The sequence below is a fragment of the Buttiauxella sp. B2 genome, from assembly GCF_006376615.1.
GTDB lineage: Bacteria > Pseudomonadota > Gammaproteobacteria > Enterobacterales > Enterobacteriaceae > Buttiauxella.
This window is the reverse complement of record NZ_VEXQ01000002.1, coordinates 285,921-382,190: the sequence shown is the minus strand read 5'-3', so window position 1 is coordinate 382,190 and position 96,270 is coordinate 285,921. Positions and strand designations below refer to the sequence as shown.

Annotated in this window: 84 protein-coding genes and 2 other RNA genes (1 of these 86 cut by a window edge); 28 read left to right on the top strand and 58 right to left on the bottom strand. The window is 50.1% G+C overall.

The annotated features are described in order from the left end of the window. Nucleotides 1-83, top strand: a non-coding RNA gene (locus tag FH968_RS05005) — RtT sRNA; the annotation flags it as partial. A 143-nt stretch (nucleotides 84-226) separates the two neighbouring features. Here the strand turns inward: FH968_RS05005 and narI are convergent. The 8 genes from narI to narU all read right to left on the bottom strand — a co-directional run bounded on the left by narI (nucleotide 227) and on the right by narU (nucleotide 11,853). After that, on the bottom strand, nucleotides 227-904 hold the full coding sequence (gene narI / locus FH968_RS05000; RefSeq protein ID WP_139878022.1) for a respiratory nitrate reductase subunit gamma: 678 nt from the start codon (nucleotides 902-904) through the stop codon (nucleotides 227-229). 2 nt (nucleotides 905-906) lie between these two features. After that, nucleotides 907-1,608, bottom strand: a complete 702-nt coding sequence (narJ, locus tag FH968_RS04995; protein ID WP_139878021.1) for a nitrate reductase molybdenum cofactor assembly chaperone — start codon at nucleotides 1,606-1,608, stop codon at nucleotides 907-909. After that, nucleotides 1,605-3,140 carry a nitrate reductase subunit beta gene (narH, locus tag FH968_RS04990; protein ID WP_139878020.1) on the bottom strand — a complete coding sequence of 512 codons (1,536 nt, stop codon included), beginning with the start codon at nucleotides 3,138-3,140 and terminating at the stop codon, nucleotides 1,605-1,607. The genes narJ and narH overlap by 4 nt, the downstream gene beginning before the upstream one ends. Beyond that, entirely contained in the window at nucleotides 3,137-6,883 is a 3,747-nt protein-coding gene (locus tag FH968_RS04985) for a nitrate reductase subunit alpha (RefSeq protein WP_139878019.1), read from the bottom strand. The genes narH and FH968_RS04985 overlap by 4 nt, the downstream gene beginning before the upstream one ends. A 328-nt stretch (nucleotides 6,884-7,211) precedes the next feature. Beyond that, the gene (locus tag FH968_RS04980) at nucleotides 7,212-8,477 is read right to left on the bottom strand and encodes an MFS transporter (protein WP_139878018.1); all 1,266 of its coding nucleotides are present in this window, start codon (nucleotides 8,475-8,477) and stop codon (nucleotides 7,212-7,214) included. A gap of 94 nt (nucleotides 8,478-8,571) precedes the next feature. Further along, nucleotides 8,572-9,546 carry a sugar phosphate isomerase/epimerase gene (locus FH968_RS04975; protein ID WP_139878017.1) on the bottom strand — a complete coding sequence of 325 codons (975 nt, stop codon included), beginning with the start codon at nucleotides 9,544-9,546 and terminating at the stop codon, nucleotides 8,572-8,574. A gap of 8 nt (nucleotides 9,547-9,554) precedes the next feature. Next, nucleotides 9,555-10,262, bottom strand: a complete 708-nt coding sequence (locus FH968_RS04970) for a GntR family transcriptional regulator (RefSeq protein WP_139878015.1) — start codon at nucleotides 10,260-10,262, stop codon at nucleotides 9,555-9,557. Nucleotides 10,263-10,461: 199 nt separating this feature from the next. Then, complete coding sequence (gene narU / locus FH968_RS04965) at nucleotides 10,462-11,853, bottom strand: nitrate/nitrite transporter NarU (protein ID WP_139878011.1); 1,392 nt, start codon at nucleotides 11,851-11,853, stop codon at nucleotides 10,462-10,464. A gap of 309 nt (nucleotides 11,854-12,162) precedes the next feature. Between narU and narX the strand changes: the two genes are divergently transcribed. Both narX and narL read left to right on the top strand, forming a co-directional pair. Then, entirely contained in the window at nucleotides 12,163-13,947 is a 1,785-nt protein-coding gene (narX, locus tag FH968_RS04960; protein ID WP_139878009.1) for a nitrate/nitrite two-component system sensor histidine kinase NarX, read from the top strand. Next, nucleotides 13,940-14,590: a two-component system response regulator NarL gene (narL, locus tag FH968_RS04955; protein WP_139878006.1), complete on the top strand. Its 651-nt coding sequence runs from the start codon at nucleotides 13,940-13,942 to the stop codon at nucleotides 14,588-14,590. Before narX ends, narL begins: the two co-directional genes overlap by 8 nt. Before the next feature lie 93 nt (nucleotides 14,591-14,683). Here the strand turns inward: narL and FH968_RS04950 are convergent, their stop codons facing one another. From FH968_RS04950 to FH968_RS04920, 7 genes are all read right to left on the bottom strand, one after another. After that, nucleotides 14,684-16,084, bottom strand: a complete 1,401-nt coding sequence (locus tag FH968_RS04950) for a YchO/YchP family invasin (RefSeq protein WP_139878004.1) — start codon at nucleotides 16,082-16,084, stop codon at nucleotides 14,684-14,686. Nucleotides 16,085-16,162: 78 nt separating this feature from the next. Further along, complete coding sequence (locus tag FH968_RS04945) at nucleotides 16,163-18,760, bottom strand: nitrate reductase (protein ID WP_139878001.1); 2,598 nt, start codon at nucleotides 18,758-18,760, stop codon at nucleotides 16,163-16,165. Then, a complete protein-coding gene (gene nirB / locus FH968_RS04940; protein WP_139877998.1) occupies nucleotides 18,757-22,827 on the bottom strand; it encodes a nitrite reductase large subunit NirB in 4,071 nt (1,356 codons plus the stop codon). The genes FH968_RS04945 and nirB overlap by 4 nt, the downstream gene beginning before the upstream one ends. Before the next feature lie 10 nt (nucleotides 22,828-22,837). Further along, nucleotides 22,838-23,626, bottom strand: coding sequence for an ABC transporter ATP-binding protein (locus tag FH968_RS04935; RefSeq protein ID WP_139877996.1), 789 nt, complete (start codon nucleotides 23,624-23,626; stop codon nucleotides 22,838-22,840). A gap of 10 nt (nucleotides 23,627-23,636) precedes the next feature. Then, nucleotides 23,637-24,518, bottom strand: a complete 882-nt coding sequence (ntrB, locus tag FH968_RS04930) for a nitrate ABC transporter permease (protein WP_139877993.1) — start codon at nucleotides 24,516-24,518, stop codon at nucleotides 23,637-23,639. 10 nt (nucleotides 24,519-24,528) lie between these two features. After that, nucleotides 24,529-25,779: a CmpA/NrtA family ABC transporter substrate-binding protein gene (locus tag FH968_RS04925; RefSeq protein WP_139877991.1), complete on the bottom strand. Its 1,251-nt coding sequence runs from the start codon at nucleotides 25,777-25,779 to the stop codon at nucleotides 24,529-24,531. A gap of 239 nt (nucleotides 25,780-26,018) precedes the next feature. Next, nucleotides 26,019-27,233: a nitrate- and nitrite sensing domain-containing protein gene (locus FH968_RS04920; protein ID WP_139877989.1), complete on the bottom strand. Its 1,215-nt coding sequence runs from the start codon at nucleotides 27,231-27,233 to the stop codon at nucleotides 26,019-26,021. 81 nt (nucleotides 27,234-27,314) lie between these two features. Between FH968_RS04920 and FH968_RS04915 the strand changes: the two genes are divergently transcribed. Both FH968_RS04915 and FH968_RS04910 read left to right on the top strand, forming a co-directional pair. Further along, nucleotides 27,315-27,668 carry a DsrE/DsrF/TusD sulfur relay family protein gene (locus FH968_RS04915; protein WP_139877985.1) on the top strand — a complete coding sequence of 118 codons (354 nt, stop codon included), beginning with the start codon at nucleotides 27,315-27,317 and terminating at the stop codon, nucleotides 27,666-27,668. 252 nt (nucleotides 27,669-27,920) lie between these two features. Continuing rightward, nucleotides 27,921-28,166 (top strand): DUF1883 domain-containing protein, encoded by a 246-nt coding sequence (locus FH968_RS04910; RefSeq protein WP_139877982.1) that lies wholly within the window; start codon nucleotides 27,921-27,923, stop codon nucleotides 28,164-28,166. A 45-nt stretch (nucleotides 28,167-28,211) separates the two neighbouring features. Here FH968_RS04910 and FH968_RS04905 read toward each other — a convergent pair whose 3' ends face one another. Together FH968_RS04905 and chaB are read right to left on the bottom strand one after the other, a co-directional pair. Further along, nucleotides 28,212-28,907: a gamma-glutamylcyclotransferase gene (locus FH968_RS04905; protein WP_139878049.1), complete on the bottom strand. Its 696-nt coding sequence runs from the start codon at nucleotides 28,905-28,907 to the stop codon at nucleotides 28,212-28,214. Nucleotides 28,908-29,184: 277 nt separating this feature from the next. Further along, nucleotides 29,185-29,415, bottom strand: coding sequence for a putative cation transport regulator ChaB (gene chaB, locus FH968_RS04900; RefSeq protein ID WP_139878048.1), 231 nt, complete (start codon nucleotides 29,413-29,415; stop codon nucleotides 29,185-29,187). Nucleotides 29,416-29,695: 280 nt separating this feature from the next. On the opposite strand from chaB, the gene chaA reads away from it, so the two are divergent. Beyond that, nucleotides 29,696-30,799: a sodium-potassium/proton antiporter ChaA gene (gene chaA / locus FH968_RS04895; protein ID WP_139877980.1), complete on the top strand. Its 1,104-nt coding sequence runs from the start codon at nucleotides 29,696-29,698 to the stop codon at nucleotides 30,797-30,799. A 67-nt stretch (nucleotides 30,800-30,866) separates the two neighbouring features. Here the strand turns inward: chaA and kdsA are convergent, their stop codons facing one another. From kdsA to hemA, 6 genes are all read right to left on the bottom strand, one after another. Beyond that, nucleotides 30,867-31,721, bottom strand: coding sequence for a 3-deoxy-8-phosphooctulonate synthase (gene kdsA, locus FH968_RS04890; RefSeq protein ID WP_139877978.1), 855 nt, complete (start codon nucleotides 31,719-31,721; stop codon nucleotides 30,867-30,869). A gap of 174 nt (nucleotides 31,722-31,895) precedes the next feature. Beyond that, complete coding sequence (sirB1, locus tag FH968_RS04885) at nucleotides 31,896-32,705, bottom strand: invasion regulator SirB1 (RefSeq protein ID WP_139877976.1); 810 nt, start codon at nucleotides 32,703-32,705, stop codon at nucleotides 31,896-31,898. A 3-nt stretch (nucleotides 32,706-32,708) separates the two neighbouring features. After that, complete coding sequence (gene sirB2, locus FH968_RS04880) at nucleotides 32,709-33,098, bottom strand: invasion regulator SirB2 (protein WP_139877974.1); 390 nt, start codon at nucleotides 33,096-33,098, stop codon at nucleotides 32,709-32,711. Between the two features lie 19 nt (nucleotides 33,099-33,117). Next, a complete protein-coding gene (gene prmC / locus FH968_RS04875) occupies nucleotides 33,118-33,948 on the bottom strand; it encodes a peptide chain release factor N(5)-glutamine methyltransferase (protein WP_139877972.1) in 831 nt (276 codons plus the stop codon). Next, nucleotides 33,948-35,030, bottom strand: coding sequence for a peptide chain release factor 1 (prfA, locus tag FH968_RS04870; RefSeq protein WP_139877970.1), 1,083 nt, complete (start codon nucleotides 35,028-35,030; stop codon nucleotides 33,948-33,950). Before prfA ends, prmC begins: the two co-directional genes overlap by 1 nt. Nucleotides 35,031-35,065: 35 nt before the next feature. Beyond that, nucleotides 35,066-36,322, bottom strand: coding sequence for a glutamyl-tRNA reductase (gene hemA / locus FH968_RS04865; RefSeq protein ID WP_139877968.1), 1,257 nt, complete (start codon nucleotides 36,320-36,322; stop codon nucleotides 35,066-35,068). A gap of 204 nt (nucleotides 36,323-36,526) precedes the next feature. Between hemA and lolB the strand changes: the two genes are divergently transcribed. From lolB to dauA, 4 genes are all read left to right on the top strand, one after another. After that, on the top strand, nucleotides 36,527-37,150 hold the full coding sequence (gene lolB, locus FH968_RS04860) for a lipoprotein insertase outer membrane protein LolB (protein ID WP_139877966.1): 624 nt from the start codon (nucleotides 36,527-36,529) through the stop codon (nucleotides 37,148-37,150). Continuing rightward, a complete protein-coding gene (ispE, locus tag FH968_RS04855) occupies nucleotides 37,150-38,019 on the top strand; it encodes a 4-(cytidine 5'-diphospho)-2-C-methyl-D-erythritol kinase (RefSeq protein WP_139877963.1) in 870 nt (289 codons plus the stop codon). The genes lolB and ispE overlap by 1 nt, the downstream gene beginning before the upstream one ends. Before the next feature lie 122 nt (nucleotides 38,020-38,141). Beyond that, on the top strand, nucleotides 38,142-39,089 hold the full coding sequence (prs, locus tag FH968_RS04850) for a ribose-phosphate diphosphokinase (RefSeq protein WP_008454180.1): 948 nt from the start codon (nucleotides 38,142-38,144) through the stop codon (nucleotides 39,087-39,089). A 94-nt stretch (nucleotides 39,090-39,183) separates the two neighbouring features. Continuing rightward, nucleotides 39,184-40,857: a C4-dicarboxylic acid transporter DauA gene (dauA, locus tag FH968_RS04845; protein WP_139877961.1), complete on the top strand. Its 1,674-nt coding sequence runs from the start codon at nucleotides 39,184-39,186 to the stop codon at nucleotides 40,855-40,857. Between the two features lie 56 nt (nucleotides 40,858-40,913). Here dauA and ychH read toward each other — a convergent pair whose 3' ends face one another. Further along, nucleotides 40,914-41,192, bottom strand: a complete 279-nt coding sequence (gene ychH / locus FH968_RS04840) for a stress-induced protein YchH (protein ID WP_139877959.1) — start codon at nucleotides 41,190-41,192, stop codon at nucleotides 40,914-40,916. A gap of 275 nt (nucleotides 41,193-41,467) precedes the next feature. On the opposite strand from ychH, the gene pth reads away from it, so the two are divergent. The 5 genes from pth (at nucleotide 41,468) to FH968_RS04815 (ending at nucleotide 47,823) form a co-directional block, all read left to right on the top strand. After that, the gene (gene pth / locus FH968_RS04835; protein ID WP_139877957.1) at nucleotides 41,468-42,052 is read left to right on the top strand and encodes an aminoacyl-tRNA hydrolase; all 585 of its coding nucleotides are present in this window, start codon (nucleotides 41,468-41,470) and stop codon (nucleotides 42,050-42,052) included. A 137-nt stretch (nucleotides 42,053-42,189) separates the two neighbouring features. Next, nucleotides 42,190-43,281: a redox-regulated ATPase YchF gene (ychF, locus tag FH968_RS04830; RefSeq protein ID WP_064518423.1), complete on the top strand. Its 1,092-nt coding sequence runs from the start codon at nucleotides 42,190-42,192 to the stop codon at nucleotides 43,279-43,281. Nucleotides 43,282-43,797: 516 nt separating this feature from the next. Beyond that, entirely contained in the window at nucleotides 43,798-46,017 is a 2,220-nt protein-coding gene (locus FH968_RS04825; protein WP_139877955.1) for a bifunctional diguanylate cyclase/phosphodiesterase, read from the top strand. Beyond that, the gene (locus FH968_RS04820; RefSeq protein ID WP_139877953.1) at nucleotides 46,008-46,925 is read left to right on the top strand and encodes an amino acid ABC transporter substrate-binding protein; all 918 of its coding nucleotides are present in this window, start codon (nucleotides 46,008-46,010) and stop codon (nucleotides 46,923-46,925) included. Before FH968_RS04825 ends, FH968_RS04820 begins: the two co-directional genes overlap by 10 nt. 16 nt (nucleotides 46,926-46,941) lie before the next feature. Continuing rightward, nucleotides 46,942-47,823 (top strand): transporter substrate-binding domain-containing protein, encoded by an 882-nt coding sequence (locus tag FH968_RS04815; protein ID WP_139877951.1) that lies wholly within the window; start codon nucleotides 46,942-46,944, stop codon nucleotides 47,821-47,823. A gap of 64 nt (nucleotides 47,824-47,887) precedes the next feature. Here FH968_RS04815 and FH968_RS04810 read toward each other — a convergent pair whose 3' ends face one another. Next, entirely contained in the window at nucleotides 47,888-48,202 is a 315-nt protein-coding gene (locus tag FH968_RS04810; RefSeq protein ID WP_139877949.1) for a hypothetical protein, read from the bottom strand. Nucleotides 48,203-48,426: 224 nt separating this feature from the next. Further along, entirely contained in the window at nucleotides 48,427-48,579 is a 153-nt protein-coding gene (locus FH968_RS23640) for a hypothetical protein (protein WP_189388992.1), read from the bottom strand. Between the two features lie 482 nt (nucleotides 48,580-49,061). On the opposite strand from FH968_RS23640, the gene pykF reads away from it, so the two are divergent. Both pykF and FH968_RS04800 read left to right on the top strand, forming a co-directional pair. After that, nucleotides 49,062-50,474, top strand: a complete 1,413-nt coding sequence (pykF, locus tag FH968_RS04805) for a pyruvate kinase PykF (RefSeq protein ID WP_139877947.1) — start codon at nucleotides 49,062-49,064, stop codon at nucleotides 50,472-50,474. A 306-nt stretch (nucleotides 50,475-50,780) separates the two neighbouring features. Beyond that, nucleotides 50,781-51,017 (top strand): major outer membrane lipoprotein, encoded by a 237-nt coding sequence (locus FH968_RS04800; protein ID WP_034455915.1) that lies wholly within the window; start codon nucleotides 50,781-50,783, stop codon nucleotides 51,015-51,017. 72 nt (nucleotides 51,018-51,089) lie between these two features. On the opposite strand, the gene FH968_RS04795 is transcribed toward FH968_RS04800, so the two are convergent. The 30 genes from FH968_RS04795 to FH968_RS04650 all read right to left on the bottom strand — a co-directional run bounded on the left by FH968_RS04795 (nucleotide 51,090) and on the right by FH968_RS04650 (nucleotide 79,698). Then, nucleotides 51,090-52,136, bottom strand: a complete 1,047-nt coding sequence (locus FH968_RS04795; protein ID WP_139877945.1) for a L,D-transpeptidase family protein — start codon at nucleotides 52,134-52,136, stop codon at nucleotides 51,090-51,092. A 100-nt stretch (nucleotides 52,137-52,236) separates the two neighbouring features. Then, nucleotides 52,237-52,653 carry a cysteine desulfuration protein SufE gene (sufE, locus tag FH968_RS04790; protein WP_139877943.1) on the bottom strand — a complete coding sequence of 139 codons (417 nt, stop codon included), beginning with the start codon at nucleotides 52,651-52,653 and terminating at the stop codon, nucleotides 52,237-52,239. A gap of 13 nt (nucleotides 52,654-52,666) precedes the next feature. After that, nucleotides 52,667-53,887 (bottom strand): cysteine desulfurase SufS, encoded by a 1,221-nt coding sequence (gene sufS / locus FH968_RS04785; RefSeq protein ID WP_139877941.1) that lies wholly within the window; start codon nucleotides 53,885-53,887, stop codon nucleotides 52,667-52,669. Next, the gene (gene sufD / locus FH968_RS04780) at nucleotides 53,884-55,164 is read right to left on the bottom strand and encodes a Fe-S cluster assembly protein SufD (protein WP_139877938.1); all 1,281 of its coding nucleotides are present in this window, start codon (nucleotides 55,162-55,164) and stop codon (nucleotides 53,884-53,886) included. The genes sufS and sufD overlap by 4 nt, the downstream gene beginning before the upstream one ends. Beyond that, complete coding sequence (sufC, locus tag FH968_RS04775) at nucleotides 55,139-55,885, bottom strand: Fe-S cluster assembly ATPase SufC (RefSeq protein ID WP_139877936.1); 747 nt, start codon at nucleotides 55,883-55,885, stop codon at nucleotides 55,139-55,141. The genes sufD and sufC overlap by 26 nt, the downstream gene beginning before the upstream one ends. Nucleotides 55,886-55,901: 16 nt before the next feature. Beyond that, nucleotides 55,902-57,386: a Fe-S cluster assembly protein SufB gene (gene sufB, locus FH968_RS04770; RefSeq protein WP_139877934.1), complete on the bottom strand. Its 1,485-nt coding sequence runs from the start codon at nucleotides 57,384-57,386 to the stop codon at nucleotides 55,902-55,904. An 8-nt stretch (nucleotides 57,387-57,394) separates the two neighbouring features. Then, nucleotides 57,395-57,763, bottom strand: a complete 369-nt coding sequence (gene sufA / locus FH968_RS04765; RefSeq protein WP_139877932.1) for a Fe-S cluster assembly scaffold SufA — start codon at nucleotides 57,761-57,763, stop codon at nucleotides 57,395-57,397. A gap of 331 nt (nucleotides 57,764-58,094) precedes the next feature. After that, the gene (locus FH968_RS04760; protein ID WP_139877929.1) at nucleotides 58,095-58,595 is read right to left on the bottom strand and encodes a heme-binding protein; all 501 of its coding nucleotides are present in this window, start codon (nucleotides 58,593-58,595) and stop codon (nucleotides 58,095-58,097) included. Nucleotides 58,596-58,696: 101 nt separating this feature from the next. After that, a complete protein-coding gene (locus FH968_RS04755) occupies nucleotides 58,697-59,311 on the bottom strand; it encodes a response regulator transcription factor (protein ID WP_139878047.1) in 615 nt (204 codons plus the stop codon). Next, nucleotides 59,311-60,630: a sensor histidine kinase gene (locus FH968_RS04750; RefSeq protein WP_139877927.1), complete on the bottom strand. Its 1,320-nt coding sequence runs from the start codon at nucleotides 60,628-60,630 to the stop codon at nucleotides 59,311-59,313. Before FH968_RS04750 ends, FH968_RS04755 begins: the two co-directional genes overlap by 1 nt. 32 nt (nucleotides 60,631-60,662) lie before the next feature. Then, complete coding sequence (nudI, locus tag FH968_RS04745) at nucleotides 60,663-61,088, bottom strand: nucleoside triphosphatase NudI (RefSeq protein ID WP_139878046.1); 426 nt, start codon at nucleotides 61,086-61,088, stop codon at nucleotides 60,663-60,665. A 171-nt stretch (nucleotides 61,089-61,259) separates the two neighbouring features. After that, nucleotides 61,260-62,312 (bottom strand): HTH-type transcriptional regulator EutR, encoded by a 1,053-nt coding sequence (eutR, locus tag FH968_RS04740; protein WP_139877925.1) that lies wholly within the window; start codon nucleotides 62,310-62,312, stop codon nucleotides 61,260-61,262. 22 nt (nucleotides 62,313-62,334) lie between these two features. After that, on the bottom strand, nucleotides 62,335-62,817 hold the full coding sequence (gene eutK, locus FH968_RS04735; RefSeq protein WP_139877922.1) for an ethanolamine utilization microcompartment protein EutK: 483 nt from the start codon (nucleotides 62,815-62,817) through the stop codon (nucleotides 62,335-62,337). A 9-nt stretch (nucleotides 62,818-62,826) separates the two neighbouring features. After that, nucleotides 62,827-63,486, bottom strand: coding sequence for an ethanolamine utilization microcompartment protein EutL (gene eutL, locus FH968_RS04730; protein ID WP_139877920.1), 660 nt, complete (start codon nucleotides 63,484-63,486; stop codon nucleotides 62,827-62,829). Nucleotides 63,487-63,499: 13 nt separating this feature from the next. Next, nucleotides 63,500-64,393, bottom strand: a complete 894-nt coding sequence (gene eutC / locus FH968_RS04725; RefSeq protein ID WP_139877918.1) for an ethanolamine ammonia-lyase subunit EutC — start codon at nucleotides 64,391-64,393, stop codon at nucleotides 63,500-63,502. A gap of 19 nt (nucleotides 64,394-64,412) precedes the next feature. After that, nucleotides 64,413-65,774 carry an ethanolamine ammonia-lyase subunit EutB gene (locus FH968_RS04720; protein ID WP_139877916.1) on the bottom strand — a complete coding sequence of 454 codons (1,362 nt, stop codon included), beginning with the start codon at nucleotides 65,772-65,774 and terminating at the stop codon, nucleotides 64,413-64,415. A gap of 12 nt (nucleotides 65,775-65,786) precedes the next feature. Then, nucleotides 65,787-67,193, bottom strand: coding sequence for an ethanolamine ammonia-lyase reactivating factor EutA (eutA, locus tag FH968_RS04715; RefSeq protein ID WP_139877914.1), 1,407 nt, complete (start codon nucleotides 67,191-67,193; stop codon nucleotides 65,787-65,789). Then, nucleotides 67,190-68,434, bottom strand: coding sequence for an ethanolamine utilization protein EutH (gene eutH / locus FH968_RS04710; RefSeq protein ID WP_139877912.1), 1,245 nt, complete (start codon nucleotides 68,432-68,434; stop codon nucleotides 67,190-67,192). The genes eutA and eutH overlap by 4 nt, the downstream gene beginning before the upstream one ends. 46 nt (nucleotides 68,435-68,480) lie before the next feature. Continuing rightward, on the bottom strand, nucleotides 68,481-69,668 hold the full coding sequence (locus tag FH968_RS04705; RefSeq protein ID WP_139877910.1) for an iron-containing alcohol dehydrogenase: 1,188 nt from the start codon (nucleotides 69,666-69,668) through the stop codon (nucleotides 68,481-68,483). Beyond that, complete coding sequence (gene eutJ / locus FH968_RS04700) at nucleotides 69,658-70,497, bottom strand: ethanolamine utilization protein EutJ (RefSeq protein ID WP_139877908.1); 840 nt, start codon at nucleotides 70,495-70,497, stop codon at nucleotides 69,658-69,660. Before eutJ ends, FH968_RS04705 begins: the two co-directional genes overlap by 11 nt. A gap of 12 nt (nucleotides 70,498-70,509) precedes the next feature. Then, nucleotides 70,510-71,919 (bottom strand): aldehyde dehydrogenase family protein, encoded by a 1,410-nt coding sequence (locus FH968_RS04695; protein WP_139877906.1) that lies wholly within the window; start codon nucleotides 71,917-71,919, stop codon nucleotides 70,510-70,512. Nucleotides 71,920-71,934: 15 nt separating this feature from the next. Further along, nucleotides 71,935-72,222: an ethanolamine utilization microcompartment protein EutN gene (eutN, locus tag FH968_RS04690; protein WP_139877904.1), complete on the bottom strand. Its 288-nt coding sequence runs from the start codon at nucleotides 72,220-72,222 to the stop codon at nucleotides 71,935-71,937. Nucleotides 72,223-72,323: 101 nt separating this feature from the next. Then, nucleotides 72,324-72,617 carry an ethanolamine utilization microcompartment protein EutM gene (gene eutM / locus FH968_RS04685; protein ID WP_034455942.1) on the bottom strand — a complete coding sequence of 98 codons (294 nt, stop codon included), beginning with the start codon at nucleotides 72,615-72,617 and terminating at the stop codon, nucleotides 72,324-72,326. A gap of 67 nt (nucleotides 72,618-72,684) precedes the next feature. Then, nucleotides 72,685-73,707 carry a phosphate acetyltransferase gene (pta, locus tag FH968_RS04680; protein WP_139877902.1) on the bottom strand — a complete coding sequence of 341 codons (1,023 nt, stop codon included), beginning with the start codon at nucleotides 73,705-73,707 and terminating at the stop codon, nucleotides 72,685-72,687. Next, nucleotides 73,697-74,506, bottom strand: a complete 810-nt coding sequence (gene eutT / locus FH968_RS04675) for an ethanolamine utilization cob(I)yrinic acid a,c-diamide adenosyltransferase EutT (RefSeq protein ID WP_139877900.1) — start codon at nucleotides 74,504-74,506, stop codon at nucleotides 73,697-73,699. The genes pta and eutT overlap by 11 nt, the downstream gene beginning before the upstream one ends. A 12-nt stretch (nucleotides 74,507-74,518) precedes the next feature. After that, on the bottom strand, nucleotides 74,519-75,211 hold the full coding sequence (gene eutQ, locus FH968_RS04670; protein WP_139877898.1) for an ethanolamine utilization acetate kinase EutQ: 693 nt from the start codon (nucleotides 75,209-75,211) through the stop codon (nucleotides 74,519-74,521). Continuing rightward, nucleotides 75,208-75,669 carry a EutP/PduV family microcompartment system protein gene (eutP, locus tag FH968_RS04665; protein ID WP_139877896.1) on the bottom strand — a complete coding sequence of 154 codons (462 nt, stop codon included), beginning with the start codon at nucleotides 75,667-75,669 and terminating at the stop codon, nucleotides 75,208-75,210. Before eutP ends, eutQ begins: the two co-directional genes overlap by 4 nt. A gap of 4 nt (nucleotides 75,670-75,673) precedes the next feature. Beyond that, nucleotides 75,674-76,009: an ethanolamine utilization microcompartment protein EutS gene (eutS, locus tag FH968_RS04660; RefSeq protein ID WP_139877894.1), complete on the bottom strand. Its 336-nt coding sequence runs from the start codon at nucleotides 76,007-76,009 to the stop codon at nucleotides 75,674-75,676. 228 nt (nucleotides 76,010-76,237) lie between these two features. After that, on the bottom strand, nucleotides 76,238-76,648 hold the full coding sequence (gene menI, locus FH968_RS04655) for a 1,4-dihydroxy-2-naphthoyl-CoA hydrolase (protein WP_139877892.1): 411 nt from the start codon (nucleotides 76,646-76,648) through the stop codon (nucleotides 76,238-76,240). Beyond that, on the bottom strand, nucleotides 76,645-79,698 hold the full coding sequence (locus FH968_RS04650) for an FAD-binding and (Fe-S)-binding domain-containing protein (protein ID WP_139877890.1): 3,054 nt from the start codon (nucleotides 79,696-79,698) through the stop codon (nucleotides 76,645-76,647). The genes menI and FH968_RS04650 overlap by 4 nt, the downstream gene beginning before the upstream one ends. A gap of 207 nt (nucleotides 79,699-79,905) precedes the next feature. On the opposite strand from FH968_RS04650, the gene ydiK reads away from it, so the two are divergent. Both ydiK and rprA read left to right on the top strand, forming a co-directional pair. Then, on the top strand, nucleotides 79,906-81,006 hold the full coding sequence (gene ydiK / locus FH968_RS04645) for an AI-2E family transporter YdiK (RefSeq protein WP_139877888.1): 1,101 nt from the start codon (nucleotides 79,906-79,908) through the stop codon (nucleotides 81,004-81,006). 195 nt (nucleotides 81,007-81,201) lie between these two features. Further along, nucleotides 81,202-81,306: antisense sRNA RprA (gene rprA / locus FH968_RS04640), an RNA gene on the top strand. 60 nt (nucleotides 81,307-81,366) lie between these two features. Here rprA and FH968_RS04635 read toward each other — a convergent pair. Next, complete coding sequence (locus tag FH968_RS04635; protein ID WP_139877886.1) at nucleotides 81,367-83,745, bottom strand: glycoside hydrolase family 3 N-terminal domain-containing protein; 2,379 nt, start codon at nucleotides 83,743-83,745, stop codon at nucleotides 81,367-81,369. 322 nt (nucleotides 83,746-84,067) lie between these two features. On the opposite strand from FH968_RS04635, the gene FH968_RS04630 reads away from it, so the two are divergent. Then, nucleotides 84,068-85,468 (top strand): glycoside-pentoside-hexuronide (GPH):cation symporter, encoded by a 1,401-nt coding sequence (locus FH968_RS04630; RefSeq protein WP_139877884.1) that lies wholly within the window; start codon nucleotides 84,068-84,070, stop codon nucleotides 85,466-85,468. A 79-nt stretch (nucleotides 85,469-85,547) separates the two neighbouring features. Here the strand turns inward: FH968_RS04630 and ppsA are convergent, their stop codons facing one another. Further along, nucleotides 85,548-87,920: a phosphoenolpyruvate synthase gene (gene ppsA / locus FH968_RS04625; RefSeq protein ID WP_139877881.1), complete on the bottom strand. Its 2,373-nt coding sequence runs from the start codon at nucleotides 87,918-87,920 to the stop codon at nucleotides 85,548-85,550. Between the two features lie 451 nt (nucleotides 87,921-88,371). Here ppsA and FH968_RS04620 point away from each other — a divergent pair, with 451 nt between their 5' ends. From FH968_RS04620 to FH968_RS04585, 8 genes are all read left to right on the top strand, one after another. Then, a complete protein-coding gene (locus FH968_RS04620) occupies nucleotides 88,372-89,205 on the top strand; it encodes a pyruvate, water dikinase regulatory protein (protein WP_139877879.1) in 834 nt (277 codons plus the stop codon). Between the two features lie 159 nt (nucleotides 89,206-89,364). Continuing rightward, nucleotides 89,365-90,411 carry a 3-deoxy-7-phosphoheptulonate synthase AroH gene (aroH, locus tag FH968_RS04615; RefSeq protein ID WP_139877877.1) on the top strand — a complete coding sequence of 349 codons (1,047 nt, stop codon included), beginning with the start codon at nucleotides 89,365-89,367 and terminating at the stop codon, nucleotides 90,409-90,411. Between the two features lie 181 nt (nucleotides 90,412-90,592). Next, a complete protein-coding gene (gene hemP, locus FH968_RS04610) occupies nucleotides 90,593-90,757 on the top strand; it encodes a hemin uptake protein HemP (protein ID WP_139877875.1) in 165 nt (54 codons plus the stop codon). A gap of 93 nt (nucleotides 90,758-90,850) precedes the next feature. Further along, nucleotides 90,851-92,827 carry a TonB-dependent hemoglobin/transferrin/lactoferrin family receptor gene (locus FH968_RS04605; protein WP_139877872.1) on the top strand — a complete coding sequence of 659 codons (1,977 nt, stop codon included), beginning with the start codon at nucleotides 90,851-90,853 and terminating at the stop codon, nucleotides 92,825-92,827. A gap of 13 nt (nucleotides 92,828-92,840) precedes the next feature. Further along, nucleotides 92,841-93,872 carry a hemin-degrading factor gene (locus tag FH968_RS04600; RefSeq protein WP_139877870.1) on the top strand — a complete coding sequence of 344 codons (1,032 nt, stop codon included), beginning with the start codon at nucleotides 92,841-92,843 and terminating at the stop codon, nucleotides 93,870-93,872. After that, on the top strand, nucleotides 93,869-94,684 hold the full coding sequence (locus tag FH968_RS04595) for a hemin ABC transporter substrate-binding protein (protein ID WP_139877868.1): 816 nt from the start codon (nucleotides 93,869-93,871) through the stop codon (nucleotides 94,682-94,684). The genes FH968_RS04600 and FH968_RS04595 overlap by 4 nt, the downstream gene beginning before the upstream one ends. A 35-nt stretch (nucleotides 94,685-94,719) precedes the next feature. Beyond that, complete coding sequence (locus FH968_RS04590; RefSeq protein WP_139878045.1) at nucleotides 94,720-95,682, top strand: iron ABC transporter permease; 963 nt, start codon at nucleotides 94,720-94,722, stop codon at nucleotides 95,680-95,682. Continuing rightward, nucleotides 95,675-96,270 carry the 5' portion of a heme ABC transporter ATP-binding protein gene (locus tag FH968_RS04585; RefSeq protein WP_139877866.1) on the top strand. 184 nt of this gene lie beyond the right edge of the window, so only the first 596 of its 780 coding nucleotides appear in the window; it begins with the start codon at nucleotides 95,675-95,677; its stop codon lies beyond the right edge, outside the window. The genes FH968_RS04590 and FH968_RS04585 overlap by 8 nt, the downstream gene beginning before the upstream one ends.

Here is a 96,270-nt window from a genome sequence, read left to right as displayed (position 1 = left end):
GAGCGTAGCGAGAAAGCGTTGCCGCAGGCAACGACCCGAAGGGCGAGATGCTTTAGCATCGAGTAATCCTTCCCCCGCCACCATCTTCCAGACCAAATTCAAAACTTCCAAATCGCACACCCCAACGTTTATTGACCTTGTCACCCCCCCCTTACACTGTTCACCATTCAAAAGACAAAAAAATACCCAGCCGAAGCCAGGTATTTTCAAATCCGGTATAAAGCACTCAGCGACGAGCGCGAACAATCTGATATTTACGTGTCAGATATTCAACCGGCGCACTCCATACATGCACCAGCCGGGTGAACGGGAACAGCAGGAACAGCGTCATACCCAGCACTAAGTGCACGCGGAAGATAAACGCCACACCATCCAGATGTTGTGATGCTCCGCCGTGGAACGTCACAACCGCTTGCGCCCAACCCACCAGCTTCATCATCTCACTACCGTCCATGTGTTGAGCCGAGAACGGAATGGTCAACAAGCCCAATGCACACTGAATCACCAGCAGGCTGAGGATCAGAATATCCGCAACCGTCGATGTCGCACGAATCCGTGGGTTTAAGAGACGGCGTTTAAGCAGCAGCAAGCCCCCTACCAACGTCATTACACCACACGCACCACCGGCAATCATCGCCATTTTCTGCTTCACGTCGATTGGCAAGAATGACTCGTACATCCAGTGCGGGGTCAGCATCCCAAGGAAGTGTCCGGCAAAAATACCCAGAATACCGATGTGGAACAGGTTTGATGCCAGGTTCATCCCTTTTCTATCCAGCATTTGGCTAGAGCCCGCTTTCCAGGTGTACTGGCCGTAGTCGTAACGCAACCAACTCCCCACCAGGAATACCGTGCCGCAGATATACGGGTAAATGTCGTAGAAGAACACATTGAGAAATTGCATGGTTACTGTCCTCCGATATTCAAATACTGCGGAGCAACAGCCCCGGCAAAGCGCTTCTGGTGACTGCTAATTTCAGATTCACCACACCCCGCGTCTGCAACAAACTTCACTTGTTCTTCTTCCCAAACGGCATCCAGAGCCTGCGGTGTATCATCGCGAGCTTCATCTGCAATTTGCTGGCTTACGCTTTCAACGGCTACATCGCTTTGGGATAAACCCAGTAACACCTCAAACAACACGGCATAATCGCTTTCACGCTGTTTCAGGCGCGCTGCCAGTAATGCCAGAATCGGCGCCACATCCTGCAACCCATCACGTGCTTGAGCTTCGTCACGCTGTGACAGATATTCAAGATACAGCGGCAGATGGTCCGGCAGCTCGCGGCTGTCGATTTCCATACCGGCCTGCTGGTACTGGTTCATTAGGTTCACCATCGCCTGACCACGATCGCGGGACTCGCCATGAACATGTTCAAACAACAGTAATGAGGTTGCACGACCGCGATCAAATAACTCGCTATAGCTTGCCTGCGCATCCAGCAATTCACGGCTGCATAGCGTCGTAATGAAATCGTTCAGCAGCGCTGCCTGTTGCAAATTGAGCGAGCCGCCTTCCGCTAACGCGTCACGAAGTTCCTGCTTGTGCTGCCACAGGGCAGCATCCGGGTACTCAAGCAAGCGGGAAATGACCAGAAGTTCAATCATGGTTTTGGCTCCGTTTTGCTGGACACATCAATCGCGTCGATACGTTTACTATTGAACAGGTTGAATTTACTGTCAGACCCGTGGCAACCGTCACCAAAGCTGAAACCACAACCGTTACGCTCAGGGAACGCATCTGCTGCCAGTTCGCGATGGCTGGATGGGATAACAAAACGATCTTCGTAGTTAGCAATTGCCAGGTAGCGATACATCTCCTGCGCCTGCGCTTCAGTCAATCCAACTTCTTCCAGCGCACTGATATCGTGAACCCCATCAACAGTTTCTGCACGTTTGTAATGGCGCATTGCCATCATGCGTTTCAGCGCGCGCAGAACCGGTGCGGTGTCCCCTGCAGTCAGCAAGTTCGCCAGGTATTCCACCGGAATACGCAGGCTTTCAACGTCTGGCAGAATTCCAGTGTGCGGTAATTCACCTGCATCAGCGGCAGACTGAATTGGCGACAACGGCGGTACATACCAAACCATTGGCAGCGTGCGATATTCCGGGTGCAGAGGCAGAGCCAGCTTCCAGTCCATCGCCATCTTGTAAACCGGCGACTGTTGTGCGGCGTCAATCACGCTTTGTGGCACACCATCTTTCAGCGCCTGCTCGATAACCGCAGGGTCGTTCGGGTTAAGGAAAATGCCCAGTTGACGCTCGTAGAGATCCTTTTCGTTTTCCGTACTTGCTGCCTGCTCGATAGCATCCGCGTCATATAGCAGTACGCCGAGGTAACGAATACGGCCAACGCACGTTTCGGAACACACAGTCGGCATCCCCGCTTCAATGCGTGGGTAGCAGAAAATGCACTTCTCGGATTTGCCGGACTTCCAGTTGAAGTAGATTTTCTTGTATGGACAGCCGGTGACGCACATGCGCCAGCCACGGCATTTGTCCTGGTCAATCAGCACAATGCCGTCTTCTTCACGCTTGTAGATAGCACCGCTCGGACAGGTCGCTGCACACGCCGGGTTCAGGCAGTGTTCGCACAGACGCGGTAAATACGCCATAAAGGTATTCTCGAACTGGCCATACATCGCTTTCTGCATATTGACGAAGTTTTGATCCTTGGCGCGTTTTTCAAATTCGCCACCGAGGATCTCTTCCCAGTTAGGGCCGGCTTCGATTTTGTTCATGCGTTGGCCGGTAATCAGCGAACGCGGGCGCGCAATCGGCTGGTGTTTTCCTGCCGGTGCGTTATGCAGATGCTGATAGTCGAAATCAAACGGTTCGTAATAATCGTCAATACCCGGCAAATGTGGGTTGGCAAATATTTTACCCAGCAGCATGGCGCGATTACCCATGCGTGGTTGCAGCTTACCGTTGATTTTACGGATCCAGCCGCCCTTCCATTTCTCCTGGTTTTCCCAGTCGTTCGGATAACCGAGACCCGGTTTGGTTTCGACGTTGTTAAACCACGCGTATTCCATCCCTTCGCGGCTGGTCCAGACGTTTTTACAAGTCACAGAACAGGTGTGACAGCCGATGCATTTGTCAAGATTCAGCACCATGCCGACTTGTGAACGAATTTTCATTTTACGCTCTCCTGTTTCTGGTCGTTGCCTTCACCGTCTAACCAGTTAATGTCTTTCATCTTACGAACCACCACGAACTCATCACGGTTTGAACCGACGGTGCCGTAATAGTTAAAGCCGTATGCCAACTGTGCATAACCACCAATCATATGGGTTGGTTTCGGGCTAATACGGGTGACCGAGTTATGGATCCCACCCCGTTGACCGGTGATTTCAGAACCTGGCAGATTCACGATACGTTCCTGAGCGTGGTACATCATCGTCATGCCTTCTGGCACACGCTGGCTCACCACCGCACGCGCCGTCAGCGCACCGTTTTTATTAAATACTTCAATCCAGTCGTTATCTTCGATACCCAAATCTTTGGCATCGATTTCGCTCATCCACACAATCGGGCCGCCGCGTGACAGCGTCAGCATCAGCAAGTTATCGCTATATGTTGAGTGAATGCCCCATTTCTGGTGCGGTGTCAGGAAGTTCAGTGCTTTCTCTGGGTTACCGTTGGATTTTTTACCCATAATCCCTTTCACGGAACGAGTATCAATCGGTGGACGGTACACCAGCAGGCTTTCGCCAAAATCACGCATCCACTGGTGATCCTGATACAACTGCTGGCGGCCAGACAGCGTACGCCATGGAATCAACTCGTGAACGTTGGTATAACCGGCGCTGTAAGAAACATGTTCATCTTCAAGGCCAGACCAGGTCGGGCTGGAGATAATTTTGCGCGGTTGTGCCTGAATGTCGCGGAAGCGAATTTTTTCATCTTCTTTATTGAGCGCCAAATGAGTGTGGTCGCGTCCAGTAAATTCACTCAGCGCCGCCCATGCTTTAACAGCAACCTGACCATTGGTTTCAGGTGCCAGCGTTAAGATCATCTCAGCGGCGTCAATTGCCGAGTTAATCATTGGCTGGCCTTTTGCTGGCCCTTCTGTTTTGGTGTAATTGAGCTTACGCAGCAGGTCCATTTCGCTCTGCGTATTCCAGGCAATACCTTTGCCGCCATTACCGATGGTTTCCATCAGTGGGCCAATAGAGGTGAAACGCTCGTAAGTCGCCGGATAGTCACGCTCAACCACCATCAAATGCGGCGCGGTCTTACCCGGAATCAGGTCACATTCACCTTTTTTCCAGTCCTGCACGCCAAACGGCTGCGCCAATTCTGCACTCGAGTCGTGTTGAATTGGCAGTGTCACTACATCAGTTTCTTTACCTAAGTGGCCGACACACACCTCAGAGAATTTCTTGGCGATGTCTTTATAGATATCCCAGTCGCTTTTCGATTCCCAGGCTGGGTCAACGGCGGCAGAAAGCGGATGAATAAACGGATGCATATCCGAAGTATTCATATCGTCTTTTTCATACCAGGTAGCAGTTGGCAGCACGATATCGGAATACAGACAGGTGCTCGACAGACGGAAGTCCAGCGTCACCACCAGATCAAGTTTGCCATCCAGACCGTTGTCTACCCACTCGACTTCTTCCGGCATCAGGCCGCCTTCTTTACCCAAATCTTTACCCTGAATACCGTTTTCAGTACCAAGCAGATACTTGAGCATGTACTCATGCCCCTTACCGGAGGAACCCAGCAAGTTAGAACGCCAGACAAACAGGTTACGCGGATGGTTATTGCCTGCATCCGGCTGCTCTGCTGCAAACCGAATATCACCACTTTTCAATTGTTGTACGGTGAAATCTGCCGGGCTCATGCCTGCGGCTTTCGCCTGCTTCGCAATGTTAAGCGGGTTAGTGTTGAGCTGTGGTGCAGATGGCAACCAGCCCATGCGTTCAGCGCGCACGTTGAAGTCAATCAGGTGGCCGCTGTAACGGGATTTATCCGCCAGTGGCGAAAGCAGTTCTTCGGCGGTCAGCGACTCATAGCGCCATTGGCTTGAGTGGTTGTAGAAGAACGAAGTGCTGTTCATATGGCGTGGTGGGCGCTGCCAGTCCAGCGCGAACGCCAGAGGCGTCCAGCCTGTTTGCGGGCGCAGTTTTTCCTGGCCCACATAGTGTGCCCAACCACCGCCGCTCTGGCCTACACAACCGCAGAAGACCAATATATTAATCAGGCCGCGGTAGTTGCTGTCCATGTGGAACCAGTGGTTCAGACCCGCCCCGACGATAATCATCGAGCGGCCGTGCGTTTTGTTGGCGTTGTCAGCAAACTCACGCGCAATACGGATGATGTTCTGACGAGAAACACCTGTAATTTGCTCAGCCCATGCTGGCGAATACGCTTTTACATCGTCATAGCTGGATGCACAGTTTTCGTCATTCAGGCCACGATCCAGGCCGTAGTTTGCAAGCGTCAGATCGTAAACGGTGGTAACCAGTGCAGTAGAACCATCCGCTAGTTGAATACGTTTCACCGGTAGTTTGTGCATCAGCACGTTATCGAGTTTAACGTTGCTGAAATGCTCGGAGCTTTCGCCGCCAAAGTATGGGAAACCTACGTCGGCGACTTCGTCATGGCTACCCAACAGGCTCAAGCGCAGCTCGGCTTCTTCGCCGCTGGTGCCATCACGCTGTTCCAGGTTCCATTTGCCTTTCTCGCCCCAGCGATAACCGATAGAACCGTTTGGTGCCAACAGCTCACCGTTTTGGCTGTCCACCGCCACTGTTTTCCACTGCGGGTTATTTTCCTGGCCCAAACCATCAACCAGATCAGAGGCACGCAACATACGGCCTGCGGCATAGAAACCATCGCGTTCTTCTAACATCACCAACATTGGCATGTCGGTATATCGGCGAACGTAATCGGTGAAATACTGGCTTGGGTTGTCGAGGTGGAATTCACGCAGCATAACGTGGCCCATTGCCAGTGCCATTGCTGCATCAGTCCCTTGCTTCGGTGCCAGCCACTGATCGCACAACTTGGCGATTTCAGCATAGTCCGGCGTTACCGCAACAGTTTTGGTGCCCTTGTAGCGAACTTCCGTAAAGAAGTGCGCATCCGGTGTACGCGTCTGCGGAACGTTAGAACCCCAGGCGATGATGTAACTGGAGTTATACCAGTCAGCAGATTCCGGCACGTCAGTTTGCTCGCCCCACGTCATTGGCGACGCAGGCGGCAAATCGCAATACCAGTCGTAGAAACTCAGACAAGTACCACCGATCAGGGAAAGATAGCGAGCGCCCGATGCGTAAGACACCATAGACATTGCCGGAATTGGCGAGAAGCCTGCGATACGGTCAGGGCCGAAGGTTTTTGCGGTAAAGACGTTTGCCGCAGCAATAAGCTCATTCACTTCCAACCAGCTTGAGCGCACAAAACCACCGCGACCACGAGCTTGTTTATAGCTTTTTGCTTTTTCGGGATCGTTGATAATTGAGGCCCAGGCATCCACTGGATCTTCATGTAGAGTTTTCGCTTCACGCCACAGTTTGATCAGACGCTTACGCATCAAAGGATATTTCAGGCGGTTAGCACTGTAGAGGTACCATGAATAACTTGCGCCACGTGGGCAGCCGCGTGGTTCATGGTTTGGCATATCTGGGCGAGTACGCGGGTAATCGGTTTGCTGAGTTTCCCAGGTCACCAGGCCGCTTTTAACATAGATCTTCCAGCTACAGGAGCCAGTGCAGTTTACACCGTGAGTGGAACGTACCACTTTATCGTGCTGCCACCGCTGGCGATAACCTTCTTCCCAATCACGATTGGTATCGAGCAGTTGGCCATGTCCATCGGCAAAAGTTTCGCCCTTCTGTTTGAAGTAACGAAACCGGTCAAGAAATTTGCTCATCGGGGTTCTCCTGATGTGGAGCCTGGAGGCTCTATCTTATGAATACGACATTGCTTATTTGCTGGCACGGTAACCCGCGTAAATGAAGGGATAATTGATAATGATCAACTGTAGATGAGGACACTTTGGGGTAGCCCTGCCGGCATACCACCAAAGTGGCAGTAACAATTAAACAGCTAACAAATTGAAAATACAGTTATTATTGGCGTAGTAACAAAATGCGAGGAGTAGAAATTAATGCTGCTGGGTATTAAGGGGTAAGTCTGAAAAGGTGAAGTCAGGGGGTATAACAATGGGGCTTTTCAGCCCCATCTAAACTGAGCAATGTTTAGGCTGACGGCAACGGTTGGGATTGACGTTCAGCATGGATATTTTTAATGAGCAAACCTGAAATAATTATCCCTGCACAGGCAAAGACAGCCATCAGACCGAATACAATTTGATAGCCAAACAGACCAGGATTGGAATCTAAAATGTATCCATACAGGCTGTAACAGAACATCGCTGGGGCATAGCCAATAAAGCTCCCCAATGCCATCGCAGCACCGGTATTTTTTTCACTAATTCCCGCTTCACCGATAGGAGCAAAGAACACGGCACGTTGGGTAAAGATCACCGCGCCAAACATCAAAGTACAGGCCATACCCAAATAAACTGGCATATGTTCATGTGGTAATAAAATCAGGCCGACTAATGCAATGGCACTAATAATAAAAGTATAGAACAGATACTTGCTTGGTGATTTTAAAACTTTATCAGCAATTAAACCGCCAATTGGGCCACCGACCATTTTCAGGCAATATTGGTTAATAATTCCGTATGCACCCACCAAGGCTATCGGTAATGCATAGATGTTTCTTAAGAATGGAATAAAGAAAGTTAAGCCGCAATACACCGCGTACACAAAGAATACGCTGAAGGAAATCAACCAAACGGTTTTATTTTTTAATACACTACCAAGACCTGGTTTATCTTCTTTTTCCCCGGGAATTTCTTGCTTCACCACTTGCTCTTCTGGGCTTTCTTTCAGCACAAACATAATGACCACGCCGACGACAATCGCGATGCCGGAGTAGAATAAAATAGCTGCTCTAAAACCAAAGTAGTCGCTACCAAACCAGGTAAATACCGCCAGCGCACTAAAGGCAATAATGGTATCAACAATACCACGTCCAGTTTCAAAGAAGCCAAATAAGCGCCCTTGCTGGGTGTTGTCACCAAGTAAACTGACGGACTTTAACAGCACCGGCCAGTTGAGCATGTCGCAAGTCACACCGAACAGCGCCCAGACAAACAGTATTCCCCAATAGCCCGGCATGGTAGATAAGTAAATGCCCAGCAGACCGGTAGCGATCAGTGAAAACGACATGGTAAAACGACGTGGCAGACGGTCAGAAAAATAAATAGACAGGAAGAAACCAATCGTCGTGACAATCGAGTTGACCGACATCGCGTTACCAATTTCACCGTTGGTCAGATGAAAATACTCCTGCATAGGAACATAAAATGCATCTTTCAATGATGGTAATTTATATATTGTTCCACCGCACAGAACCAACAGACTAAATATAGTCCATCTTTTTTTAGTTAGCATAAGACACCCCACCCTGAATTAGCGGCATTCATTATTGTTTTGAGAGTACAGTTATCTCACGCAACATGAGACACCTGGCTTTAAATGATTCTAATTATTTATTTAATACAGCTAGCGCATCTTTATTCAGATCAGCAACAATATTGCGGACATGACTGATTTGATTCATTGCATCATCAATTTCTTTATTCAGCCTTTCAGCTAGCCCCAATGTAGGTAAAGGTGTTTCACTCATCTCACGTAATGGTATCCACGGATTACTGTCTTCATCGGTAAAACGAAATGCTAGCGCGTAATAGTCCACTTCTTCTTCCAGACCGAAAGCCGTGACTTGGGGTTTATCCTCACCTAAACAGATTAATTGCAGCAACAACTCTTTAAACGGCAATTCACCTTGCCCAGAAATACATGCGGTATGCCCGCGTCCGGTACCTTCGTGGTTAATCAACGCATCTTTGATATGCACCTGGGTGATTTCTTTTCCCATCACCGCCAACGCTTCAAGTGGCTCTTCATTGGCGTTAATCATGTTGGCAAAATCAAACAGCAGGGAAAGCTGCGGGAAGTCGGCCTGTTGCACCAATTGTACCAGCTCATGGCTTTGCAGATCTTCGTGTTGCTCAAGAGTAAAGGTCAGGCCGCTGTGTTGGTATTGCTCTTTAATGTATTGAATATTTTTAGCAATAATTTCCATTACCTCAGACAACGTGCCTTCATAGCGTGGATAAAACCGCACTGATGTGGCAGCCGATTTCAGCGCAATATTGACCGCTTCATCAATCGTACGCGCATCCGACGCACTGGTTTCGATATGTACATCCAGCCCTAACTGGCGCGCTTTTGCCGCAAAACGCTCGAGGCGCTCATCGCTGGCATGTCTTAGCGACTGGCTTTCACCATCAACAACATGAATCTTCACCCCTTTCAGTTGCTGTTGGCTGGCAATATCCAGCAAATCTTCCGGCAGGATCTTCTCCATACGCATATTTAAATGAAACGCATAGGCATGCAGATAAAGCGGTAGATCCGCGGCGCGCTCGATAATTTTTGTAGCTTGGATGCTATCCATGGTAACTCCTATAAATCGATATAAAACTCTACAGATTCAAAACGCCAATATTCAATATCAACCTGAATAACGTGCCCGACTTCGTCAGCACGGTATTTTTCAACACGGATAGCCGGTGTGCCGGGTGTGCCGCCCATACCTTTGCAGGCGCCCGCCGAAAGCCGTGTTGGTTTAAACGCTAAATGCTGCGTGTGCGAGCTTTTGCCGAAGGCTTCTTGCCACACTTCCACAAATGAACGATCGCCTAATTTGTCGATAAAACTGGGTGCAAACTGCGCGTTGATAAAGGTTTCATGATAGAAAACTTTATGGTTATCAAGGGCTCCCCATCCACAAATCTTGTAGATTTCATCACCCTCTTTGACGTTCAACAGCGCCAAAATTTCCGGTTCTGCGCTATAAATGCGCTCTTTCTCCAGAAATCCCCAGGATGGTAAACGCCCCTGTTCCAGCGCGGCCTGCTTAAAACTGGTGGAAGTATTCGGGGTGTATTTGAAACACGGTAAGGCGACGAACCAGCCGCGACGATCTTTACGGAAGATCTTTTCTTCCCCTTCGAGAAACAACAGCGCCTGCCGCAGCGTCATGCGCTTGATGCCCAGCAACTCTTCCAGTTCACGTTCGGAAGGTAATTTACTGCCCGGCTGGACCACACCTTTGCTCAGCCAGTCGTTGAGCATCTCTTTTGCGGCTTCTACTGTGGAACTGCTTTTCATGCTTTAACCCATTTGGTTTAAACCAGATTTAAAGAAAAGGTACTCTTTGCCTGCGAAAGTGACAATGGTACTTGGGTGAGTAGTTATTCTAAATGTGAGGTTTCTCTCAGAATCAGGCAGGATCAGGGGGGTATTTCAGGCAAAAAAAAGCGCGACGACGTCGCGCAAGGGATAACCAAAAGGTCAATCGGTTAAAATATTATCTGGATGACTTGCGGCCATAAACGACCCAGGTAATCACCACACAAACGATGTAAAACACGAGGAAGACTTTCATCGCGCCTGCAGGAGAGCCTGTTAACGCAAGCGAAGTACCGAATGCCTTCGGAATAAAGAAGCCGCCAACTGCACCAATTGCAGAGATAAAGCCCAACGCCGCAGCAGTATCCGTAGCGGCTTCACGCAACGCTTGTTCTTCACCGCCACCCTGCGCTTTTACGCGATCCATGGTCAATTTGCGGAAGATTACAGAGATCATCTGGAAGGTTGACCCACTACCCAAACCGGCAGTCAGGAACAGCATCAGGAACACGCCGAAGAAAGCAATGAAATTACCACCTACGCCGTTGTGTGGCAGTGTGGTAAAGAGCAACGCACTGAACACAGCCATAAACACGAAATTGATAAGCGAGACTTTAGTACCACCGAAGCGGTCAGAAATAGCGCCACCCGCAGAACGTGCCAGCGCACCAAACAGTGGGCCGAAGAACGCGAAATGCAAAATATTGACGTCCGGGAACTGAGTTTTTGCCAGCATCGCAAAACCGGCAGAAAAACCGATAAACGAGCCGAAAGTAGCCAAATACAGCACGCCCATAATCCACAAGTGGGCACGTTTAAGTACCGGCAACTGCGCTTTCAGTGACGCTTTTGAGGTCGCCAGGTCATTCATGCCAAACCAGGCTGCCAGAGTAAAGATAGCCAGAAGCGGCACCCACACCCATGCGGCGTTCTCCAGGAACAACATTGTGCCGTCGGCCTGCTCAACCCCTGTTCCGCCAAACACCGCAAACATGGACAGCGAAATCACCAGCGGCGCGACTAATTGCATTACGCTCACGCCCAGGTTACCCAGACCACCGTTAATACCGAGTGCGCCACCCTGTTTTGCTTTCGGGAAGAAGAAGCTGATGTTTGCCATGCTGGAAGCAAAGTTCGCACCGGCAAAACCACACAGCAGCGCAATGATGATAAATACGCCAAACGGAGTTGCAGGGTTTTGCACCGCAAAACCTAACCACACGCAAGGGATAATCAGGATCCCTGTACTAAATGCGGTCCAGCGGCGGCCACCGAATACAGGCACCATAAAGGAGTAAGGCACACGCAGCAATGCACCGGAAACAGACGGCAGTGCGGTAAGCATAAAGAGTTGGTCAGTGGTGAAGTTGAAACCGACTTTATTCAGGTTAACCGCAACGGCACTGAACAGCATCCACACGCAGAATGCTAACAACAAACAAGGAACAGAAATCCATAAATTTCGACTGGCAATGCCGTGACCCTTGCTTTGCCAAAATGCGGGTTCTTCTGGTCGCCATTCGGTAATGAGCGATCCCTTTTTCTGGCTATGGTTGGGGGACTGAGACATAAATACCTCAAAAGAAGTGTGAGTAATTGCCGTCACATTAGGTGCAAATGGAGAATGAAAATTGATGTGAATCAAGGGATAAACCATCTTAATATCGGCTAAAAATCCGCCATTACTCTTAATGAGTAAGGATGAAAAATGAAAATAGTGTGGTTTTTCACATGGCTGAAAGCAGGTGTTAGGGACCTTACACTGCGACATGCCACCTATGGCAATTAGTAGGTAACCCCGAAGGGGTATGGGTATACTCCAGGCGATGTCTGAGAATACTCGCACTCCCCTTTCTTTTACCCTGGAATACACCTGTTTATGCTAAAGCGCCTGCTGTCTCCCCTCACTTTGTTCAACCAACTAGCATTGATTGTGCTGTTGTTGGCACTGCTGGGTGTTGCGGGAATGAGCCTGGCAGGTTGGTTGGCACAGGGAATTCAGGGAAACGCACATGCCATCAATAAAGCCGGTTCGATGCGGATGCAAAGCTATCGCCTGCTCGCGGCTATACCACTGACCGAAAAAGACAATGCACTGCTAGATGAGATGGAAGAAACCACCTGGAGCACAGATTTACAACAAGCGGCGGAACAGGATGGGCAGCAAGAGAAATTAGCGGCACTGCAACATTACTGGCGCGAAGAGTTGGAGCCTGCATTGCGCGATGCGACGAACAATGAACAAGTCAGGCCGCATGTTGCCAGTTTTGTCGAACGTATCGACCAGTTAGTGACCACATTTGATCACACCACGGAAATGCGTTTGCACCGTATTATCCAGCTACAACTTGGAATGGCGGCGTTAATGGGGTTGCTGATTATTTTCACTGTTATCTGGCTGCGCAAAAGGCTGCTACGTCCGTGGCGGAAATTACTGGCTATGGCGCAAGCGATTGGACAGCGGGATTTTACCCACCGCGTGAATGTCAGTGGTCGCGATGAAATGGCGACATTGGGCATTGCGTTAAACAGCATGTCCGCAGAACTGGCTGAGAGCTATGCAAGCCTTGAACAGCGCGTGCGTGAGAAAACCGCCGGGCTTGAGCAAAAAAACCAGATACTTTCTTTTCTTTATCAGGCGAACCGCCGTTTGCATTCACAGGCTCCGTTATGCCAGCGTCTGTCTCCGGTTCTCAGCGAGTTACAACATTTAACGCCGCTGCGTAATATCGAGCTGCGAGTTTATGAATGCGAAGATGAAGAAAATTACGAAGAATATACTTATCAACCCGACAGCAGTTGTGACGCCAGCGGTTGCAACCTTTGCCCTCGCGAACCCATCCTGCAGCCATGCGAAACCACCGCGCAAAAATGGCGCTTGACGGACAACCATGTTCAATACGGCCTGGTGCTGGCGCAATTACCGCTCGGCAGTAGCCTGACGCACGACCAACAACAGTTGATTTTAACCCTGATTGAGCAGTTAACCGCAACCCTTGCACTCGAACGGCAATACGAACGCCAGCAGCAACTGGTGGTAATGGAAGAACGTTCCGCCATTGCACGCGAGCTTCACGACTCCATTGCACAATCGCTTTCTTGCCTGAAAATGCAGGTCAGTTGTCTGCAAATGCAAGGGGCAACACTACCTACTGAGATGCAGAGTTTGCTTGGCCAAATGCGCAGTGAGCTGAATACATCATGGCGACAATTACGAGAATTGCTGACCACTTTCCGTCTGCAATTAACCGAACCAGGATTGCGCCCAGCGCTGGAAGCCAGTTGCCTTGAATTTAGTGAGAAGTTGGGTTTCCCGGTGATGCTTGATTATCAGGTGCCACCGCGTCTGGTGCCGTCGCATCAGGCGATCCATCTGGTGCAAATCACCCGAGAAGCGCTCAATAACAGCCTTAAACACGCTTGTGCCACCGCTTGCGGGGTAAGCGTGATACATCATGACAATCAAATAACGTTAACCATATGGGATAATGGCCGTGGTATTCCCGACAACGGTGAGCGCCGCAACCATTACGGCCTTATTATTATGCGAGACCGCGCTCAAAGCCTGAAAGGTGACTGTCAGGTACGTGCGCGCCCAAGTGGCGGCACCCAGGTCATCGTAAGCTTTATCCCCGAATCAGACACAGGAGCAAACCATGAGTAACCCGGAAACCTCGACCATACTGCTTATCGACGATCATCCCATGCTGCGTACTGGCGTCAAACAGCTCATTAGCATGGCACCGGAACTGGCCGTGGTGGGTGAAGCGGGTAATGGGGAACAAGGCGTGCAGCTTGCCGAGGAACTCGACCCGGATTTAATCCTACTGGATTTAAACATGCCTGGCATGAATGGTCTGGAAACGCTGGATTGTCTGCGTGAAAAGCCACTTTCTGGCCGCATCGTCGTTTTTAGCGTCTCTAACCATGAAGAAGATGTCGTCACTGCGCTGAAAAGAGGTGCAGATGGTTACCTGCTCAAAGACATGGAACCGGAAGATTTACTCAAAGCACTGCAACAAGCTGCAGCAGGCGAAATGGTATTAAGCGAAGCGCTGACACCGGTTCTGGCCGCAAGCTTACGCGCCAACCGCGCCACCTCTGACCGCGATGTTAATCTGCTAACCCCGCGCGAGCGCGACATTCTGAAACTGATTGCCCAAGGTTTGCCCAATAAGATGATTGCTCGGCGTCTGGATATCACCGAAAGCACGGTGAAAGTCCACGTTAAGCATCTGCTGAAAAAGATGAAATTGAAGTCTCGCGTTGAAGCGGCAGTGTGGGTACATCAGGATCGTATATTTTGAGGTAAAACGGTGGATATTGCTAAACGCTAATCCACCCTACAATGAGTTTTCGTCGGTCGGATTCGCTCAGCGACATCCGACATTAACTTGTGGTTATTCAGGAAGTAACATATAACGCGGATCTTCAACCGGGTTTACCAGCAATGGTTCAGCCAGTTTTAGGGTAATCCAGTTAGACGTCACTTTCTGGCCTTTATCATCCTCAATCACCACCGAAAGACGATATTCATTCGGCCCTGTTGCGCTCCACGTCGGCATAATCATGCTCCAGCCATTGGTATCGCGGTTATTCCCAGGCGGTGTCAAACTAAGCGCATGAGTATCGCCCTGCCAGGTAATACTTCGAATGCCGTGGCTGGCGCGGATTTGCAGCTTAAGAGCCACCGTTTCACCTGGATGTAATTCCCAGGGTGGTGTAGCCAAAAATGCCGATAACGTTTTGCGTTGGCGATACTCCACCACCGGCAGAGAATCACGTTCTACGTTGTCATAACGGCTTCCGCGCAGTGAACTGGTGGTGGCAACTTCAGCAGCAGAAAGCTGTTTTTCAATTGGCACACCAAAACGATAATTCACTTTAAGACCCAGGTTATCCAACGATTCGCCACTTTCTCCCTGTTTATGCTGCGCGGTGAGCGTCAACAACGGAATGGGGGTGTAATTCAGCCCCATCGTCACCGCAACGGGATTGCGATAGCCGGTACCGTTATCAAACAGATCAACACTTTGGCCAAAATACTGCTCAAGGCTGACGCTGGTGTTGATATGGCGATAAAACGGGAGCCAGGCTTGCGCAGTCAAGTCATAGCCGCGCGCCATGCGTTGCTCCACCGTTTCACTATTTCCTGCCTGCCAACCGGCTAACGGTTGATAATAGTTCGCTGAAAGACGTAAATACTCGCCCCACGCTTCGGCACCAAATCCGGCGCGCTGCAAATTACTGGCGAGTTGATTGTCGTAAAATGCGTTATATCCCAACAACCATTGACCGGCCACCCAACGCTGCCCGGCACCAATATTGCCCACTGTTCCATCATCTTGCTGTGTAAAACCGACCTGACTCCAGGTCAAATAACGGTTGTTATCTTCCCAGGGAGTAAATAACGAGGCACTGCTACCGTTCCAGTTACCGTGCTCATCCACCAGCAAGTTAATACTGGCCTTCCCCCACGGCGAAAGCAGCGATTCGGCTTCGTTGGTTACTTTGCTGGTCAGCACATCACGCAATTGGGAGAAAGCAAACATACGCGCCTGTTCGCCGGTATCCAGCCCGTTATCAATCATGCTTTCTTCACCGAATTTTTTTGCCATCGCTGCGATTTCGCGCGCTGCGGCATCGGTTTCCGGCGCAATGCCCATATCAGGTAATTGTTGGGTGTTCTGGTCGAAAGGGTCAGCGGCTTTTTCGGTAAAGGTCTTCGGGGTACTGGCAACCCCTCCTGCGTAGAGGAGTGTGAATGACAGGGTGAAAAATGGCACAGCTTTTCTAAACATCTGGAAATTATAACATCACGTCACTGCAAATCATTCTTAAACTGATAAACACAGATTACTCCGGTGATTATCAGTTCTTTAAAGGGTTGGTTTGATGAGCAGCCTGTTGAGTTCAGGAATACAAGATCCGCAGTTAGTGCCACATCGTAATTTTTCGCCCAACAACGCCACCGATTGGCACCCGGTAGCGATAGCCGCAAGAATCGTTTTTTCTCCTACGCCAAAACAGCTACATACCATTGCTCCTGGACTGACGGCTGTATCTGCTGCTTTTCCGGCTAATAAACGGTGACGTTCGGCTGGCGTTTCAGGTGCGTTAGCAAAAGCTGCTGCCACGATCCCTGTATTAATTTCAGGCCAGACACTGGTTGCATAAAATGCCAGTTGTAGTTCACCGTCACGCCAGGCGAGTAAATGGTAAAACTGCCCACCACCGTTAGCCGTTTGCAATTGCCATCCTCGGCCGGTGGTCAGTGTTTCAATCCACGATTGCGCCGTACTGTCTGCAGCACAAAGAAAATGCTGCACACCGTCAGTGGCCTGGCGCCACCATTGAATATCAGCGGCAAATGCGATGTCTTCACGGGAGAAGATTTCTCCCTGCCACGCAGGTTCCCAGCGCTGAATACGCACTGCTGTTTGCTTGCTCTCGGGCTGTCCAGAATGCGGATCACACACGCTCGCCACCAGGCTGTTAACCTGCCCTTTACGGGCAAACCACTGGCTCCAGTGCATGGGTACAAACACATTTCCCGGCAGTTGGCTGTCGCTCACCAGTACTCGCGCCACCATTCCACCTAAACGCGATGCAAGTCTTGCCAGCTCGCCATGAGTGACACCGTAACGCTTCGCATCATAGGGATGAATTTCGAGAAATGGCATGTTGATATGCTGCAACAAACGCGGCACACCGCCGGTACGCGTCATGGTGTGCCACTGGTCGCGAATACGCCCTGTATTGAGGATCAACGGATAAGTGTGCTCGGCCATAGCCTGGGGCAAACCCGGTTCGACCGGTAATAACTGGAATTTCCCGTTAGGCCGCCAGCTTCTGAATGTTGCATCATTATCGCTTTTCACGGGCCAACGAACAGGTTCCAGTGCGTCATATTGCTCGCAACTCAGATTATCCAGCTCACTGATATCAAAGGCCCGCGTGCCGTTGTTCTCGTAACCCGAAAGCGCTGCATGCTCGCTGAAAATTTCACTGGGACTCTGCCAGTTGAATGCTTCGTGATACCCCAACCGTTGGGCGATTTGCGAAATAATCCACCAGTCGGCGCGTGCTTCGCCCGGAGCGGGCAAAAATGAACGCTGGCGTGAAATACGGCGTTCAGAGTTGGTAACCGTACCGTTTTTTTCACCCCAGGCCAGCGCTGGAAACCTGACTGTAGCCAGCCGCGAGGAGTCGGTTTCGCGAACCACGTCAGAGACAATCACTAATGGACAATTCGCCAGAGCTTGTGCAACGCGGGATGCATCCGGCAGTGAAACCACCGGATTAGTGCCCATAATCCATACCGCTTTCACCTCGCCACACCCAATCGCTGCAAACAGTTCTACCGCCATCAACCCTGGTGTTTGTGCGATACGCTCGCTACCCCAAAAACGCCCGAGCTTTGCGATATCCTCAGGTTCAAAATTCATATGGCTGGCAAGCTGATTCGCAAGCCCACCCACTTCACGCCCACCCATCGCATTTGGCTGTCCGGTCAGCGAAAATGGGCCGCAACCTGGTCGTCCGATTTTTCCGCTCGCAAGGTGGACATTAATAATCGCATTGCATTTATCACTACCGCTGGACGATTGGTTGATTCCCATGGTGTAGAGCGTCATCGCCCGGTCAGCCTCGTCGAACCATTGCCAGAAAGTCAGCACATCTTCCTGCGCTAATTGGCAAAAATCGGCGCATTTCGCAAGGCTCCAGTCTGCGGCTATTTTTAATGCTTCGGCTTGTCCGTCAAATTTTTCGGGCTCAAGCAATGCCCGTTGTTGTAAGAAATGCAGCAATCCGACAAACAAACCAGCATCACTACCGGGGCGTAACGCCAGGTGCAAATCTGCAATATCGCAGGTGGCGGTACGACGTGGATCGATAACCACCACTTTCATCTGCGGGCGCTGCTGTTTGGCCTGTACCAGGCGTTGATACAACACCGGATGCGCCCAGGCGGCGTTAGATCCCACCAGCACTATCAGATCCGTTTGCTCCAGATATTCATAGCTACACGGCACGTAATCTGCGCCAAATGCACGCTTGTAGCCCGTCACGGCCGACGACATACATAATCGTGAATTTGTGTCGATATTGGCAGCACCAATAAATCCCTTCATCAGTTTATTGGCGACGTAATAATCTTCAGTCAGTAACTGCCCGGAGGCATAAAACGCCACGGCTTTTGGGCCAAACTCCGCGATGATGGCGCTCAGACGATTCGCTGTTTCATCCAGCGCCGTGTCCCAGTTCACGCGCTCACCATTGATTTCCGGATACAACAAACGGTTTTCAAGACCCAGTGTTTCGCCCAGAGCCGCACCTTTCACACACAACCGCCCGAAATTTGCTGGATGCTGCGGGTCGCCATTTATCGCATAATTTCCCGCTTCGGTTTTACGAGCTTCAACTCCGCAACCGACACCGCAGTACGGGCAAGTAGAACGCACCACGCCGTTCATGATGCCTCCGCTCGCATAATCAGCGCCTGGCTACCCACCCATACGGTGCCCTGTTCAACTTTCACCGGCCAGGCGCGAACAGCCAGCTCACCGTCTTGCGTACGCCCGTCGCGCAGGCGAATACGATGTTTGTAAAGTGGCGAGATAACAATTGGCTCGCCCGACGCATCACCCAATATGCCGCGCGAAAGCACATTGGCATCGCTGCCTGGCTCAAGGTTATCGAGCGCATAGATGGCATCGCCAAAACGGAACAGCGCGATTTGCAGCTCGCCCAGGCGCGCACCAATGCCCGCCTGAGCCGGAATTGCGTTGATATCGCACACGGCTTGCCACGGCTTAACCGGAGCATTCGCTTGTGGATGAACAACGTCCGTCACCGGTTGTAATTGCCCACGCAGATTCTGTCGCTGCACTGCTTCATCCGTTTGTTCACTGTTAACGTAAGAACGGAACAGCGCGAGACTGTCTGGGTTGTTGAGCGTGGTTTGCCATTCACATTGGTAAGCATCCACCACGCTCACCATCTCTTTTTCCAGCTCTTGAGCAAGGTTAAGGCTGTCGTTGAGTATCACATCGCGGAGATATTCAATGCCGCCTTCGAGGTTATCCAGCCAGGTGCTGGTGCGTTGTAAACGGTCAGCGGTGCGGATGTAAAACATCAGCAAGCAGTCGATAGTGTGGATAAGCGTATCGCGGTCCAAATCACTGGCGAACAGATCCGCATGGCGTGGTTTCATACCGCCGTTGCCGCAAACGTAAAGGTTCCAGCCTTTGTCGGTGGCAATCACGCCGATATCTTTGCTCTGTGCTTCTGCGCATTCACGAGTACAGCCAGATACCGCCATTTTAATTTTATGCGGCGAACGCAGTCCTTTGTAACGGTTCTCAAGTTCTATCGCGAGGCCAGTAGAATCCTGCACTCCGTAACGACACCAGGTTGAACCGACGCAGGATTTCACCGTACGTAATGATTTCCCGTAGGCATGCCCAGTTTCAAATCCTGCCGTGACCAATTCTTGCCAAATAGCGGGCAGATCATCTAGACGGGCACCAAATAAATCGATGCGCTGGCCGCCGGTAATTTTACTGTAAAGCTGGTAACGCTTTGCCACCTGGCCGATGGCAATCAGCCCATCTGGAGTAATTTCCCCAGCAGGAACTCGCGGCACAATAGAATACGTGCCATCTTTTTGGATGTTGGCGAAATAGCGATCGTTGGTGTCTTGCAGCGGAAGATGGGCTGGTTTGAGCAAGTATTCATTCCAGCATGAGGCCAGAACCGAGGCCGCGAGAGGTTTACAAATTTCGCAACCGTGGCCGTGCCCGTAACGGCTAATCAGCTGTTCAAAACTGCGAATATGGTTAACGCGCACCAGGTGGTAAATCTCTTGACGTGAGTACGGGAAGTGTTCGCAGATATCCTTTTTCACTTCCACGCCCTGCTCCTGCAACTGGTATTCCATCACCTGTTTGACCAGCGCCGTGCAACCGCCACAGCCCGTAGCCGCTTTAGTACAGGTTTTAATCGCTCCGATGTCGCCAGCACCATTGCTCACCGCCGCACAAATATCCGCTTTGTTGACGTTATGGCAGGAGCAAATCTGTGCGGTATCGGGAAGTGCCGCTACACCCAAGCCTTTTGCACCACCGCCTGCCATGGTAGGCAAAATCAGGCTTTCCGGTTGCGCGGGCAATGCCATCCCGTTAAGCATCATCTGCACAAGCGTGGCGTATTCCTGGCTATCGCCCACCAACACACCGCCAAGCAATGTTTTGTTATCGGCGGAAACCACGATTTTTTTGTAGATCTGCTGTGGGCCATTGGTCCACTGGTAACTCTGACTACCGGATGTGCGCCCGTGCGCGTCGCCAAACGAGGCAACTTCAATGCCTAGTAATTTCAGTTTGGTACTCATGTCTGCACCATGGAATGCAGATTCCTGACCGGCCAGGTTTGCCGCCGCAACGCGTGCCATTTGATATCCCGGCGCCACCAGACCATAGATTTTCCCCTCCCACAGCGCACACTCCCCGATAGCGTAAATGCTGTTATCGCTGGTTTGGCAGTTGTCATTAATCACAATGCCACCGCGTTCACCCAGTTCCAGTTCGCAGCTTCGGGCCAGTGCATCCTGTGGGCGAATACCCGCAGAAAAGACAATTAAATCGGTGTCTAGCGTTTCGCCGTCAGCAAAATTAAGCTGCAAACCGTCTGCATCTGTGATCGCCGTGGTTGCTTTGCTGGTGTGTACTTGTACGCCGATGCCGCTAATTTTCTCACGAAGCATATTGGCACCCGCATTATCAAGCTGCACCGCCATGAGGTTTGGTGCGAACTCCACCACATGGGTTTCCAGGCCAAGCTGTTTGAGCGCATTCGCAGCTTCCAACCCCAGCAGACCACCACCGATCACCACGCCGCGTGTAGCATTACGCGCACGTTCAGCAATGGCGTCCAGGTCGTCGAGCGTACGGTAAACAAAACAGCCAGGAAGGTCGTTACCCGGAACGGGTGGCACAAAGGGAAAAGACCCTGTCGCCAGCACCAGTTTGTCCCAGTGAGTTTCATGACCTTCACTGTCTCGTACCAGGCGCTGTTGGCGGTCAACCGCTACAATTTTGCTCTGGCAGCGAAGTTCTATCCCATTCTGATTAAAGAAATCACCTTGCACCATGGAGAGTGATTCTGCGCTACGTCCGGCAAAATACTCTGATAGATGAACTCGGTCATAGGCCGGATGACGTTCTTCACCGAACACCACGATGTGATAGCTTTCGTGCAGTTGCAGCGTCACGCACTGTTCCAGAAAATGGTGCCCGACCATACCGTGACCAATCACTACCAACGTTGCTTTTGTCATGTCGTCATTTCCGGCAGCCACCGGCTGCTCATCAGAGTGGTATTCATCAAACAGCACGTCCGGCGTAACGGGTGTCGCGCTGAGTAAAATGTCGGTTAGCGCGTTGGCAGACGTGATATCACCCAATAGCAATGCACCAGTGAGCCTGTTGCCACACATATGCAGGCAGCGATAATGTTTTGTCAGGGGATCAAAAGCCGTGAATATGCGGGTGTCAGGTTTCTCGTTGAAAGCCCCAGCCGAAAACAGCGGAATGCCGCTGACTTTGAGACGAGTTCCACGGTCAACGTAGTGAAAATCATGCGTTGTTTCTTTACACAGGCGAGCGGCTAATACATCAGCCTGTTGCAGGCAAGGTGCAACCAATCCCCACGTTTTTCCGTCAATTTCGCAACACTCACCTAACGCACTAACGTGAGCCACAGCGCTGCGCATCTGGCCGTCAACGAGAATGCCGCGCTCACAGGAAATACCCGCGCGTTGCGCCAGAGAAACATTGGGTTTCACACCGGTGGCGATAATCACTCGTCCGGCAGATAGCACGGCACCATTACTCAACTCCACATTATTTGTATTGATGCGGGCAATGCCGCAATTGAGCTGACAAGAAATGCCACGTTCTGCGAGGTATTGTTCAAGAAGAACACCTGCCTGCTGATTAAGTTGAATATCCATCAGCCACGGCTGGCGATGAACCAACGTGACCGGAATACCACGCGCGCAAAGTGCGGCTGCGGCTTCTACACCAAGCAAACCGCCGCCGAGCACCACCACATTCCCCTGGCCATTGAGAATTGCATCAACGTCTGCCAACGTACGAAAACCATGAACGTGAGGTAACCAATGTCCATCAATCGGCGGAATAAACGGTAGAGAACCAGTAGCAAAAACAAGTTCGTCATATTCAAGCGTACGTTTGCCCGAGCGAACGGTCTGACGCTGAGTGTCCACATCCAACACCTCTTCACCCGTTAACAGCTCAATGTTGTGGGAAAGATACCAGGCAGCATCATGCAACCGCGTCGCGTTAGCGTGCTTCTCCCCTGCCAGCACTGGCGAAAGCAGAATACGGTTGTAGCTAAGCTCTGGCTCCCCGCCAAAAATGGTGATGGCAAAGCGCCTCTGGGCGCGAGCCACAATTTGCTCCACCAGACGAATAGAGGACATGCCGTTACCGATAACAATCAGACGTCGCAGCTTCATGAGCGGCTCCTCAGGCAACCTTTGGCTGTTTTTCGTACAAGAAACGCAGCACTTGCTGGCGCAGGTGGTGATAGCGGCGGTCTTCCGCCAGTTCAACGCGGTTGCGTGAACGCGGCAAATCAACATGTAACGTTTCGCCTACTGTCGCCGCCGGGCCGTTAGTCATCATCAGCACGCGGTCGGAAAGCAGAATCGCTTCGTCCACATCATGCGTGATGAGCACAATGGTGGTGTGCAGTTCCTGCTGGATGTGCATTACCGCATCCTGCAAATGGGCGCGTGTTAATGCATCCAGCGCGCCAAACGGTTCATCCATCAGCAGAACTTTAGGTTTCATTGCCAGTGCGCGGGCAATGCCAACACGCTGTTTCATGCCGCCGGAAATCTCCCCAGGGCGTTTATTTATGGCATGCCCCATCTGCACTCGTTCCAGATTGTGGATAATCCATTCGCGGCGCTCAGCGCGATTCATGGTGCGGCGAAACACCTGATCCACCGCCAGGGCGACGTTTTCAAAACAGGTCATCCATGGCAGCAGAGAGTGATTCTGGAACACCACCGCGCGCTCAGGCCCTGGGCCTGCAATTTCGCGGTTATTGCAAAGCAAACCACCTTCGGACGGCAGTGTGATCCCGGCAATTAAATTCAGCAGTGTGGATTTACCGCATCCCGAGTGGCCTATCAGGCTGATAGTTTCCCCTTCAGCAATATCAAAGCTCACGTTGTTGAGCGCTAAAAACTCGCCGCTGTCCGTGGGAAAACGCTGGCTGACATTCTGAACCTGGATGATTTTTTTCATGATTTGTCTCTTATTTTTCCCAGCTGAAGCGACGAGCCAACAGCATCAGGCTCTGTTCGAACAGCAGCCCGATGACACCGATAATCACAATTGCAATGAGGATGTTTCCAACATTGAGGTTGTTCCACTCGTTCCAAATCCAAAAGCCGATACCCAAACCCCCTGTCAGCATTTCAGCCGCGACAATCACCAGCCAGGCAATACCAATAGACAAACGCACACCGGTAAGTACCGCAGGTAATACCGCCGGGAACAAAATACGGCGCATGACCGTCCATTCGGAAAGTTTCAGTACGCGGGCTACGTTGAGGTAATCCTCAGGGATGCGCTTCACCCCCTCGGCGGTGTTAATCACCATCGGCCAGATTGAGCAGATGAAAATAGTCCAACTGGAGGCCGGCTCAGCTTTTTGAAACAACAACAGACCAATCGGCAACCAGGCCAGTGGGCTTACTGGGCGCAGCAACGCCACAATCGGATTAAACATGCGGGCGAGAAAGGTAAAGCGTCCAATCAGAAAACCTGCGGGGATCCCAACGGTTGCCGCAAGACCAAACCCGAGAGCGACGCGCTGAAGCGAGGCGAGCACGTTCCAGCCGATACCCTGATCGTTCGGTCCTGCGTTGTAGAACGGGTCGGAAAACAGCGTAATTGCAGATTCAAGCGTGCTAAGCGGTGTTGGGAAACCTTTGCTGTTCAGTGCCGCGATTTGCCACACGACCACCAGCAATCCCATACCGAGGACCGCCGGAACCAGACGCTGGAAAAAGCTCATGGTTAACTGCCGCCATTGCGGTTTACGGCGGCGAATGGTGACCGGCGAAAGTGCGATAACTTCCGCAACCTGAGCGTTGTTCGCAGGTGCTGGCGGTTTATGTGCAGGCGTATTCATATCATTCCCCTTAACGTTTAATGGCGAAACTTGCGGCGTAGGCGGCAGGATCGCTGCCATCCCAGATGCTTCCATCCATCAATGTGCTGGTGCGCATTGGGCTGGCAGGCACAGAAACATTGCCTACTGCGCCAGCAGCCTGCTGATAGATATCGATACGGTTAATGCGTTTGGCGACAGCAAGGTAATCTGGCTCGCGGTCCAACAATCCCCAGCGGCGGTGCTGGGTAAGGAACCACATGCCGTCGGAAAGCCACGGGAAGGTCACTTCACCGTCGCGGAAGAAATGCATGGAGTGATCGTCTTGCCATTTTTTGCCGAGGCCGTTGTCGTATTGCCCAAGCATGCGTCCAGTCAGCGTGTCGGCTTTGGTATTGAGGTACGCCCGCCCGGAGAGCACATTGGCGGTTTCGCGGCGGTTGTCGTCATTAGCATCAATCCAGCGTGATGCCTCGAGGATTGCGGCCACTAACGCACGCGCGGTATTGGGGTTTTGTTCAACCCAGGCGCTGCGGGTGCCCAGTATTTTCTCTGGATGATCCGGCCAGATCGATTGCGATGTGGTGGCAGTAAAACCAATACCGTCGCTGATTGCGCGCTGGTTCCACGGCTCACCGACACAAAATCCCTGCATATTGCCGATACGCATGTTCATCACCATTTGCGGCGGTGGAACAACCACTGTACGGACATCGGTGAACGGGTTAATTTCCGCCTGCGCCAGCCAGTAATAAAGCCACATGGCATGTGTGCCCGTCGGAAACGTGTGGGCAAACGTAAAACTTCCCGGCTCTTTGCTTGCCACCTGTTTTTTCAGGCTTTCCGCGTCGGTCACACCCTGCCGGGCTAAATCCATAGAGAGTGTTATCGCCTGGCCGTTATTGTTAAGTGTCATCAGGTTAGCCATCGGTAGCTGCTTGCCTGCAATGCCCATTTCTAACCCGTAGACCAGGCCATACAAGACATGAGCCGCGTCCAGTTCACCGGAAACCATTTTGTCGCGTACTGCCGCCCAGCTAGCTTCTTTGCTTGGCACAATCGAGATGCCATATTTTTTGTCGAAGCCTTTGACCGAGGCCATCACCACCGATGCGCAATCTGTAAGTGGGATAAAGCCAACCTTTACCGTGTTTTGTTCAGGTTTGTCGCTACCTGCTGCCCAAACAGCGTTCATCATACCAGGCAGTAAATACGTTCCACTTAGCGCGGCTCCCGCCTGTAGAAATCGACGACGCGAGAGGGTTATGTTTTTTGTGCTCATCGGCTTCATCCTGATAAAAGATAAAAAAAAAGCGCCCAACAATGTGGGTCAGCACATTGAAGGACGCCTTTGTCCAATCCGAATTACACCGCCATTGGCGCAATCCAGATAAAAAAGAGATTCAGTTTGTTACTGCAACTCGCGTGCCAATTTAGAAACCACGGAAAATGGGCACATTGCGGCAAATAGGGCTGTGATACGCACCACAAAAAAGCACTAAATGCCCACTCTTTGTGCAACTACTCCTTAGTGGGTAGCTGCCAGATATCTGCTACGGAAACCATCGCACTGGCGACTTCAACCATGCGTTTATTTTGGTTCATCGCCATTTTACGCAGCGTCTGCCAGGCTTGTTCTTCGCTGTAACCCTGATGGCGGATAAGCAAAGCTTTGGCCTTATCGATAACATGACGTTCTTCAAGCGAGGCCTGGAGTGATGCCAGCTGTTGCGCCATTGTTTCGAGCTGTTGTGCCTGCTGGCGTACCAACGGTAGTAGATGCCGTCCGAGATAATGCTCAACCTGGTGGTCGCTATATCCTGTTACCCAACAGGAAATATCATGTTCACTCAGTGGCGCTTGTTGTAAGGTCTGTCCAAGTGCTTGCTGCGCCTGAGCCATAACCGCGTCGATTAGTGCATCCTCTACCGTTTTCAAGGTATCAATCCTGGCCGTTAATAGCGCAAACCAACGCAATGCTCGCTGCGGTTCGTCACCATCGGGGATCAAACAAGTACAAGCCAGCCGACGTAGCTGTTCGGTTTCCCGACACGGCTCACCGCAGGCCAGGAATTTCAGGCGTAGTGGTTCGTCAGTCATGCTGCAAAACACGTCAAAACAGTGTTGCTGACTGTCGATACGATCAACCAGTTGCTGGCGTAACGTGTCGCTAAATGCACCCTGCGTAAAACCAAGCGCGCCAATTGCCCGCTCTTGACCAACCAATTCTTTTCCCTGCATAAAGCTGAACAGCGCCGCCAGCGCGCGGGCAACTCCGGCATCAGCTACCACGTTGCTGGTTTCAGGGACAATACTCAGCAAATGTCGCAGTGTGAGATTGAATTGCTCCATTGCTCTGAGCGGCGTGGTTTGCAGTTCGGCAATATCAGTACGCAGCGCCGTTAATCGTTCCAGGTAGTGCAACGCGCAGGCAAGACTGACCAACAGTGCGCTGCCAGGCAGGTAGTCAGGCTCTGCAATAGCCTGCAGGAAAAGGACAAGTTCACGGTCAACTTCTTGCGTGCAAAGTTTACGTTCTATGCCAAACAATCTTCCCGACGAACAGAGCCAGATGTTGGAAGCACCGCGCTCACGTTGTAGCATATGAGCGAGTCTGGCTATCCGTCCGGTGAGCTCGCCGATTTGCAGAATGTCCTGCAACTGTTCGCGTCCACGGGATCGAGCCGCCATTAAAAAGTCGCGGGCGGTGGGATTCACAGCGACGGTCGCCTTCATAAAACGCTCCTGAGCGGCAAGTAATGCTTCTGATAGATTCAGATAAGCAAAAATCGTGCCTTCAGGTGCAAAGGAGAAGAAATGCAGAAGATTGTGATTATTGCCAACGGGGCTGCTTACGGTAGCGAATCTCTGTTTAATAGCCTGCGCCTGGCGATTGCGCTATGCGACCAGCATCCACAACCAGAAGTGAAACTGTTTCTGATGTCTGATGCGGTGACTGCAGGTTTGCGCGGACAGAAACCGGCTGAGGGCTATAACATCCAGCAAATGCTTGAGATCCTGACTGCGCAGAATGTGCCGGTGAAACTGTGCAAAACCTGCGCTGACGGGCGTGGGATCACGGCTCTGCCGCTGGCTGATGGCGTAGAAATTGGCACATTGGTAGAACTGGCGGAATGGACGCTAAATGCCGATAAAGTTTTAACGTTCTAATCACCCACCGACTGAAACCAAATTTAATGATGGCCTGGCGCATATTTCCCGCATAAAAACTCATCTGCTGAATGGTTTCAAGAGCATCTACACTAAAGTTGAATCGTTACGGCATTTTTTGATCAAAGTCAGCATCTGTGACCCTGGGGTCTGGTGTTATGCATGAAGTGTAATTTGTGAACAACGTCACTGATTATGGGAAATGCCCAGCGGTGCGGATGTCTAACTTTGATGTGATAGCGGAGTAAAAAAATGCCAGTAGTGAAAGCAAGTCTGCATCTTTTCGGCGGTGATACCGTGGTGGTTCGCTGTTCAAACAATTGCCATATCCATTTGATGAGCGAAATAAATTCTGCGGGTAAACCTCAGGCCGATATTCTTAGCGTAGAAGATAAGCAGTCTGCGTATTTAACCGTGCCATATAGCGGAACGTGGAAGGTACTTATTGATAGCCATAGCAAGTCTCTGGAACATTCGATTAGCTACGTTGCGGCATAACTCGTTCATCCGGCTCTCAATAAGGGCCGGATGAACGTTTAGTTCTCAGGCAAATCCAGGCTGTAAATCCCCTTCATCACCTGGCAGTTGTAGCCAGGCTCTCACTTTATTTACCAATTCATCAAGACAGTCATCATGCATGCCGCGCTTCATCAATTCTTGTTCCAGCGAGAACAGATACTGTGCGTTAGTGCCCAGTGGGCCACTGGCGGCGGCAATCAACGGTGCAATTATTTCAGCTCGCGTATCGGCTTCGTAGAGCGGATGGCGCGGGTCCATGATAAACACCAGCGCATTCACTACACGACTATCATCAAGCTCGAGTTTGCACCAGGTGGGTAAATAACAACCCGTGATCATTTCGCGCTTCCACACCAGCGTCAACTCGTCTTCGAGAATCGATTCGGGTATACGATAGGCAAGCCCTGTCGTACGGCCACCTTCTTTCAGCGCCAGCATGCGACCAGGCTGACACGCAGTGCCACGCCCTGCCGTTAAACGCAGACAAAAAGCACGATGCCAGCCGACGAGCGTTCCCGCCGCCGACTCTTCATATTCAAATGCAGGGTTCCACATTAAGGAACCATAGCCAAAAATCCACACTGAACTGCTATCGGGACGACAGGCAAGCGTTGCGGCTAATGAAGCCGAGCGCTGCTCAGAGGTCCACAACAACGATTCCTCAATGGAACCAAAAGCTGTCTTACAATCCGCTTTCATTAAGAAATCACGCGTTAACACCATACACCTCCGCCACTGCATACTTCCTTGTGACTACGTCAGATGCGCCTTCCGGGCTTTTTTTGCTCCATAACCTCAGTAATTCGAGTTGCAGCCAACCCATTGTGACTCGAACCAGGACGGTTATTTATAGAGCAGCATATCTATGAACATAAGCAATCAACGGGACGCTGGCAAGTTTGATGACGATCACAAAACAATAAAAATGTCATATTAACTTGCCATACTGAGGAGTATTGCGGCGTTTGAACATCAATATCAATACATTATGTAGGGTTTATGTTTTCTTGTGCCATTTATCGTCATCACCTTTTTGGTAGCCGTGTTTCACCGCCGACCAGGCAACTTTATGGGCCGTTTCTTCTCGACTGGCATCATCACGACGGTCTTCTTTGTCTTTGTATTCATCCCATGCGTTGTTAAATGCCTCTTTGTAAATATCCTGGGCATGGGCAGGAAGTGTGTTCTGAATGCTTTCCGGGAGGTCGTTGCGGTTTTTATAGGGCATCACGTCATCTCCATTTGGGTAAAACTCAAGTGTGGAACATCAAATCCGCTTCTGCCAAAAAATATCAATTATTGATTTTATGAAAACGATATCTTGATGTTTTAGTTTAGGTAATTATTGAAAACATCGTTTTTCATACATCAGTAATAGTATTGTTGTATAAGCGGTAAAACTGAGTAAATTTCTGCAGAGAATTACCATTCTTTGCTATTTTAGCGGGGTTTTCATGTCCGACTATAATGAATAAATAGCTTAACACCTGCACAGATGGAGAAGTACTTTGACAAAAACTCAACATGAGGCGGTGAAAACCCGCCATAAGGAGAGTTCCCTCATTTTCCCGGCATTGGCGCTGGTCGTACTGGTGATGTGGGGAGGAAGCCAGTCTTTGCCAGCGGTTGTTGGGATAAACATTTTAGCCCTGGTGGGTATTTTAAGTAGCGCCTTTAGCGTTGTTCGTCACGCCGATGTACTCGCCCACCGTTTGGGTGAACCTTACGGCTCCCTTATTTTGAGCCTTTCTGTTGTTATTCTTGAAGTCAGTCTAATTTCCGCGTTGATGGCGACCGGTGATGCCGCGCCGACACTGATGCGTGACACGCTGTATTCCATCATCATGATTGTGACAGGTGGTCTGGTCGGTTTCTCATTACTGTTGGGTGGCAACAAGTTTGCGACTCAATATATGAATCTGTTTGGTATCAAACAGTATTTAATTGCCCTCTTCCCGCTGGCTGTGATTGTGCTGGTGTTACCCACCGCACTACCAGGTGGCAACTTTACGACCGGACAGGCATTAATGGCCGCCGCTATTTCAGCAGCCATGTATGGAGTGTTCTTGCTCATTCAGACGAAAACACACCAGAGCTTGTTTGTTTATGAGCATGAAGATGAGTCTGATGACGATGACCCGCATCATGGTAAGCCTTCGGCGCACAGCAACACATGGCATGCAGCATGGCTTGTCGTGCATCTGGTGGCTGTTATTTCGGTAACCAAAATGAACGCTGCGCCACTGGAGTCACTGCTGACAACATTGAACGCTCCGGAGCAATTTACCGGCTTCCTGATAGCATTGCTGATTCTCTCCCCTGAAGGTTTAGGGGCATTGAAAGCGGTATTAAGTAACCAGGTTCAGCGCGCAATGAACCTGTTCTTTGGTTCCGTGCTGGCGACAATTTCACTAACAGTACCTGCGGTTACGCTAATTGCTATGCTGACCGGCAATGACCTTACCTTTGGATTGGGGGCACCGGAATTAGTGGTGATGCTCACCTCACTCGTGCTGTGCCAGATTTCGTTCTCAACCGGGCGCACCAATGTGCTGAACGGCACTGCACACCTTGCGCTGTTTGCCGCTTATTTGATGACGATTTTTGCCTGATAAACCTGAGGCGTAAAAAAAGCCCTTATCTTGCGATAAGGGCTTTTTACTATCTGAACTTTAAAGCTTACTTGCTGGTGTCCAGCGGCTCGAAATTCTTCACCAGATCGTCAATCGCTTTAATTTGCTTGAGGAACGGCTCAAGTTTCGCCAGTGGCAATGCAGATGGGCCATCACAACGCGCTTTGTCTGGATCTGGGTGCGCCTCAATAAACAGACCAGCAAGGCCAGTTGCCATACCGGCACGCGCCAGTTCAGCAACCTGAGCACGACGACCACCTGATGCTGCGCCAAACGGGTCGCGGCATTGCAGTGCGTGAGTCACATCGAAAATCACTGGTGCACCATTAGAAACTTGTTTCATTACGCTAAAGCCCAGCATGTCGACAACCAGGTTGTCATAACCGAAGTTCGCACCACGGTCACACAGGATAATCTGGTCATTGCCACCTTCATGGAATTTATCAACGATGTTACCCATTTGGCCTGGGCTTACGAACTGTGGTTTTTTCACGTTGATCACAGCACCCGTTTTGGCCATGGCTTCAACCAGGTCGGTCTGGCGAGCAAGGAATGCTGGCAACTGAATCACATCAACAACATCAGCAACAGGTTGCGCCTGGCTTGCTTCATGAACGTCAGTGATGATTTTCACGCCGAAGGTTTGCTTCAGTTCCTGGAAAATCTTCATCCCTTCTTCAAGGCCCGGGCCACGATAAGAGTTGATGGATGAACGGTTGGCTTTATCGAAAGACGCTTTGAAGACATATGGGATGCCCAGTTTCTGGGTCACAGTGACGTAATGCTCACAAATACGCATTGCCAGGTCGCGTGACTCCAGTACGTTCATGCCGCCAAACAGCACAAACGGCAGGTCGTTTGCGACGTTGATATCACCGATGCTGACCACTTTCTGTTTCATGTTTTCGCCTTATTCAGATTGCCCGTCATACTTCGAACTGCAGGGGTGTTGGCGGCACTCACTTACTCCAGTCACTTACTAAAGTAAGTGACTGGAGATAAGCTCCCTGCCGCCTAACTGCAACTCGAATTATTTAGGGCTAATATAATTACCCGTTATTCTTAATAATGGGTCTTAATGCAAAGTAATTTGCTTTTGCGAAATAGCGTTAATTTGCGCTTTGATCATCTCGCTTATCGGATCTTCCGGGCACTGTTCAACAAAATAGTTGAGGTCGGTGAGTGCCACATGTTCGCAATCGAGTTGAGCATAAATCAAACCTCGGTCGCGAATCTCATAAGGATCTTCCGGATTAAACTGCAGCAAAGCTTCGCTGGTACGCAATGCCAACTCCATCTGACGTTCTTCCATCAGAGCGGATTTCATGGTGTCGAGCAATTTACGCACCACTTCCGCGTTGTCAGCTTCATCTAAATCTTCGTCAAACAGTTCCGCAGTCGGCCCAACATTGCCTTTTAACCAGACTTCAAGCGTATGCTCGTTAAGCGTGTCGCCGTTGAATGGGTTAATCAGCCACATTTCACCGTCCATCCAGTCACCGCGTAAAATCAGCTGCGTCGGGAAAATAACCGGATTTAACGGGATATCGAGGCGCTCGGCTATCCACAATAAAATGGCACCCAACGACACTGCACTCCCCTGGCGTTTTGTCAGCACGTTATCAAGCCACAACGCATCAGATAAACGATAGACACCGCTCGCATCTTTGAAACCCCAAGGGCCGTAAAACAGTTCGATTAATTTTTCGAGTTGCACATCCTGATGCTGACCTTCGCAAATCTCTTCACGAGCAAGGCTCGCCAGGTTTTCCAGTTGTACACGCACTTCTTCTGCCGGGAAATCATCACGGATCAGTTGCGAGACTAAAATCATGCCCTCGCACAACGGCGCCTGATTGAATTCGAAATCGGCTAACGACCTCATGACTTACCCCAGTAATGGTATTTTTGTAGTGGCGAGTTTAATGATGATGTAAAGCACCACCAGCGCCAGCAGAAAGGCAAACCACCGAACCTGCTGACTGCGTGGGCGTTTGCCCAACACGATAAACCCTAAAACGATATAGATAATAACGCCAAATAGTTTCTCAGTCAGCCATGCACCTTGTGGCGTGAAAGGATAAAAATGCGTGATCATCACAAGAGCTACGCCACTCACCAGCAGCACGGTATCATTCACATGCGGCACAATGCGCACCCAGCGCTTGTTTGACATGGCTGAACCGCGGTATTGCCACCAGTAGCGTAAAACGAACAGGCTCACGGAAATGAAAACCGTGAGGATATGCAAATGTTTGAGCGCGAAGTAAGTTGCCATTTAGCTCGGTTCCTTATCTTTAAAAATAGCGTCCTACTGTCAGACGGTCATTACCACCGTAATCCTGACAGCTTTGTATCTCGGTATATCCGGCATCAGCAAACAATTCGCGGGTCTGCACAGCCTGCTGCCAACCGTGTTCGAGCAACAACCAACCACCAGGCTCCAGGAAGTCTCGCGATGACTCAATCAGTGTGCGTAAATCGGCTAAACCATGGTTATCAGCCACCAACGCACTGCGCGGTTCAAAGCGAACATCACCTTGCGAAAGATGAGGGTCTTCGCCATCAATATACGGTGGATTACTAACAATCAACGCATAACGCCGTGTATTGAGCGCACTAAACCAGTTGCTTTGCAAGACCTCAACATTGGTTATTCCGAGGCGGCTCGCATTATCGCGCGCAAGTTCGACGGCTTCCGGAATCAAGTCAAGTGCCGTAATGTCACAATCAGGGCGTTCACTGGCAATAGCCAAAGCAATAGCACCGGTTCCTGTGCCTAAATCCAGCACAGAACATGGTGTTGCAGGCATTCTGGCAAGCGCTTGCTCGACGAGGCATTCCGTGTCCGGACGCGGGATAAGCGTCACGGGCGAAACCCGCAACGGAAGCGACCAAAATTCACGTTCACCCACCAAATGCGCGATAGGTTCACCCTTCATTCTTCGAGCCAGCAAAACGCTTAGCTCTTGCTGTTGCTCGGCTGTCAGTTTGGTTTCACCAAAGGCCAGAATGAAAGTACGCGCTTTTTTGGTGACATAACCCAGCAGGATTTCCGCGTCACGACGTGGGCTTTCACTTTCCTGAAGCTGGGCTATGGCTTGCTGTAGCCAGTATTTAAAATCCATTAATCCTGCTCAGACAGCGCCGCTAACTGGTCTGCCTGGAACTCCTGCACGATAGGTTCGATAAGCGCGTCGAGTTTCCCTTCCATCACTTCATCCAGACGGTATAACGTCACGTTGATGCGGTGATCAGTCACGCGGCCCTGCGGGAAGTTATAAGTACGGTTGCGGTCTGAACGGTCGCCACTGCCAAGCAAGTTACGACGTGTAGACGCTTCTTCCTGATGACGTTTTGCCATTTCAGCAGCGCGAATACGCGAGCCCAACACGGAAAGCGCTTTGGCTTTGTTTTTATGCTGAGAACGTTCGTCCTGACATTCCACCACGATACCAGTTGGTAAGTGGGTAATACGGATTGCAGAATCGGTGGTGTTAACGTGCTGACCGCCCGCGCCCGAGGAACGGAAGGTGTCGATACGCAAATCACCTGGGTTGATATCTGGCAAGTCCGCTTCAGGGATTTCTGGCATCACCGCAACGGTACAGGCTGACGTATGAATACGCCCCTGAGATTCAGTCGCCGGAACACGTTGAACGCGATGACCACCGGATTCAAATTTCAGACGGCCATAAACGCCGTCGCCGCTAATTTTGGCGATCACTTCTTTGTAGCCGCCGTGCTCGCCTTCATTGGCACTCAGAATTTCAACTTTCCAGCGACGTGATTCCGCGTAACGGGTGTACATACGGAACAGGTCACCGGCAAAAATAGCCGCTTCATCACCACCGGTACCAGCACGAACTTCAACAAACGCATTGCGCTCGTCGTCAGGATCTTTCGGTAGCAATAATACTTGCAGTTGCTGTTCTAATTCTTCGCTGTCGCTTTTCGCCTGGTTCAATTCTTCTTGCGCCATTTCGCGCATTTCCGGGTCATCAAGCATGCTTTGTGCGGTTTCAATATCTTCCTGAACCTGGCGCCATTGCAGGAAGCAACGCGAAACGTCACTTAACTGAGCGTATTCACGCGACAGCGCGCGGAAACGATCCTGGTCGGCAATTGTGGCAGCATCACCAAGCAGAGCCTGAACTTCTTCATGGCGCTCTTGCAGGGCTTCTAGTTTGGCAACGATAGAAGACTTCATGGGCGGTGTTTCACCTTGTAATAAGAGTTTATTTGCTAATCCAGCCCGAGGCTGTTGCGCAGAATCTGCAGGCGTTCATCATCCCCGTCACGGGCAGCCTGAGTAAGCGATTTGGTTGGTGCGTGGATCAAACGGTTGGTTAATTTCCAGGCCAGATCCTGAAGAACGGTTTCGGCATCGGCACCCTGTTGAAGTGCGGCGACGGCCTTCGCAGTCAGTTCATCACGAATTTGTTCGGCCTGACTGCGATAATCGCGGATGGTTTCTGTCGCACTTTGTGCACGCAACCAGGCCATAAACTCTCTGCACTCCTGCGCGACAATGGTTTCCGCTTCTACAGCTGCGGCTTTACGTTGCGCAAGGTTGCTTTGAATAATCGCCTGGAGATCGTCCACACTGTAGAGATAGGCGTTCGCCAGTTTGCCGACTTCTGGTTCAACATCACGAGGAACGGCAATATCCACTATCAATAACGGTTGATTGCGGCGGGCTTTCAGGGCGCGCTCCACCATGCCTTTGCCAATAATCGGCAGCGGGCTGGCGGTAGAACTGATAATGATATCGGCTTCTTGCAAGCGTGAATCAATGTCGCTAAGACTGATAACCTCAGCACCGACTTCATCTGCCAGGACCTGCGCACGTTCACGCGTACGGTTAGCGATAATCATTTTCTGCACATTGTGTTCACGTAAGTGACGTGCAGCCAGCTCAATAGTTTCACCTGCGCCGACCAACAATACGGTTACGGTTGATAAGGACTCAAAAATTTGTCGCGCAAGACTGCACGCCGCAAATGCAACAGACACGGCACTCGCACCGATATCAGTTTCAGTGCGGACACGCTTCGCAACGGAGAAGGATTTCTGGAACATGCGTTCCAGCTCGCTGGAAAGCGAATGTCCTTTCTGTGAGTCGGCAAAGGCTTTTTTAACCTGGCCTAAAATTTGCGGTTCGCCGAGCACCAGGGAGTCAAGACCGCTGGCAACACGCATTAAATGCGCTACCGCCTCGGTATCATGATGCCAGTACAGGCTTTTTCGCACTTCCTCTTCGTTAAGGTTGTGGTAGTTACAAAGCCAGCGTACCAACTGCTCGTGCAAGTTTTCTTGTTCTTCAACACTCAGATAAAGCTCGGTACGGTTGCATGTAGACAACACGACTCCGCCCTGTACCATTGGCTGTTCAAGCAGGCTGTTCAAAGCCTGGTCGAGCGTATCCGGCGAAAACGTAACACGTTCTCGCAACGACACTGGAGCTGTTTTATGGTTGATGCCAAGTGCTAAAAGGGTCATTGAGCGGTCTGAGTAATACCGATGTTGGTAAGGATTAACTCGGCGCATCATACAGGATGCGCGCAGTCAATAAAAGAGAGCCATCCCTTGTGGGGTAATAGCTCAATTAATGATTTAAGACAACTTGACCGTAGACGACCTGGCTATGCGCCGCTAGCATAAACAGTTAACAACTAAAATGATTAATAAGGATCCGCTGCCGCTATGTTGACACCAAAAGCCCGTCTGATGCGCCTTCTGCCACTTGCATGCCTGGTTCTGGCTGGTTGTGTCACTCATCAAACCACCGGGCCTGGCAAAAGCCCTGACTCTCCGCAGTGGTTACAACACCAGCAACAAGTGCAAAAAATCACCCAGTACCAGACGCGTGGAGCTTTTGCTTATCTTTCCGATAGTCAAAAAGTATATGCGCGTTTTAACTGGCAACAAACCACGCCAGAGCGTTATCGATTACTTCTGACCAACCCATTAGGTAGCACTGAACTTGAGCTAAATGCACAGCCGGGTGTGGTGCAACTGACCGATCGCAACGGTAAAAAGTACGTTGCTGATAATGCCGAAGAGATGATTGGCCGTTTAACCGGAATGCCTATTCCGTTAAATAGCCTGCGTCAATGGATGTTGGGTCTTCCGGGTGAAGCGACTGATTATAAAATTGATGATCAATACCGCCTGAGTGAAGTCAACTACACGCAAAACGGTAAAACGTGGAAAGTGGTTTACAGTGATTATGACGACAAAGTGCAACCAGCTCTGCCGTCGAACATGGAACTGCGCGAAGGCTCACAGCGAATCAAACTGAAAATGGATAGCTGGACGGTTAAATAATGAGAAAACGTTGGCCATCACCGGCAAAACTGAATCTTTTTTTGTATATCACCGGTCGTCGTGATGACGGTTATCATAATTTACAAACTTTATTTCAGTTCCTTGATTATGGCGACACGATAACCATCGAGCCGCGAAATGATGGTCAAATTCGTCTGGAAACTCCCATTGAAGGAGTGCCAGATGATGAAAATTTAATTGTTCGTGCGGCAAGATTATTGCAAGACACGGCGCTGCTGATGGGGTCTTTACCACAGGGTGCAGGGGCTGATATCAGCGTTGAAAAACAACTGCCAATGGGTGGCGGTTTAGGTGGCGGTTCATCAAATGCCGCAACCGTGTTGGTGGCGCTCAATCATATCTGGAACACCGGCCTGACTGAAGATCAACTGTCTGCTCTTGGTGTTACCCTCGGTGCTGATGTGCCAGTATTTGTGCGCGGGTTTGCCGCATTCGCAGAAGGTGTGGGAGAGAAACTTACACCGGTCTCTCCACCGGAAAAATGGTACCTGGTTGCCCATCCGGATGTCAGTATTCCAACGCCGGTTATTTTTAATGACCCAGAGCTACCACGAAATACCCCGATTAGATCAATTGACACGTTATTAAACTGTGAATTTGGTAATGATTGTGAGGTTATCGCAAGAAAACGTTTTCGTAAGGTTGATGAGCTGCTTTCCTGGCTGTTAGAATACGCGCCGTCGCGCCTGACCGGCACCGGCGCTTGTGTGTTTGCTGAATTTGACACCGAGGACGCTGCCCGCCAGGTGCTTAAGCAAGCCCCGGAATGGCTGCATGGGTTTGTTGCGCGAGGCGTTAATGTCTCCCCGCTGCATCAGGCCATATCCGGGCAAGCTGAGTATTGGTGACAACGTCACCTTGTTTCAGACGTTGCATCAAGCTCTTTATACACCGCCTGGATGGCGCTACCCCGCCCGCATAAGATGCGGTAGCACCATCCGCCACTGGACGCATGCCTGAGGTTTTTCTCGTGCCTGATATGAAGCTTTTTGCTGGTAACGCCACCCCGGAACTAGCACAACGTATTGCCAACCGCCTGTACACCTCCCTTGGTGACGCCGCCGTCGGTCGTTTTAGCGACGGAGAAGTAAGCGTACAAATCAACGAAAATGTACGCGGTGGTGATATTTTCATCATCCAGTCCACCTGTGCACCAACAAATGACAACCTGATGGAATTGGTTGTTATGGTCGACGCCCTGCGCCGTGCTTCTGCAGGTCGTATCACCGCAGTTATCCCTTACTTTGGTTATGCCCGTCAGGATCGTCGTGTACGCTCCGCCCGTGTGCCAATCACCGCAAAAGTGGTTGCTGACTTCCTCTCAAGTGTTGGGGTTGACCGTGTTCTTACCGTGGACTTGCACGCAGAACAGATTCAGGGCTTCTTCGATGTGCCTGTAGATAACGTCTTCGGCAGCCCAATCCTGCTGGAAGATATGCTGCAAATCGGCCTGGAAAACCCAATTGTAGTTTCTCCAGATATCGGTGGCGTTGTGCGTGCTCGTGCTATCGCAAAACTGCTCAACGATACCGACATGGCAATCATCGACAAACGTCGTCCTCGCGCTAACGTTTCTCAGGTTATGCATATCATTGGTGATGTATCTGGCCGTGATTGCGTACTGGTAGACGATATGATCGATACCGGCGGTACCCTGTGCAAAGCAGCTGAAGCGCTGAAAGAGCGTGGTGCTAAACGTGTGTTTGCTTATGCAACTCACCCGATTTTCTCAGGCAACGCGGTTCACAATCTGCGTAACTCCGTTATCGACGAAGTTATCGTATGTGACACCATCCCACTGTCTGATGAAATCAAAGCACTGCCAAACGTCCGCACCCTGACTCTGTCCGGTATGCTGGCTGAAGCAATTCGCCGTATCAGCAATGAAGAATCAATCTCTGCGATGTTCGAGCACTAATCGAACTCGCTTAAAAAAACCCGCTGCGGCGGGTTTTTTCTTTTATAGATCACCTGCCATTTTGACAGATGATGCGCTCACGGATGGAATCAAAGTGAAAACCGTATCTTCTTCTGTATTACCTTTTCGCGCCCTGGTAGACGCTTGTTGGCGTGAGAAATACACAGTATCCCGTTTTAGCCGCGACATTATTGCCGGCATTACCGTTGGGATTATTGCTATCCCACTCGCGATGGCTTTGGCTATCGGAAGCGGAGTTGCACCTCAGTACGGCCTTTACACCTCGGCAATTGCCGGGATCGTTATTGCGTTAAGTGGTGGCTCACGCTTTAGCGTTTCCGGCCCTACGGCTGCCTTCGTGGTTATCCTCTATCCGGTCGCTCAGCAGTTTGGCCTCGCCGGTTTGCTGATAGCGACGCTAATCTCTGGCCTGTTTCTTATTTTATTTGGTCTGGCACGATTTGGTCGCCTGATAGAATACATTCCCCTTTCCGTGACGCTCGGTTTTACCTCCGGGATTGGGATTACCATCGCCACCATGCAGGTGAAAGATTTCTTTGGCCTGACGCTGACACACGTTCCAGAGCATTACCTCAATAAAGTGACGGCACTGGCGATGGCAATGCCTACCATTAATCTCGGTGACGCGGCGATTGGTGTTGTGACACTCGCCGTATTGATTATCTGGCCGCGCCTGGGCATTCGTTTACCAGGGCATTTACCGGCATTGCTGGCGGGTTGTGGGGTAATGGCGATTGTTCATGCCTTTGGCTTTGATGTTGCTACTATCGGCTCACGCTTTCACTACGTGCTAGCTGATGGTACGCAAGGCAGCGGTATCCCACAGTTATTACCGCAACTAATGCTACCGTGGAATATTCCTGATTCAAACCTCACGCTAAGCTGGGGTTTGCTAAGCGCCCTGCTCCCGGCTGCATTTTCTATGGCAATGCTAGGTGCGATTGAATCATTGCTGTGCGCCGTCGTATTAGATGGTATGACCGGTACCAAACACAACGCCAACAGTGAGCTTATCGGTCAAGGGCTGGGCAATATTATTGCGCCATTCTTCGGCGGTATCACGGCCACGGCAGCGATTGCTCGCTCAGCGGCAAACGTACGTGCTGGTGCAACCTCACCCGTTGCCGCAGTGGTTCACGCACTGCTGGTGATTATGGCATTGGTGGTATTGGCACCTTTGCTTTCCTGGCTCCCGCTTTCGGCTATGGCGGCTCTGCTGTTAATGGTTGCATGGAATATGAGTGAGGCTCATAAAGTCGTCAGCCTGCTGCGCCGTGCGCCTGCAGACGACATCATCGTCATGCTTATCTGCATGTCGTTGACGGTATTGTTCGACATGGTAATTGCGATTAGCGTGGGTATCGTATTGGCATCATTGCTGTTTATGCGTCGTGTAGCGCGCATGACGCGACTCGCCCCAGTGAACATTCATACTCCTGAAGGTGTGCTTGCATTACGCGTCACGGGACCGCTATTTTTTGCCGCTGCCGAAGGTTTATTTAATGATCTCGCCCAACGAGTTGAACAAAACCATGTGATCATTTTGCAATGGGATGCAGTCCCGGTGCTGGATGCCGGTGGTCTGGATGCGTTTCAACGATTTGTGGAAAAACTTCCGGAAGGTTGTGAACTGCGGGTGACAAATCTGGAGTTTCAGCCATTGAAGACACTGGCTCGTGCTGGTGTGCAACCGATTCAAGGACGCCTTGCTTTCTTCCCGGACCTTCAAGCTGCACTGGCTGGGTAAATCTGCTCCAAAAAAAAACGGTTCTTAGACAGAACCGTTTTCATTTCTAACCAGGTTTAACTGTGACGATGGTTATCATCACGGCGACAACGCTTATCAAAGTGGCGTACCCACCAATAACGGTCACCCACTTGTTCGTGTCCACCCACGCGCGCACCAGCTAGCCAAAGCACCGCACCAACAAAGATACTTAAAACGGCACCGTGGGCGAAATATTGCGGGAAGTTAAATTGAGGGAGCTGATTTAAAATGGAGTAACCAACACCACCAACCATAACGACAAGCCCCAACCCCATGAAAATATTGCCGAGTAACGAAGCGTTTCTGCGTTTCATATGTCACCTCCGGGTGTTCCTGGGTCGGTGGGGGAAATCCCCATTCCTTGTGTGTAAAGTATAGACAACACCGCTTCGAATTATGTGCATTAGAGATCACAATTACGAATGAAAGAACTACAAAACATTACAAATAACTCGCTGAATAGCATGAAATTCCAATGATAAACCCGATTGACTATTCAATAGTTTAACCAGTTCCGCAATGTCACTTTGTCATCGAGCCGGGCGCGCAGTAAACTACGCGGCTCTGGTCTGTATTCAGGAAATTAAACGTGAGTATTAAATTAATAGTTGGCCTGGCAAACCCAGGTGCGGAATATGCGGCAACCCGTCATAACGCTGGTGCCTGGTATGTCGATCTGCTGGCGCAGCGCCATAACCAATCGCTTAAAGAAGAAAGTAAATTCTTCGGCTACACAGCGCGCATAAACCTTGCCGGAGAAGATGTTCGTCTGCTAGTGCCAACCACGTTTATGAACCTCAGTGGCAAAGCTGTCGGCACAATGGCCACCTTTTTCCGCATCGCTCCAGACGAAATTCTGGTCGCACATGATGAACTGGATCTCCCTCCAGGTGTGGCGAAATTTAAACTCGGTGGCGGCCACGGTGGTCATAATGGCCTGAAAGATATCATCAGCAAATTGGGTAATAACCCCAACTTTCACCGCTTACGCGTCGGAATTGGTCATCCGGGCGATAAAAACAAAGTTGTCGGTTTCGTGCTGGGAAAACCGCCACTTAGCGAGCAAAAACTAATTGATGATGCGGTTGACGAAGCGGCACGTTGCACTGAAGTATGGCTGAAAGAAGGCCTGACCAAAGCGACCAATCGCCTGCATGCGTTCAAGGCGCAATAGTAGCCCGCACGGTGGGTTGCAAGGATTTCTGCGCCCGTTATATGCCGTTTACGTGTATAATGGGGAAAGTTATGATCATTTTATCAATGAGACTACATCAACTCATTGAATATCAAGTAATTAAGGTGAATTAAACCATGGGATTCAAATGCGGTATCGTCGGCTTGCCGAACGTTGGTAAATCAACCCTGTTCAACGCGCTCACCAAAGCGGGAATCGAAGCAGCAAACTTCCCGTTCTGTACCATTGAGCCGAACACTGGTGTGGTACCCATGCCGGACCCACGTCTGGACAAACTGGCCGAAATCGTTAAACCACAACGCATTCTGCCAACTACCATGGAATTCGTTGATATCGCCGGTCTGGTGAAAGGCGCGTCCAAAGGTGAAGGCCTAGGTAACCAGTTCTTAACCAACATTCGTGAAACCGAAGCTATCGGTCACGTTGTGCGTTGTTTTGAAAACGACAATATCATCCATGTTAATAACAAAGTCGACCCAGCGGACGACATCGAAGTCATTAACACTGAACTGGCTCTTTCTGATCTCGACACCTGCGAACGTGCTATTCACCGTGTGCAGAAGAAAGCTAAAGGCGGCGATAAAGACGCAAAAGCTGAACTGGCTGCGCTGGAAAAATGCCTGCCACAGCTTGAGAACGCAGGTATGTTACGTGCCTTACCTTTAACAGAAGAAGACAAAGCAGCAATCAAATACCTGAGCTTCCTGACGCTGAAACCAACCATGTATATCGCTAACGTCAACGAAGATGGTTATGAGAATAACCCGTATCTGGACAAAGTGCGCGAAATCGCTGCTGCGGAAGGTTCTGTGGTTGTTGCTGTCTGTGCGGCTGTTGAATCTGACATTGCTGAGCTTGACGACGCTGACCGTGACGAATTCATGGCTGAAATGGGTCTGGAAGAACCCGGTCTGAACCGCGTTATCCGCGCAGGTTACGAACTGCTGAATCTGCAAACTTACTTCACCGCAGGTGTGAAAGAAGTGCGTGCCTGGACTATCCCTGTTGGTGCTACTGCCCCACAAGCTGCAGGTAAAATCCACACTGATTTCGAAAAAGGCTTTATCCGCGCTCAGACAATCGCGTACGAAGATTTTATCACCTACAAAGGTGAGCAAGGCGCGAAAGAAGCCGGCAAGATGCGTGCAGAAGGCAAAGACTACATCGTTAAAGATGGCGATGTGATGAACTTCCTGTTCAACGTCTAACCCCTTTTTCTGTCTCACGCCATTTTTTGATGCCGTGACGACTGATTAAAAGACTAAAATCCACGCAATTGCGTGGATTTTTTATGGCTTCGGTGAGCAGATTCGTTATTAAATATATATATCTTGCCCACGTTACGACATCGAACATGTATATATAAACAAACAATCACAATCACATTTAATTATCCACAATAAATAATATGTATTTTTCTACAATTAACAAGCTCGCATTTGGATGTGTAATAAATACAAAACCCAAATTAATGCCTTACAGCTACTTGTCATTGACGCATTAACTGGCTAACTTTATACTTCAAAGAGTAAGTGATATACTTCCTTATAATAAAACCACACTTTTTTTCAAAAACATAAAAACACCACAAACAACCAACATCTTTTAAACAAAATATATAACGCACAGCAATATATTAACGACAGTTAAAAAATGACCGGTTATATGACCACCATTCCATTTTGAGCCTTCTTTATTCGCTGGATAAGAGTATTAATAGAAAAATGGTTGATAAAGAGCTCAGTACTCATGAGATTACACCTGCACGTACACAAGATTCTGACTTGCGTGGGGAATATCATTGGTATCACTCGATTACGGGCAAAGTTGCTATTTACCTAATGCTGGGTGTCTTGGTTGCCTATGGCGTGGGTTCTGGCGCGGGCGTTTTCGAGGTTAATCGCATTTCTCACGTGCAATGGTTTAAACAAGCTGCTTCCAATTCACAAATTGCCAGTTTTATCATTCGAAATATCTACACCTCCGTCACGGTTAAATCCAATCACGAAGGTCAGGTCATCACCATTGAATCTGAACATGCATTAGATGACGACGAGACGTTGATCCAAACAGGGATTAACCCGGACGATATGCTAAGTCAGATATCAACGCAGACTCATAATCCAGTATGGCTATTGAGGTATGACAAAAAGCAGGGTTTTACCGATACCCACACGGCACAAAAGATAACACCTATTGGCGAGAAATCTGATAATTGCACGTTAGAACAATATTACCGCGGATTTATTATCATCGGCGGCAAAGAGTATTTCGTAGGTTCAATTCCTATCGTTAATTTTTCTGGCAAGCTGTTAGGCGCAGTTGTCACAAGCATTGGCGATCGCGACGCTTTATTTGCCACTCATAACCGATTATTGAAAAACACCCTACTGATGTTGATTTTAATCCTCGGCGCGACCGTTGTGGTAGTCAATTGGCTGGTGCGTAATCTTTTCCGGCCTGTTCCTCGCCTTATCCAGGCGGTGACATTAATAGCCGATGAAAAAACCGATCAGATAACCCCGTTCCAGACCCAGGATGACGAAATTGGTGAACTGGCGAAAGCGATTGAGAAATTGCGCGTGGCAATGGTTGAACGCGGTTATCTGCAACGCATGCAGGAGATGGCGCAAAAAATGGAATACATGGCGCATCATGATTCCCTGACATTGCTACCAAACAGGGTCTCTTATCGAAACTCTATCGACGGTCGGCTAATAAAATTAAGAACCCAGGGCAGCATCTTCAATCTGTTGCTAATTGATCTCGACAATTTTAAGCCAGTTAACGACACCTACGGGCATGTTGTTGGCGACGAACTGCTTATTGAGTCAGCAGCTCGATTGTCTGCTCTACTCAGTGATGGTGATATGGCCATTCGTCTTGGCGGGGACGAGTTTGCCATTCTTCAGTATGTCCATCACGATGCAGTTTCTGAGGCAAAAGTGTTGGCACAACATGTGTTAGACACGCTTAATAAACCCTTTTCTTGTAGTGGCAATATCTTTTCTATCAGCAGCAGTATCGGTATTTCCTGCGCACCACAGCATGGTAATACCCGAGAGGATTTATTCGCTCATGCTGATCTTGCGCTCTACACATCCAAAAGCTTCGGGCGTAACTGCTTCCATTTTTATTCTCATGGCATGACGATGAACCCATCAAATAACCTGAACTTTAGTCAGGAGATTGAAGACGGAATAATAAATAATGAGTTCTTCCTGCATTATCAAAAAATCGTCAGCCTCGATAGTTGTAACACTACGGGTTATGAAGCACTGGTACGTTGGCAGCATCCCGTTCGAGGTTTGCTGCAACCACACCATTTTATTTCTGTCTCTGAAGATATTGGGCTTATTGCGACATTGGGGGAATGGCTGATTCGTAACGCGTGTATGGACGCCGCCAATTGGCCGCAAGCGTTAACAGTTGCGGTTAATGTCTCTTCACATCAGCTTCGTAATCCCAAAATATTGGATACCATTCGCAACGCATTGCAAGACAGTGGCCTGAACCCTGCCCGCCTTGAAATAGAAATTACCGGGTCTGAACAACTCGATCGTAAAGTCATTTTACCCATTCTCAATGCTATTCAGGCATTGGGCGTTGGTATTGTATTGGACGAATTTGGAACGGGCTTTGCCACACTGGATTATCTGATTATATATCCGTTTAGCCACATTAAAATTGCTCGCACACTCATCGAAGTGCTCGATAAATGTGAAGACAGCCAGACCTTAGTTAGCATGCTGGTTCGTTACGCACTGCAACGGGGATTGGACGTCACCGCCGTAGGTGTTGAAACGCAGCAACAGTGCGACTATCTAGCGTCCATTAGTGAGGGGAAAATGACTGTGCAGGGTTATCACTTTGGGCGACCGGTGGAAAATAGCAGTGCTATGGTAGAACTTGAGCAACACAGACTGGAGTCCACATGCAATTAATAGCCATTCATTTTTATCAGCACTTGTTAGCTTTGGCTGCGACACTTTTGCTCAGTATCTGTCTGCTAATACCTTCGGTTAGCCGAGCCAACGACTTGATATCAAATATTGTGCAAAGCAAGAGTATTACGCTGAGTTATCAGACTGATGTATTTCCTTTTTCCTATGTCGAAGGTAGCAAGCCTCAGGGTTATTCCATTGACATATGCTACGAGTTGATTGGCATGCTTAAGCAGGAACTCCATCTTTCAACATTGAAGATTAAATGGATCCCCGTCAGCACCGCGACCCAATTTATAACAATCAAAAATAAAACCATCGATATGGGATGCATCCCCACAATATACACGGCAGAACGCCAAAAAATAGTGACTTTCTCGGAGCCCTATTTCTTCTCGGCAACCCGTTTTGTTTCACGCAAAGATGATGATATTTCGGATATTAATGAACTAAATGGACATACCGTCATGGTCAAAAGCGGAACCGTTTTTGTCAGGCACATCCAGCAAGCGAATACTGAACATCAGTTATCCCTCAATATCGATCTCGGAACTGACAACATCAAAGCCTTCTCCGAACTTGAAAGTGGTAAAACACCCGCACTAGTCTCAAGCGACGTTCTGATTCTTGCTCAAATGGCGCTTTCTGGACATCCACAGGCGTTTAGTATGTCTGAAGACACTCTCAGCTCGCGTCTGCCTATTGGCATGCCGATGCAGAAGAACAATGCCGCGTTTACCAGTCTTATCAATCGTTCCATGAAGCGCTTGATGCGGAGCAAAGAGTTCATCTCCATTTATAACAAATGGTTTTTGCAGCCGATAATACCTGAAGGAATTACTCTTAATTTGCCATTATCGCCTGAGTTGCAGAAGTCAGTATCCTCGGAAAAACTTTATTCTTACTAACAATAAAAAAATACTAATGAAAAACAAAAATGGTCTGAATTACTTATTGAGTATTTTATTACTTAGTTACGCAACCGTAGCCAATGCAGAGTTGAACATGTCCACTCTGGAAAAAATTGCCGCATATAAAGTGATTAATATTGGCTATCGTGATATCGATCCTTACTCTTATAAAACTAGTGATGGGCATGTGGTAGGTTATGTCATTGACTTATGCAAAGACGTGACTGAATCGCTGAAAAGAGAACTACACCTTAATAATCTGGTCGTCAATTATGTTCCTGCCCCGCTCACTATGCGCACCACAATGCTCAATCACAATATTATTGATATGGACTGCTCTTTTAATACCGATACAGTGAAACGTGAAAGTATGGTGCTTTTTTCTCACCACTATTTGTCCGTTAATACACGTTTTGGGATGCAAGCGGGAAACAAAATTCGCTCCAGCACAGATTTAGCCGGCAGAACTATCAGCGTAACCAAAGGCTCTACAGACTTAATTAATCTCAATCGTCTTAACCGGCTACAAAAACTAAATCTATTGATTCTTTCTCAACCTTCGATAAAAGAGTCGTTTGACGCGATGAGTAATCGTAAAAGCTATGCGACGGTAATGAATGAAGTGTCGTTGAAGGAATTCATTGAAAGCAGTGCCAACCCAATGCAGTATGCGGTTTCGAGAGAGGTATTGGGCGCCCCTCTGGATTTAGGGATCATGATGCGCCATGGCGATACAGAATTAAAAAGGATGGTCGACTACAACCTGGCAGTTCGCTTTAAACGTGCTGACTTCAAACAGTTTTATGACAAGTGGTTTAATAGCAACCTGCCAGATAGAAATATTAACCTGCACTTGCCCCTTACCTCTGAAATGCATAAATACCTTATTCAATGAATGCAGAGTTTTGGATATAAAAAAGGGAGAAAGATGACTTTCTCCCGCAATGCATTGATACGTATTACATCAATTGCAGAATCATGCAGAATGACATCCCGCATAACACACCGTATAGCAAGTTATTCTGCGCCGTTTTACGTACGCGTTTTTGCGAATAGATGGTGACATTTTCCAGTCTTTTGCGTACGTCGCGAGATACCTGAACATGCTGCGTAATTACATCTTTTGAACAGTGCCGGAACCTTGCAATATCATCCCGAATAAACTCATCGACAACACCTTTGTTAGCGTTGAGTTCACGGACAATCCCTTCAAGCATTTTTTCCATGCCTTTTATCCGCAGGACAACATCTTCTTCCATTTCCAGTGATAGCATAATCCAAATCCGTGATTAATAAGAATACTTGGGAGTAATTCATTTACCACCCATCCCTTTCACAATAATAATGTAATTAAGAAATAATCTAATCAAGTCGATAAACATTAATAAAGCTAAACTTGAAAATATTTCAGGTGAATTGGTGTTATATTGTTCACCTGTATACTCAAAACAATTCGAGTTGCGGAAGGTATAGCAACTGTAATATCCCGGCAGGTGACTTATTTATGAGCGATAATGCAACTGACCGGTGTTGAAAGGTCGGTACCTGTGAATGGGCTTTCAATATCAAAATCCCATTCATACGACACACATATCATCACTTCCACCGTGATTTTCACATTCAGTAAGCCGCTAACCGCTTCTCCATCCATTCAAAAAAACATCATAATTCGCAAATATATTTTAAGAAATCATTCATATGTGATACTTATGACTGGAAACGCGGTAACACAATATTCATCGCTACTAATTGTTCCTGAAACATTGGTTTATAATTTTTTAACTCACTCATCCCATTAATATCTCTTTAACGCACCGATAACACTTCGGTGTATTTCTGCGCATTCCGTATTTGAAACAGCGTTTTCAATTCCTTTCGCGACAAGTTGCCTCTATAATGTGCGCGATCTTGACTTGAATGGTTTCAGCGCATTGAACTGTCGTAATACACTAGAAAGCAATCAATATCACCGGCTGGCTGAACCGCAAGCACACTTTCCTCTGCACGCTTTATTTCTGTCACCTATCCTTAGCGGGTGGCACTTGAACAATACCAGTTTAGTTTGCGCTCCGGCGCCCGTATCGACCGGAACCGAATTTTCACAATCCTTCTCAACTTACAGATAAGACTGTCATGAAAAAGACTAAAATTGTTTGCACCATCGGTCCAAAAACCGAATCTGAAGAAATGCTGAGCAAAATGCTTGATGCTGGCATGAACGTAATGCGTCTGAACTTCTCCCACGGTGACTACGAAGAACACGGTCAGCGTATCAAGAACCTGCGCAACGTAATGGCGAAAACTGGTAAGAAAGCAGCAATCCTGCTGGACACCAAAGGTCCTGAAATCCGCACCATCAAACTGGAAGGCGGCAACGACGTCTCTCTGAAAGCGGGTCAGTCCTTCACTTTCACCACTGACAAGACTGTTGTGGGTAACAGCGATATCGTTGCTGTAACTTACGAAGGTTTCACCAGCGATCTGAATGTGGGCAACACTGTACTGGTAGACGATGGTCTGATCGGTATGGAAGTGACTGCAATCGAAGGCAAAAACGTTGTTTGTAAAGTACTGAACAACGGCGACTTGGGCGAAAACAAAGGCGTTAACCTGCCGGGCGTTTCCATCGCACTGCCAGCACTAGCTGAAAAAGACAAACAAGACCTGATCTTCGGTTGCGAGCAAGGAGTTGACTTTGTCGCTGCGTCCTTCATCCGTAAACGTTCTGACGTCGTTGAAATCCGTGAGCACTTGAAAGCTCATGGCGGCGAAAACATCCAGATCATCTCCAAAATCGAAAACCAGGAAGGCCTGAATAACTTCGACGAAATCCTCGAAGCTTCTGACGGCATCATGGTTGCTCGTGGTGATTTGGGTGTTGAAATCCCGGTTGAAGAAGTTATCTTCGCTCAGAAGATGATGATCGAGAAATGTGTTCGTGCACGTAAAGTTGTTATCACTGCAACTCAGATGCTCGACTCAATGATCAAAAACCCACGCCCTACTCGTGCTGAAGCTGGTGACGTTGCTAACGCCATCCTCGACGGTACCGATGCCGTTATGCTGTCTGGCGAATCCGCTAAAGGTAAATACCCGCTGGAAGCAGTGACCATCATGGCCACTATCTGCGAACGTACCGACCGCGTGATGACCAGCCGTCTGGACAACAACCACGACAGCCGTAAACTACGTATCACCGAAGCAGTTTGCCGCGGTGCTGTTGAAACGGCAGAGAAACTGGAAGCTCCACTGGTTGTTGTGGCGACCCAGGGCGGTAAATCTGCTAAAGCTGTGCGCAAATACTTCCCTAACGCGACAATCCTGGCTCTGACCACTAACGAAGTCACTGCTCGTCAGTTAGTACTGAGCAAAGGCGTCGTTGCGCAGTTGGTTAAAGAAATCGCCTCTACTGATGATTTCTACCGTCTGGGCAAAGAAGTGGCGCTTGAAAGCGGTCTGGCTCGTAAAGGCGACATCGTAGTGATGGTTTCTGGTGCTCTGGTACCAAGTGGTACCACCAATACTGCATCTGTTCACGTACTGTAAATCTCCTGTGAACGAATATTTTGCTTAAAAAGCGCCTTCGGGCGCTTTTTTATTGGATGAAGTAGACAGTCTGAATTAAAAAGCAAATCGGCTTGCTCTATTTAAGTCGCATTTTAGTAAGATGAATCCGATTAAAATCCCCTGTTTTTTCTATTTTTTTTAGGTTTTAGCTCCGGTTCGGTGTTTCTTTGAGCGAACGATCAAAATTAAGTGCATTCCCATCAAAAATTTATTCTCAAGATAAAAAAGTTTGTGTAATACTTGTAACGCTACATGGAGATTAACTCAATCTAGAGGGTATTAATAATGAATCGTACTAAACTGGTACTGGGCGCGGTAATCCTGGCTTCTACTATGCTGGCAGGTTGTTCTTCTAACGCTAAAATCGATCAACTGTCTTCTGACGTTCAGACTCTGAACGCTAAAGTTGATCAGCTGAGCAACGACGTGAACGCAATGCGTTCTGACGTTCAAGCTGCTAAAGACGACGCAGCACGCGCTAACCAGCGTCTGGACAACCAAGCTCACTCTTACCGTAAGTAAGAGTACTTGTATTAAAATGGCGCACATTGTGCGCCATTTTTTTTGCCTGAACCCCCTGCTTTCAGAACTCCTCTAATTCATCACCACACTGCTTGAACCACTGACTAAACTTCCACTGCTTATTGCTGGCGCGCTGCCTGACGTCACTTTGACACTCTGTATAGGCGTAATATTCACCGGTTGGGATGGAACACCTTGCTGCGCGTTCACCAGCACCGGATAACCTGCACGACGCACGATAGCACTATCAATCTGCGCTTTGTCACTTAGCGGGTTGTCGATAAATGAACCAAACGACGCGGAAATCGCAATCGGCACGGTCTGCGGGTTCTCCCAGTCGTTACGCGATAGTGGCTGATGCACTTCCACATAACGCCTCCCATCCGGCTCAACGCTGTATTTCACTGGCTCATTGATTATTTGCACCCGTGTACCCCAAGCAACCTGGCTGAACAACGCCTTAATATCCGGTGCACGCATACGCATACAACCCGAACTCACGCGCAAGCCAATGCTATTGCGTGCATTGGTGCCATGAATAAGAAACTCTCCACCGCCCTGCTCCAGACGCAGTGCATAGCGCCCCAGAGGGTTATTTGGCCCTGCTGGCACCACAGCAGGCAGAGTTATGCCTTGCGAGGCTGAACGAGCTCGAATATTAGCGGTAGGTGTCCAGGTAGGATTAGGTATTTTCTGGCTGATACGCGTCACCATCACTGGTGTTTCACGTCCAAGCTGACCAATTCCCAACGGATAAACTTCCACACGATTCTGGTCAGGCGGATAGTAATACAGCCGTAACTCCGCGAGGTTGATAACTATTCCCACACGAGGGGTATCCGGCAGAATCATTTGCGATGGAATGGTTATCTCGCTGCCTGCTTTAGGCAGGAAAGGGTCGGTAGTATTGTTCGCCTCAAGCAGCAATAGCACGCCGGTATTATATTTTGCAGCGACTGCTTCAAGGTTTTTACCGTCATTAGGAACAATATAGGTCTGATTCTCGCCAATTATCCGGCTACCCGGTGACGGGAGTAAATAATCGACAGCCCACGCCGACTGGCTCGCAGCCAGGGCGCTGAACAACATTAGTGTTATTTGAGAGAACGCGCGTTTCATACTGAATTCCTGTATTCACCGGCTGAACGCCGGAATGCTGAAAACCATGCGAGGCAATGAAATTACCTCGCGTTAACAGGATGAAAGCTGTTCTTTGAGTTTAGCTAAGATTAGCGGCTTTGGTGCGGATAGCGCGGATCATTGCTTCAAGGCCTTGTGAGCGAGAAGGTGTAAGATGCTGAGCAAGCTCAAGTTTTTCAAACCATGGGCGCACATCAAACGCGACAATATCCTGCGCAGTCATCTGCTGGTAGAGAATAAATACGATAGCAATCAGTCCTTTGACAATCGCAGCATCGCTGTCTCCCTTGAGCGTAATCACACCATCGGGCTGCTGGTGCATCACAATCCACACCTGGCTCTGGCAACCCTGAATAGTGTTTTCGGCCTTGTATTCATCTTGCGCCAGCTCAGGCAATCGCCCGCCCAACTCAATAATATAGAGATACTTTTCTTCCCAGTTGCTGCACCGGCTGAAATTCTTAAGCAACTTTTCTTTATCTGGCAAAGTAGCCATGGCTTTCTCCCTGTTAGCCCAGCAGACGATGGATACGCTGTAATCCTGCCACCAGGCGGTCCACCTCTTCCTCAGTGTTGTACATTGCAAACGAAGCACGGCACATTGCCGGAACCTTGTAGAACGCCATCAGCGGCATTGCACAATGGTGCCCGGTGCGTACAGCAATCCCATAGTTATCGAGGAAGCTGCCCACATCATAGGCGTGATGTTTACCCAGATTAAATGCGATAACACCGAGTCGCTGCTCAGGGCCGTAAATCGTCAGGTCAGGTACGGCCTTTAACGCCTGCTGCGCATAGCGCATTAACGAGTGCTCATACTCGCTCACCTCGGCAAGGTTCAGGCTCTCCACGTAGCGTAGCGCCGCTCCCAGCCCGATAATACCGGCAGTATTCGGTGTACCTGCTTCAAAACGCCATGGAGCTGCGGCAAATGTCGTGCCTTCTGTCAGACTCACGCTCGCAATCATCGATCCACCACCTTCCCACGGTGGCATGGCTTGCAAGATTTCTTCGCGAGCAAATAGCACGCCGATTCCCGTTGGCCCATAAATTTTATGCCCGGAGAAAAGATAGAAATCACAATCCAAGGCTTGCACGTCAATGGCGTTGTGCATGATGGCCTGAGCACCATCCACCAGAACTTTAACGCCAGTCTGATGCGCAGTAGCAATCATTTCCCGCACCGGATTTTCAGTACCGAGAACGTTAGAAACCTGGGTAATCGCCAGCAGTTTTGTGCGCTCATCAATCAGCGTCGGGAACACATCCAGTTGCAGCGTGCCATCCTGATTAAGCGGGATTACGCGCAGTGTCGCTCCAGTGTGTTCGCAAAGAATTTGCCACGGTACGATATTCGCATGATGCTCCATCGCGGAAATAATAATGTTATCTCCGGCCTGGACATTGGCGTGCCCCCAGCTATTCATCACCAGGTTTATCCCTTCGGTGGTGCCGCGAACAAAGACAATTTCTTCGGGCGTGCGCGCATTAATGAAACGTGAAACCTGGTTACGCACGTTTTCCATAAGCTGCGTCGCTTCCGCGCTCAGCGTGTGGATACCACGATGCACAGCCGCGTAACCGTGACTGTAAAAATCGAGTTCAGCATCAATAACCGCCTGCGGTTTTTGCGCGCTGGCGGCACTATCTAAATAGACCAGCGGCTGCCCGTTAACTTCTCGACTTAAAATCGGAAAATCAGCACGTACCCGCTCTATGGAAAAACTCATGCTTCGCCTCCTGCAAAGCGCTGGCCAATCCTCGCCAACACCTGCTGTTTTAATGCCTCATCACGAATGCTTTCCGTAAGCTCTGCGGCAAAGGCAAAAATAATCATCTGGAGTGCTGCCTGCTCTTTAATCCCACGCGAGCGCAGATAGAACATCTGTTCATCATCGATACGGCCAATAGTAGCGCCGTGGCTGCATTTCACATCGTCGGCGTAAATTTCCAGTTGTGGCTTGGTATCGACTTCAGCCAGACGTCCGAGCAACAGGTTGTTGTTGGTCATCTGCCCATCGGTTTTAATCGCGTGCTGCGCCACTTTAATCATGCCGTTAAACACCGCACGGCCTTTGTCACGCACAATGGTTTTATGCAACTGACGGCTATTACAGTAACCCTTGCTGTGCTCAAGCCAGGTACGGGTATCGCAAACTTCGTTATTGATAGGCAACGCCAGGCTGTTCATGCGCAGTTGGGTATTCTCACCGTTAAGCTGCGAGCTGGTGTTGTGGCGTAATACCGCGGCTCCAAGCAGGAAACTGTTACTCTCAACCGTGGCATCCTGGCCTATCACTAAATCATTATGAGCAAAGTGGTAACTTTGCGCGTTTTCAAACGCCAGTTTGTCGTGATGTAACTGGGCGTTTGCCGCCACATCGGCAGTAAAACGCGCGCCGGTAAAATGCGCGAGTTCATCAAAGCTGACGTAATGTTCAATAACCGTCGCCTTTGCGCCTTCACCCAGGGACAAATGGTGACGATAATGCGCAGTATTCATTTCACCCAGAGGACTGCCACGGCTGATATGCATCAGCAACAGTGCTTTGGCAGGGCTGTGATTTCGGGCAACGCGAATATGCGTTACCGTTTCGGCAAGGCTTTCCGTAAGATGCAGGAACACTTCACCCTGCACCGCCGCAGGCAAAGACTCACGGTTTTCATCCACGTTTACGTCAAAACCACTGCCAGCCAGAGAGTCACTTAATTCACTGTTATATCGTCCATCGACGAACACCAAACGCAACGCATCCACCGATAACGCCAGCGCGTCTCGCTGCATCGCACTTAATGGCTCCGGAGCAGGCAGTACAAACTGGTTATTCAACAACCCGTCAAGCGGCGTGTATTTCCAGTTCTCATGTTTGCGTGTAGGTAAGCCAAGGCGCAGCATTTGCTGCATATGTTCCTGCGCTTCTTTGCAGCGCTCTGAGCCGCGCGTTTCAAACAGATGATGCCACTGCTGCAGAGCGTTGCCGTTACTGCTGTTCGGTAAGCCAGCCATAGCCCTGCTCCTCCAGTTGTTTCACCAAACTGAAATCGCCCGATTTCACGATTCGCCCCTGATAAAGCACATGCACGAAATCAGGCTTGATGTAGTCAAGAATGCGCTGGTAGTGCGTGACAATCACAAATGAGCGTTTGCCATCACGTAAAGAATTCACCCCTTCTGCGACGATTTTCAGTGCATCAATGTCCAGTCCAGAATCTGACTCATCAAGAATGCAAAGTTCAGGCTCAAGTACCGCCATTTGCAGAATGTCGTTACGCTTTTTCTCGCCGCCAGAGAAACCCACGTTCACCGAACGCGTCAGCAAATCTTCTGGCATCTTCAGCAGTTTGATTTTTTCTTCCATCAAATCCTGGAAGTCAAAACGGTCAAGTTGTTCAAGACCTCGATATTCGCGTACCGCATTCAGCGCGGTTTGCAGGAAGAACTGGTTACTGACACCCGGAATTTCTACCGGATACTGGAACGCCATAAAAATGCCTTCACCCGCACGGTCTTCCGGGGACAACTCAAGCAGGTCTTTGCCTTTAAAATGTACCTGGCCACCGGTAACCTCGTAATCATCACGTCCGGCAAGTGTCGCGGAAAGCGTACTTTTCCCTGAGCCGTTCGGCCCCATAATGGCGTGAACTTCACCCGGCTTTATTTCCAGACTCAAGCCACGCAGAATTTCTTTATCCTCAACGCTTACCTGTAGATCTTTAATGCTCAGCATAATTTTCCCTTAATTCTTATCCGACGCTGTGTTCGAGGCTAATCGCTAATAGTTTTTGTGCTTCCACCGCGAATTCGAGCGGCAATTCCGAGAACACATCTTTACAAAATCCGTTGACTATCATTGAGATAGCATCGTCCTGGGCAATCCCACGTTGCAGACAATAGAACAGCTGGTCTTCACCGATACGCGAAGTTGTGGCTTCGTGCTCAAGCTGGGCGGTATTGTTGCGGCATTCCACGTACGGGAAGGTATGCGCACCGCTATCAGGGCCAATTAACATTGAATCGCATTGAGTGAAGTTACGGGCATTGGTCGCGGTCGGCATGATTTTCACCAACCCGCGATAGCTGTTCTGGCTATGTCCGGCAGAGATACCTTTCGAGATAATCGTCGATTTAGTGTTTTTGCCGATGTGGATCATCTTGGTGCCAGTATCAGCCTGCTGATGGCCTGCAGTCAGTGCCACCGAGAAGAACTCGCCAATAGAGTTGTCACCGCGCAGGATAACGCTCGGGTATTTCCAGGTAATAGCTGAACCGGTTTCGGACTGCGTCCAGGACATTTTGCTATTCGCTCCTTCGCACAACGCACGCTTGGTCACGAAGTTCAAAATGCCGCCGGTATTACCGTCGCCTGGGAACCAGTTTTGCACTGTGGAGTATTTCACTTCCGCATCTTTATGAATGATGACTTCCACTACGGCGGCGTGAAGCTGATAGCTGTCGCGCACCGGAGCCGAACACCCTTCGATGTAACTGACGTAACTGCCTTCATCCGCCACCAAAATAGTGCGTTCGAATTGGCCTGTTTTCTCAGCGTTGATACGGAAATAGGTTGAAAGCTCCATCGGGCAGCGCACGCCTTTTGGCACGTAAATAAACGTGCCGTCGGAGGCAACCGCGGCATTAAGTGCGGCAAAAAAGTTGTCGTTGCTCGGAACCACAGTACCGAGATATTTTTGCACCAACTCAGGAAACTCGTGAATCGCCTCGCCAAAAGAGCAGAAAATAATCCCCTGTTCAGACAGCTTTTCACGGTAAGTGGTTGCCACCGAAACGGAGTCAAAAATCGCATCTACCGCCACTTCCGACCCTTCACGCACCGGTACGCCAAGCTGTTTAAATGCTTCTTCGACTTCGCCCGTTAGATACGCATTGCTCCCCGGCTGCTGGACAGCGCCGGGCTGAGATTCGCAGTTATCGTCGCAATTACCGCAGGATGGTGCGGAGTAATAGCTGTAATCCTGATAGTTAAGTTTCTCGTAATTTGCCTTCAACCAGTGCGGTTCTTCCATTTCTATCCAGGCACGATAGGCACTCAGACGAAATTCCAGCATCCACTCAGGCTCATTACGCCGCGCAGAAATTGCCCGCACCACATCTTCGTTGATGCCGCGCGCCAGTTCATCGGTTTTCAACTGGGTAAAAAAGCCTTCTTTATAGTGATGGCTGCCCGCCCAGGTTTGCACTTCTTCAGACGTTTCAGTGTTACGTGACATAATCCCGCCTACACCCCAAAGCTTTCACCACAACCGCATTCGTGCTGTGCTTTCGGGTTGTTAAATTTAAAAATTTCGTTTAATCCTTCGCGCACATAATCGACTTCCGTTCCGTCGATAAACGGCATCGCTGAAAGAGGAACCCACAGCTTTGCACCGTCCAATTCAAAAAGAAGATCGTTCGGTTTAGGCTCTTTTACAGTATCCAGCACGTAACCAAACCCCGCGCAGCCTGTCTGCTTAATACCCAAACGCACGCCTAAAAAACCCGGCTGCTGGCTTGCCAGTTTGCGAATATGAGCGCTCGCGTCAGGAGTTAGCGTCAGTCCCTTCCAGGCAAATTCATTGGGATCGAAGCTACCGGTTTGCACATCCATAGTTCACCTCTTTTATGTATTGCCGCCCAAAGGCCAATACCCCATGTTAATGATAACCATTATCAATACAACATCCTGATAACAGGGGTATTCACGAAATGCTGCATTTTTGGGCGTCTTTATTAAGGATAGACCCTGCTGAAACTCTTGCAGATGGCTAAAAGAGCTATTTAACCCGCTGAAATAAAGAGGATTTAACTAAAACAGAAAGGTGTGAGTGATAGAAAGTAAAAGATGTATAGAGAATATCTATTTATGCAATTGGCAGGAGGTAAAAATAAGAACGCAAGCCGGGGAAACCTGCGCTTTTGTGAAAATAGAACGGCTTGAATTAAGAAGCGTTAAGCAAAGACTTAGTACTTTCCAGTGCATCTATCGCACATTGCTGATCCAGATGTCCACCTGGTGCGCCGCCAATACCAATGGCACCGATTGTCTGGTTATCCACTTTCACTGGCACTCCTCCGCCCAGCAGCAGGAAGCCTGGGATATCACGCATGTTTTGCGCACCTGCATTGTCTTGTGCACTTTTCATGACATCGCCGGTTACTGATTTAGTCGTAAGCGCAGTGTAGGCTTTCATCCGGCTGGCTTCTACCGTGTGCGGGCCAGCGTTATCCATACGTTTGACAACTTTCACCACACCAGCACGGTCCACAACCGTCACCGCGACGTTGTAGTTTTTTGCGCTACAGGCCTGAATGGCTTTTTGGGCTAACTGCTCGGCATATTCGAGTGAGAGATTCTTTTCAGTCAGAACATTGCTGGCAAATGCAGGCATTGCAGCAGCACTGCTGAACAAAGCTGCGGCTAATAGAAGTGATTTTTTCATGGTTTATTCCCTCAACTTGGCGTAGTTAATTTACCAGAGCTAAGGTAACCAACCCCGTGAGATGAAACCATTCGGGTGAATACCTGGCAAACCAGGTATTTTTACGTAGTGCCTTTAAGTCCACCATAGATTTTAATCAGCTTGGCCAGCGAGTTAATTTCCAGCCGCGCAAACAAACTGGCCCGATGCGCTTCCACCGTCCGTGGCGATAACGACAGATCTCGCGCCATCTCTTTGTTCGATTTACCCTGCATAATCAGCGCCATCACTTCCTGTTCGCGGGCAGAAAGTGTCGCTAGTTTCACCAGCAAATCAGTCTGATTTTCCCGTTGTTGTTGGCTCTGTTTTTGCTGTTCCAGCGCGGCGCTCACCGTTTCAATCAACAGATCGGCGTCTATGGGTTTGGTCAGAAATTCGAATGCCCCGTTTTTAAACGCACGACGGCAAAGATCGATACTGCCGTGACCCGTCATCATAATAACCGGCAACGTACTTCCCATACTTTGCCAGTTTTCCAGCAGCGTGATACCTGACTTTCCTGGCATCCGAATATCCAACAACAAACAACCGTTAAGACTTTGCAAATCAGGTTCAGACTCTTGAAAACGTTGCACGCTTTCGTAGGTTTGCGTTTCCCAACCCATCGTCGCCAGCAAGGCACTTAATGAAAAGCGGATAGCTTCATCGTCATCAATTAGGTAGATACGTTGCGCCATCATGGCTCCTGTTGGGAAAGTGGAAAAGTCACAGTAAAACATGCACCGCCGGTAGCACTATTTTCTACCTGAATACTGCCATTAAGCCGCTGAACTAATGTTTCGGTCAGCGCCATTCCTAGCCCAAGCCCATCTTTACGAGTAGTGAAGAAAGGCATAAACACTTGCTCAAGGGCTTGTTCAGTCAACCCAGGGCCGCCATCCGTAACGGTCAAAACGATACTGTCTGCGGTTTTGCGGGCATTAACGGCCACCCAAGCTTTCCCTTGCGGCATTTCCTTCTGCGCCTGAATCGCGTTATTGAGCAGGTTATGGAATATCTGCTCAATACCCAATGGGGACGCCATCAACGGTGGCAAGGATTCGGGAATTTGGTTTATCACTGCGATTTTACCGCGCTCAATCTCATTACTTAGCAACATCACAACCCTCGCCCAAACCTGGCGCAATTCCACCGGTTGCAAAGGTTGTTTATCACTGTTTAATTTTTCCCGAAATGCCAGCAGCAACGCACCGATTCGTTTTGTTTGCACGACTGAAGCATCGAGCAGCGGTTGCGCCTTTTCTGCTTGCTGCTGAGCAATAAGCCGCTGTGCTGTTTGCGAATAGCTGAGAATCGCGGTGAGTGGTTGATTGAGTTCATGCACCATGCCAGCAGCAATTTCCCCCATCGCATTCAGATGTGCAAGTTCTGAAAAGTGAGCGCGCAAATCGGCAATATTGCGCTGGCGTTTGGTCATTTGATACTGACGATAAAAGTAGATTACCAGTGCCCAGAAAATACCCACCAGCACCAGAACTAACCAGGGCAGGCTTCGCCAGTCAGGGTTATTGGTCACTACCAGGTTGAGCGGTTGGGAAGGGCTTGCCACCTCTTTCTCCCAACGCCACCAATCCCCCTTCCCTTCAGCGCCTTGTATCAGAAGCGGCATTCCTTGCCAGCTCAAACTAAGGTGGTGAAACTTCTGCGAATGGACGAGGCCTGCCAGCAACCCTGGCAAATCAATTAGCAAGGAACCTTGCGGCGAATTTATCCAGTAAGCACCTGAACGGGCGGGATTGATCTCTGGACGCGGAGGTTCATGAGGCTTGCTTTGCCAACGCAGAATATAGGGGAATTTTTGCTGTACAACAGTCAGGTCGCTGCTGTTAGAGAGCAACGCGAGAATGACATCGTTTTGCGACAGCTTAACCGTGATGTCTCGGTACAGAATACGGAACTCGGTGCTTTGCTCTTCATACTGCTGATGGAGTGCGTAAACCACCACGCCGCCGCCAGACAGCACAGTGAGAATCAGCCAGATGAGGACTTTAAGCATCGCGTTCCTTAAGCAGGAGAGTTAAGTGGGGATCAAATCCATCCTTTCTTATTAAAGGTGATTCTGGTCGCTTCATTCAAATCGTAATTACTAAGATCCGAATGTTTAACCCAGGCGACTTCCTGAAACTCTTCATTAAATGTGACCTGACGGTTGCTGCTCACGCAGTCAAACATCAGGTAAATCATATAAATTTCTTCTTTGGTGCCATCTGCATAGGTCTTCACTCGCACATCGTCCGCAAAAGTCCAGGGTTTGATCCTGGTTATTTGCAATTCCGTGCCCAGCTCTTCCCCAATTTCACGCAACAACGCGGCTTCCATTTGTTCACCAGGCTCCATGCCACCGCCGGACAACGCCCATTGCCCCGGAAACACACCCCGATCGTTCGCCATCTTGCACAGTAAGACTTCACCATTATTTTCGATTATTGGGCAGACGATAACGCGTTGACGCATATGACCTCCGGTTGTCATTAATTTTCCAGACGTTAGCAGAAATGTATCTGTGAGTCCCCTCGACTTAACTTTTATGAGGCTGATTAAGTAATAATTGCGAGGCACTTTCCATGATTAGCGTTCTGCTGGGACTGTAATACAACGGATGCGACAAAAGAGGGTTACCCCCCTTCACTGCCATTCACGGTTACGCAAATGTAACGTCTCGGATGGTTTTTCCAGGAACAAGCGTTGATAGTCAGTAGCGAACTGTCCGAGATGCCAGAAACCCCAATGCATCGCGGCATCTTTCACCGTTTTCCAGGTAGACCAGGGGCTTATCAATTCCCGGCGAACAGCATTTAAGCGGAGTGTTTTAAGCCATGCATTTGGGCCAATACCCAGCACCGCGTGAAAACCATTTTGCAAAGTACGGCGGCTAACGTGTAGCTCATTGCATAATTCAAGAACCGTTAACGGTTCAGATGTGCGGCTTAACACGCAATCACGTGCCTGTGACACCAGGCGCTGATAGCTGATTTTACGGGACATCAATTCAGACACTACCGGCTGGGCACTTTCCAGTAGGTCACTCATCCCGGACAGCAAATTATGCGTAAGTACCCTACGCACATTTTCGTTACGCATACATTCAGGATCATGGCTGCCATGCGCCAGCGCTTCATTGATAAAACGCCAGATTGTCTCTTTTTTCTGCTGGCAAACATCCAACGCAGAGTTATTTTGCAAAAGCTCAAACAAAATTTCCGGTTGATGGAACAGCCCTGCATTGCGAAATAACACATCGTTGGCGATTACCACACCAAGAATGGTGTATTCATCTGGCGTGCTAAGTTCAAATTCCGTCCCACCTGGCCGGGCTGCAATTTCTTCTTTCCCCAACAGCTGAGTACCGATAAACCCTTTATCACCATATGTGGCCGGAATGCCAAACCAAAAAGCATTCGGCCACACCATGCAAGACTGGCGCAGTGCAAGGCTTGTGTATTCGCGGAACATTTGAATGTCATCAAACAGCATCTCGGTCAGTTCCCCCTGAAAATGCCCAGGCTGGAGTTGATCGTAGAGTTGCTGCCACGCCGTGATGGTGCAGGCATGTTCATAGACATCTTTTGTCACGCGCTGTTGAACGACATCTTCTTCAATCAGAGGCGTGATTTTTTCGTCCCGCGCATACTCCGCTTTACGCAGATGATGTAAGTCAGCATTAATTTTCTTACTCATATGCGGCTCCTTGCGTCACTACTCACTCAGGTTTCAAACGATAACGACTGCTACGCTTGCGTAGTTTCCCGTCAAGGAATAAAGCCTCAAGTTGCGTTCTGGCTTCTTCGAGCGGCCAGTTAAAATGTGCCGCGACCTCACCGACTGTCATGCCGTGGCCTTGAGTTTGCAGCACTTCAAGTAACGCTTGTGTTGCCTGAGTTTCTATTGTTGTCGGTTTGGCTGAGGGCTTGCGACCAAAACTGCACACCAATCGCTCAACATCGTCATCAGGGCGACCAAGTTCCTTACGGCTTATCACTCGTCCGGTGCGCGCGGCAGCGCTAGCACCTGCATCGAGCGCTGCACGACACGCGGCGAGATCCCCTTCAACAACCAGCGTCACCATTCCAGGATTGAGCACCTCGTGGTTCAATAAACGCACATTTGCGGCCTTTAACATGGCATCTGCTGCGTCAATTCCCGCAACAAGACCGTACACTTCGAGCAACCCGAGAGAGTTCATCGTTTACCCCTACGCGCGCTGGATTGGATTACGCGCTATCTCAAGCACGGCGTCACTAAAAGCATTACACGCAGCTTTACAAGCGGCCTGGCTGCCCGTCAGGAAGGCGGCCGAGTAGTTAGTTTCTGATGGTGGCGGCACGTAAGTCACGATACGCACATCAGCAGATTTCAACGCAGCATCAATGCCAAATGTCGCTTCCAGCGGCGGCGCAACCAGATAAGCTATTGGGTCACCAAGCAAAATACCGGCTGTTGTAGAAAGATACGAACCTGTGCGCGAGATTAAATGTGCCAGAAACGCCGTGTCTTGCGCATCATTAGCCCACTGAAAAGCGGGACCTTGTTCGATAGTCGCCAGCATTGAATCCAGGCCTGCTCGCACTTCAGCCGGGTTGGGTCCACCCAACATAATCAGCACTTCTCCAGCCGTGGGTGACGGGCCATGTGCCGCCCCTGCATACAACGAACGCCCAAAGACTACTTCAACTTGTGCCTGTTTAGTGGCTTCGTCAGCGGCGATATAAGTGACATCATCAGAATCGGCAGTAATCAAACCCAGGCTACGAATATGGGAAGGCAGTTTCAATTCACGGGCAAACTCTTCGCTAACGTTTGCGATAACCCGCATCGCTTTCACATTCGGTTTAATCAAATCTAAAGCAGGCATGATAACGCTCCCTTTAACGAGTCAGGTTGATGCCCGACGCTTTTTGCGCCAGCATCCGTTTTGCAAGTTCGACAATCACAGCAGCCGCTTCTACTGGCGGCGTACCACCCCGGTGAATATTTGAGATACAGGTACGGTCAGCTTCTACCGTGGTAGCAGTTTTTGGTGAGTACACCGCGTAGCAAGACAAACTTTCCGACTGCCCAAGCCCTGGCCGCTCACCCACCAGCAAAATCACAACCTTCGCCCCCAGCAGTTCACCGATTTGGTCTTCAATCTTCACACGCCCATAGCGCACAAAGAACGGTGTGCCGACATGCAATCCTGATTGTTCCAGCCCTTGCAACAGCGGCGGTAAAATCTCACCGTAGTTGGCAGTAATCGCGTCAGTTGAAAGGCCGTCAGAAATGACCACCTGAACGTCCGGGTTCTGTTTGCAACTGGTGCGCAACAGTTCGATAGCGTTAGCACTCAGGCGGCGGCCCAAATCAGGGCGGGTAAGATAGAGATTTTTGTCGCTGATTTCTGATTGCAGCTCCAGTAACCCTTGCTGTTGTACCCATTCGGCAGGTACTTCTTTGAGCACTGTATCTTTCGAGCGTGAATGGTCAGCCAAAAAACGCAGCAGCGCCTGCGTGCGAGGGCGAGGACCTGCCCGCCCTGTGCAAACGCGAGCAACCGTACTGTGGCGCAATTCTTCAAGCACATCGGCGCGATGCGGATTTTGCACACCAATCCACATTTTGGCCTCGTTAGAGCCTAAATCGACGCTACAGCTTTCTTCTGTAGTTTGAGTTAAGACTGGCGTTGTTGGGGCTACGGCAGCTATGGGTTGTAGCGCGATTTCTGGTTTTTCCATATTGGCCAGAACGCTGCGCACAATTTCTTCAATCTGTTTTTGGTCCATGATGATTTCCCTGATGATTTCAGAAGAACAACGACGGATCGCCCGCCCGTGACGTTAAACGACCATTGGCCATCAGCCCCATTGTTTCCAGCCAGGCTTCAAATTCCGGCGACGGACGCAGATTCAACAACTGGCGCACGGTAGCAGTATCGTGGAATGCGGTGGTCTGATAATTCAGCATAATGTCGTCGCCAAGCGGCATTCCCATGATGTAGTTACATCCGGCAGTCGCCAGCAAGATCATCAGGTTTTCATTGAGGTTTTGGTCCGCATCGGCGTGGTTGGTGTAGCAGCAATCGCAGCCCATCGAGATACCACTGAGTTTGCCCATGAAGTGGTCTTCAAGACCGGCGCGAATAATCTGGCGGTCGTTGTAGAGATATTCAGGCCCAATGAACCCCACCACGGTATTCACGATGAACGGGTCGTAATGGCGAGCCAGGCCATAGTTTCGCGCTTCCATCGTGACCTGGTCTGCGCCAAAGTTTGCCCCGGCAGATAATGCCGAACCCTGCCCGGTTTCGAAGTACAGACAGTTTTCTCCAGCGATACGATTAAATTCCGCACCCACTGCACGAGCTTCATCCAGCATCGCAAGCTCAACGCCGAATTCTTTAAGCCCTTTCTCGCTCCCACAAATACTCTGGAAGATAAGTCCACCCGGAGCTCCGCGTTTAATGGCCTCAATTTGCGTTGTAACGTGAGCCAGTACGCAGCCTTGCGTCGGGATAGAATACTTGTCGATAACACTGTAGATGGTATCGAGCACGCGGGTTAAGTTGCCCACATCATCCGTTACCGGGTTCACGCCAATGACCGCGTCACCCACACCAAAACACAACCCTTCGTAAATTTGCGCTTCGATACTCCGCACATCATCACGCGTGTCGTTCGGCTGCAAGCGGGCGCTGAAGGTGCCCGGCAAGCCAATGGTGGTATTGGCCTTTTTGATTACCGGCATTTTCTTGCCGCCGTAGACTAAATCCGCGTTGGAACAAATTTTAGCGACTGCCGCCACGACTTCGGAGCTAATCCCCTTACGCAGAAAAGCAATATCATCAACGCTAGTTTCATCGCTGAGAATGTACTCACGCAGCTCACTAATGCTCCAGTTTTTAATTCTCGCGTAAGACGTTTCGTTGATGTCATCCTGAATAATGCGTGTCACACAGTCATCTTCATAAGCGATAACGGGATTCATACGGATATCCGCAACCGTCATTTCAGACAACACTTGTTTTGCCGCTACACGCTCCTGGGAACTGCTTGCAGCGACCCCAGCCAGCACATCACCGGAACGTAATTCGTTGGCTTTCGCCAGCACTTCTTTAACATCCTTGAACTGATAAACTTGCCCAAACAGTGTGGTTTTTAGTTTCATTGTGTCGATCCCTCAGGAAGGAAAGGCGAGTGATTTGATGGTTACCGGGACAACTTGCCCGTCAAACAACGGCAAACCGATGTCGATATAATCGCCAGTACGGGTGACCACTTCGTCGATCACCGCAACTTTTCGCTGCCCCATTAGCGGATAAAGCAGCATCCCCAGCGCTTTACCCAAATCCTGCTCTGCCACGACAATCAGCGGCTGCGTACTGGGAAAGTGCTGGATAAAAATTTTCAGTGCATTAATAACCTGCTGTACGGTCGCGTAGCTGGTCGAATACGCCGGTGGTATCGCTAGCGCATAACAATCCTGCGTCGCGTTAAGATCCATGAGCGCAATCCCCTGCTGCCAGCCGTGTGACAGGTCGTCGTTTTCAATGGCATGAACAACCGGAATATTGCGTAACGGCAAAGACAGCCCATCGAGCCAGATAGTGCTACCTGAAAGCGAGAGAGTGTGTGCACCCGCACCAATCACTGTGGCGCGTACGGTTTGTTCGGGTACACGCAGCGGTAGCGTGGCAAATCCGGCATGGCGATGAATCGCCTGCGCCAGAAGTGGGCCAATATCACCGAAGCCAAACGGGGTTTCTGGTGGCTGGCGATAACATTCCCCCACGCCACCAGACAGTGTAATCACATCAGCAGGCTTACCAGGCGGCAGCGCATCGGTCATTAACAGACGCTGGGCGAGTGGCGAGATTTCTCCCGTGATCACCTCAAAAAGCAGTTGTGCCATACGGTCTGCAACTGTTTCAAGCTGCTCGGGTGTCAGCGTATGTTTGCCTTCACCGACGTCACCAAATAGCTCGTCAGCAATCCGCAGCCCAGGCCGATGGATAAACCTGACGTTGCCGTGAGTATCGGTTTCAAACAATCTGCCACCCACATTCAGGCAGGCAGAAGCCACTACCTTGCCACCTTCAAACAGCACGTAATTTGCTGTGCCACCACCGATATCAATATTCATTACCCGGTTTAACTGGCGCTGCGATAATGCCTGCGCACCCGAGCCGTAACCGGCAATTACCGACTCAAGATGTGGCCCCGCGGTGGCAATAACAAAATCACCAAGCTGTTGGGAAAGTGCCATCACAGCGGGTCTTGCATTGCGCGTTTTGGCGGTTTCGCCGGTAATAATAATTGCCCCTGAATCAATGGACTCGGGCGCGATACCAGCAGCCTGATACTGCGCAAGAATAAGGTTTAACAACTCCTCCTCACGCAGATGCCCGTTGACGTCAACCGGGGTAAAAAACACCGGGCTTTGCCAGGTAATTTCACGTTTCACGAACTCATAGCGCGGCACCTGCGAAATAGCAGCCCGGTTAACCAGTGCCAGACAGGAGAAAATCACCTGTGTGGTGGTGGTACCGACATCAATGCCAACGCTATGCAGTTCGCGAATTTTCACGATTGCGCCTCCGCAGACTCAGCCATAACCTGGGTGCTTTCTTCTTTCGGCACCAGCAGCATGGCAACCCCAATCGCCGTAACACCGCCGACTAATTTGCCGACAATCATCGGGAAGATCATCGGTGACATGTTGGCCGCAGCGAAGCCCAGATGGTCGCCGAGTGCAAAAGCCGCCGACACGGCAAAAGCACAGTTGATGACTTTGCCACGTGCATCCATATTCTTCATCATGCCGTACATCGGGATATTGTTGGCCAGTGTTGCTACCATGCCGCCCGCAGCAATATTGTTGATTTTCAGTAAATTGCCGACACGCATTAACGGCTTATCAAACCAACGGGTTAGCAGTAGAACCATTGGGTATGCGCCAAGCAGCACACAAGAGATCGAACCAATTACTTCAATGGCGCGCATCACTTCGCCGGGTTTATCCCCTTCACTCATAAAGATAGGATCAAGTCCCGGAATAATCGTCCAGCCCACGAGGAACTTCACCACTGCAGCGGCAAGGCCAACGGTAATAATTGCAACGAGGATTTTGGCGAAGATCTGAAAACCGTTGATCATTTTTTCCGGGATGAATTTCAGCCCCAACGCCACCAGAACAGCGACGATCAACACCGGGATCATGTTGAGCAGAATCAAGCTCATGGTGAATTCAATCGGCTGCCCGTTAACTTCCACGCCGGAATACATCGCCACCAGCCCACCAGCAATACAACCAATAGGGATCGTGACAATCCCCGCCAGCACGCCCAATGCCAGATATCGGCGGTCAGAAGGTTCGATAATCCCCAGCGCCACCGGAATCGAAAACACGATGGTCGGCCCCATCATAGAGCCGAGGATAAGCCCGGAGTAAAGCCAGGCGGCAACATCACCCCCAGCCAGTTCTTTAGCGAGGAAGAAACCACCCATATCACAGGCCAGCAACGTCCCAGCAAACATCGACGGGTTCGCGCCAAGCATTTCATAGGCCGGGATTATCACGGGACCGAGCACGTAAGCCAGAACTGGCGCCAGCGCCGTCATCCCGACCATCGCTAATCCCAGTGCACCCATTGCCATAAAACCTTCTTCAAACTGACCACCTGAACCGGAAATACTTTTCCCAAGTTTGCCAAGACCGATAAAACCGAGGATTTTTTCTGACCCGCCAAACTGAGTAAAAACGCGGTCAACGGCGGCAATCAGCATAAAAATCATCATGATGTACATGATAATGTCGTTAATACCCATTTCCCTTCTCCTTCAGCGCCTGCGGGCAGGCGGGTGTGATATCCGTTCAGGCGTCCTGATACAGCGTAATAATCTGGGCTTCCGTCACAGTGCGTGGATTGGTGGTAATACAAATGTCGCTCAACGCCGCGTGGGCAAAATTGGCAAAGTCAGTTTCGCAACCGCCTGCGGCACGTAATCCAATGCCTGGATCAAGTTCATTAATAAAGTGTTCCACGAAGGCAATTGTTTCGCTTGCCGCGCAAGATTTGCCCGTCAGTGCATGGCCGATTTCACCATAGGCGGTTTTACACACCAGTTGGTTAAACCTCATAACCGACGGCAGCATGATGGCGTTAGCCTTGCCATGTGGAATGCCATAGGCTGCGCCAATCTGGTGTGCAGTGGCATGACACAGCCCAAGACCTGCATTAGAAAACGCCATCCCCGCCATGTAAGACGCGAGCATCATTGCTTCGCGAGCCGCCAAATTTTGCCCCTGCCCGACAGCTTGCGGTAACGCCTGCCCGATACTGTGGATGGCGCGATAGGCAAGCCCGCGTGTCAACGGTGTGCCATTGCTTGCTACATAGGCTTCAATAGCATGAGTTAAGGCGTCGATTCCCGTTGCGGCAGTAATATGTGGCGGGACACCAAGCGTCAGACAGGCATCAATAATCGCTAAGTCCGGGATTAACATGGCGTGAACCAACACCTGTTTACGGTGAGTGTTCGCGGCGGTTATCACCGCCACATTAGTGGCTTCCGAACCGGTTCCCGAAGTGGTTGGGATAGCAATAAACGGCAAGCGGCGATTCAATGCAGCTCCGGCCACTAAATTTTCCAGCGCCAGTGCAGGATTAGTGGCAATTACCGCCACAACTTTTGCGGAATCCAGAACCGAGCCACCACCTAGTGCGACAACACCGTCGCACTGGCAAAGGCTGATTTGCTCAACTGCTGCACCAATGTCACTGTCAACAGGCTCACCCGGCAGGCAAGGCCAGATTTCATATTCGATACCGCTGTGCTTCAGATTACGCTCCAACACATCCGTCATTCCGGCGTGATGCAACATGCCATCGACCATCACAAAAGGACGTTGAATACCGCGCTCGCGTAACGCCTCGCCACAACGAGATACCGCGCCTGGCCCCATAAAAGTGGTAGGCGGTACTGCAAATTCACGCACGTTGCGGGCATTCATCATGTCCAGCGCTTGGTATAGCGCGGATTGCATCTCTTCACTGTGCATGAGCACCCTCCGCTTGTGTCATACCGCAAATAGCGATTGCCAGCGGCGTCATGAAAATAGAGTGCGGTGGTAGTGTTACGGTTTTTTCCGGAAAACGTTGGCGGAAAAGCCCTTCAACACCGGGCTGCATGCAAGAACCGCCCGCAAGCCAAAGTTGTTCCACATCGTGGCCTTCAATATGACGAGCGACAATATCTGCCATTTTTTCGTACACCGGACGAACCACCGGCCAGATATTGGCATCGCTACAGCGCTTCATCTGTTCGGCATCCTCCAGCGCAATACGCTGATTACCCGCAAGCGTAAGGGAGATATGGTGTCCGCCAGTGGCTTCATCGCCGGAATAAATCACCTTCCCTTGTGCAACCACCGCAATGCCGGTTGTGCCGCCACCAATATCCACCACTGCCGCTTTGTCGAGTTGCAGCATATTGGCAACGGCTGTCGGTTCATCCAACACTCGGCTGACTTCCAGCCCCGCAGACTCCAGCACATTGACCGAAATTCGCGGATCGGTGCCGGGCGGGAATGATGTTGCAGCATGGCTAAAACGCAAACCTAGCTGCTGCTCCAGAGTGTCCAGGTGGCGGCGCACAATTTGCACCGCACCGAAGAAATCCCATACCACGCCGTCACGAACCACATCAGCCCAGTCGAGGCAAACGGCAACGGGCTGGCAGTCACTGTCGACAACCAACGACACCACATCACAGGTGCCCAGATCGATACCCAGCCACAGCGGTTGTTGCGCCACATTGGGTTGCCCGTTGCACAATAAAGACGCGTTACATAAGCGGTCGTTGAGCCAGGTCTGTTCCGTGCGAGCCATTGACTACTCTCCTTAAACGATGCGGAAACCATCCACCAGTACGCAACGACGCAGGCGCACAAACGTTCTGGCCGATGTCACACCTTCACCCGTTGGTGTTGTGATAGTCATAGAAGTCCAGCCTTCGCCACCCAGCCCCAACCCAGCAATACATGAACCATTTTTGACGAAAATACTGGTGTCAATGGCATTCGCCATGGTGTTCATATTGTCGATATTGCGCGAGTGCATGGCTGCTGTGTGGTGGCATCCGCCTTCCAGTTTCACCGCCAGAGCAATGGCTTCTGTCACGTTGGGCACGCAAACAATAGGCAGCACTGGCATCATCATTTCTGTTACGGCAAAGGGATGGCGCGCAGTGGTTTGTACCAGCAGTAAGCGAGTTTCAGGTGCTACGTTAAGACCAATAGTCGCCGCGATTTTGGCGGCATCACGCCCGACCCAGTCGCGGCAAACTTGCCCTTTCCCCTGTTCATCGATATTTTTCAACAGAACAGGCAGCAGCTTTTCAGCCTGAGCATCGCTGAGCAACACCGCGTGATTGCGCTGCATTTCCTCCAGCAAAGCACCAGCCACGCTTTCCACCACGATCAGCACTTTTTCGTCCGCACAGATGATGTTGTTATCGAACGATGCACCATTCACGATGGCTTTTGCTGCGCGAGGAATATCGGCGGTTTCGTCTACCACCACTGGCGGATTACCTGCGCCCGCAGCAATCAAACGTTTATTAGTGTGCTTACGCGCCGCATCTACAACGGCTTCGCCGCCGGTCACCACCAGCAACCCAATGCCAGGATACTTAAATAAACGCTGCGCGGTTTCGATATCAGGATTAAGAACTGTCACCAGCAAGTTCGCTGGGCCACCTGCTGCGACAATCGCTTCGTTAAGCCAGGAGATGGTTTGCTGCGAAACCTTTTTTGCTGCCGGATGTGGAGCAAATACCACGCTATTTCCGGCTGAAATCATGCTGATGGCATTGTTGATGACGGTTGCCGCAGGGTTAGTGGATGGCGTGACAGAAGCCACTACACCCCACGGTGCGTTTTCGATGAGTGTTAGCCCGTTATCGCCGGTTAACACTTGTGGCGTCAGGCACTCAACACCAGGCGTACCACGCGCCTGAGCAATATTCTTCGCGCATTTGTCTGCAACGCGGCCCATTCCGGTTTCCGCGACAGCCATTTCCGCAAGCGACTGCGCATGTTGTTCACCTGCCTGGCGGATTGCCGCAACGGCTTTCTGGCGCATCGCCACGCTGGTTAAAGATTTTTGTGCTGCTGCTGCTGCCTGAACCGCATCGTCCAGTGAGGCAAATACGCCTGCACCGCATGGTTTTGGGGTGGTTCCTGTGGTTGTATTCGTGGCCATACCTGCCAGCACGGCTTTCACCACTTGCTCAATTTGTTGCCGATCCATGTCGCTCAACCCTCACTATTTATGGAAGATTATCTCTCTATCCATGACCACTTCATCGACGATGCCTATCACGCACATGTCGACCGGAGAGGCTTCACTATGGTGTGCCCGGCGGGCGGAACTCCCCCCCACCAGCAACACCCATTCGCCGTTCCCGGCACCAATGCTGTCGGTGGCAACTGCACACTCGCCGCTCGGTTCACCCTGGCGGTTAATCATTTCCACCATCAACAATTTGTCGTGTTCAAGCCCGCTGTGGCGGACTGTGCAAACGATTTGACCAATGACCATTCCCAGCTTCATGCTCGCCTCCGGACAACATTCAGGTACAGCCCGTGCCGCCATGAGGCTGCCCGTAAATCGAGTTAAAGAGAGGTGACGTCCGGGGATGACGTCACCGATTATCAATCGATGGTTTTGTCGCTTCCCAAGCCAATCGGGAACACTTCTTCCAAATCGCCATGTGGACGCGGGATGACGTGAACGGAAACCAACTCGCCAATGCGCTGAGCTGCGGCAGCCCCGGCATCCGTTGCTGCTTTACAGGCCGCTACATCACCGCGAACCATTGCAGTTACCAGCCCACCACCGATTTGCTTTACGCCAACCAGTTTGACGCGTGCGGCTTTAACCATCGCATCCGATGCTTCAATCACTGCAACCAAACCTCTGGTTTCGATAAGTCCTAGTGCTTCCATGATTTATTCCTCTCACTCGGTTAAAAATCTGTTTTATCCAGTTTCACTGCGGCCCCAAGCTTCTAACTCAAGGCTGGAGTTCTGCTGTTTTTTTCCTCTCCTTTCGGGAGCGGCTTGGGGTGAGGGTTGTTTGAGCAACCAGCACCAACTCAACAATTTCTCGCGTACTGCATCCTCGGGAAAGATCGTGCAATGGCGCATTCAATCCCTGAATTAACGGGCCAAGGGCGCGGAATCCACCCAATCGTTGCGCAATTTTGTAGCCAATATTGCCTGCCTCCAGCGACGGGAAAACGAGTACATTCGCCTGCCCTGCCAGCACACTTTCTGGCGCTTTTTGCGCGGCAACCTGGGGAACAAACGCTGCATCAAATTGCAACTCGCCATCCACGCACAGACCCGGAGCACGCTCACGCACCATGTCTGTCGCCTGTTGGACGGTAGCAACACAAGGATGTCTGGCGCTGCCGTTGGTTGAAAAAGACAACATGGCGACGCGAGCAGGTTGCCCGGTGATGGCCTGCCAGCTTTCTGCGCTGCTGATAGCTATATCGGCAAGCTGTGCGGCAGTGGGTTGTGGTACCACGCTACAATCAGCAAACCCAAGAATCCGTTCACCTTCTGGCGGCAACATCAAGAACAGCGACGAGAGCGTTTTTACCCCAGGTCGCAGGCCGATAACTTTCAACCCCGCGCGTAAAACAGCAGCGGTAGAGGAAATATTTCCAGCGATACACACATCAGCTTTACCTGCCTGAACCATCGCTGCCGCAAACCAGAGTGGGTCGCGCAAACGCTCCGCCGCATCATCGGGGGTTTTGTCACCTAAACGCTGCACAAGCTGTTGGTAAAATTGCGTAAGCCAGTCGCATGCCGTTGCAGGGTCAATAATGTGTAATCCGTCGAGCGGTAATCCTGCAGCAAGGGCGAAATGGCGTAGGGCAAACGGGTTGGCCAACAGAATGGGTTGTGCCAGACCGTGATGTTGCAGGTAATGTGCCGCTTCAATGATGCGAGCGTCTTGCGCGTCCGGGAAGACGACACGCTTAGGCAAGATTTGCGCCTGGCGACGACAGCGGTCAAGCAACATGATGACCTCCTGCCAGCCGTCGTTGCAGTGCATCCGCATCCGGCCACTCTTTTTTAAGACACAGGATCATCAGCACATAAACCGCGCTCGAAAGCCGGTTTAGCGCCTGTAATAAATCGGCTTTTTGTATGTGGTAATCCATGCCAATAAATACCGTTGCAGCACAGATTTCTGTTTCACGAATTTTTGTGCGCAACAGATTAAGCAGCGCAACATCGCGCCCGTGTGCCGCATCAGGAACCAGATGATCGTGCCCAAGGTATTTCAGCGGCTGATGCGATAAACGGTGTAAATCATCAGCCGATAAGCCAACGATTTGCTGTTCAGGAAGCGCCTGTTCCAGTGCATCTGCACGCATTATGTTGCCGAGCAAAGAACGGATATCCGCAAGCCAAAGTGCTGCTGTTTTATCAAACTCAGTTTGCAGCCATACCGCTGTAGCAATTGCACTATCCAGACTTGCGCGAAACATCAAACGAGGGTCATTTTTCGCCACAAACACCTGCGCATTCAAATGCGTCAGAGTGTCTGGTTTTTCTTTCACTTGTTGCAGGCAAAGCTCGCAATGCGCGACTTGCGCCACGGATTCACTTGTCAGTCCATGTACCGGTTTCAATTGTTCTTGTGCTTCAACAAACAATCGCCCGTCGTCATCCTGAAATTTCACCAGTAAATGGCGAGCATCAATGAGTTCGCGGGCCGACGGTGTCATCCGGCTGTCAGCGGGAAGGCGAATCTCACTCCCTTCGCTGAGAGTATGGTTTGCCCGTAGCCAGTCTTCGGTGATGAAGGTGCTCATAAGCGCCCCGCCTTAGCATTCCTGCCAATTGGCAGGCCAGGCAACATACAGAAAACGAACATGGCTTGTGGTGCCAAATTCAATACTGGAACCTTTAGGGATAAACATGACATCTCCCGCTTTCCCGATAAGCGTTTCACCTTCGTGGCGAATATGTAATTCCCCTTCCAGCACCATATCGATTTCATCGTAATTCAGCGTCCAGGGGAAAAAGCCGTTTTCCCACTGCATAAAACCGGCGGCCATGCTGCTGCCATCCGCTCCCGTCACGAGGTCTGTTAACCCAACGCAGGGCTCTTGTGCACCATCAAAACGACCAAATTTCACCGAACTGCCATCAATGACTTTGATGCCGCCCTTCCCAGTTACTGCGCGAAAACCAGGTTGCATCCCACTGCCCGACCGCGTTTTCTGCTCTTGCTCAACCTTTTCGATAAGCTGGGCCACCAGGGTTTCAGTAAACTGGCCTTCTGGTAGCTGAGAGATTATCTCTTCGCGAATACGCTGGCGTTCAGAGCGAGGCGGCGCACTGTCCGTTGCTACTGCCAACAGGTTTGCCCCTTCTTCCACTAACGCGATGCCCAGTTGCTCGGCGACTACCCGGGCTTCCGGCGTGACGATAGATTCTTTGAGTACAAAAGTGATTGTTTTAAGACCGTTGCCATCCGCTTCACGAACATCATTAGCAGTAATGAGCTTTTTCATTGAACAGGTTCCTCCTGGCTACACACTTCAGCCAGATAATCCTCAAGTTGCCTGACGCTTGCAGCATCCAGGCTGTTCAGTGCAAATATTGGCGGCGTAAATCCTGCGTCCATTAACATCGCCTGCGTCTGCGCAATATTTGCGTCGGGCAAATCAATTTTGCTTATTACCGCGACGCGTTTCAGGCGTGGGTAAATATCCAGCAAGCCTGCGGGAATACGGCATTGCGGATCATTGGCAGCATGGACATATATCAATAATTCCGCGTCTACAAGGGTATTAATTAATGCAGAATATAAACGAGGGTGACTAAAAAACTCCCCAGGCGTATCAATATTCCCCACATCACTAAATTCAATCGCCTGCGTTTTTCTTGCCTGCGAATAATTCCCCTGTAACGCATTAAATAATGTCGTTTTACCTGCACCTACGGTGCCAACAAAAACGATGCGTTTCATTCGGCTAGCTCCGCGTCAGTGTGCAGACGGTATAGCTGAGAATGTTGTTGAGGCCGGATATTGTTTGTTGTAATGCTTCTTCTACCGATCCCACCGAGCCGTAAACCACTAATGCACCGCTAAATCTATCAAGAAAACCAATTTGCACACTGGCCGCTTTGGTGGCTAAGTCACCCGCTATCATGGCAGTTTCACCGGGGGTTAGTGTCATAATGCCAATGGCTTCAGCACCGGGGACGCCTATTTTCTTCGCCAACTCCTCACCAGGATGGGCAATTAAATGTGCCAGTGTCACCTGTTTCCCAGGAACAAACTCCTGAATAATGCGTTCCTTTTCCATTGCACCTCCTGAAGAATTGCCGCCATGCTGACAATAAACAGGAAAAGGGAATAACAAATTTCGGCAACTAATGGGGAATAGTGAAGTGGATCACTTAATAAATGAAGATGAGCACGTTTATTGATTTCAAAATGTAAATAAAAAGCGGCGAGATAATATCCCACCGCCATTATTATTTTGTGCCCGGTGTTTTTATTGACCCACCCGGCGATTTTCTGTAGCTATATTTCAAATCACTGCTGTGGTCAGCCTTGATGTACAACAAAGCCGCCCTTGCTCGTCACTGATTTCAATTTGCCAGACCTGGTGGCGACGGCCAACGTGAACCGCCGTACATACACCACGCACGATACCTTCGCGCGCTGAACGTAGATGGTTAGCGTTGACTTCAAGGCCGACAATTTTCTGCTCACCTTCGGTACACAAATAGCCAGCGACCGAACCGAGCGTTTCCGCCAGTACGACGGACGCGCCGCCGTGCAACAAGCCAAACGGCTGGCGGGTACGATTATCAACTGGCATGGTGGCTTCGAGTTCGTTATCGCCAATGCGGGTAAACACGATCCCCACATGTTCCACCATATTGTCAGCGCCCATTTTATTGAGCGCTTCCAGATTCACTTCGCGTCGCCAAATCATCCCAGAATCTCCAGTAGTGCCTGTAGCGGATGGCGCACGCCGTTGCCTTCCACGCGTTTCACCTGGCTGCGGCAAGAATAACCTGTTGCCAGGCAACGTTGGCGCGGCAGGCGCTGCATAGCCTGGTGCCAGGACAGTTCGTAAATTCCCAGCGAATTAGCATGATTTTTCACTTCATGCCCGTAGGTTCCAGCCATGCCACAACAACCGACACTGACGTTTTCAAGCTTCGCCCCTAAGCGTGAAAATATCGCCGCCCATTGATTAGGTGCAGTTGGCAATGAGGTGACTTCCGTACAGTGGCCGAACAAATACCAGGATTCACCGCTCACAGCATCTTCACGGTTTTCCAGCACGCCCGGCAGCCATTCGTGAACCAGTTGCACATGGAAATCGCCACGTTCCTCACCGAGCGTTTGCTTATATTCATCGCGATAGCAAAGTACCAATGCCGGATCGACACCAACCATTGGCATCCCCAATTTCGCAATGCGGTTCAAAAAGTCAGAAGTTTTACGCGCGGTGCGAGCAAATTTTTGCAAGAAGCCTTTGATGTGCTGCGCTTTGCCATTCGGTGAAAATGGCAATACAACCGGCGTAAGCCCAAGCTTTTCAACCAGTCTCACAAAATCGGCAACCACTTGCGCGTCGTAATAACTGGTGAACGGATCTTGCACCACCAGCACCGTTCTGGCGCGTTGCTCGGCACTATAGCTTTCCAGTTGTTCAAGCGTGGTATTTGCCGAAGCATGCCCGACCAATTGTTGCTGTAACGATGGAGTAGAAAGCATCGGTAAATCAATCATGCCAATGTGTTTGGCAGATAGATTGCGCACCCAAGGTTGGCTCATAAAGAAGTTAAACGTTTTTGGCGCTCGAGCCATTAACGGTGCGTAACTTTCGACGGTTGCCACCAGATGGTCACGCATCGGACGCAAATAGCGAGTGTGATAAAGCTGCAAGAAGCGCGAGCGGAATTCTGGCACGTCGATTTTGATTGGGCACTGTGTCGAACATGCTTTGCACGCCAGACAACCCGACATCGCTTCTTTAACTTCATGGGAAAAATCGTATTCACCTTTGCGGGCATGCCAGGAATTACGTGTGCGCTCGATAAGTGTGCGCAGGCTGGCACGTTTTTCCGGCATCTGTTTTTCCAGCGCGTCCGGGTCAACGCCGCGATCCGCCAGCAAACGCAGCCATTCACGCGTTAATGTCGCGCGCCCTTTCGGAGAGTGAATGCGGTTGCTGGTGATTTTCATCGACGGGCACATTGGGCTTTTCACGTCGAAGTTGAAGCACAAACCGTTGCCGTTACACTCCATCGCCCCGCGCCAGGAGGTTCGTACCGCAATCGGGATTTGCCTGTCGAAGGTGCCGCGTTTTACCGCGTCAACTTGCATCATTGGGGTATCCAGGCCAAGTGGCGGGCAGATTTTCCCAGGGTTTAAGCGGTTATCAGGGTCGAATACCGCTTTGATACGGCGCAGTTCTTCGTACAGCGTTTCGCCAAAGAACGCCGGGCTGTATTCAGCGCGAAAACCCTTGCCGTGTTCACCCCATAACAAACCACCGTATTTCGCGGTCAGCGCAACCACATCGTCAGAGATACGTTTCATCAACACTTCTTGATGTGGGTCGGTCATATCCAGCGCCGGGCGTACATGTAAAACACCGGCGTCGACGTGACCGAACATGCCATAACTCAGGTTATGGCTGTCCAGCAAGGCGCGAAATTCGGTGATGTAATCAGCCAGATGATGCGGTGGCACGCAGGTATCTTCCGCAAATGGAATCGGCTTCGCCTGCCCTTTTGCATTGCCCAACAAACCAACCGCTTTTTTACGCATGTTATAAATGCGCTCAATACCTTCCAGTTCAGAGCAAACCTGCCAGCCGATAACGCCGCCTTCGCCCTGTGAAATCAGCGAATCCAGGCGCTCACATAACGATGCGACCTGGCCTTCAATTAATTCCAGGCAGTCACCCGCAAATTCCACGATATTCAGGCCGAGCATTTCTTTGCCGGGAACATCGGTGATGAGTTCATTAACCGAATGCCAGACGATATCTTCTCGCGCCAGGTTCAGCACTTTGGAGTCGACGGTTTCAACCGAGAGTGCGCGGGCTTCCACCATAAATGGCGCGTTACGCAGCGCAGAGTCGAAAGAGTCATACTTGATGTTCACCAGGCGGCGCACTTTCGGCAGGCGTGTGATATCAAGCTTTGCCTCGGTGATAAACGCCAGCGTACCTTCTGAACCGCAGAGAATACGCGTCAGGTCAAACTGCGAGAGGTCATCATTAAAGACGTGGCGTAGATCGTAGCCAGTCAGGAAACGGTTGAGTTTGGGGAATTTTTCGATAATTAGCTGGCGTTGTTCGCGGCAGCGCCCAAGCACAGTGTTATAAATCTTTCCTATTGGGCTTTCGTCACGCCCCAAATCTTCTGCAACCATCGTCGACATTGGGTGGGTATCGAGAATATCGCCGCCCAGTAATACCGCGCGAACTCCCATCACATGGTCAGAAGTTTTGCCGTAAACCAACGAGCCTTGCCCGGAGGCATCGGTGTTGATCATCCCGCCAAGCGTTGCGCGGTTACTGGTTGAAAGTTCTGGTGCGAAGAAGTAACCGTAAGGTTTCAGGTATTGGTTGAGCTGGTCTTTAATCACGCCCGCTTCTACCCGCACCCATCCCTGCTCAGGATTGATTTCAATGATGCGATTCATATAGCGAGACATGTCGACGACGATGCCTTTATTCAACGACTGACCGTTGGTGCCAGTGCCGCCGCCGCGCGGGGTAAAGACCAGCGATTTGAAGCGTTCTTCTGAGGCAAGTCGGGCAAGTAACGCCACATCAGCCGTAGAACGAGGGAATAACACCGCGTCCGGCAACAGTTGATAAATACTGTTATCGGTGGCCATCGTGAGCCTGTCAGCGTAGCTAGTGGCGGTATCGCCGGTAAAACCTTGTTGTTCCAGTGCCTGCAAAAAATTGAGCACCAATTGAACAACACCTGGTGCCTGAGAAATTTGTGGGATCATTGACTTTCCGACCCTGCCTGACGTTGTATGAGTTGTGAGTTATCGTTTGCGTATGCTTCCGTTTATTTTTTAACACATTTTATTCAGACATTCCCGTCTGTTTTGCTCCTGTCAAAAATCGAGGAAATACATCATCATTGTCTCATCCGCTTTGCGGTTTTAACGTAGGCACTTTGCCCGTTATCAGTTATTAAGGTGATTTTATCTATGGTTAAAGTCAGTCAGCCAAAGGATCTGCTACAGATCCTGCTGTCAGTGTTGTTTATCTCGGTGATGATCATCGCCTGTTTATGGATAGTTCGACCCTTTGTGCTCGGTTTTGCCTGGGCAGGTACGATAGTGCTTGCCACCTGGCCATTGATGCTCAAAGTGCAGCGTTTGTTATGGGGAAAACGCACATTTGCTGTGATGGTGATGACACTCTTGCTGTTGATGTTATTTGTTATTCCGGTTGCGCTATTAGTAAATAGCCTGGTGGATAACAGTGGTCCGGTGATTGACTGGGCAACCAAAGGCAATATGGAGCTACCTAAATTCGAGTGGCTTAACACTATTCCACTGATTGGTGACAAGCTTTACGCAGGCTGGAATACGTTGGTAGACAGCGGCGGCAGCGCCATTATGGCAAAAGTTCGTCCTTATATTGGCACCACCACAACCTGGTTCCTGGGCCAGGCGATACACGTGGGTAGCTTCCTGATGCATTGCGGCCTTATGCTGCTGTTTAGCGTGCTGTTGTATGCAAAAGGAGAAACCCTGGGCAACGGTATTCGCCACTTTGCGTTCCGTCTGGCTGGCAAACGCGGTGATGCAGCAGTGTTGCTTGCAGGCCAGGCTATTCGCGCAGTGGCATTGGGGGTCGTCGTCACCGCGCTGGTTCAGTCGGTACTGGGCGGTGTGGGCTTGGCTGTTGCCGGCATTCCAAATGCGACGCTGTTAACCGTGGTGATGATGCTGTGCTGTCTGGTGCAAATTGGCCCGTTGCTGGTGCTTGTTCCATCCATTGCATGGCTGTACTGGACTGGCGATAACACCTGGGGCACCGTGCTGCTGGTGTGGAGTTGCGTAGTGGGTACGATGGATAACTTTATCCGTCCGGTGCTGATTCGTATGGGCGCAGACTTGCCAATGATTCTGATTCTGTCCGGCGTTATCGGTGGTTTGATTGCATTCGGTATGATTGGCTTGTTTATCGGGCCTGTATTGCTGGCGGTATCTTATCGTTTAATTTCGGTCTGGATGCACGAAGCGCCGCGGCCACAAGATGATCCGAATGAAGTGGTAGAAGTCCTGGAAGAACGCGAGTAAAACCCCGCTGAAATCTTGTGTCGCCCCTGGCTCGGGGCGACACAACGAAACCAATTAACAACGCTTATCAATTCTGCGCTTTACAAGCCTTTGATTCTACAAACATGCAGTAATGTGACCCAAACCGTTTACTTTTCATTAACTATTGAGACGAATCCGAGTGACGCTCCAGGATGAGATGCCTACTATTACTCCAAGGCTATGAATCAACACATTGATTTATAAGCATGGAAATCCCCTGAGTGAAACAACGAATTGCTGTGTGTAGTCTTTGCCCATCCTGGATGGGCTTTTTTTTATCCGTTTATCCCCTTCAAGCTACAGCAGTGTTGGCTACACTCGAATTATTCAAGGGATATGTTAAATATACCCCACCACACAATCACTCACCATCCGCCAATGGCCTGTAATAACACGTGTCTTACCTGTTACCCGAACCACTCCCGTACTGCGAATATCAGCGCTAGAAGCCCCAACACGAATCTCGAACTCACCAGGCTCAACTACGCGCTCACCGCGACGAGAAGTGAAATTCAGCATATCGGTTGGAACGTTAAAAGTGAGTCGCGCACTGGCACCGGGCTCAAGTTGCACTCTCTGGAATGCTTTCAGTTCCTGAACCGGGCGCACCATCGTTGCCACTTTATCGTGAACATAAAGCTGTGCCACTTCGCTCCCCGCAACTGTTCCGCAATTGCTCACCGTTACGCTAACGCTAACTACGCCACTGTCATTAGGAACATCGCTGCTATGTACCTGTAGCGGGCCATAATCAAATTCAGTCCAGGTTTTACCGAAGCCAAATGGGTATCGAGAACCAAAATGGAAAGCAAACGGTGTACCACCACTTTTCAGTTTGTGGTTGTAATAGTAAGGTGTGGCCCCTGCGCTTTTAGGGATGGATACCACCAACCGTCCACCGGGTTCGGCTCGCCCTGTAAGAACATCGGCAATGGCGTGTCCACCCTCTTGTCCTGGTGCCCAGGCCATTAATATCCCCGCAACGTTATCTTCCTGCCCCCCCAGGTTATAAGGTCTCCCGCCGGTCATGACTACCACGACCGGTTTACCTGTCGCAATTAACGCATCGAGCAATTGTTGCTGTACCCCCGGTAACACAAGGCTGTCGGTGTCAGAACCTTCACCAACGGTACCGCTCTGGAATAAACCGGATAAATCACCGACGCACAGCACCACAACATCATTTTGCTCAGCCGTTTTCACAGCGTCAGGAATCAATGAGGTGTCGTTTGAAACAGGGGATGACTGCATCGGTTTACCGCCGCTGTCGCCAGGGAATACCGGTGCGCCAGCCATGCGTTTTTCAATAATATGGCAACCTTTGCTGTAATGAACGTTGTCCCTACCCAGTTGTTCGCGTAGCGCTTCAAGTGGAGTCGTCACTTGCGATGTTTGTTCAAGCATATCGCTGATGATGAGGTGTACCGGGAAGCTGTAGCCGCTTAGCAATGCAAGCGGGTCATCGGCAGTCGGGCCAATCACCGCCATACGTGGCTTGCCCTGCAACGGCAGGACGCCATTATTTTCCAGCAGGGTTATCGAACGGGTTGCGACGTCGCGGGCGATTTTTCTGGTGTTCTCAGTTTGCAACGCTACACCATTTTCGTCGCGATAAGGATGTTCAAACAGGCCCAGTCTGAATTTCTCTTTTAATACACGGCCAACAATCTCATCTACCTTTTCCATGGTTATCAGCCCACGTTCAACCGCTTGAGCAAGATGGCGTGCACAATCGTCCTTTGGCAATTCCATATCCAGCCCGGCATTAAATGCCAGCGCCGCAGACTCAGCCGCATCGTGGGAAATACCATGATGCTGATGCAACAAACTCACGCCGCCGTAATCAGCCACAATCAAGCCATCAAAACCCCATTGCTCACGCAGGACGGTTGTCATCAGGAATTCGTCAGAGTGCCCCGGCTGGTTATCAATATCGTGATACGCAGGCATCACCGACCCAGCATTCGCAAGCTTCACAGCCATTTCAAATGGCAGCAGGAAAGTGTCGTTCAACTCACAAAATCCAAGATGAACGGGAGCATGATTGCGTCCGCCCTCGCTAAATGAATGACCGACGTAATGCTTGAGTGTTGCCAGAAGATCGCGTTTTTTGCCCTGCAAACCTTTGACATAATGCGTGGCCATCATGCCCACCAGCCACGGATCTTCCCCGAATGTCTCTTCCGTTCGTCCCCAGCGTACATCACGCGATACATCCAGAACGGGCGCAAGCCCCTGATGGCAGCCTGTTGAACGGGCTTCTTCACCGATTGCAGCAGCAGCGCGCTCAATAAGCTCCAAATCCCAGGTTGAACCATAGTTGAGTGATGACGGGAATAGCGTGGCATCTTTGCACAACAACCCAACCAAACACTCTTCGTGAAATAACGCAGGAATGCCCAGCCGCGTCTCTTCCACCAGCGTTTTTTGCAAACGATTAGCAGCTCGAAGCCCTTCTTTTGCATCAACAATATGCGTGCCTAATGGTCTGGTAATTTGCCCGACACCCAACTTGAGCCGCTCAGCAAGGGCGACCTGTTCGGTTGCCCCAGAAAACTCATCGCTTAAATCTGTACGTTCACGGTGTTCACCATCGCTCGACAAAATCAGCCAATACGCGTGCATCTGCGCAAATTTTTCTTCGGCAGTCATATGCGACAGCAGGTCGGCAACACGTTCATTGACTGGGCGGTGAGCATCCTGATAAATGGCAGACATATTATTCCTCTTTCAAGTTCAGCTATCCGCGTGACGGCTCGCGGAGAAGATTTCCAATCATCAATATGCGTGATGAACCACTGCGCGAACAATTGCCAGAATAATCAGTAAGATTACGTTTTTTGGTTTTTAGCCATAAGTGTGACGGGATTCAAAAACATGCCGGAGAGAAGGTTAATTCAGTACAAAGCTGATGGGATAATAGATAACTCCGTCACAGTTGATAAGAAACATAAAACACAAATGAAAAATTACAATACTCCTTCCCACATTCACAACATATAACTAATGCCATATTCCGGCTCTTAATAAAGGTGAATGTATGTCGGTGTTAACTGATAAAATAACTAACAAAGAGAAATTTGGGTTTGGTCTGGGCGATGCGGCAAGTCACATCGTCTTTGACTCATCCGTCGCCATTCTCGCTTATTTCTACACCAACATTTATGGTTTACCCCCAGCCGTTATGGGGACACTATTTTTAGTCGTCAGGGTATTGGATGCAATTACCGACCCTATTATGGGCGCTATTGCCGATCAAACCAAAAGCCGTTGGGGAAGATTCCGCCCTTGGTTATTGATTATCTGTGTTCCTTTTGCTGTAAGTTGTGTGCTGGTTTATTCAACACCTGATTTTGACCAAACAGGTAAAATCGTATATGCGGTTCTCGCTTATATATTCATGACTCTCATGTACACGGCGATTAATATCCCGTATTGCTCATTAGGTGCGGCAATTACTTCTGATCCACAAGAAAACTTGTCGCTTCAGTCCTGGCGTTTTGCCATCGCGCCAATTGGTGGTGCAATGGGTACCGCGTTGATTCTACCGTTAGCTGACTTCATTTCACCTGCCGACAGAGCCGCTGGCATGCAGTGGGCAATGGGCATCTTTGGTATTATTGGATGCATAATGTTCCTCATTTGCTTCCTCACCACCCGCGAACGTATTACGCCAGTAAAAGAAGAAAATCTTAATATCATGCGTGATGTACGCATTTTATTGAAAAACGACCAGTGGCGCATATTGTCGGTTTATAACCTTGCCATGCTGTGCGGCGTGGTCGTGCGTGGCAGTTTATTAGTCTATTTCGTGCAATATATTCTTCGTCAAGGCAGCGGTATTATTTCCATGTTCATGCTTGCCACCACAATCGCTGCGGTATTTGGTAGCTTGTTCGCAAAACACCTCGGCAGTTGGATGTGTAAAATCCGCGCCTCCATTTGGGTTAATGTGCTCAGCGCATTGATAGGTTTGCTGTTCCTCGTCTTACCAACCAATTACTGGATCCCTGCATTCCTTGTCCATATTGCCCTTAACATTTTACAAGGTATTAATGCACCTCTTCAGTGGTCTATGATTACCGATGCTAATAATTATGGCGAATGGAAAACTCAGCGTCGGATTACAGGCATGAATGTCGCTGCAAATATATTTATCATTAAGTTGGGTGTAGCAATAGGTGGAGCATTAACCGGTTGGGGCCTGGCATGGTTTGGCTATCAGGCCGGCGTTGAGCAGCAATCAGCCGAAGCAGTTCGCGGCGTATTGATTCTGTTTACTGTATTACCGGCTATTTTCTACTTAATTACTGCCATCTCAATTCGTTATTACAAGTTAACCGAAGACAGAATGAACAATATTGTGAGTGATCTTCGGGTTGGTAAATTCCAGACTGAGAATGAAGTCCCGGGTGTGATGACGCCTAAAACATCAACATAAAAAAACGGCCCCTCAGAAATGAGGAGCCGTTTTAACAGTTTCGTAAGTCGGATTAGCGTAAGCGACATCCGACTTTAATTTACTTGTTAGCTTCCGCCAGACTCAACCAAGTTTGCACCACGGTATCTGGGTTAAGAGAAAGACTGTCAATTCCCTCCTCCATCAACCAGACAGCAAAATCTTCATGGTCAGACGGACCCTGGCCACAAATACCGACGTATTTACCTTGTTTCTTCGCCGCTTTAATCGCCATCGACAGCAGCGCTTTTACTGCATCATTGCGCTCGTCAAACAGTTCCGAAACGACACCAGAATCGCGATCCAGACCCAACGCCAATTGCGTCATGTCGTTTGAACCGATTGAGAAACCATCGAAATACTGCAAGAATTCATCAGCCAGCAAGGCGTTTGATGGGATCTCACACATCATGATGATTTTCAGCCCGTTCTCGCCACGTTTCAGGCCCTGGCGCTCCAGTTCTTCAACCACAGCTTTCGCCTGCGCTACGGTACGCACAAACGGCACCATCACTTCGACGTTCGTCAGGCCCATTTCGTTACGCACGCGTTTCATGGCGGCGCATTCAAGAGCGAAACATTCCCGGAAGCTATCGGCAACATAGCGGCCCGCGCCACGGAAACCGAGCATTGGGTTTTCTTCTTCCGGCTCGTAACGCTCGCCACCCACCAGGTTGGCGTATTCATTAGATTTGAAGTCAGAAAGACGCACGATGACTCGTTTCGGCCAGAATGCCGCGCCCAACGTCGCGATCCCTTCTGTCAGACGACCTACGTAAAACTCAACCGGGTCGTCGTAGCCTTTCATCATTTCGCGAATTTCATTTTGCAGCTGAGGCTCTTGTTGGTCAAACTCCAGCAGCGCGCGTGGGTGCACACCAATCATACGGTTGATGATGAATTCCAGACGCGCCAGTCCCACCCCTTCGTTTGGTAAGCAGGCAAAATCAAAGGCACGGTCAGGGTTACCGACGTTCATCATGATCTTGAGCGGCAGATCCGGCATGGTATCAACCGTCGAGCTTTTCACGCTGAAATCGAGCAATTCCTGGTAAACATAACCGGTGTCCCCTTCAGCACAGGAAACCGTCACATTCTGATCATCGGTCATGCGTTCGGTGGCATCGCCACAACCGACAACCGCCGGAATACCCAGCTCACGAGCGATAATTGCCGCGTGACAGGTGCGTCCGCCACGGTTAGTGACAATTGCCGCTGCTTTTTTCATGATAGGTTCCCAGTCAGGATCAGTCATGTCGGTAACCAACACATCTCCTGGCTGAATAAGGTTCATCTCGCTAATATCATGAATCACTTTTACCGGGCCTGCGCCGATGCGATGGCCGATAGCACGCCCTTCAGCAATGATTTTACCCTGAGCATGCAGCTGATAGCGCTCGGTTACCTGGCCCTGGGAACGAACAGTTTCTGGACGTGCCTGGACGATAAATAACTTACCGGTATGTCCATCTTTGGCCCATTCGATATCCATCGGACGGCCATAGTGTTTCTCGATTTGCACTGCTTGTTTCGCCAGTTCTTGTACTTCTTCAGCCGTAATAGAGAACTGGTCGCGGTCGGCTTGCGGCACATCTTCAATACGAACCTGTTTGCCATGTTCCTGGCTTGGAGCGTAAACCATACGGATTTTTTTCGAACCCATATTGCGACGGACAATCGACGGTTTACCGGCAGCGAGGGTTGGCTTGTGAACGTAGAATTCGTCTGGATTCACCGCGCCCTGTACCACCATTTCGCCAAGACCATAGGCGGAGGTGATAAATACCACCTGGTCAAAACCAGATTCAGTGTCGATGGAGAACAGCACACCGGAGGAAGCGAGATCTGAGCGCACCATGCGCTGAACGCCTGCGGAAAGCGCAACACCACGGTGATCGTAACCCTGATGAACGCGATACGAGATAGCACGGTCGTTAAAGAGTGACGCAAAGACGTGTTTCACAGCAACCAACACCGCGTCATAACCTTGCACATTGAGGAAAGTTTCTTGTTGTCCAGCAAACGATGCATCTGGCATGTCTTCGGCAGTGGCGGATGAGCGCACGGCAAAAGAGGCATCAGCATCGTCAGAAGAAAGTTGTTCGTAGGCATCGTGAATGGCTTTTTCAAGCGTTGGCTGGAATGGCGTATCGATTATCCATTGGCGGATTTGTGCACCTGCTTTGGCAAGCTCGGTCACATCATCAATATCCGTTTTATCCAGCAGCTCATAGATACGCTGGTTCACGCCACTTTGGTCAAGGAACAAGTTAAACGCTTCGGCCGTGGTGGCAAAACCATTCGGCACGGAAACACCCATACCTGAAAGGTTAGTAATCATTTCACCCAGAGAGGCATTTTTGCCCCCGACCCTGTCTACATCATTCATGCCGAGTTGGTTGTACCAAAGCACCAGCGGTGACGAGTTGGACATCGAAACAATCCTTTTGTGATATATGAAACGGTTCAAAGAATTTCACACTACGCATACCCTAAATAAATCGAGTACAGCCAGGCGGCAAGGGTGCCCCCAGGAGCTTACTTCAGTAAGTATCCGGGGTTTGTGAGTGCAGCCAACACGCCTGTAACTTGAAGTATGACGGGTATATTTAGATTGGCATATTTGGGGCCATGAGTGAAACCGGTGAATCGTTCAAGCAAAATAAAAATTTGAATTTTTCAGATATATTTACATTTTACATAACTTATTGATTCTTAATTTAATCCCTATATTAATAAAGGGTTAATGATTTAATAAAAATGAACCGGTCATTTCATTAAAAATAAAAACAGGATTTCATTTTTAAAATTGAGACAAGAATGATCCCGAAGCCTGTTGTTTTAATTTATGCTTCAGCCAACCTCTCCAAGTTCAGGATTGAAAAATGGATAACGCTGTAGACAGACAGGTGTTTTATATTTCCGATGGCACCGCAATTACCGCCGAAGTGCTCGGCCATGCCGTGATGTCGCAGTTTCCCGTCGCCATCAACAGTATTACGCTGCCATTTGTTGAAAACGAAAGCCGGGCCAATGCGGTGAAAGAGCAAATCAATGCGATTTTCCAACAATCTGGCGTGCGCCCTTTAGTGTTCTATTCCATCGTGTTGCCAGAAATTCGCGACATTATTTTGCAAAGTGAAGGTTTTTGTCAGGATATAGTGCAAGCGCTGGTGGCACCTTTGCAGCAAGAATTGAAACTCGACCCAACACCGATTGCCCACCGTACTCACGGCCTAAATCCGGGGAATTTAATCAAGTACGATGCGCGTATCGCCGCTATTGATTACACACTCGCGCATGATGACGGCATCTCAATGCGCAATCTTGATCAGGCACAGGTCATTTTGCTGGGCGTCTCACGGTGCGGAAAAACCCCAACCAGTTTGTATCTTGCAATGCAGTTTGGTATCCGCGCGGCAAACTACCCGTTCATTGCCGACGATATGGATAATATCCAGTTACCTGCGGTGCTTAAGCCTCTGCAACATAAACTGTTTGGCTTAACTATCAACCCAGAGCGCCTTGCGGCTATTCGTGAAGAGCGCCGGGAAAACAGCCGTTATGCCTCGATGCGCCAGTGCCGACTGGAAGTTGCCGAAGTTGAAGCGCTGTTTCGCAAGAACCAGATTCGCTATCTGAACAGCACTAATTATTCTGTTGAAGAGATGGCAACCAAGATCCTTGACATCATGGGATTGAATCGTCGCATGTACTAATAAACTAGTTCAAAGGTGCATTTTTGTATGGTAGGGTGTACAGAATTTGGCGATAACCATTCAGTTATGCAGTTGAAATCGACATAAATTGGTTTATCGTGACAGCCATCACTTCCCGGTACTCCTGCCGAGCTGAAGACAAAATTTCTGAGACACCCAATGAACAAAACAGATGAATTGCGCACAGCGCGCATCGATAGTCTGGTTACACCCGCTGAACTGGCACAGCGTTTAGCTGTATCCGAGGAGGTTGCGCAAAACGTAACTGCCTCGCGTCGTCGTATAGAAAAAATTCTCAATGGCGAAGACAAGCGCCTGCTGGTCATTGTTGGCCCTTGCTCAATTCATGACCTGGATGCGGCTATGGATTATGCCCAACGTCTGCAAGCTGCGCGTGAAAAACATCAACATCGCCTTGAAATCGTTATGCGCACTTATTTCGAGAAACCGCGTACCGTTGTTGGCTGGAAAGGGTTGATTTCAGATCCAGATTTAAATGGCAGTTACCGCGTAAACCATGGCATTGAACAGGCACGCAGCCTGCTGTTAAAAGTAAACGAGTTGGGTGTGCCGACTGCAACTGAGTTCCTGGATATGGTGATCGGCCAGTATATTGCCGACTTAATTAGCTGGGGTGCAATTGGCGCACGCACCACTGAAAGCCAGATCCACCGTGAAATGGCATCAGCCCTTTCTTGCCCGGTGGGCTTCAAAAATGGCACCGATGGCAATACACGTATTGCAGTTGATGCGATTCGTGCGGCACGAGCCAGCCATATGTTCCTTTCGCCGGATAAAAATGGCCAGATGACCATTTATCAAACCAGCGGTAACCCATACGGCCATATCATCATGCGCGGTGGCAAACAGCCAAACTACCACGCGGCCGACATTGCTGCGGCGTGCGACAGCCTGCATGAGTTTGATTTGCCGGAACAACTGGTTATCGATTTCAGCCACGGCAACTGCCAGAAACAGCACCGTCGCCAACTTGATGTGTGTGAAAACGTATGTAACCAAATTCGCAATGGTTCACGCGCGATTGCTGGCGTGATGGCTGAAAGTTTCATTCGCGAAGGCACGCAGAAAATCGTCGCCGGGCAACCGCTGGTTTATGGGCAGTCGATTACCGACCCTTGCCTGAATTGGGAAGATACTGAAACACTGCTGGATATGTTGGCCGCCGCAACGGATTGCCGTTTTTGATTTATCGATGGGTAGCGTAAGCGCTGCCCATCAAACCTCTTGAATACCCGCCCTATTCCCCCGAACGCTCAAAATTGATTCATTCACAAATTTATTACAAATAACACTTGATGACGAAACACAGTTTATTGATAATGATTATCATTGTTACATTGATTGTCATTTGTATACAGAGTGAAACATGGATAAAACATTCACCCCTGTGAATCCGCAATCTGCGGCCGTTCCCCGTCAGATAGACAGTAAGCTTTTACTCGGCCCTGACGGGCGTGTGGTTATTCTCCACGAAGGCCAACAATACCAGTTACGTCAGACTCAGGCCGGGAAGCTAATCCTGACCAAATAAACCTAAATATAGCTCTAATGATACGCAAGCCACCCAGGTCATCCCCACCCCAGGCAGCCAGCGCTTTTAATTTTTCCTAATGGAGATTTGCGCATGCCTGCTTTACACACAGTCGGATTCCGTCTGTCCTTACTGACTGTTGCGGTGTTTACTGCCCTACCCGCTAATGCCAAAGATGACCAGGTTACTGTGGTGGCCACCGGTAACCAACGTAGTACTTTCGAAGCGCCGATGATGGTGACGGTTATTGACGCCGATTCTCCTGAAAGCCAAACCTCTTCTTCTGCCGCCGATATGCTGCGCAGAGTTCCAGGCATTACCGTTTCCGGCTCAGGACGCACCAACGGCCAGGACGTCAACATGCGTGGTTACGACCGCCGAGGCGTACTGATGTTGGTCGATGGCGTTCGCCAGGGGACGGATACCGGGCACCTCAACAGCACATTTATTGATCCCGCGTTGATCAAACGTATCGAAGTAGTGCGTGGCCCATCAGCGCTGTTGTACGGCAGCGGTGCATTGGGTGGTGTGATTTCTTATGAAACGGCTGATGCCAGCGATTTGCTGTATGAAGGCCAAAACAGTGGTTTCCGCGTATTTGGTACGGGTGCGACCGGCGATCACAGTATCGGCATGGGTGCCAGCGCCTTTGGTCGCACAGACAATCTTGATGGACTCGTATCCTGGTCAAGCCGAGACCGTGGTGACATCCGTCAGAGCAATGGTGAAACTGCGCCGAACGATGAGAATATCAGTAACTTCCTGACCAAAGGTACCTGGTACATCGACCCAGCGCAATCTCTTGCAGGCTCCCTGCGTTACTACAATAACGCCGCCCAGGAACCTAAAAATCCGCAAACCACCGATGCTGATCCAAGCAACCCAATGGTTGATCGCTCAACCATTCAGCGTGATGCGCAGTTGAAATACCACATTGGCCCGGACCAAAGTGACTGGCTCAATGCCGATGCGACCGCTTACTGGTCTGAAGCGCGTATTAATGCCCAGGGTCAAACTGACGGTGCTGAATTCCGTAAACAAACCACCTCGGGCGGTAAACTTGAAAACCGTAGCAGACTGTTCACCGACAACTTCGCCGCTCACCTTCTGACTTATGGCAGCGAATATTATCACCAGGATCAGAAACCGGGCGGCAACACTACCGGGTTCCCGCAGGCCAATATCGATTTCGGTTCAGGCTGGTTGCAGGATGAAATCACACTGCGTGACCTGCCAGTTTCTTTGCTAGCCGGGACACGTTATGACAATTACAGCGGCAGCAGCGATGGCTACGACGATGTGAATGCTGATAAATGGTCATCCCGCGGTGCGCTTTCCGTTACGCCAACCGACTGGCTGATGCTATTTGGTTCTTACGCTCAGGCATTCCGCGCCCCAACCATGGGCGAAATGTATAACGATGCTAAACACTTCTCCATTGGCACGCGTTACAGCAACTATTGGGTACCGAACCCCAACCTGCGTCCGGAAACTAACGAAACTCAGGAATACGGTTTTGGCTTGCGCTTCGACGATGTGATGCTGGCCGAAGATGGTATCGAATTCAAAGCAAGCTACTTCGATACCAAAGCAAAAGACTACATTTCTACCACTGTAGACTTCGCCAAAGCGACCACCATGTCCTACAACGTCCCTAACGCAAAAATCTGGGGTTGGGACATGACGGCGAAATATACCAGCGCATGGTTCAGCTTAGATCTGGCCTATAACCGTACACGTGGCAAAGACGAAGATACGGGTGATTGGATTTCCAGCCTGAACCCGGACACCGTCACCAGCATTCTTGACGTGCCGGTCGCCCAAAGCGGCTTCTCCGTGGGCTGGGTCGGGACTTTTGCTGGAAGCTCAACACACATCAGCAGCAGTTACAGCACCCAGGCAGGTTACGGCGTGAACGATTTCTATATTAGCTATAAAGGCCAGCAGCAGTTGCGTGGGCTAACCACTTCCCTGGTGTTGGGTAACGCCTTTGATAAGGAATACTGGTCACCACAGGGGCTCCCACAAGATGGCCGTAATGGCAAAATCTTCGTTAGTTATCAATGGTAAGTAAGGGAACGATATGACTCAGCGTTATGAAAATTGGTTGCAGCTTAAACAACAGAATCCTAAACAATATGCACGTGACATCGCAAAACTGATGAATATCAGCGAGGCCGAACTGACACATGCACGCGTAGGGCATGATACCTGGCGTTTAAAAGGTGAAGTGCGCGATATTCTCACCTCCCTTGAAAGCGTTGGTGAAATCAAATCCATTTGCCGTAACGAATACGCAGTGCATGAGCACATCGGGCGTTTTGAAAACCAGCAACTGCACGGCCATGCCGGACTGGTGCTCAACCCACGTGCTCTGGATTTGCGTCTGTTCCTGAATCAATGGGCTTTCGCATTCCACCTCCGTGAAGCAACGGTACGCGGTGAGCGTCAGAGCATTCAGTTCTTTGATAATCAGGGTGATGCGCTACTCAAGGTTTACACCACTGACAACACAGATTTCGCCGCCTGGGGCCAAATGCTGGCAACGTATATCTACGCGGATAACCCGGAGCTTGAACTGCAAGCGCCTGAAGCAAGTGTGATGACACCTGCGGTTGATGGCCGTCAGATTGAAGAAGAATGGCGCACCATGCGCGACGTGCATCAATTCTTTAGTCTGCTCAAACGTCACCAACTGACTCGTCAGCAAGCTTTCCGTCTGGTTGCTGATGACCTGGCCTGCCAGGTTGATAACAGCGCACTGGCACAATTGCTGGCGCAGGCTTTGCAAGACAAGAACGAAATCATGGTATTTGTTGGCAACCAGGGCTGCGTGCAGATATTCACCGGTGTGGTAGAGAAAGTCGTGCCGATGGATAACTGGATTAATATCTTCAATCCACAATTCACGTTGCATTTGTTGGCCGACACCATTGCTGAAAGCTGGGTGACGCGTAAACCAAGTGGTGATGGCTACGTGACAAGCCTTGAGCTATTTGCCGCCGACGGCACGCAAATCGCACAGCTTTACGGCCAACGCACTGAGGGTGAGCCAGAGCAACAGCAATGGCGCGCGCAACTGGAAACACTGGTAAGCAAAGGGCTGGCTGCATGAAACGCTGGTTGATTGCCCTACTTGCTTTGCCTGCGATTGCCGCCGCCAATGAACGAGTGGTGGCAATTGGCGGGGACGTCACAGAAATTGCTTACGCACTAGGATCGGGCGACCAATTAGTCGCTCGTGACAGCACTAGCCTGCATCCGACCGCTGCGATTAAGCTGCCGGACATCGGTTATTTGCGTCAACTGAATGCCGAAGGGATTCTGGCGATGCGCCCAACACTGGTGCTGGCGAGCGCTCAGGCAAAACCGTCTCTGGCCCTTGAGCAAGTCGCTAGCAGCCACGTCAAAGTGGTGACCATTCCTGCGGATAATTCGTTGAATGGCATTGATGCAAAGATTGATGCGGTAGCTCAGGCAATGGGGAAGACGGCACAGGGTGATGTACTGCGCAAGCAAGTGCATCACAAACTTGCGTCGATTCCTGAAAAAACGTTGCCGGTAAAAGTGTTGTTCATCATGAGCCATGGTGGCATGACGGCAATGGTCGCAGGGCAAGAAACAGCAGCAGATGCTGCTATTCATGCCGCAGGTTTGCAAAATGCGATGCAAGGTTTCAAACGTTATCAGCCAATGTCTCAGGAAGGCGTGATTGCCAGCCAACCGGAATTGGTTCTGGTCACCGCAGATGGCGTTAAAACGCTGGGCGGTGAAGCTAATGTCTGGAAGTTACCTGGCCTTGCGCAGACACCCGCCGGGAAAGATCGCCAGCTGTTAGTTGTTGATGATATGGCACTGCTTGGTTTCGGCCTGCAAACGCCAGATGCCATCCTTGCGTTACGTACAAAAGCGGAGCAATTGCCTTGATACGCCGCCCCCTGCCTCAACGCGCCCTATTCGCCATGATTCTGGCGTTATTGGTGCTATCTTTGGTAGCCGCCAATTTAGGTGCTATGCGTCTTTCCATCGCCGTGTTGTGGCAAGCGCAAGATGAAACGTTGCGTCATATCTGGCTCAACATTCGACTGCCACGCGTGCTACTGGCAACGCTCGTTGGTGGTGCATTAGCACTTTCAGGCTGCGTTATGCAGGGGTTATTCCGCAATCCGCTTGCCGATCCGGGCTTGCTCGGTATCAGCAGCGGTGCAGCTCTGGCCGTTGGGTTTTCGGTTGTCCTGCCGCTAGCATTGCCTGCGGTGCTGGCATTGTATGTTCCGATGCTTGCAGCATTTTTCGGCAGTCTCGCCGTCACGCTGGTGATTTTCTTTCTCAGCCGTCAGGGGAACAACAGCCTGTCCCGCTTGCTGTTGGTTGGTATCGCCATCAATGCCTTGTGCGGTGCAGCGGTCGGCGTTTTATCCTGGATAAGCAACGATGCCCAGTTACGCCAACTTTCACTGTGGGGAATGGGCAGCCTTGGGCAAGCGCAGTGGTCAACATTACTCGTCACCGCTTCGTTCATTCTCCCGGCTTCATTGGTTATCGCGTTTGCATCCAAACGGCTTAATCTTTTGCAGCTCGGTGATGAAGAAGCCCATTACCTTGGCGTGGATGTCAAAAAAACGCAGCGACAGTTACTCATTTTAAGTGCGCTGTTAGTGGCGGCAGCCGTTGCGGTAAGCGGTGTGATTGGCTTTGTCGGCCTGGTGGTCCCGCATCTGGTAAGGATGTGGCTCGGAGCCGATCATCGTTGGCTCATCCCCGGTTCGATTCTGGCAGGTGCGATGTTATTACTGGTTGCTGACACACTGGCCCGCACGCTAGTTACACCTGCGGAAATGCCCGTTGGTTTGCTGACCAGCTTATTGGGAGGCCCGTGGTTTTTAGCATTGATTTTCCGCCAGCGGAGAGAAACTGATGGTTGATTTACTACAGGCGCGGAATGTGACGTTGTGTCTCGGTGAGCGCAAATTGCTTGATGACATTAATCTCACACTTTCAGTCGGTGAAGTTGTGGCATTGATTGGCCCAAATGGGGCGGGGAAATCAACGCTATTACGAGTTCTCACTGGTTTCCAACTACCTGATAGTGGTGAAGTTAGCCTCGCAGGACGTGCGTTAAATGACTGGTCAGGCGAAGCGTTATCACGTAAGCGCGCAGTGATGCGCCAGCGCAGCGGTATGGCGTTTAGCTGGGCAGTCGAAGATGTGATTGCTATGGGGCGCGCACCGTGGCCGGGAAAAGAGACGAAATCTGTCGTACGGGAAGTCATGGCACTGACGGGTTGCGATACTCTCGCAGGGCGCGATTTCTGCCAGCTTTCGGGCGGAGAGCAACAGCGCGTACAACTCGCACGAGCACTGACGCAGTTATGGTTTGAAGGACAACCCCACGGCTGGCTTTTTTTGGACGAACCTACCTCAGCACTGGATCTTTATCATCAGCAGCATATTTTGCGTTTGCTGCGCCGTTTATCACTGATGGGAACGCTGTCAGTTTGTGTGGTGCTGCA

Coding starts and splice junctions, on each gene's coding strand:
- FH968_RS04695 (WP_139877906.1), bottom strand. CDS start 71,919: ATGGATCGGCAACAAATTGAGCAAGTGGTGAAAGCCGTGCTGGCAGGT.
- kdsA (WP_139877978.1), bottom strand. CDS start 31,721: ATGAAACAGAAAGTGGTCAGCATCGGTGATATCAACGTCGCAAACGAC.
- chaB (WP_139878048.1), bottom strand. CDS start 29,415: ATGCCCTATAAAAACCGCAACGACCTCCCGGAAAGCATTCAGAACACA.
- narI (WP_139878022.1), bottom strand. CDS start 904: ATGCAATTTCTCAATGTGTTCTTCTACGACATTTACCCGTATATCTGC.
- FH968_RS04980 (WP_139878018.1), bottom strand. CDS start 8,477: ATGCTAACTAAAAAAAGATGGACTATATTTAGTCTGTTGGTTCTGTGC.
- FH968_RS04815 (WP_139877951.1), top strand. CDS start 46,942: ATGAAAAACAAAAATGGTCTGAATTACTTATTGAGTATTTTATTACTT.
- sufS (WP_139877941.1), bottom strand. CDS start 53,887: ATGAGTTTTTCCATAGAGCGGGTACGTGCTGATTTTCCGATTTTAAGT.
- eutL (WP_139877920.1), bottom strand. CDS start 63,486: ATGCCTGCTTTAGATTTGATTAAACCGAATGTGAAAGCGATGCGGGTT.
- narL (WP_139878006.1), top strand. CDS start 13,940: ATGAGTAACCCGGAAACCTCGACCATACTGCTTATCGACGATCATCCC.
- aroH (WP_139877877.1), top strand. CDS start 89,365: ATGAACAAAACAGATGAATTGCGCACAGCGCGCATCGATAGTCTGGTT.
- eutM (WP_034455942.1), bottom strand. CDS start 72,617: ATGGAAGCACTAGGACTTATCGAAACCAGAGGTTTGGTTGCAGTGATT.
- sirB1 (WP_139877976.1), bottom strand. CDS start 32,705: ATGAGGTCGTTAGCCGATTTCGAATTCAATCAGGCGCCGTTGTGCGAG.
- ntrB (WP_139877993.1), bottom strand. CDS start 24,518: ATGAATACGCCTGCACATAAACCGCCAGCACCTGCGAACAACGCTCAG.
- pta (WP_139877902.1), bottom strand. CDS start 73,707: ATGTTGCTTGACCGCTGTCGTCGCCAGGCGCAAATCTTGCCTAAGCGT.
- ychF (WP_064518423.1), top strand. CDS start 42,190: ATGGGATTCAAATGCGGTATCGTCGGCTTGCCGAACGTTGGTAAATCA.
- ydiK (WP_139877888.1), top strand. CDS start 79,906: ATGGTTAAAGTCAGTCAGCCAAAGGATCTGCTACAGATCCTGCTGTCA.
- FH968_RS04970 (WP_139878015.1), bottom strand. CDS start 10,262: ATGAAAAGCAGTTCCACAGTAGAAGCCGCAAAAGAGATGCTCAACGAC.
- eutC (WP_139877918.1), bottom strand. CDS start 64,393: ATGGACCAAAAACAGATTGAAGAAATTGTGCGCAGCGTTCTGGCCAAT.
- hemA (WP_139877968.1), bottom strand. CDS start 36,322: ATGACCCTTTTAGCACTTGGCATCAACCATAAAACAGCTCCAGTGTCG.
- FH968_RS04950 (WP_139878004.1), bottom strand. CDS start 16,084: ATGTTTAGAAAAGCTGTGCCATTTTTCACCCTGTCATTCACACTCCTC.
- FH968_RS04590 (WP_139878045.1), top strand. CDS start 94,720: ATGATTCTGGCGTTATTGGTGCTATCTTTGGTAGCCGCCAATTTAGGT.
- ispE (WP_139877963.1), top strand. CDS start 37,150: ATGAGAAAACGTTGGCCATCACCGGCAAAACTGAATCTTTTTTTGTAT.
- menI (WP_139877892.1), bottom strand. CDS start 76,648: ATGATTTGGCGACGCGAAGTGAATCTGGAAGCGCTCAATAAAATGGGC.
- prmC (WP_139877972.1), bottom strand. CDS start 33,948: ATGGATTTTAAATACTGGCTACAGCAAGCCATAGCCCAGCTTCAGGAA.
- FH968_RS04825 (WP_139877955.1), top strand. CDS start 43,798: ATGGTTGATAAAGAGCTCAGTACTCATGAGATTACACCTGCACGTACA.
- eutK (WP_139877922.1), bottom strand. CDS start 62,817: ATGAACTCTCTCGGGTTGCTCGAAGTGTACGGTCTTGTTGCGGGAATT.
- FH968_RS04920 (WP_139877989.1), bottom strand. CDS start 27,233: ATGAAGGCGACCGTCGCTGTGAATCCCACCGCCCGCGACTTTTTAATG.
- FH968_RS23640 (WP_189388992.1), bottom strand. CDS start 48,579: ATGGATGGAGAAGCGGTTAGCGGCTTACTGAATGTGAAAATCACGGTG.
- ppsA (WP_139877881.1), bottom strand. CDS start 87,920: ATGTCCAACTCGTCACCGCTGGTGCTTTGGTACAACCAACTCGGCATG.
- FH968_RS04630 (WP_139877884.1), top strand. CDS start 84,068: ATGTCGGTGTTAACTGATAAAATAACTAACAAAGAGAAATTTGGGTTT.
- FH968_RS04945 (WP_139878001.1), bottom strand. CDS start 18,760: ATGAACGGCGTGGTGCGTTCTACTTGCCCGTACTGCGGTGTCGGTTGC.
- FH968_RS04975 (WP_139878017.1), bottom strand. CDS start 9,546: ATGGATAGCATCCAAGCTACAAAAATTATCGAGCGCGCCGCGGATCTA.
- FH968_RS04925 (WP_139877991.1), bottom strand. CDS start 25,779: ATGAGCACAAAAAACATAACCCTCTCGCGTCGTCGATTTCTACAGGCG.
- FH968_RS04985 (WP_139878019.1), bottom strand. CDS start 6,883: ATGAGCAAATTTCTTGACCGGTTTCGTTACTTCAAACAGAAGGGCGAA.
- FH968_RS04810 (WP_139877949.1), bottom strand. CDS start 48,202: ATGCTATCACTGGAAATGGAAGAAGATGTTGTCCTGCGGATAAAAGGC.
- eutJ (WP_139877908.1), bottom strand. CDS start 70,497: ATGGCTCGCACGGAACAGACCTGGCTCAACGACCGCTTATGTAACGCG.
- FH968_RS04760 (WP_139877929.1), bottom strand. CDS start 58,595: ATGAAAAAATCACTTCTATTAGCCGCAGCTTTGTTCAGCAGTGCTGCT.
- FH968_RS04720 (WP_139877916.1), bottom strand. CDS start 65,774: ATGAAACTAAAAACCACACTGTTTGGGCAAGTTTATCAGTTCAAGGAT.
- FH968_RS04795 (WP_139877945.1), bottom strand. CDS start 52,136: ATGAAACGCGCGTTCTCTCAAATAACACTAATGTTGTTCAGCGCCCTG.
- narX (WP_139878009.1), top strand. CDS start 12,163: ATGCTAAAGCGCCTGCTGTCTCCCCTCACTTTGTTCAACCAACTAGCA.
- nirB (WP_139877998.1), bottom strand. CDS start 22,827: ATGAAGCTGCGACGTCTGATTGTTATCGGTAACGGCATGTCCTCTATT.
- eutR (WP_139877925.1), bottom strand. CDS start 62,312: ATGAGTAAGAAAATTAATGCTGACTTACATCATCTGCGTAAAGCGGAG.
- lolB (WP_139877966.1), top strand. CDS start 36,527: ATGTTGACACCAAAAGCCCGTCTGATGCGCCTTCTGCCACTTGCATGC.
- prfA (WP_139877970.1), bottom strand. CDS start 35,030: ATGAAGTCTTCTATCGTTGCCAAACTAGAAGCCCTGCAAGAGCGCCAT.
- eutT (WP_139877900.1), bottom strand. CDS start 74,506: ATGAGCACCTTCATCACCGAAGACTGGCTACGGGCAAACCATACTCTC.
- FH968_RS04820 (WP_139877953.1), top strand. CDS start 46,008: ATGCAATTAATAGCCATTCATTTTTATCAGCACTTGTTAGCTTTGGCT.
- FH968_RS04705 (WP_139877910.1), bottom strand. CDS start 69,668: ATGCACAGTGAAGAGATGCAATCCGCGCTATACCAAGCGCTGGACATG.
- FH968_RS04635 (WP_139877886.1), bottom strand. CDS start 83,745: ATGTCTGCCATTTATCAGGATGCTCACCGCCCAGTCAATGAACGTGTT.
- ychH (WP_139877959.1), bottom strand. CDS start 41,192: ATGAAACGCAGAAACGCTTCGTTACTCGGCAATATTTTCATGGGGTTG.
- eutN (WP_139877904.1), bottom strand. CDS start 72,222: ATGAAGCTGGGAATGGTCATTGGTCAAATCGTTTGCACAGTCCGCCAC.
- FH968_RS04750 (WP_139877927.1), bottom strand. CDS start 60,630: ATGCTTAAAGTCCTCATCTGGCTGATTCTCACTGTGCTGTCTGGCGGC.
- sirB2 (WP_139877974.1), bottom strand. CDS start 33,098: ATGGCAACTTACTTCGCGCTCAAACATTTGCATATCCTCACGGTTTTC.
- FH968_RS04800 (WP_034455915.1), top strand. CDS start 50,781: ATGAATCGTACTAAACTGGTACTGGGCGCGGTAATCCTGGCTTCTACT.
- narJ (WP_139878021.1), bottom strand. CDS start 1,608: ATGATTGAACTTCTGGTCATTTCCCGCTTGCTTGAGTACCCGGATGCT.
- FH968_RS04595 (WP_139877868.1), top strand. CDS start 93,869: ATGAAACGCTGGTTGATTGCCCTACTTGCTTTGCCTGCGATTGCCGCC.
- FH968_RS04915 (WP_139877985.1), top strand. CDS start 27,315: ATGCAGAAGATTGTGATTATTGCCAACGGGGCTGCTTACGGTAGCGAA.
- FH968_RS04600 (WP_139877870.1), top strand. CDS start 92,841: ATGACTCAGCGTTATGAAAATTGGTTGCAGCTTAAACAACAGAATCCT.
- sufA (WP_139877932.1), bottom strand. CDS start 57,763: ATGGATGTGCAAACCGGTAGCTTCGATCCCAATGAATTTGCCTGGAAG.
- nudI (WP_139878046.1), bottom strand. CDS start 61,088: ATGCGTCAACGCGTTATCGTCTGCCCAATAATCGAAAATAATGGTGAA.
- narU (WP_139878011.1), bottom strand. CDS start 11,853: ATGTCTCAGTCCCCCAACCATAGCCAGAAAAAGGGATCGCTCATTACC.
- FH968_RS04910 (WP_139877982.1), top strand. CDS start 27,921: ATGCCAGTAGTGAAAGCAAGTCTGCATCTTTTCGGCGGTGATACCGTG.
- eutP (WP_139877896.1), bottom strand. CDS start 75,669: ATGAAACGCATCGTTTTTGTTGGCACCGTAGGTGCAGGTAAAACGACA.
- FH968_RS04605 (WP_139877872.1), top strand. CDS start 90,851: ATGCCTGCTTTACACACAGTCGGATTCCGTCTGTCCTTACTGACTGTT.
- sufB (WP_139877934.1), bottom strand. CDS start 57,386: ATGTCACGTAACACTGAAACGTCTGAAGAAGTGCAAACCTGGGCGGGC.
- FH968_RS04620 (WP_139877879.1), top strand. CDS start 88,372: ATGGATAACGCTGTAGACAGACAGGTGTTTTATATTTCCGATGGCACC.
- pykF (WP_139877947.1), top strand. CDS start 49,062: ATGAAAAAGACTAAAATTGTTTGCACCATCGGTCCAAAAACCGAATCT.
- FH968_RS04755 (WP_139878047.1), bottom strand. CDS start 59,311: ATGGCGCAACGTATCTACCTAATTGATGACGATGAAGCTATCCGCTTT.
- sufC (WP_139877936.1), bottom strand. CDS start 55,885: ATGCTGAGCATTAAAGATCTACAGGTAAGCGTTGAGGATAAAGAAATT.
- eutQ (WP_139877898.1), bottom strand. CDS start 75,211: ATGAAAAAGCTCATTACTGCTAATGATGTTCGTGAAGCGGATGGCAAC.
- FH968_RS04935 (WP_139877996.1), bottom strand. CDS start 23,626: ATGAAAAAAATCATCCAGGTTCAGAATGTCAGCCAGCGTTTTCCCACG.
- sufD (WP_139877938.1), bottom strand. CDS start 55,164: ATGGCTGGCTTACCGAACAGCAGTAACGGCAACGCTCTGCAGCAGTGG.
- hemP (WP_139877875.1), top strand. CDS start 90,593: ATGGATAAAACATTCACCCCTGTGAATCCGCAATCTGCGGCCGTTCCC.
- FH968_RS04650 (WP_139877890.1), bottom strand. CDS start 79,698: ATGATCCCACAAATTTCTCAGGCACCAGGTGTTGTTCAATTGGTGCTC.
- narH (WP_139878020.1), bottom strand. CDS start 3,140: ATGAAAATTCGTTCACAAGTCGGCATGGTGCTGAATCTTGACAAATGC.
- eutS (WP_139877894.1), bottom strand. CDS start 76,009: ATGGAAAAGGAACGCATTATTCAGGAGTTTGTTCCTGGGAAACAGGTG.
- sufE (WP_139877943.1), bottom strand. CDS start 52,653: ATGGCTACTTTGCCAGATAAAGAAAAGTTGCTTAAGAATTTCAGCCGG.
- eutH (WP_139877912.1), bottom strand. CDS start 68,434: ATGGGTATTAACGACATTATCATGTACATCATGATGATTTTTATGCTG.